The sequence below is a fragment of the Blautia sp. HA8986 genome (assembly GCF_056504635.1).
Genome location: NZ_JBWLUQ010000002.1, coordinates 173,015 through 288,357 on the forward strand (window position 1 = coordinate 173,015; position 115,343 = coordinate 288,357).

Genomic DNA, 115,343 nt, shown 5'->3' on the forward strand with positions numbered 1-115,343 from the left:
TGACAAGTGATTTTTCTGTGGATATGAATGAGTATCTGCCGCTTCGCGATGTTGTTTTTAACACTCTGCGGCAGGCAATCCTGAAGGGCGAGCTGAAACCTGGAGAAAGACTTCTGGAGATCGCCCTTGCGGAGAGGCTGGGTGTGAGCAGAACTCCGGTCCGTGAAGCCATGCGTAAGCTGGAACAGGAAGGGCTGGTGGTGATGATCCCGAGAAGAGGAGCCCAGGTTGCAAGTATCACGGAGAAAGATCTCAACGATGTTCTGGAGGTGCGTATTGCCCTTGAGAATGTTGCCATAGAGAAAGCCTGCAAGCTGATCACAGAGGAAGAGCTGGGACGGCTCTGGGTGGCAGCCAAGGAATTTGAGAAAACCAAGGCAGAGGGAAATCTGGTACGTCTTGCCGAGACAGACGTTGCTTTTCATGAGATCATATACCAGGCATCAGATAACAAACGTCTGAACCAGGTGCTGAATAATTTAAGAGAGCAGATGTACCGCTACCGTGTGGAATATCTGAAAGAAGAGCAGACAAGAAACCTTCTTGTCAATGAGCATGAGGAACTGGTGAAGGCGATCCGTGATGGAAATGTGGAGAGAGCTCAGGAGATTTCCTTCAATCATCTGGAGAACCAGAGGAAGGCCATCATTCGCACCATCCGCGCAGAGAACGAAGCGAAAGAGGACAAGAAGAAAGAATAAAAATAAGATACATGGAGATATTAAGAGAGATGTCAGGACGACATCTCTCTTTTTTCATATGGTAATTTATTTGATCATATGTGTATGGATGCCTGGAAAGGAGGGGGTATTTGTGGAAGACAGAAAAATATCAGCATTGCTCCACGAGAACGAAACTTACATCCGAAAACGCTGTGAAAACTGCGATGACATTCTGATCCGGCCCATGGTTCTTGGAGAAGGCCACAAGGTAAACTGTCTTATGGTCTATATCGAGGTTACAGTTTCCAATATGATGCTGGATGATTCTGCCATTGGAAAAATGGTAAATCATTTCTGGGAAATACCGGCAGAAAAGATCCGGGAATTTATCCGGAAAAACAGTCTTGGAATCGCTGATGCAGAAGAATTATCTACCATGGAGGAAGTATTTTCTGCAATGCTTGCGGGAAATGCTGTTTTCTTTATGGATGGCTATGACAAAGCCATGAAAATATCCAGCAGGGGATATCCTGGCCTTGATGTATCCGAGGCAGAGACGGAAAAAGTCCTCAGAGGATCCAAAGAGGGCTTTTGTGACAGAGTAAAAATTAATGCGGCTCTCATACGAAAGCGGCTTCGGGATACCAGGCTGAAAGTGGAACAGCAGGATATAGGTGTGCGGTCCCATACAGTAGTCCAGTTATTATATGTGGATGACCTTGTACATGAGGAACTTCTGGAATCCATCAAAGAGCGTCTGGAATTTTTTACAGTGGACGGAATTCTGGACAGCGGCATGCTGGAGCAGCTGACCGAAGAAGCCTGGTATTCACCGTTTCCGCAGTTTCAGACAACGGAGCGGCCTGACCGTGCTGCACAGGAACTTCTTAATGGAAAAGCAGTTCTGCTTTGTGACAACTCGCCTGTGGCACTGGTACTTCCGGGAGCTTTCAACAGCTTCATGGAAAGCAGTGAAGACTGGTACAATCGTTTTGAGATGACATCGTTTCTGCGGGTATTGCGGTATCTGGCCATGGCTGTTGCAACGCTCCTTCCGGGACTTTATCTGGCTGTGATCCGTTTTCATACACAGGTGCTTCCTGCAAATCTGATCCTTTCTTTTGCCCAGGCAAGGGAAGGCGTGCCTTTTTCCAGTGTGGTGGAACTTGTATTTCTGGAGCTTTCATTTGAGCTGATCCGGGAGGCTGGGGTTCGGATTCCGGGGGAACTTGGAAATGCCATCGGCATTGTCGGAGGACTGATCATCGGACAGGCAGCAGTGGAAGCAAACCTGGTAAGCCCGGTGGTGGTTATCATTGTAGCTTTGACTGCACTTGGTTCCCTGGCAATCCCAAATGAAGAATTTGCTTCTGCATTCCGGCTTTTAAAATATGTGTTTTTGTTTCTGGGCGGATATCTGGGGATTTTTGGGATTGTGCTGGGGGTGTATCTCACAGCTGCACATTTAGCCGGACTTTTAAGCTTTGGTGTCCCATATCTGGTACCTTTCGTGGAAAAAAACGGAGAGTCGGAAACCGGTGGAAGGATCTTGAGGCTTCCCTTCCGAAAAAGGAAATTCCGTCCGCTTTATGCGCGCAGTGACCAGAAAAGAAGACTTAGAACTTTGGACTGGCGGCAGAAAGGAAAAGGTGTATGAGGTTCGCAGAAAACAACAGGATTTCTCACAGGCAGCTTTTCAGACAGATCATACTGGTATTTCCGGCACCGTTTTTGCTGTGCCTGTTTCAGGGTGGTTCCATGATCGGAAAAAGTGCAGTGGCGGGGACTGTGACAGCGGCAGTTATTCTTCTGTTTTATGTGATCTGGCTGATCAGGTTAGGGCCTGCATACAGTGAGATGGCAAAAACGGCTGGAAATATTGCTGTACGGTTTGTTGGACTTTTCTTTTTGGCATATGTGATCTTAAGTGCTGCTTTTCTTGCAGACCTTATGGCACAGGTGGTTCCGTCAAGCCTGATCAGCGGTATCTCCGGAAAATATATTTCTCTTCTGGCAGTGGCAGCCTGCAGCATTGGCACACATCGGGGAATGCAGCGTCGCGGAAGGATCGCAGAAGTGTCAGGAGGAATTTTTCTGGCAGGAATAATCCTGCTGATGATATTAAGCGCAGGTCAGGGAAAAACGGAATATTTTCTTGAAGTCTGGAATGGAGAAAACAGCGAATTTTCAGGGGAGGAATGGATGGGCAGCACCTGGAGGCTCTTAAGTGCTTTTTCCGGGGTGGGGCTTCTGCCTTTTGCCCTGGATAAAGTAGAAAAACAGGGAAGTGCAAGGAAACCGCTGATTTCAGGGCTGCTTACAGTATGCGGCGTTGTACTTGGAATGCAGATTCTTCTTCCGGCAGTGTTTGGGCGTGAGAGACTTTTCACGGAGGTATATCCCATCCTGCCGCTTCTGGATGGGGCAGATCTTCCGGGAAATGTACTGGCCAGATTCGATGTGATCTGGATGGGATTTCTTGTATTTGGGCTGTTTTTTTCTATGGGAAGTCTGTTTCATTATGGGAACCAGATCGCGGCCGGAACGAAGCTGGGAACCGGGAGATACTGGATCCCTGCGGCAGGTTGGATTCTTTCCGTATATAATTGGAATGGTTACGGGATCAGAGATTATTATGGCAGTTATCTTGGATATGTTTTTGTGCCGGGACTTCTTGTGATACAGCTACTTCTGAGCATGGGAAAATACGGACACAGAAGAAAAAAAGTGGCAGCAGCAGCTTTGTTTCTGGCAGTATGTCTGACCGGAACAGGATGTGCTGCCGTAGAACCGGAAAAAAGAATCTATCCACTTGCTCTGGGAGCAGGAGCTCTGGAGAATGGCTTTATTCTGAAATATGCAATGCCAGACATGAATGTCACCACAGGACAGGAAAAGCCGGATGAAGATCCTGTGTCAGTTTTGACTATTGCAGGAGCGAATTTTAATGAGATCGAGAAGATTTACAATCGTTCCCAGGAAAAATATCCGGACCTTGGTCATCTGCAGGTTGTGATCCTGGATGAAAATATGCTCACAGAAGAGAATCGGGCGGCTTTTATCCATTATCTGAAACAGGAGGAGCATGTGGGAGAGGATGTTTATATGTTCCGCACGCATATGTTTTCTGAAGTTTTTGGCTGGAAAGGTGCGCAGCAAAGTTCTGTAGGGGAATACCTTCAGGGAATCCAGGAAAACCGGACTTCCGGGCAGCAGAAAAAGGGAGTTACTCTCCGGGAAGTGTATCATCAGTTTTATAAAGACGGGACTCTGCCGTGGCTTCCTTCTGTGTGGGTGGACGGTAATCTTCTGGAGGTAGATTACGGAAATGGTGAATAAAGTCATAGGATTTGGTGAATAATTGAGATACCTTAAGGAAAAAGAAAAGCAGGGGGAAGATCTGATGAGGAAGATCGGAGAGAGACTTGAAATAAGCAGCAGATTCAGGAAAATACTGGGGGCTTTGGCTGTGGCAGCTGTGATCCTGACTATTACAGCTGGATGTGCAGATTATATTGGAGCATGGGGCACCGGCAGCTCAGAGAACAATGCAGGAAGTATAGCGAAAAATACAGCAGATAACACACATAATACACCGGAGTTTTATAACCCGCAGTTCTACGCGTGGTGGGGAACCATCTACCCGGAATTCTGTTTTGAAAAAGGCGAGGATACCGATGAAACTAAGCCTGTGAAGCTCTCCTTCTGGCTTGCGAAAGCTCTTGATTGGTGATACAATATTCTAACGATTAATCAATTCAGGAGAAAAGATCAATGAATATAGATAGAAATGCACCGGTAGGTGTGTTTGATTCCGGTATCGGAGGGCTGACAGTAGCCAGGGAGATCATGCGCAATCTCCCTTCCGAAAAAATAGTATATTTTGGAGACACGGCGAGAGTTCCATATGGAAGTAAATCCAGGGAGACGGTAATCCGTTATTCCCGCCAGATCATCCATTTTCTTCAGGAGCAGAAGGTCAAGGCTATTGTGGTAGCCTGCAACACAGCCAGTGCTTTTGCCCTGGATGCAGTTCGTGATGAGTTGGATATTCCTATTATAGGAGTGATCGAATCCGGTGCAAGGATTGCTGCCCAGGAGACGAAGAATAAGCGGGTAGGAATTATCGGTACAGTTGGAACAGTAGGCAGCGGTATCCACGCTTCCTATCTGAAAGAACTGGACCCGGAGATCACAGTGATCGGCAAGGCATGTCCGCTGTTTGTCCCACTTGTTGAGGAGGGCTGGCTTCATGATCCGGTCACTGAGGAAGTGGCCAGAAGATATCTCAAAGAGCTTCAGGATCAGGAGATCGACACATTGATCCTTGGCTGCACTCATTACCCTCTTCTTCGTTCTACGATCCGTAAGATCATGGGAGAGGAAGTGCGTCTGGTGAATCCGGCTTATGAGACTGCACTGGAGCTTCGCAAGCTTCTGGCAGATATGGGGCTTGCAAGCGATGAGACGGTGGAAGAGGAATTTCCGTATCGCTTCTATGTAAGTGATCTGGCTGAGAAATTTAAAGATTTTGCCAATTCGATCCTGCCTTACAACGTAGAAAAAACGCAGAAGATTGATATTGAGAAGTATTGAAGTTACTGTTCACGAAGTGAAGTAAGCAGTATAAGTATTAGGAGAAAAGAGAAATGCAGAAAGAAGTTTTGATCCATGTAAGAGGACTTCAGATGATGGATGCCCAGAGCGATCAGGAGCCGATCGAGATCGTTGTTCCGGGACAGTATTATTTCCGCAATGGTTTCCATTATCTCAGATATGAGGAGATTCTGGATGAGAGTTCAGAGCCTACTATCAACTACATAAAAATGTCCGGGAAAGGTCTGGAAGTCAGCAAGAAAGGTCTGGTCAATGTACATATGGTATTTGAGCAGGGCAAGAAAAACATGACATATTACACCACTCCGTATGGAACACTTCAGATGGGGATCGCAGCCACTAATCTGGAGCTGACAGAGAGTGAGGAGGATATTCATATGAAGGCGGATTATGCACTTGATATGAATGAGGAGCATGTGGCAGATTGTTATCTGGCGATCCAGGTACAGCCGAGGGACTGTAAGGATTTTGTCTTATAAAACCCCAAAATAGCGGATGAGAGTGATTTTATCCATCTGGCAAAGAAATAAAAAACCGCTGTGTCACCTGAGGATGATATATCCTACAGTGCACAGCGGTTAATTTTTCGGATTTTACATTATTTACGAAATCTGGCGAGAAAGCCTTTTTTCTTCTTCTGCGGAGTTTCAAGTGAACCGCGGATTCCTTTAACACCAACGATGTAGAGACCGCTGACTTCTGCTTTGATCTCTTTTTTAACCGGGATCAGATCGAAAACTTTTTCATCTGCAATGAGAATGCTGATCTTCGGACCAACTTTGGCTTTAACGATCGGAAGTTTGGAACGGCGCATAAGCTTAGGTGTCTGGTCGATGACCATCTGCGGAAGTCCGGAATCTTTTAAAGGCATCCGTTTTTTATCGATGACCAGCATGGAAACTGTCTGCTTGTTAGCCTGGATCTGAGCCTGCTGTTCGTCCTGTTTTTTCTGAGCCTTTTTTCCGAAGAAATAGAGAGCGACTAATGCTGCGATCAGAATAACGAGGATGACCAGAAGAACAATGGTAACTGTACTCATTTGAGAATCCCCCTGTATGTATATTTGTTTCGCAATCGGTTACATTACGTAAACATCATTTTAGCATTGTTTCAGGAAAAAGGCAATTAAAAAGTTAAAAAGACACCGGGAACGGTGGAAATTTAAATGTTTACAAGTTATAATGACTGTGATGTGATTCACAATGTATGGTGTGAAAATTGCAGGACATAACTATAGTCAAGATATAAATCAGCAATCTGGATAAACCGGATATGGAGGAAAACGAAATGGAGAAGGAAAAGCCCAGGGGAACACGCCCGGAAATGGGAACCCCGGAGTATGAAGAATGGCGTAAACGTATGATCGCGCGAAGACGAAAACGTTTGCAGAGAGAACGAAGGAAACGGCTGATTGCTATGGGGGTGGCACTTGTAGTTGTGATAGGCGGTATTTCCGCAGGAATCAACAGCTGTAATGGAAAAAAATCTTCCGTATCCCGGCAGGATAACACTTCTGCCAGTGCGAAAACAGAAAACGGAACTTCAGCGAAGAAGGACTCCGCAGAAGATACGACAGATTCCAAAGAAAATTCAGCAGCAAAAGATATCCTTGCGCAGGCAGATATCCTTGCACAGCAGTATAATTACGATGAAGCGATTTCTCTTTTGAAAAAAGATTCATCTTATTCTTCCAGTAAAAAGCTGCAGTCAGCAGTAAAGAAATACGAAGAAACCAAAGCAACCTGTACTGCGTGGCCACTTGAAAAAGTGACCCATGTTTTTTATCATATACTGATCAAAGACACGTCCAAAGCCTTTGATGGAGATTATAAAGAAGCAGATTACAATCAGGTAATGACGACTATTGATGAGTTTAACAAGATCACCCGGACCATGTATGATGAAGGCTACGTTATGGTAAGCATCAAGGATATGGCAAAGGCAGATGAAAACGGCAATATGACAGAAGGTGAGATCCTTCTCCCGCCGGGTAAAATCCCGTTTGTTCTTTCTCAGGATGACGTATGTTATTATCACTACATGGATGGCGACGGTTTTGCTACGAAATTAATTGTGGATGATGAGGGGAAGATCCGCAATGAATATGTGGAAGATGATGGAAGCATATCCGTGGGCGACTATGACATGGTACCGCTGATCGACCGTTTTGTGGAAGAGCATCCGGATTTCTCATACAGAGGAGCCAAGGGAATCATTGCGCTTACCGGATATAATGGAATTTTGGGATATAGAACAGATGAGAGTTATGAGACCCGGCCGGCTGACCTGGATGACAACAAAGTGGAATGGCTTAATGAACATCCGGATTTCAGTCTGGAAAAAGAGCGCGAAGGTGCAAAAAAAGTGGCAGATGCCATGAAGGCTGAAGGCTGGGAATTTGCAAGCCATACCTGGGGCCACCAGAATGTAGGTCAGATCTCTCTGGAGAAACTTCAGGCAGATACCGAGAAATTCAAGAAAAATGTAGATCCGCTGATCGGGGGAACGGATATCATTATATTTGCTTTTGGGACAGATATTACTGATGCTGAAGATTACTCCGGCGATAAATTCGAATATCTGAAAGGTCAGGGATACAATTATTACTGTAATGTGGATTCCAGTCAGTATTTTGTGCAGATTCGGGACAGATACTTCAGACAGGGCAGAAGAAACCTGGATGGATACAGAATGTATTATAATCCGGAACTTCTGGAAGATCTTTTTAATGCAAAAGATGTTTTTGATCCGGCAAGACCTACGCCGGTACCGCCAATGGGCTGATAAACTTTTTATCTGTACAGCAACGAGGGGACATTAAAGAAAGGGGCTACTATTATTATGAAGAAAAAAATTGCAGGTGTACTGACAACAGTACTTGTAGCATCGCTTTTTGTGGGAGGAAACGTACCTGTTACCACACAGGTTGGCAGTATGGTAGCAGAATCACAGAAAGACGAAGATACGCAGGCAGATGAGGCAGAAGCTGAAAGCGGTGAAGATACACAGTCTGAGGTGGATGAGGAAGAGGCGAAAGTAGCAGCGGATCCGGAAAATCAGCCGGCAGCTGCCGAGACACCGGAAGAAGAGGCAAAAGCAGAGAAAGAAACACAGAAACGTGAGGCATCCGAAGATACCTCTTCCAGCACATCTTCAGATGAGAAGGCACTTCTCAAAAAAGCCAAAAAACTGGCGCAGCAGTATGATTATACAGGTGCGATCTCAACCCTGAAAAACAACTGGAAATTTGCAACCAGTGATAAGATGCAGGAAGCAGCAGCAGCCTATATGAAGAAGAGAGATGCCTGCGTGGAATATCCGCTGGAGAAGATCACCCATATATTTTTTCATTCCCTGATCGTGGATACGAACAGGGCTTTTGACGGAGATTCCGATGAAGCCGGATATAACCAGATGATGACTACAGTCAGTGAATTTAAAAAGATGCTCCAGATCATGTATGATAAGGGGTATGTTCTGGTAAGTCCTCATGATATGGCAGTTGTGAATGACGACGGAACTATGAGTAAAGGCAAGATCATGCTTCCGGAGGGCAAGATCCCGTTTGTTCTCTCAGAAGATGATGTCAGCTACTATCATTACATGGATGATGACGGATTTGCATCAAAGCTTGTGATCGATGATAACGGAGATATCAAATGTGAATATACGAAGGCAGACGGAAAGACAGTGACCGGTGATTATGATGTTGTGCCGATCCTGGATTCCTTCATCAAAGAGCATCCGGATTTTTCCTATCACGGAAGAAAAGGAATCCTGGCTATGACCGGCTATAACGGTGTTCTGGGATATCGTACAGACGGAGCCTATAAGACCGGAAAGAACCTGCAGGATGATCAGAAGGCTTTTCTAAAGGCTAATCCGGATTTTGATTATGATAAAGAAGTAAAAGCAGCCAAAAAAGTGGCAAAAGCCATGAAGAAAGATGGCTGGGAATTTGCAAGCCACACCTGGGGGCACAGAAATGCTACAACATCTACAGCAGCCGAGCTGAAAACAGATAACAAGAAATGGGAAAAGTATGTAGCACCTATTCTTGGAAAAACAGATATGATCATTTTTGCCTTTGGCGCAGATATCGGTGACTGGGAAGGATACACTTCTGATAATGCTAAATATGAGTATTATAAGAGCCGCGGATATCGCTATTTCTGCAATGTGGATTCCAGCCAGTACTTTGTACAGATCACAGGTGAATATTTCAGGCAGGGAAGAAGAAACCTGGACGGATACAGAATGTATTACAATCCGGATATGTTAAGCGATCTTTTTGATGTATCTGAAGTGTGGGATTCATCCAGACCGACACCGGTTCCTGAGATGTAAATTAACGTACGTCAGGAACATCTGACGCAGTAATTTATGCTCTGCACAGCTGAACTTGATGAAGTAATTTCTAGGAGTGCTATAAGTAAATAAATTTTACAGATAAGCGGGAAAAAGAGATTATAATTTTACCATACGTGATTTTTTCGAAATGATTTTGATGAAGGGAGTAGGATATGAAGAAAAAAGCATATCTTGTTGTTCTGGCATTGTGTACAGCACTGGCATTTACAGCCTGCGGCACAACAACCGATAAAAAAGAGAATACAAAATCTGCTGCAGAAGCACAGGATACAACAAATACCGATAAGGAAGATTCAGGATCAGAGGCCTCTGACAGTGTAGATTCATCAGATAAAGCTGCAGTTTCCGGAGATACAAGACTTGTTTCTGCAGACGATGTCAGCAAGTACGTTACTATTGGACAGTATAAAGGGCTTTCCCTTGATAATACTGTGGAAGCTGTGACAGACGATGCTGTTGACGGAAGAGTAGAAGAAGAACTTCAGAACAAGGCAGAAGAAGTAACAGAAGGCAGCGTTCAGGATGGAGATGTTGTTACCATCAACTATGTAGGAACCAAGGATGGAGTGGCATTTGACGGCGGTACAGCGAATAATTATGAGTTGACTATCGGATCCGGAACATTCATTGACGGTTTTGAGGACGGGATCATTGGCATGAAGAAGGGCCAGACAAAAGATCTTGACCTTACATTCCCGGATGATTATCCGTCTGAAGATCTTGCAGGACAGGAAGTTACATTTAAGGTAACTTTACAGAGCTTTAAAAGAGCACCGGAGCTTACTGATGAGTGGGCTGCCAAGAACACAGACTGTAAGACTGCAGAGGACTATAAAAAAGAAATCCGGAAAACTCTTGAGAGTGAAGCAAAGACAAGCGCACAGAATACGCTGCGTGAGACAGCATGGAACACTGTGCTCTCAGCATCTGAAGTGAAGGAATATCCTCAGGATGATCTGGACACAGCAAAAACAGAGTTCAGGACACTTTATGAGAATTATGCAAAACAGGGCGATATGACACTGGAAGATTTTGTGAAAGCCCAGGGAATCTCCATGGATGATTTTGAGGAGCAGGGCAGCCAGTATGCAGAGTATAAGGTGAAACAGAATCTGATCGTACAGGGAATCATGGATGCTGAGAACATGACGCTTGAAGATGAGAAATCACTTGCTGTTCAGGATGAACTGATCCAGGCTTATGGTGTTAAGGATCTGGCGGCATTGGTGGATAAATATGGTCAGGCAGCTGTAGATGAATCCATCGGGCTTCTGAGAGTGGAAGATTTTATCCTGGATAATGCAACTGTTGAGGAGAAGGTCACAGCCGGTGATACAGAAGGTGAGAACGGAGATGATCCTTCTACAGACGGAAGCAGTGCAGAAGGTGAAGTAGATGAGGAGCTGGAAACAGCGGAAGCTGCTGATATGGTACCGGCAGAATAATAACAGAACCGGATGTGCGGTTCCTGGAAGTCTTTTCGGGAACCGCCTTTTGCACGGAAAAGACAGAATAGAAAATTAAGAGATTCTTTCGGGAATTGGCATTGTATTTAAGTGGCAAATGAGGTATGATTAAAGGCAGAAATTAAAGAAAGTTATAGGGATATAAACGGGGATGTAAAAATGGACAAAAGAGTTTTACGTGAACGAATGCGCAGAAAACAGCAGCAGTTGAGACGACGCAGGATGATGAAACGTGTGACGTGTGTGATTGCAGCAGTTCTTCTGCTTATTTTTGTTGTCAGAGGCGTAATTCTTCCGATTGCGAATCGCGTAGGCGGTGGAAGTAATAAAGAGGCGGAGACAGTGAATGTACAGGCGAATGCCTCGGGAGCTTCATCAGATAACAGCACCGGGGATGGCACTGCATCGGCAGATACAGCTGATTCATCTGAATCATCATCGGACAACAGCAGTACAGATGCTACAGTAATGCCGGTAAAAGGTACAGCAGCAGGAGACAGGCTTTCTGTTATGACACCAGGCTGGCATGAGGGTTCCAACGGTAAATGGTATCAGAATCCGGATGGTACATATTATATCAATGGCTTTGCAGAGATTGACGGAACTACATACAGTTTTGATGAGAATGGATACATGCAGACAGGCTGGGTTGAGAAAGGTGTGAAGGATTACTATTTCAATGAGGATGGTTCCTATGATCCTTCCAAAAAGCGTCCGATGATCGCACTGACCTTTGATGATGGCCCGGGAGAGTACACAGAGACTCTTCTTGATACTGTTGAGAAATATAATATTCATGTTACTTTCTTTATGCTGGGACAGAATGTGGAAGGTCGTGAATCCACAGTACAGAGAATGCTTAAGCTTGGATGCGAGATCGGAAACCATACCTGGGATCATCCTTCCCAGACACTTCCGAACATGGATCTGGATTCTGTTTTACAGGAGTTCCAGAAGACAGATGATGCTCTTGTGAAAGCCTGCGGACAGGCTGCAACTGTCTGCCGTGCACCATATGGTGCCATCACAGAGGAGCAGATGACAGCAGTAGACAAGCCATTCTTTATGTGGTCTACAGATTCTCTTGACTGGAAGCTGATGGACGCAGATGCAGACTATAATGAAATCATGAATGACAGCGGACTGGGAGACGGTTCCATTATCCTGATGCATGATATTCATGAGCCATCTGTGAAATGTGCCACAGAGAAACTGATCCCTGAGTTGATCAATGAAGGATATAAACTCGTGACAGTCAGTGAGCTTGCAGAGGCTAAGGATGTTACTTTACAGAGTGCTTCCTATTCTGATTTCTGGGACAGCTCCCTTCAGGCCGGTCGTGTTGCAGGATATGCCGGAAATTCCGATGCCTCCTCTGATGGCAGTGATTCTTCTGAGGACAGCAGCGCGGCAGATGGAGCAGATGTGAGTGATGGATCTGACGGATCTTCCGACAGCAGTTCTGACGGAAGCGGCGACGGATCTGACGGATATTCCGATGGAAGCAGTGATGGCAGTGATTATTCTGATGGTTCCGAAGACGGTTCCTACGATGACGGAAGTGAAGAATACTAAATAATATGTGAGATTAACCAAAGAGATCCGGGTGACAAAATGCGTGTCATCCAGGTCTCTTTTTTGACTTTATCCGACACTGTCGGATAATAGACACATATCGGATGGAGGGGGTTTTTCCTTGACTGAAAATATAGGGATTGGTATAATTATAGAATAAAAAACTCCACTAATAATTGGGGAATGAACGGTGGCAGAACTATAAAGGGAGGTACCTGAAAATGGGAAAGAAATTGCAGTTTACGGAGCTTGACCAGTATCTTTTTGGTCAAGGCACGCATTATGATATTTACAGAAAACTGGGGGCTCATCCGGATACGCAGAACCGGAAAAAAGGAGTTTATTTCGCAGTGTGGGCGCCGAATGCGCAGGCGGTTTCTGTTATAGGTGAATTCAACGGATGGAATAATGAGAAGAATCCTATGAAGAAAGTTGGAACGATTGGTGTTTATGAGACATTTATACCTGGAGCCAAGATCGGACAACTGTATAAATTTTACATTACGGGAGCTCATGGTGAAGAGCTTTACAAGGCAGACCCGTATGCCAATGAAGCTGAGCTGCGTCCAGGAACTGCATCCCGGATCACAGATATTACCAACTATAAATGGAAAGATGTTACCTGGATGAAGAACCGTGAGAATTTTGATCCGGATACAAGTGCCATGTCCATTTATGAGGTACATCCGGGTTCCTGGATGAAACATCCGCAGTCAGAGCAGGATGAAGATGGTTTCTATTCCTACAAAGAGCTGGCACCGAAGCTTGCCCAATATGTTAAGAAGATGGGGTATACACATGTTGAGCTTATGGGTATTGCCGAACATCCTTTTGACGGTTCCTGGGGATATCAGGTAACCGGCTATTATGCACCGACATCCCGTTATGGAACTCCGCAGGATTTCAAATATCTTGTTGATTATCTTCACCGTCAGAAGATAGGCGTTATCCTTGACTGGGTACCTGCCCACTTCCCGAAAGATGCCCATGGACTTGCCAATTTTGACGGAACAGCTGTATATGAACATGCAGATCCGAGACAGGGTGAGCATCCGGACTGGGGAACCAAGATTTATAATTATGGTCGTCCTGAGGTCAAGAATTTCCTGATCGCTAATGCCCTTTACTGGGTGGAGGAGTGCCATGTTGACGGTCTTCGTGTGGATGCAGTTGCTTCTATGCTTTATCTTGATTATGGTAAGAAGGATGGAGAATGGGTTGCCAATAAATTCGGCGGCAACAAGAATCTTGAAGCTATTGAATTCTTTAAACACCTGAATACAGTTGTGCTTGGAAGAAACCATGGAACTGTGATGATCGCAGAGGAGTCCACAGCATGGCCAATGGTAACAGGCAAGGCTGAGGATGACGGACTTGGATTTTCCCTGAAATGGAATATGGGATGGATGAACGACTTCCTGGAATATATGAAGCTGGATCCGTATTTCCGTAAATTTAACCACAATAAAATGACTTTTTCTATGACATATGCCTACAGTGAGAAGTATGTTCTTGTTCTTTCCCACGATGAGGTTGTACATCTGAAATGCTCTATGCTTGAGAAAATGCCGGGAGAACTGGATGATAAATTCAAGAACCTGAAAGCAGGTTATACATTCATGTTTGGCCACCCCGGCAAGAAGCTTCTTTTTATGGGACAGGATTTCGGTCAGCTGCGCGAGTGGAGTGAAGCGAGAGAGCTTGACTGGTATCTTCTTGGAGAGGAGAATCATCAGAAGCTGCAGCAGTATGTCAGTGATCTTCTCCATCTGTATAAGAAGTATCCGGCACTTTACGGATCAGATAATGATCCGTCAGCATTTGAGTGGATCAATGCCAATGACGGTGACAGAAGCATTTTCAGCTTTATCCGTAAATCTCCGACAGGCCGCAATAATATTCTGGTCGTATGCAACTTCACACCGGTGGCACGCCCGGATTACCGTGTAGGGGTACCGAAGAAAAAACAGTACAAACTGGTCCTTAATGAGCAGGGACTTCTGGAGAAAGGCAAGGCATTCAAGGCTGAGAAGAAAAACTGCGACAACCGCGAATTCTCCTTTGCATATCCGCTGGAGCCGTATGGAATTGGCGTATTTACATATTGATAAATTATTGGCTGACAAATGCTTTCTGACAATACAGTGAAACCCTGTAAAGGGGAACTGCGTGTGCGTCAGTGTTCAGTATGGAGTTAATTTGCCGATAGGATCAACAGAGCTGAATATGATAATAAAATACCGGGAACAGAGAAAACTGAAAGCAGTAAATTCAGATTTCTCCGGTTCCCGGCGTTTTTATTAAGAATTGATTAGTTTTTTACCTGGTAAAGGATTATTCTTCGCTATCATCATAATAGCTGTCATCGTAAGAACCGTCGTCGTAAGAACTGTCATCATATGATCCGTCATCAGAACCATCGTCAGAACTGTCATCGGAGGAGCCTTCTGCACTGCCAGAACTATTGTCTGCAGTATTGAAGGATTCGGAAGTGATGTCAATGCCTTTGTCTGCGTAATATTGTTCAGCAGTGATGGAAGCAGTATCTTCTACCACGTTTCCTGATGAGTCGATCATGTTCAGATCTGTATTAATGGTTACGTCAAGAAGATTGGTTCCTGTGGATGGAGTTACGTTCATGGACATGATCTCATTGAATTTCTTTTTCAGGTTATCCAGTGTGAATACACCATCACCAATGTATTTCTGTACACCGTTCTGGGAAGCAAGTTCTTCTGTGTAATCAGAAAGCATGTAAGGACCGAATTCACCGGAATCACTGTTATAGTGCATTACCAGAGGCTCTACTGTTGGTGTAAGGATCTTAACAGAGGTCTTGCCGTCCTTCGCAGTTTTCTGGATGGTGAATTTTGCCATTCCGCCAAGAAGCTCTTCCAGCTTCTGCTGTGTAGATACAAAGTTTCCAAGGGAATAAAAGACAACAGTCTCATTTCCTTTATCATCGGTAAGGCGGCCGTATGGCTGGAGTACATGGGGGTGACCGCCAATGATGACGTTTACTCCCTGTTCCATAAGGTATGCAGCCCACTGTTTCTCATATTCATTTGGCATGGTTTCATCTTCTGTTCCCCAGTGTGCAACGAAGATGATGCAGTCTGCCTGCTGTTTGGCTTTCTGGATCATGGTGGTGATCTTATCCTTGCGGATCATATCGATCATATAGTCTTTTCCTTCGATGCCGCCTACGTTAGTACCGTAGGTGTAATCCAAAAATGCGATCTTGATGCCGTTTACTTCGCGGATCTTGACAGTATCGGCATCCTCCTGGGAATCATGGATTCCAATAAGCGTGACATCCGGATAATTTGTTTTCCAGAAATTCAGAGTGTCTGTGAGAAATTCTTCACCGAAGTCATCAATATGATTGTTGGCAGATTCGACTACGTTAAATCCGGCCTTTATGATGGCATCGCCTACTTCCGTTGGTGTTGCAAAAGACGGGTAGGAGCTTACATTGTCGTGATCGGTTGTAAATACAGTTTCCTGATCGATCATCCTGATATCGGCATCTTTGATGGCATCTGTGATGTGGGTATAGATTTTATCATAATTCCAGGTTCCGTCTTCGGAAACGCCTGCATCAATAAGACTCTGATGATAAAGATTATCGCCAACTGCAATGACAGATGCTGTTGTTACATCGCCGGTAGCAGCTTCTGTCTCCTGTTTTTCTTTTGCTGTGACAGCCTTTTTCTGGGCATCTATAGCTGGTTTTCGGATCAGACGGTAATCCAGCTGGTTAAACAAAATGACCAGAATGGCCAGGACAGCAACAGAAGCCAGAAGACTTGTCCGGGCATTGCTGCGCTCACGGAAGTTCAGCGGAATGTTTTCTTTAAAATTTCGCTTAACAGCTTTCCTGTTTTCACGCGCCTCCCGGAAATTCTGAAGCCTCTCCGGAAGATTTTCCCTTTTAAAGGGATTGTTGAAGTTCGGTGGAAATTTCATTTATGATTTACCTTGACTTTCTTTAAAATATGGATTTTTTGCTGTAAAATTTATTATAGCAGATTTTTCAGGGGGTGGGAAGAGGGGAGAGATGTTGGTTTGTGTTGAGACTTTTTGTTTTAAAGAGGAGTATAAAAATGAGTGTTTATAAACGTAAAGCACAGTATCATGAAACGGATCAGATGGGAATCATCCATCATTCCAATTATATTAAATGGATGGAGGAAGCCCGGATTGCGTTTATGGGAGAGATGGGATTTGGCTATGGTGAGGTTGAGAAACGGGGAATCGTTTCTCCTGTAGCCGGAGTTTCAGTTTCTTATAAGAAGCCGGTTCTGTTTGATGATGAAGTGGAGATCACAGTTTCTGTGAAAAAGTACAATGGTGCAGTTCTGGAGCTGGAGTATGAATTTTATAATGCAACGAGAAATGAGAGCTGTACGGTAGCCTCCTCGAAGCATTGCTTTACAAAAGACGGAAAACTGGTATCACTGAAGAGGGAAATCCCTGAACTGGATGAACTGTTCAGGAAGAGTCTGAAAGGAGAGAATGCCTGATGGAAGTAGTAGAAATGCTTGATAATCTGAAAGAAAAAGCCAGGAGAGATCCGGCACTTCGTGAAGAACTGCTGGCAACACGTGAGGAGAAAAAACCTCTGGCAGCTTTCTGCAAAAAGTGCCGGGAGCTGGGCGTTCCGGTTTATGAGATGGATCTTATTGCAGCAGGCGAAGAATTCTATGCAGCTATGAAACGAAGTACAAATGGCGGCGGGGAGAATTCACCGATGCTTGAAGGTGAAGATGATTTTTATGAATTGTTTTTTGCAGGGCTGTGATGTTTATCTCTGTCTGAAAATATTTACTACACAAAATGTAAGGAGTATTTTCAGACAGGGATTTTTATTTACTCAATCATATCAATATACTTCTCCAGCACCGGAAACTGCATCCCTCCGATCTTCAGCACTCTGCGGTGAAAGTCTTTCATATCGAAATCCTGTCCAAGTCGTTTTTGTTCGGTTGTGCGCAGATCCAGAAGACTTAAATATCCCCAGTAATATTTCAAATAATTTCCAGGAGTCTCCAGAATGTACTGGTAAATTTCCGAGATAACCGTGCTATCCTCAATGCCAAAGGCTTTCAGAAAACTGGCAGCTTCAGCCTGATTCCATCCATTATAATGGATCTCAATATCCAGAAGAGAGTACATACATAGGTTAATACTGCGGTTCAGCCATGAAAGACGTGCAAGATCAGAGGCAGAAGAATCCAGGATATAATCAGCTGCATATTCATAGGCAAAGGGCTCCACATAAGTAGCCCACCCTTCCGCAAACCCGGAAGTATCCAGAAGATTTCGGATTCCAGACGGATTCTGGCGTTCAAAACTAACTGTCTGATAAAGATGACCCGGGAATCCTTCATGAGCCAGAGTGGTAAAAAGCTCCAGACCCTGATAATTTGCGGACGGATTTATGTAGATCACATTAGGAGTACCCGTATCCATAGGCGGTGTGAGATAAAAAGCAGGACTCAGATAATCTTTCATGGAGTCATGCACAGTTTTAAGTTCAAAAGAAACATCCTCCAGTGGAGGAAAATCTGAGCTGATTTTTTTCTGCAGGGAAGAAAGCATCTGAGCTGGTCTTATTTCTGTAAAAGAAATTCCTTTATTAAGTGTAGTAAGAAGTTCCGGATTCTGGCGAAGCATATTTCCAACAATACCAATTTCACTGGAAAGCTGCCTGGAAAGCCGTTTTTCGATCTCTTTCACAGGAACATAAGTACCGGTCTGGCTTTGCAGAAGATAAAGATAGTACGCTTTACCACCTTTAAAATACGCCAGGCCGCGAGGATTTTTTCCAGTGCCCCGCAGAGCTTCCAGACCTGTCATAAGCTCCTGATAGGCAGGAATCACTTCCGTTTTCATAAGATTCTGATGAGTAAGAATCAGAGTCTGCTGTTCTGAACCGGAAAGTTTTCCGTAGTCTGAAATTTTTGTGCGGAAAATATCCAGCATATAATTTTCATCCGGATTCCGGATAAAAGCACTGCACTGTGCAAGAATCCGATCCAGCGTGGCATCACTCATAAAGAAACCGGCCTGAGATTTCTTCTGCTCAAATTTTATAATACTCTGAAAGTACGGACGTATGGTAGTCAGAAGATTCAGATAATCAGAGATATCCCGATCCTCATAAAAAGCATATTCAGCCAGAAGAACCGGTAGCTGTGCCTGGATTCCCAGACTTGGTCCAAGAGGCTCTTGGAGAAGGTAATTATCGCCAAGAGATTTTTCTGTGTGATAATAGAGAAGCATGGAATCGAGAGTCATCTGATTTTCCGTGGAAAGATGACTGTAGCGGAATGCTTTCAGCTTATCCTCGTACTGCTGACAGACCTTGTAGGTGTTTTGCATATCTGTGGGAACCGTGCCAAGAGAAGCTGTTTTTCGCCGGATTCCCTGCTTTTCCGGATGAGCCAGGGAATAATGAAGAGTAAGAGAACTGCCGGAAACTTCGTTTCGGAAAACCTCCTGGGTAAAAGCCTCGAATTTTCCGTTTTCTGTAATTCCATGAGCAGAAAAATATCCGGCAGCTATGCCGATAATAAAAGTAAAAATAAGACCGCAGGCAATAAAAAAAGAAGATTTTTTCTTCAGGATCTTAAAAGGCATAGAAAGTCCTTCCTGCATTTGGCTTTGTACTATCATATTGGAAAAATACGGAATCTATGATATTATGTGAACGGAAATTATGTATTATAAATGGAGAAAAAGTATGAGCGATATCTATGATCTTGCAATTCTGGGCGGGGGTCCTGCAGGGATCACAGCGGCGATCTATGCGTCACGTGCCAGATTAAATACAATATGGATCGATAAAAATTTTGCACCGGGCGGTCAGATCACGGCTACTTATGAAGTAGATAATTACCCCGGAATGCCGGGAATCTCAGGGATGGATCTGGGCGAGGCCTTTGGGGAACATGCCCGTAAACTGGGACTGGAGCCGAAGCGTGAGAAGCTCCTTTCTCTGGAAAATATTTCAGGAGATATCAAGACGATCCACACAAAAAAGAACGAATATCAGGCCAGAACCATCATCCTTGCATTTGGCGCAGAGCACCGGAAGCTGGACATTCCGGGAGAAGATGACCTGGGAGGACTTGGAGTTTCCTATTGTGCAACCTGTGACGGAGCTTTTTATAAAGACAGAACAGTCGTGGTAGTTGGTGGCGGAAATGCGGCAGCAGAGGATGCGGTTTTTCTTTCCGGACTTTGCAAAAAAGTATATCTTGTTCACCGCCGGGATGAACTTCGTGCAGACAAGGCGATCCAGGAGAAGATTTTTGACTGTGAAAATATTGAAATGGTATGGGACAGTGTTCCGCTGGAAATCCTGGGGCAGGATGAAGTGACAGGCATTAAGATCCGAAATGTAAAAACAGGGGAAGAACGCGAACTGGATACAGACGGCGTTTTTATTGCAGTGGGAATTGTTCCGAACACGACATTTGTGAAAGCTCAGCTGGAGCTTGATGAGAACGGATATATCTGTGCAGGGGAGGAAGGAATTACCAGTGCAGCAGGCGTTTTTGCAGCGGGGGATATCCGTACCAAGGCACTCAGACAGGTGGTAACTGCTGTTTCAGACGGAGCCAATGCAGTGGCTTCCGCACAGAAATATCTCTGGAGGAAAGACAATGGCAACCATTAAAGAAATCGCGCAGAGAGCAGGCGTAAGTACAACGACTGTCTCCAACGTCATACATGGAAAAACCAAAAAAGTATCTCCTGCCAACATTCAGAAAATCGAGAATCTTATCCGTGAAATGGGATATGTACAGAAAATGGGACTGAGAGTACTGAATAAGGAGAAATCCCAGTTGATCGCAGTTGTGATCAACTATCATAAAGACTTCAGGGATTCCATCATCGGAGATCCTTTTTATGGAAAAATTATCGGTTTTATTGAAAAATATGTGCAGGAGCTGGGTTACTATCTGATGCTTTATTCAGCAAAAGATACGGACAAGATCTTCCAGATGGTTATGGGCTGGGATGTGGACGGAGTCATTGCTATTTCCTTCAGCAAAAGCAATTGTGAAAAAATCTATCAGCTGATCAACAAGCCGATTGTTTCCATTGATGCTTACGGAGAACTGGATGCCGGTCAGGAGAGTCATGTCCTGAATATCGGACTGGATGATGAGAGCGGCGGATACCTTATGACAAAATATCTTTTGGAATGCGGCTATGAACATATCCAGGTCTGTGCAGGACGTGATAATGGTGTTGACCATCTCCGTTATATGGGAGCGCAGAGAGCAGCAAGGGAATTCGCAGGAAAGAAGCAGAAGGTACAGTTTACTGCACTGGGTATGAATTACGCAAAGCGAAAAGAAAGCTACGCATGGCTGATTCAGCGAAAAAAACCGAAGACTGCATTGTTCTTCCTTTCAGATCTCTATGCTCTGGAAGCGATCAGTTTTTTCAGCAGCAGAGGTGTGAAGATTCCGGAGGAGATTGGAATTGCAGGATATGATAACATAAGTTATGCAGAGTTTTCTGTGCCACGACTTACTACAGTCAGTCAGAATGTGGAGCAGAAAGCATCTCTCGCTGTAGAAATTCTGATGGAGAGAATCAATGGTGAGGATAAAGAGCGGGAAAATGAGATCAGGCTTCCGGTTACACTGATTTCAAGAAAGTCAGTGCAGCGTCAGGATGAGAAAAAATAGAAAATAAAGTGTTACTGCAGAGATGCAGAATACAGCAGGAAGGGATTTTCAATACGGAAAATCTGGGATATAACGATGTTAAAAGCCGAAATATACGGAACTGTCAACATATGGCAGCCAGAGTATTTCGGCTTTTTTGCAGCATATATTTATGTAAATTCTGCACAAAACCATAATTTTAAACTTGTCACAATGAATGGTTATGTACATAACCTATTTACATATGCAGCCTTTAATGCTATAGTGTGAGCACAAAGGTTATGTACATAACTAACAGGGAAACAGTATAGAAGGAGTGAATACCAGATGAAACAGATTCTGATCGCCACACATGGAAAGATGGCCTCCGGTATCCGTTATACAGCAGAGCTGATCGTGGGAAAAATGGCTGAGATCACAACTATCGATGCTTATGTAACACCGGAAGATAATGTGGAGAAAAAGTTTGAGGAATATTTCGCACAGCACGAAAATGACAGGATTTTCGTTTTCACAGACCTGATGGGCGGAAGCGTTAATCAGAAGCTACTGGGATATAGCCAGAAGGAGAATGTTACACTTATCACAGGAACCAACCTTCCTGTTTTGATGCAGGTAATGATGGCTGACGATGATGTGACAGAGGAAGAGATCCAGGAATTTATCGATGATGCCAGAGAAGAGCTTCAGGTGGTAAACCTTGGCGGCGGAAAGAAAGCTGCATCTAAAGACAGCATTGCAGAAAATAATGCACCGACTGCAGAAAACGCCGTACAGGAGAGCGCAAAGAAAGCACCAGATCCACAGTCCTACGATAATTCCACAGCGAAGATCACAGCACTTCGTGTAGATGACCGTCTGATTCACGGTCAGGTTGCCATGACCTGGACCAAGCAGCTGGCAGTACAGGGAATCGTAGTTGCCAACGATGAGGCGGCCAACGATAACACCCAGAAGATGGCACTGAAAATGGCAGTACCGGGAGGGATTAAATCTCTGATCAAACCGGTGGACGAAGCCATTCGTATCTTAAACAATCCGAAGGCATCCAAAATGCGTATCCTGGTTCTTACAAGAACTGTAAAAGATGCCCTGAAAATAAGAAAGAATGTTGGCGAGATAGGATTTCTTAACGTAGGAAATACGGGACGTTTTGATGGAATCGATGTTTCCGAGAAGCTTGTCCTCACACCAACTATCATGCTGACAGACGCAGAGCAGCAGGCATTAAAAGAGCTGGTAGCTCTTGATCCGAAGGCATGTATGCAGCAGGTTCCGAATGACGAGCAGAAGCTTGTGAAGGATGTGCTGGATAAATTAAACTGACATATATAAACTGTGGAATGTGAATGTCCACAGAATGAATAAAACGTAACAAAAAAGGGAGGAAGGAAAAATGTTAAACGCATTTCTTGTAGCACTTGCCGTATTCATCTGTGTCGGCGGTGCAGAGCTGATCGGATTTACCATGCTGAACCGTCCGATCGTCATCGGACCTCTGGTAGGTCTGTTCCTTGGAGATCTTCACACAGGAGTTATCATCGGAGCTTCACTGGAAGCCGTATTCATGGGAGTTGTAAACATTGGCGGTGCCTCCGCGGCAGAACCCGGAATCGCCACAGCAGTAGGAACCGCTTTTGCTATCATGCTTGGCAAAGGATCTGAGGTTGCTCTGACACTGGCACTTCCGATCGGTATCCTTGGTCTTCAGATTAAGACAGTTCTCTATATTTTCATTGTAGGTATGTTTGCAAAAACCTTCGACCGTCTGGCAGCAGAGGGCAAGGAGAAACAGATCATCGCTCTCCATTACGGACTCTGGGCTGTGAACTGGGTATTATATTCACTGTTCGCATTCTTCGGGATCCTCTTTGGATCTGATGCAGTCAGTGCACTTCTGGATGCCATCCCGGATGTTGTTATGAACGGTCTGACAGTCTGCGGAGGACTTCTTCCGGCAGTAGGTATGGCGATGCTGATGAAAATGCTCTGGGACAACAAAATCTGCATGTTCTATTTCCTGGGATTTGTCCTGGCAGCATACTTAAACCTTCCGCTTATCGCTCTTGCAGTGATCGGAGTAATTATCGCCATCTCTGTTGGAATGAATGATTATAAGCTTAACCAGCTTTCTGCACAGAGAGTAGCTGTTTCACCGTCTGGAGACTCTGAAGAATATCTTGATGAAGAAGAGGAGGAATTTTTCTCATGAGTAATTTAACAAAATCTATTCCTGCAGATGAAAGAAAAATGCTGAGAAAAGCTTTCTGGCGTTCCTTCACTCTGTATGCGGCAGTAAGCCCGGCAAAACAGGGAGCATCCGGCTTCTGTTATTCCCTGATGCCATTTATCAACAAATTTTACAAAAACGATGAGGAAGGCAAAAAAGCTGCCCTCACAAGAAGTATGTCTTACTTCAATACAACCATCACCTGTTCCACTTTCATCATGGGTCTTGTGGCATCCATGGAGAAGAAAAACAGCGAGCAGAAGGATTTTGACGCAAGCTCCATCAATGCGGTGAAATCTTCCCTGATGGGACCTCTGGCCGGTATCGGTGATTCCATTTTCTGGGGTGTTCTCCGTGTAATTGCAGCCGGAATCGCAGTAGGACTTGGAGCATCCGGAAATGTTCTGGCACCTATCGTGTTCCTGCTTCTTTTTAACATTCCGTCTATTTTTGTAAAATATTACGGTACATTCCTGGGTTACAAGCTTGGTTCCGAATACATCCAGAAGGTTTATGCAAGCGGTCTTATGAACATTCTGACAAAGGCTGCCAGCATTGTAGGTCTTATCATGGTTGGTGGTATGACTGCCAGCATGGTAACCTTTAAATCCACTTATGAACTCACCATGAAGGGTGAGTCTGTTCTGAACCTCCAGAGTATGCTGGATCAGATCTTTGTCGGCATCGTTCCTCTTGGACTGACTCTTCTGTGCTACTATCTGCTGAAAAAGAAAAACATCAGTATCACAGTTCTGATCATAGGTGTCATTATCCTGAGTATCCTTCTCTCTCTTTTCGGAATTGCATAAACCTTAAGGAGAAGGAATAAAGACCAGAATTATGAAAAGGCGGACCCCAGTTGGTCCGCCTATAAAAAAGCCTGAAATAAGATATTTTGAATAAAGGAGACACAGAACATGAAAGATTGGTGGAAGAATTCCGTTGTATATCAGATTTATCCAAGAAGCTTCAAGGACTCCAATGGAGACGGCTTCGGCGATCTCAGAGGTATTATTGAAAAACTCCCCTACCTTCAGAACCTTGGGATCGATGTGCTCTGGCTCAGTCCTGTATTTGACTCCCCACAGGACGACAATGGTTACGATATCAGTGATTACCGGAAAATTTATGCAGGCTTCGGAAGCAATGAGGACATGGATGAGCTGATCAGAAAAGCTCACGAGCATGGCATCAAAATCGTTCTGGATCTTGTAGTAAACCATACATCTGATGAGCATGCCTGGTTTGTGGAAAGCCGGAAATCCAAAGACAACGACTACAGTGATTATTACATCTGGAAAGATCCGAAAGCAGACGGCAGTGAACCGAACAACTGGGGTTCCAGCTTCTGCGGAAGCGCCTGGGAATATGACGAGGAGCGTGGTCAGTATTATCTTCATTTTTACAGCAAAAAACAGCCGGATCTTAACTGGGAGAATGAAAAAGTCCGCCAGGAGATTTATGATCTGATGAAGTTCTGGATGGACAAAGGTGCTGACGGATGGCGCATGGATGTGATCGCATCTATCTCCAAGGATCAGTCCTTCCCGGATTACCCGAAAACGGATGACCGCAAGTATTATACAGGAAAATATCACAGCAACGGACCAAGACTTCATGAGTTTATCCATGAGATGAACCGGGAAGTGCTTTCAAAATATGACTGTATGACAGTAGGTGAGGCACCGGGCTCCACACCGGAGGTTGCAAGACTGTTTACAGATCCGGAGCGTGAGGAGCTGAACATGCTCTTCACTTTTGAGCATATGAATATCGACCGTATCCCGGGATCTGTAAACCGTAAATGGGCACTGAAGCCTTTTGATCTCCGTGAGCTGAAACGGGTTATGACTGAGTGGCAGAACAAGCTTTATAATAAAGGATGGAATGCTCTGTACTTTGAGAACCATGATCAGCCGCGTGTGATTTCCAGATGGGGAAATGATACCACTTATCGCGAGGAGTGTGCAAAAGCTTACGCAACAGTTCTTCACGGCATGCAGGGAACACCGTATATATATCAGGGCGAGGAGATCGGTATGACAAACGTACACTTCCCTCTGGACGAGTACGAGGATATTGAGGTGCGCAACGCATATCAGGATCTTGTAATTAAGAACAAAACCATCACCGAGGACGATTTCCGCAAGGCTGTATGGAACAAGAGCCGTGACAATGCCAGAGTACCAATGCAGTGGGATGACAGCGAGAACGCAGGATTCACAACCGGAAAACCCTGGTTCCGTATTTCCGGCCGCTATCAGGAGATCAATGTAAAAAAAGCTCTGGAAAAAAATGACTCCGTGTTTTATTATTATAAGGATCTGATCCGTCTGCGTCATGAAGAGGAACTTCTCACAGAAGGCGACTATCAGCTTCTTCTTCCGGAAGATGAGAAGGTATTTGCCTACCTGAGAACTTCAGAGAAAGAGCAGTGGATCGTTGTGGCAAATCTTTCTGAGGATACAGTAAGTACAGAAGACCTTACAGAATATGTATCCGATAAAGAGGATATTAAAATTGCAAACTACAAAGACAGAACAGGAATCAAAGAAAACTTGAGACCGTACGAGGCATTTATGATGAGAATCCGCTGAATTCCTGAACTGTTATTTACGCAGCAAAGCGGAAAAAATATCCGCTTTACAGACTGCAGGTATGAGTTTTTGTGCGTATCTGTACTGCCGAAGGCTATCCGGGCGCAGTGCAGATGCGCTTTTTGCTCATAGGAACACAGACGGACAAACAGGAGGAAATTATGGAAAAATACATCATTGCAGTAGATATGGACGGAACACTTCTGAACAGCGAGAATAAGATTTCCGGGAGAAACAGAAATGTTTTGCAGCGTCTGATCGATGACGGACATTATGTGGTACCGGCAACCGGAAGAACAAGGGAGCTGATCCCCCAGGAGTTTTCCGTGCTCCGTGGAGTGAAATGGGGAATTGTGGAAAATGGCTGTGTTGTCTGGGACTACGATAAAAATGAGATGATCTGGCGCAAAACAATGTCCAAAGGAATGGTACGGGGAATCCTGAAGGATGTGGAGGACAGCGGAGTAAAAGGCTGGATCGCGGAAGCTTATGCCAACGGAGTTGCATATTCCGATGCAGATGCCAGAGATTATGTGGCCTCAGTAGCAGATAAAGATTTTCTGGAAAAAACCTTCGTAGATTATTTCCTCAGCAGACATGAATTTGTAAAGGATTTTTACAGGCAGACGGAGCTTCTGGATCAGGCAGAAAAGATAAACATCTATTTTGAAAACCTCGAAGATAGCAGAGCTCTCCGTGAAAAATGGAAGGATCTGGATGATGTGGCTGTCACTACTTCCATCAGCGGTAACGCAGAGTTCAACGCAGCAGGGGTGGACAAAGGAGTTGGTCTTGCCATGCTGCGCACAAAGCTTGGCATTGACCGGATGCATGTGATCGCTTTTGGTGATAATGAAAATGATCTGGAAATGCTGGAAGGCGCAGGCATCGGAGTCGCTATGGGTAATTCCAAACAGTATGTAAAGGATGCCGCTAATGAGGTGACCGGAGATAATGATCATGATGGTGTGGCGGAATTTCTTGAGAGGTTTTTCGGGCTGTAAGCTGTGGGTGATCGTGATCGCTGATATACGGGACAGGGAAATATATTTTCTCTGTCTTTTTTTATTTTCATTTTCGGTGATATAAGGTATGATTAACAGAGAAGATGAGGGGAGTGCCGGTTTTGATCGGTAGTTTCCGGTGAAAATTTTTTGAGGGAATCAGGAGGGAATTTTTTATATGAAAAATTTAGTACCTAAGAGGGTGATGGAATATATAGTTATCACATTTGCAGTTATTCTGATGGATGTGGGAATCTATGTATTCAAATTCCCGAACAACTTTTCTTTCGGAGGAGTTTCGGGTATGGCAGTCGTATTCTCGCATTTTATTCCGATGACATCTGCGCAGATCAACCTGGTGATCAATCTTATTTTGTTGGTGATCGGGTTTATGATCCTGGGAAAAGATTTTGGCATAAAGACAGCTTATGTTACAGTTGTATCTTCTCTGCTCCTGAATGTATTCGAGAAGGTTTTTCCTATGGAAAAAGCACTCACAGGGAACATTATGCTGGAGCTGTGCTTCGCGATCATCCTTCCGGCACTGGCTGCTGCGATCCTGTTTTTTGAGAATGCCTCAGGCGGCGGTACGGATATTGTTGCGATGATCATTAAAAAGTATTCTACGATGAATATTTCGGGTGCACTGTTTCTTGTAGACTGTTTCATCGTTGTTGTTTCCTTTATGGTATTTGATATTACCACAGGCCTCTGCTCTGTGCTGGGTCTTATGGCCAAGACGTTGCTGATCGATAAGTCTATTGAGAGGATGAAGCTGAACAAATATTTCACTATCATTTCCAGCAAACCGGAGGAAATTTCCGATTTTATCATGAAGGATCTGAACAGAAGTGCTACGATTTATCATGGAGAGGGTGTTTATACCCATAAGGATAAAAAGATCATCCTGACTGTGGTTGACGTAAAGCAGGCGGTGTTGCTGCAGAGGTTTATTGATGAGGTAGATCCGCAGGCATTTCTGATGGTAACTAAGAGCAGTGAGGTTATTGGTAAGGGATTTATGAGTTATATCTGATGTGGTAATGGAATGCGGATAATTTTATCCGTCGGAACATATGTATGCACGATATGGAGAGCATTTTCAACAGCTGTTAGAGGCTGTGGAGGTGTTCTCTTTTTTGATATGATAAATTGTGGAGGGAGTATTTATGTACGGGAAAAGTGGAATGCAGATTGCAAATATCTGCGTGAATTTGAATGAAAAGGCTGTGAAGTTTTCGTGAAAAGGTTTGACAGGGGGCAGATTATATGTTAGGATACACACTTGTGTAACAAATTTAACAAAATTGTAACAAATGAAGATACTAACAGATGCAACAGACAAACTATTAAGATGGACCGGAGGAGAGTTGCAGATTTTCTGAGAGGAGTTTTTATGTTTTATAAAAAAATTGCTGCTGTTGTCATGAGTGTTGTGATCGCCGGATCTGTTCCGTGTACAGTTTTTGCAGATACAGATGTAAGTGCTGTGACAGATGGCGAGGTGGAGGAACTTTCCATTGAGGAAGATTTCTCGGACGGGACGGATTCCATCTCCGCTCTTGCAAACGCTCTGGCAGACAAGACTGTTTCTGATGTGGCAGAATATCAGGAAGCGAAAGCAGAGGCTGAGGAGATCGCACAGAAGAGACTGGAAGCAGAAGCAGCAGCGGAAGCTGCCCGTAAAGCGGAAGAAGAGCGTAAGGCAGCTGAAGAGGCAGCACGTAAGGCTGAGGAGGCACGTATGGCCAGGCGTCAGGAAGTTGCGGATTTTGCACTGCAGTTTGTAGGGAATCCGTATGTTTACGGCGGTACAAGCCTGACAAATGGTGCGGACTGTTCCGGGTTCGTGATGTCTGTTTTTGCACAGTTCGGTTATGAGCTTCCCCGTGTGGCAGCAGCTCAGTGTGCAGCATCCCAGAAGAAATCCGCTGAAGATATCGAGGTAGGTGATCTGGTATTCTACGGCGACGGTGGAATCGACCACGTAGCTCTCTATATCGGAGACGGTAAAATCGTCCATGCCAGCACCGCAGCCACAGGAATCAAAGTGTCCGACTACAATTACCGCACACCGGCTGCGGTTGGAACTTTTGTGGAATAATATATGAATAACGAGGATTTGTAGTTTCTTATCCGGATTTGCCTGGATGCATTGCCTGTGGAGAAACTGCAGTAGACGCAAAAAAGCAACTGGCTGTTAGGTAAAAAACCCCCTTCTGGCAATATGCACAAAGCCTGTCGAACCATGGTGGATAAGTGAAAAATTATCCAAAAAGTTTTCCACATGGGGAAAATCCGCAAATAGGCTAATAATCAAGTTATACACAAAATTATCCACATTATCCACAAGGATAACAATGTGGAAGACCTGATTTACATAAAACAAATTAAACATATGTTTTGTGTAAAAATGATAAAACTGCAAAAACTGTGAAAAAAATCTGTAAAACTATTGACATTTTTAAATTCTAAATATCATAAAATATTCCGGGAAAAAGATGTAATTCAAAGAAATATAAGGAAATAATCTGAAAATAACAACGGAATTCTAATGAAACCACTGTATTTGTCCAACCAGAAACCAGAAGTATGGAAATGTGCGTAAAAAAAGGACAGTGACCGGATGCAACGGACACTCAATGTGTTGAAAAGTTATTTTCAGGTGTGGATAAGTGTGGATAACATCAAAAATCCTCCGCAGAACCGGAAAGATCTGCGGAGGATTTTTTTAACTGTTTTGTTTCATTCGTTTGATCACCTTCAGACGTGTAAACTCTTCTCGTTCTTTTTCCTCCAGGGCATTGGTGATATCTCTGGTGAGAGTTTCATATCTTGGGATGGTGATATTTTTCAGGGCGTTGGCACGCTTCTGGGTTTTTTTGATATTGGTGGCAAGCCGGATAGCTGCGTTTTCGATCATGGAAAGCTGAATGGACAGCTCTTTCACACGTTCGAAAGCTGCCTTGGCCTCGTCCAGGGACAGCTTGGTGCTGTAGTAGGCGTAGGTCGGCGTATTGCTGCTCTGCTTGTCATATTCCACAAGAGGGATCTCAGTACCCATAACGCTTCGTGTCTTGATCCGGATGGAATTTTCTACAGGAACGGTATGGGAAATCTGGTCTACAAAAGCGATACCGATCTCCATGTTAGCTTTCTGCAGGGCTGCATAGGCAGTGCGGAAGGTTTCATCGATCTGAGTCTGGATATCCTTTGCCTGGTCAATAAGCTCCATCATTTCACGGATCAGGATATTACGCTTTTTGTCCATAAGCTCATAGCCCTGTCTGGAAAGAGCCAGAGAATTTTTTGCAAGTATGAGATTTCCCTTGGTGGGAAAGGTATTCGGATCCATAAAATCACCTCACTAACGGACGGTTTCTCTGTAATACTGATCCAGAACTTTGGTATCGATACGGTCGAGCTCTTCTCTTGGAAGAAGTCCAAGAAGCTCCCAGCCCTTATCCAGAGTCTCAATGATGCTTCGGTTCTCAGTCTCAGACTGTCCTACGAACTCAGCTTCGAATGCTTTACCAAATACAAGATACTGTTTATCCAGCGGAGAAAGCTCATCTTCACCGATAACGGAAGCCAGGGCTCTTGCGTCGCCTACCTTTGCGTAGCAGGAAAAGAGCTGGTTGGCAACGTCCTGATGATCAGCACGTGTGAAGCCTTCACCGATACCATCTTTCATCAGACGGGAGAGGGACGGCAGAACATTGATCGGCGGATAAATAGCCTGGCCGTGAAGCTGGCGGTCCAGTACGATCTGCCCCTCTGTGATGTATCCTGTAAGGTCAGGAATCGGATGCGTGATATCGTCATTAGGCATGGTCAGGATCGGGATCTGGGTTACAGAGCCTGTGCCGCCGCGGACAATTCCTGCACGCTCATAAAGAGTAGCAAGCTCACTGTACAGATATCCGGGATAACCTTTTCGGGAAGGAATCTCACCTTTGGAGGAGGAAACTTCTCGCATGGCCTCGCAGAAAGAAGTGATATCTGTGAGGATAACCAGGATGTGCATGCCTTTTTCAAAAGCAAGATACTCAGCGGCAGTCAGTGCGATCTTCGGTGTAAGAAGACGCTCAACAACCGGGTCATTTGCAAGGTTCAAAAACATAACAACGTGATCGGAAGCACCGCTTTCTTCGAAAGTCCTGCGGAAGAATTCGGCTACGTCATATTTAACGCCCATTGCTGCAAAAACAATGGCAAATTTTTCATCAGAATCGTCGCCCAGGGAAGCCTGCTGAACGATCTGTGCAGCCAGCTTGTCATGAGGAAGACCGTTACCGGAAAAGATCGGCAGCTTCTGGCCGCGGATCAGGGTGGTCAGTCCGTCAATGGCGGAGATACCGGTGTTGATATAGTTTCGCGGATATTCACGTGTTACCGGGTTCAGCGGAAGACCGTTGATGTTCAGGCTGACTTCCGGTGTGATCTCGCCAAGACCGTCAATAGGCTGGCCGATACCGTTAAAGGTACGTCCTAGGATTTCAGGGGAAAGCCCGATCTCCATTGGATGTCCGGTAAGACGTGTGTGTGTATTGCCGAGGGACATATTATCTGTTCCCTCAAAAACCTGGATAACAGCCTTATCCTCGTAGATTTCCACGATACGGCCGATTTTCTGCGTGCCGTCCTCCATGTGGAATTCCACGATCTCCTCGTAAGATGCGTTCTTAACACCCTCAAGGACAACAAGAGGGCCGTTTATTTCACTCAGGCCAAGATATTCGATTGCCATAAACTGATCCCTCCTTTAACCGTTTCTTTCCAGTACATTATCGTAGAAACGGTCGATATCTTTGTGATACTCATCAAAACGCTCCAGTTCTTTATTTGGAACCTCGTATTTGATAGCAATGATACGCTCAAAAATTTTATCCTCTTTCAGCACGGAAACCGGCATGCCGCGGTTTACAAGAGCACGGCATTTCTCATAAAGATAAAGGATAGTTTCCATCATCAGGAACTGTTTTTCCATAGGAACACTGGTGTCTTCCTGATGAAAAGCGTTCTGCTGAAGGAATCCGAGACGGATCACTCTGGCAATCTCAAGTGTCAGTTTCTGGTCATCCGGAAGAACATCGCTTCCGATAAGCTTAACGATCTCCATGAGAGAACTTTCCTGGTTGAGGATAGCCATGATCTGGTTTCTGTCATAAACGAATTTCGGGGAAACATGCTCTCTGTACCATGGAGTCAGGTCTTCCAGATATTCGCTGTAGCTGGTAAGCCACTGGATCGCAGGGAAGTGACGGGCATAGGCAAGTGCCTTGTCCAGTCCCCAGAAGCAGCGGACAAATCGTTTCGTATTCTGTGTAACCGGTTCGGAGAAGTCACCACCCTGAGGGGAAACTGCACCGATAATAGATACGGAACCTTCTGTTCCGTTCAGGTTCTGCATCATTCCCGCACGCTCATAAAATGCGGAAAGCTTGGAAGCCAGGTAAGCCGGGAAACCTTCCTCTGCAGGCATCTCCTCCAGACGTCCGGAAAGCTCACGGAGAGCCTCAGCCCATCGGGATGTGGAGTCTGCCATGATGGCTACGTCATAGCCCATATCGCGGTAATATTCCGCAAGTGTGACACCTGTATAGATAGAAGCCTCACGGGCTGCAACCGGCATGTTTGAAGTGTTGGCGATCAGAGTGGTACGGTCCATCATCAGGTTTCCGGATTTTGGGTCGATCAGTTTGCTGAAGTCCTCGAGAACCTGTGTCATCTCGTTTCCACGCTCGCCGCAGCCGATATAGATGATGATATCTGCGTCAGACCACTTGGCGATCTGGTGCTGTGTCATGGTTTTTCCTGTTCCGAATCCACCGGGAACAGCAGCAGTGCCGCCCTTGGCAATCGGGAAAAGGGTATCAAGGATTCGCTGGCCCGTAAGAAGCGGAACGCTTGCCGGGAAACGCTTGTAGGTCGGTCTCGGAACACGGATCGGCCATTTCTGGGCAAGAGCCAGCTCTTTTTCAGTGCCGTCATCAAGACGGATGGTGATAATAGGCTCCAGAACAGTGTAAGCACCGTCCGGAACTGCATGGATAACGGTTCCGTGCGGGATGTTTGGCGGAACCATGGATTTATGAAGGATGGAGGCGGTCTCCTGTGTCTCTGCAATCACAGTACCTGCGCCGATCACGTCTCCTTCTTTTACTGTGATGTGTGTTTCCCATTTTTTCTCAGTGTCAAGGGAATCAACGCTGACACCGCGGGAAATATATTTTCCGGAGGCCTCTGCAATTTCTGCAAGAGGCCTCTGGATACCATCAAAAATATTGTGGATGATTCCCGGTCCAAGGAGAACGGAAATTGCGTCTCCTGTTCCGGTAACGGTTTCTCCGGGTTTCAGTCCTGTAGTTTCCTCAAAAACCTGTACAGTCGTCATATGTTTCTTAAGTCCGATGACCTCTCCTACAAGTTTCTCAGGGCCTACATAGACCATCTCGGAGATCTTGAAGCCGGTGTCGCCCTTGAGGTAGATAACAGGACCGTTGACACCGTAGATAATACCTGTTTTACTCATGTGCTGGACCTCCGTTGAATTTGAAATCTCTGTATGCTGCATTGTATCCTTCCTCAAAAGAATTGTCGATGAGGATGTTTTTCTCCGGGATCACAGCTTTGATTCCGCCGATAAAGGAATTTCCGGAAAGCTTCAGCGGAAACCCTGTCTTGATCGTAAGTGACTTCAGCCGGGGTTCATCCTCCCTGGAAAGATAGATCTGGATCTCATCGTGTTCTGCAAAACATACGGCTTCTTCGATCTTGCTGCAAAGATATTCCTCATAACGGGAGGATTCCATAAATTTCAGGATCTGTTCTCTGACCTCTGAAAAAAGTTTCTCTTTTAAACGTCTCTGTCTGGCAGTCCAGTCACGGCGGATATTCAGCTGTTCGGCTGAAAGTGCCTTGTTGATCTCACGCCGGGCGTTTGCAATCTCGGCTTTCCGGGAACTGGCAGCGTTTTCCAGAGCCATTTTTTTATGTTCCTCCATTGCGGCATCCAGTGATTCTTTATGCTCCTGGACCTCTTTTTCCGCCTGGTGGCGGGCTTCTTCCACGGAGGTATCATAGAAGTGGGTGAGTTTTTCTTCGATTGTCATAATATCACCTGCCTATAATTTTAATCCGATGGCCTCATTCACGTATGAAGTGATGAAATCAGGCCTGCGGCCGGTACCGTGTCTGTCAGGAATTTCTATGATGAGAGGTGTTTTGTGATGGAGCTTTACATCGTCGATGATCTCAGGGAATTCCCGGCCGAATTTTTCGGTCAGGAGAATGATCCCGATTTCTTTGTCCGCGATAGTATGCTCCAGAGCTTCCTTCAGCTCATCGTGTTCATGGACAACAACACCTTCTACACCGGCCAGTCTCATTCCTGTCAGAGTATCAATATTGTCGCTGATCAGGTACATCTTCATATCAAAGTTTACCCAGGATCATGAAGGAGATGATCAGTCCATAAAGAGCAACACCTTCGGCAAGACCTACGAAGATAAGGGATTTACCAAGGATGCTCTGATCCTCACTGATTGCTCCAAGTGCTGCGCTTGCCGCACTGGCAACGGCAATACCACCACCGATACAGGAAAGTCCGGTAACGAGTGCTGCTGCGATGTAGCCCATACCTGTTGCAAGGCCTGCGTCAGCACCTGTTGCAGCCTGTACGGAAGCTCCGCCTGCGAATGTTACGGCGATGGCAACAAGCATGATCCCGAAGAAGAAAAATGCGTTTACGCCAAGCGCTGTTTTGTAGCGGCCACGGCTTTTTTCGCCGAGAAGATAATAACCGAATGGAAGAATGATGCTGAGTACAAGTGCAACTGCGATTGTAATCTGTGTAATGACTGTCATGATGATGACCTCCTTAAACTTAAATGGTAATCGTTTTATTATTTATTCCTGGAGCAGAACGGCTCGAATTTACGTCCGCTGCCTTTGTAGAAACGGCTGAACATTTCGTAATATTCCAGACGGAGTACCTGGATACCTACGATCAGGCCCTCCATAGCGCATACGAAAAGGTTTCCGAGGATAATGACGATCCAGTTCGGACTGCCGTTCTCTGCGCCTGCAAGCATAAGTACAACCTCCATCATAGCTGCGTGGCTGACTGCAAAAGCACCGATACGCACGAAGGAGAGTGTATTGGAAAAGTAGCTCAGGATAACCTCGAACAGTTCGAAGATACCCTGTACGATAAACATGCCCTTTTCTTTTGGCATAACTTCGGCTTTTTTCTTAACCAGGTTGGTAAGCGGCTCCTTGAAGAAGATCAGAAGCAGCGGAACACCGAACATGATGGCAAGAACAGCTCCGCCGGGAACTGAATGACCGGAAACAAAAAGTCCGATGCAAAGTACTGCAGATCCGTAGAATACAAGTCCTGCCACAGCGTTGGTGTCGAACCAGGTTTTTTCAACATCATGCATCTTAAGGGAATTGATGATGTTGAAAATCATGCACAGGAGGATGATTCCCATGCCAAAGCCGATGGCAACAATAAATACGGTATTCAGTTTTCCGATAAAAGGTATGGTCGTCATACTGTCTACAGGTCTTAGCCACAGAGCAGGTATGACATCTTCAAATCCAAAGATACTGCCGAACATCAGGCCGAAGAAGGTTGAGAAAACACCGGCACAGCTGATGATTCCGGCAAGGTCGATATGCTTCAGCCTGTACAGAAGGAAACCTCCGATAAAAAGCAGAAGTCCCTGTCCTGCATCACCGAACATGGCTCCGAAAATGAAGGAGTAGGTGATGGCAACGAACCAGGTTGGGTCCATCTCGCCATAAGCGGGAAGACCGTACATCTTGACATACATTTCAAATGGTTTGAAAAGCTTCGGGTTCTTCAGCTTTGTTGGCGGCTGATGGTTTGGATCATGTTCCGGTGATGTGGTATCCTCGCCGTCTACCAGGCAGAAGATCCGTTCATCTGATGCGATATCAGCCTGAAAAGCCCGTGTGTCAGCTTCTGTCATCCAGCCACAGAGAATATAGAAATTCTCATGATTTCCGGTGCAGGCAGCAGCCTTACGGACATCAAAGTTTCTGGAAAACTGACGTAGTGTATCTCTGGCAGAAACAATATCTCCGGCTCTGTCAGAGAGGAAACGCTGGCGTTTCTGCTTCTGGGCTTCCAGATGCTTCAAGGCATCCTCGTACTGTTTGCTTACGCTGGAAAAAGCCTGCTGGGCTGTACCGGTGTAATTATCCGGTACAAAGATCTTCTCAAAGTGCATGGAAGAGTAGGCCGCATCAATCTTGTGAGCCTCATGCTTCGGTACAAAATAGACTCCCCAGACATACTGGTCATCTTCATCACATTTCAGGAAGATGGTGTTCAGGTTGTCGTAAATGTATTTCTTGAATTTTTCGTAATACTGTTTCTCAATACGTCCGAAATGAAAATGAATGTATTTCAGGTGCAGAATAGAGGAAATATCGTAATCAATATTTCGGAACGGACGTATGATCCGCAGGGATTCTTCCAGGGAGGAACATTTTTCTTCTAATTCAGTTTGTTCCTGCTGGAGTTGCTCCGATTGTCCACGGATCTCCTTCACTGTGGAAAGTGCTTTTTCAATACCAGTGCTTCGGTTGGAAGCAGCAGGAGGACTTTTCAGTTCTTCGTAAATGGTATTGATGGAATTAAGAGCATCTCTATACGGATTGACCTCAAGGAAAGGTGTCAGGCTTTCTACTGTGGTCAGTTCAGAGAGCGCGTTTTCCAGATGGATTTCGTACTTGCACAGGTAGGTGTTTACAACCCGGTCAATATCTGCTTTGGGACCGGTGATGCTCAGAAAATTCATTTTTTCAATCACGTTGCTACCTCCTGGTTATTAACCGTTGCGTATATAACGCAGGGATTGTTCTGGATCCACGCCATAGCGCACGCACTCAAGGGCAATGGTCAGACGGTTGACTTCATGTTCTTTATGATATAAATAGGAATAAATGACTGCTACGGAGTAAGGGTCCTTGCGTGCTTCCCGTTCCAGCACATTCCTGAGGATGTAGTTATAAAATTCCTCCAGGTTGGCTGCAGTCAGCTGCTCATATTTCTTACCATAGTAGGTTCCGGCAAAAATACGCTGGGCTTCTTCGTATGTGGGAGCTTCCACAAGCGCGGTGATCTCTTCTTTACGAAGCTTGTAGTTCATGGGAATCAGCAATGCATAGATTTCGGCTGGTTCCATGCGAAAACAGCGTTTGGATCGCTGGATGAACTGCAGGTTCAGCATATCAAATTTTTCGCCGTAGGCTTTCGTGATCTGAGCCAGATCATTGCCCTTGAAAAGTTTCTTCCGCATATTCCAGATCTGTGAAAAATATGAAAGATCAAGTGCCATGCCGAAGTCAAAAAGCGTGGCATTTCCCCGTTCGTTGACCTGGGACAGAGGAATGAAGAAATCATTTCCCTTTAGTGTGGCGATAAATTCATCCATATTGGTGCAGGCTGCAAGTCTGTCAATATCCAGTCTGGAATGCAGTCTGAAAAAATCGCGGTAAGGGGAAATATCTACGGGATCAGTATCTCTGTGGTCGAAGAGATTCGTCATAATCTCTTTCAGGACACGGATCTCATAGCGTTTCGAGTAAAGAGTCAGGAACGTCCGCTGTTCCTGGTTTGCAAAGTGGTAAAGTCTTGAAAAATTCCGGAAGATAGATTTCTTCAGAAGTTTCTCTATCTGCCCTCGATGCAGATCATTCTCATCGAGACCAGACCAGATATTCTGATATTCCGGGGTTCGTTTCAGGTAGGCTGTTACCTGGGGGACATTGGGAAGCTGAACGATTTCTTCCAGCTGTTTATCTGTCACAAGCCTGCTTTGCATGGCACGGATCTTGGTAGAGAGTCCGCTGTATGAGAGGACAGTGCCCATTGAATCACTTCCTTTCCCTTCAGGTTTCGGTAATTCCTGTTATTTTCTGAAACAGCTCTTTGGAAAGAGTCTCGTGGTTGGCTTCGTAGTAGGCATCCAACCTGGATAGCTGGTCTTCTGTCTCTGCACGAAGCTGGGTGATCCGGGCGTCTTTCTCGCGGGCCAGATCTTCACGGATCTTCCGGATTTCAGCGCTGGTCTTTGTTTCCAGGGATGCATCGAAATCTTTGATCTGTTTTTCGGCTTCTTCTGAGAGAGCTTGTTTCTGTCGCGCAGCGTCCTGCATGATAGCATTGGCTGTAGCTTCGATTTCCGAAAGCTTGTTTAGGATTTGTTCCATTGCGCCCTCCTTGTTTTGTTTATTGTCTATAATTGATTTTTATATGATACACCTTTTTTATGGTAAAAACAACTAAAATTTTGTTAATTTTTCTGCAAACTTTTGAGTGAAATGTGGGTAAACAGACATAAGTGCGGTTTGCTGTCGTCTTGTTGATATTTTTTATTTTTTGCTTGCGGCAGGGTGGGGATTGCATGTATAGTTGAGTATTGAGAAGCATTGCAGCAGTTCTGTTAATTCATGGAATGGTACTACAGATGCTTTTGAGGACTGCGAAAGGTAGTTATTTGATTTATATATTATAGGAAGATTAATTTGGAGGTCATTTATGAGATTACGTAATGTTCCCGGGGCGAAGGATGCGATTTTGGAGTGTGATTGGGTGATTGATGAGCCAGAGAAGTTTAAAGGGAAGTGGGAGAGCGTTTTTGGGGAGAAGAGGCCGCTTTTTCTTGAGGTTGGCATGGGGAAAGGCCGCTTTTTGATGGATATGGCGCGGCTGCATCCGGAGAGAAATTTTATAGGTATTGAAATGTATGACAGTGTGCTTCTTCGCGCTTTGCAGAAGAGGGAGGAGCTTGAGGAGCAGGGAGAGAGTTTTTCCAATCTGGTGTTTATCCGGGTGGATGCGAGATTACTGCCGGAGATTTTTGAAAAGGATGAGGTTGACGGGATCTACCTGAATTTCTCTGATCCGTGGCCGAAGGCAAGACATGCCAAAAGGAGACTTACTTCCAGGGAGTTTCTGGCTAGATATGAGCAGGTTTTGAAAAAAGATGGCGTTGTGGAATTTAAGACGGATAACAGGGGACTGTTTGAATTTTCTCTGGAAGAGGTTCGGGAGTCTGACTGGAACCTGGAGGTTTGTACCTTTGATCTCCATCATGATGAGGAACTGGTGAAGGGAAATGTGATGACAGAGTATGAGGAGAAGTTTTCTTCCATGGGCAACCCGATCTGTAAGATGGTAATTAAACAGAAATAGAGGAAGCAAGACGCAGGAGGATATCGGGCTGATCTGTAAACAGATCGGCCTGTTTTCATATAATAAAAAGAAGAAAAAAATTGAGTCAGGAAAAAATTTACAACTCTGCAGGAGCAGGGGCCTGACCAGCATGAATAAAAGGAGAAGCTAAAGCTTGAAAAAAAGAAAATCCAGCTCATTACGGCGAAATTTCAATACTGTAAACCGCAGCATTAAAAATCAGGCAGTACGGATCAAAAATTCGCTGGCAGAAACAGAAAAAACACTGAACAAAATTGCATCAAATGAAGATATAAAAAATAAAAAAGAAAAAAATAAAAAAAATTAAAAAAAGGTGTTGACTTTACTCGAACCATAACGTATAATACAACATGTCTTGAGGAACGAAAGAAACGAAAGACAAACAATTAATAAGCGTCTTTAGCTCAGTTGGTAGAGCACCTGACTCTTAATCAGGGTGTCCAGGGTTCGAACCCCTGAAGACGCACTAAAAGCACTGTTTTTGCAGATATAGAGCTGCGGGGACGGTGTTTTTTTGTTGATTAAATATTATAAGAGAAGAATAGAAATCCCACCCTGTACTCGGCTAAAGTTTTGGGTGGTTTTTTTATGTGAAAATTATTTTAGAGAAAATCCCCCGAAAAAAAGGAGGGCCGGGTCTTGGAACGGACCCGGCAGAGTATGAAAAGAAAAATAAGTAATGATCTATAAGATGAAAAAGCTGTGTGCTTTATTTGCTTAATAATATACCGTCAAAATGTGATGGAACTGTGAGAAGCATTTTAAAAATCTGTGAGGAAAATCTAAAGATCCTATAAATTCCAGGATTATTTGTCCTAATTGATCTGTAAATGAACAGGAAACAATCGAAAAACCAGAAAAATCCCGGAGTACAGAAAAATATATTGAAAATAATAAGGACATTTCCATAACCATCCTGTATAATAAATCATATTATAAAAAATCTGAATTGGAAACGGCAGCATGATTAAGCTGGCATTTGACTGTATTCAGAGAAAGAGGGAGGAAACTGATTATGGAGAGAGTGTTTGAGGCAATCAACGGTGTGTTCAGCTTTATCGGTCCGCTATCTGATTTTTTGTGGGAATTTCCCACGAATTTTGGCTGGTACAGCAGTATTCCGATTCTGGGGAATATATCATTTGCGATCATACTACTTCTTGGATCCGGAATTTTTTTCAGTTTCAGGATCGGTTTTATGCAGGTGACTTACTTTAAAAAAGGAATCCGAACCATGACGGAAAAACGTGTTGTGGAAACGGGAATTTCCCCGCTGGCATCGTTTTTCCTGAGTTCGGCCATGCGTGTAGGCCCCGGAAATATCCTGGGTGTAACAGGAGCCATTGCAGCAGGCGGTCCGGGTGCGTTGTTCTGGATGTGGATCTCCGCATTTTTCGGAATGGCAGTTGCATACATGGAAGGTGTGCTTGCACAGATTTTTAAAGAGAAGAAAGATGATGAATTCGTAGGAGGACTTCCTTTCTATGGAAGGAAACTTCTCGGAAACAAAGTATGGATCGGAATTTTTCTTTCTGTACTGTATATTCTGTACGCACTTTGCTGTCTGCCTGCACAGGGATTCAATGTTGTTTCCTCTGTGGGACGTATGGCAGAGATCATAACAGGGAAGACTATTGCAAGCGGATCAGCCTTCTATTATGTAGTAGGAACTATCATCGTAATCCTTACAGCAGCTATTGCATTTGGCGGAATCAAAAAAGTATCCAGATGGACGGATATGATGGTCCCGGTAATGGCGGTGCTCTATATGGTAGTAGTGTTGCTTCTTATTATATTGAATTTTACCCGTATTCCGTATTTCTTCGGAAGTGTGTTTGCAGGAGCTTTTAAACCAGAGGCGTTCTTTGGAGGAGTTTTTGGAACTGTACTTGCACAGGGAGTAAAACGAGGCCTGATGTCAAATGAGGCCGGACAGGGAACGATTACCATGTCAGCGGCAGCAGCTGACGCAAAGCATCCATGCGAGCAGGGCGTGATCGCTTCTCTGGGAGTTTTTCTTGATACTATCGTGATCTGTACGCTTACCGGATTTGTGGTGGTTATGGCACATTGCTGGACAGGAGCAGATGCGGAAGTCTGGCAGGCATTGGATAAACTTCCTAAATATACAGAATCCATCGCTGTTCTCACACCAGGAACTGCGATGAACGGAATTGTTACTTTCCTTGTAACCTTATGTTTCTGCCTGTTTGCATTTACCTGTCTGCTTGGAATGATCAGCTTTTCCGAGATCGCGGCAAACCGTATCCGCAAGGATAAGATATGTATTAATTTTGTACGCTGCATCGGACTTTTTGTTGCAGGATTTGGAATCCTGTGCAATATTGCAGGACTGGAACTTGGAAACCTCTGGGCGTTTTCCGATCTGGGAAATATCCTGATCGTATATTTCAATGTTCCGATCGTGTATGTTGGTGCGAAATATGTTTTCCGTGCCACAAGACATTACAAAAAGAATGACGGAACCCCATTCACCTCAGAAATAATCGGCAGAAATGACTGCACTTACTGGGATGAACGTGCGAAGAAAAAATAATAAAATAACAGATACCCTCATTGCAGAATGTGTCTGTAATGAGGGGATTCCTGCGTTTTTCCTTTTTGTTTGTAACATAGTAAAAAGATGTGTTATACTCTCATCTTTGACAGTTGATTAGTTAAAAAAGTGCCACAATCCCTGTAAATATAAGGGGTGTGGCACTTTTATCTGCATACACGAAATATAGTAATGTTTCATCTCCGCTTACTTTTTTTCTGAATTCCTTTCATTTTCCGTTTTGTTATGAATTGATAGTCCGTTCTGAATCCGCAGGTTTCATGGAGATCGTCAGTGATTTTCTGACGCTCATATACCGGCATGAAGCCCTGTTCTTCTATATCCGCAAATTTTATGTCTTTTAAAGTGTGAAGTAATTGTTCTGTGGTATAAGTCCCTTTCAAGGAACGGTTTAATAACCGGAAATGTAACAGAGCAAGAAAACAGGTAAGAAAATGAGCCTTAATTCGGTCTTCACGGTTTAAGTAAACGGGTCTGGCTTCAAAGTCTGTTTTCATAGTTCTGAAACAGTCTTCAATCTGCCATCTTCCTTCACTGACTTTTAAGATATCTGCAACGTCATCATCAAGCAGGTCTGTACATACCGCATAAAGTCCGTCATACATTTCTTCTTCAGCAATCTTATCCGTATCGAGATAATAGTGGATCTTAGCTTTTTCTCCTTCGTTGGTTACAGCTACCTTATTTACAAATCTTGCAGGATCATTTGGATTTTTACGCTGTTTTTTTAGAGAGCCATTTGCAACCATTTTTTCTGCCCGACAGATCTGCTCCGCACGGATGGCTTTCTGATAAGCGGCATATTTAGGGGAGTAGGTTATGATCAATCTTTGATCTAGTTTTTTTGTTGTAAATGGTTCGTCTTTATAATAAAGCTGGTTCTTGTCATCATCTGTCAGTTTTGTGAGGTCAACAGGTTTATCATCTGAGAGACGTTTGAAGCCAGTTTTCTTTAAAGCCCATGCCCGGTCTTCAGCAGGCAGCTTTTTGATGGACTGAGTGACAATAAATGCCCTCTGTCCCATGTGATTAAGAACACGGTTATCCTCAGAAGCAAGTCCGGCGTCACTGCAATAGATAAACTTATCACAGCCGAATTGCTGGAGAATCTTTGTTTCTAAAGGTTTTAAGGATTTCTGCTCATTTTGGTTTCCAGGAAAGAGTGAGAAAGCCAAAGGTGTTCCGTCACCATCCGTAAAGAGTCCCATTTGAATAATGGGATTCGGACGGTGCTCTTTGCTTTTTTCGTATTTTTTATCTCCATCTTCCTGTTCGATTTCAAAGTAGTAGTTTGTGCAATCATAATAAAGGATCCGATCCATTCTGTCACCGAGAAAAAAGCTATTTTTATAAACTTCTGATTGAATAAAATCCATTTCAGAAGCAAGAACAGAAAGAGCTCGGTACACATCATGAAGTTCATAAGTTGGAGGCTCAAGGAACTGTTTTGCTGCTCGGAAGGAAGACCTTTTGCTGGAAGGTTCCAGAACCCTTGTGTAAATTAAATCAGATAAAATAGCATTAAGATCATACTCAAATTTATGTTGGCTTTTGATTTTTCGGCAGACAGAATCGAGCTTAAGTCCATAGTAAATAGACTGAAGAAAAAGATATCCGCCAGAAAAAAGTTTCTGCTTATTATAGTCCATGAGTCTGTTGGAATGAAATGGAATCATGACAGTAGCATCCTCTTTTTCACTTTTATATTTCAGTGTTTCAAGACGAGCCTGTTCATTTGCCCATTCAACAACTCCGTCACGATCCGTGTGGAGCTGCGCTGATAATTCAGCTAACGTACCTAATTTTCGGATGGTTTTGGAAGTACTTTTCCCATTGGCATTTGTATAGGACTGAGTGATGTAAAAGGATTCAGAATTTTTTGATTTTGATGTTGTTATACGCACAATAATCACCTCTGTCACTATTACACCACATATCACTAAATATTACTATATAATAAGAATAAAAATTTGACAAAAAAATAAGCCTATTTCAAGGCTTTGCGGTACTTTTTTGCATTTCAATGTGTCAAACTCCCGTCAAAGTTTTCAAAACAGATTATAACACAAAAATCAGCAAAATCTTTCGATGAGTTGAAAATAGACATTGTAAAAATTCTGTGACTCATTTATAATGAGTAACAGATTCTAAAGATGTTATAAAAAACAGGAGGAAAGCCTTGAAAAGAGAATTAGTTATTGTCATTGATTTTGGCGGTCAGTACAATCAGCTGGTTGCAAGACGTGTCAGAGAATGCAATGTATACTGCGAGATCTATTCTTATAAGACAGATCTTGAGAAGATTAAAGCGATGAATCCTAAGGGAATTATCCTCACCGGTGGACCGAACAGCTGCTATGAGGCAGATTCACCGACTTATCAGAAAGAATTATTTGAGCTTGGAATTCCGGTGCTGGGACTTTGCTATGGAGCACAGCTTATGATGCATGTCCTTGGAGGAAAAGTTGAGAAGGCAGATGTCAGCGAATACGGCAAGACAGAGCTTCTTATTGATAAGAAGGATTCCAGAATCTTTAAGAATGTATCCGACAGAACGATCTGCTGGATGAGCCATACAGACTATATTTCCCAGACTGCACCTGGATTTGAGATAGCTGCACACACAGCGGACTGTCCGGTAGCAACTGCACAGAATGAAGAGAAGAAACTGTATGCGATCCAGTTCCATCCGGAAGTACTGCACACAGTAGAAGGAAAGACAATGCTTTCCAACTTCGTACTTGGTGTCTGTGAATGTGCCGGAGACTGGAAGATGGATGCTTTTGTTGAGCACACGATCAAAGAGATCCGTGAGAAAGTCGGCGATGGAAAAGTTCTCCTTGCTCTTTCAGGCGGCGTAGATTCCTCCGTAGCAGCAGGACTTCTTTCCAGAGCGATCGGCAAGCAGCTTACCTGCGTATTTGTAGACCATGGACTTCTTCGTAAAGATGAGGGAGATGAGGTTGAGGGTGTGTTCGGACCGAACGGACAGTTTGACCTGAATTTTATCCGTGTCAATGCACAGCAGAGATATTACGACAAGCTTGCAGGCGTTACAGAGCCTGAGGCGAAACGTAAGATTATCGGTGAAGAATTTATCCGTATCTTTGAGGAAGAAGCCAAGAAGATCGGTGCTGTAGATTTCCTTGCACAGGGAACCATTTATCCGGACGTTGTAGAGAGCGGTCTCGGCGGAGAATCCGCAGTGATCAAATCCCATCACAACGTGGGTGGACTTCCTGATTTCGTAGATTTCAAAGAAATCATCGAACCGCTCCGCGACCTGTTCAAAGATGAGGTTCGTAAAGCCGGTCTTGAGCTTGGTATCCCGGAAAGACTGGTATTCCGTCAGCCATTCCCGGGCCCGGGACTTGGAATCCGTATCATCGGTGAAGTCACCGAAGAAAAAGTACGCATCGTACAGGATGCAGACTACATCTACCGTGAAGAAGTCGACAATGCAGCCGCCGACTACAAGAAAGAACACGGAGAAGATCCATCCTGGATGCCGAACCAGTACTTTGCAGCCCTTACCAATATGCGAAGTGTAGGCGTAATGGGAGACTTCAGAACATACGATTATGCAGTGGCACTCCGCGCCGTTAAGACTATTGACTTCATGACTGCTGAATCTGCTGAGATTCCTTATGCAGTGCTTAATAAGGTGATGAACCGTATTATCAACGAGGTTAAGGGCGTAAACCGCGTATTCTATGATCTTACCAGTAAGCCGCCTGGAACGATTGAGTTTGAATAAAAAAATGGAGCTCGGAAATCCAGCATTCATGCGGGTTTCCGGGCTCTTGCTATGTGGTTTGAGTACAGATTGAGTACAAAAATCAATTATATATGCTCTATGTGCTGTTGAAGCCATGTTATTACTGGTTGCACATAATCATTCCATTTTTCAGATTTTGAAGCAAGTTCGATTATTTTTGATAGACCAATAGCTTTATCATAATCAAGCCTTTCAATGGCGTCATTTATATATTTATGGTCATCGTCGACGCTATGTATATTAGTCAATACTTGTTTTATCTCATTATCGTTTGGTATGATTTCAGAGGAAGTGGTTATTATCATTTCGCGTATCCACTTTTCAGGTTTATAATTATTTGGTAAATTATATTGAATTATATGCGATAAAACATTATTACGCTCGGTATTAAATGCTTGTCCGGTTATCTTGTCTTTTATTTGCGTTAGCTTTTCTTCGTCTGTTTTATATACATCGCCATCAAGAACAGCAATAATATTTTCACTTAGTTTATTATCTAATTCAAAGCCTGAAAGTATAGTAAAAGAGTTACTTGCAGGTCCAAAAGTAAAAATATCAACATATCTTTTGCAATTCATTGAATGGCAAATCTGAGAGATAATTGTTTTTGATAAATCATCTTCCACATATATTTTAATGGGTTTTTCTGATTTACCCATTAAATCTTGAATAGAATCAGAAGAGATATAATTGCTAACAAGAGTTTTTTGTGAAGTCTGAGTAATGTATTGAATACCAACATAGTCTCGTAATTCATTCATTAAAATGGAATGTGTGGTAAAAATAATTTGTAACTGACGTTTGCTGTCATTAGCTATTTCATACATTTTTTTAATTAGTCTGCGTAAAGCATTAGTATGTAAAAGTAAATCAACTTCGTCTATTAATACTAGTGAATATTTGGGGACAGAGTATAGTGCACTAAGAATTTTAAAAACACGTTGTTCTCCAGCTCCCATACTTAAAGAAACGTATGTTCCGTTTTGCTCACTTGATACACCAAGGTAGGTTTTACCTTTTTTTGATTTCAAATATTTGAGATTATCATAAGCAATATTTAGAACATAACCAGTGGATGAAATGATTTTACTACTATCCTTTAATTCTTCATCTGTAGCAAAACTTATAAATGAATTGGTATGCTCCTGCTCGATTGCTGGAACACATGTTTCTATACCAAAATATTCTATATGCCTTTCTGGTCTACGGTTATAATGTGGAGTCCAACGTTCATCCTTAGCAAAAGAAATAGTGCTTCGTTTTGGCTCACCTTTCAGTTTATATGAGTGAGTGACTTCAAATTTGCTGTCATTCCACAATGCATAAGGGTTGGGGGTAAAGAAGTAACTAAATTTGTAATCTTCTCTTGTTTCTCCATCAAGAGGTTTGTAACAACAGGCTAATGCATGTAATATAGTAGATTTTCCAGCACCATTAACGCCCATAATTGCTGTTAATCTTGTGTCAGAGAAATTAAGGGTTAAATCTTTTAAATTTTTCAATTTGTCAAAATGTATTGATTCAATATACTGCTCAGAAATTTGCATAAATTCCTCCCTAATTATCTGTAGTATCTATTAGTGGATAATGGCTTCTCTGCAATTCCAATTCTACTTTTTCTTTTGTCTCAGCTATCTCATCTATAGCTACCTGTGTGGCTTCATTTGGATTATCACCAGCGGATTTCAAAGCACTCTGGTAGATAAAATTCATTTTTTCCCATTTCAATAAGTCATTAAAAACCTTATAACTTCTGATATTCAACAAAGCATCCCGCAAAGACAGCGTATGTGTTTTTCCTCTGGCCGTATATCCGATTTCAAGATAAGAGGAAAGAACCGGATTCAGATGGATGGATACGGTATCGTCCTTTAACAGCTTGTCTTCTCCTCGCTCTCCACTGATCTGGAGGATGCCGGAATTGCAAAGAACCATAAGTACGCCCATCAGATCACCGACTGTTTCCAGACGAAGTCCAGCAGTATCACTGCCATTCAAAGCATTATAACTGACACCGAGTGCAGCTGCAATTTTCTCTAACTGAGGAGGTTGTGGCTGCATTTTATTGGTTTCGTATTTTCGGATAGAAACCGGATGGATACCGGTCAGCTCAGCCAGTTTATCTTGCGTGATTCCGATTTGCTTTCTGCAGTATTTGATTTTTTCTCCTATGGTCATTCTTATCGTCCTCCATGTATCGAGATGGCTACATTATACCATGTTTGAAAAAATTTTTCTACTAGCATTTCAAAATACTTGACAATAGCGAAGTCGCTACATATAATGAGAATATAAAATGTAGCGATATCGCTATAAAAAGAAAAGGAGGATGCATATATGGCAGAAAACAACAAGATTTATATTACTGCAAATGAACTCGCAGAAATGCTGGGTGTTTCTGTAGGTCATGCTTACAAGTTGATTCGTAAGCTGAATCAGGAACTGGAAAAAGAGGGATTTCTGGTGATTGCGGGTAAAGTTCCCAGACGCTATTTTGAAAAACGCTGGTATGGTTTCAGTGCATAGGAGGTGGTCGAATGAAAGCGGAAAAAGACAAGAAAACAGGAAAATGGTTGATTCAGTATCGTTATACAGATTGGCAGGGGAAACGCCGGAAATCCACCAAAAGAGGTTTTGCGACCAAAAGAGAGGCGGAGGAATGGCTTCGAAATTTCCTTATTAAGCAAAAAGCGGACTTTGATATGAAGTTTGAGGATTTTTGGAAGATGTATTATGCAGATATTGAGACACGTCTGCGGGAGCATACCATGAGAACGAAAAAGTATATCGTGGAGTTGAAAATTCTCCCGTATTTCGGGAATAAGCGGGTAAATGACATTACTGCAGCTGACATCCGTCAATGGCAGAATGAATTGATTAAAATGGGGTATTCACCCACTTATCTGAAAACAATCAATAATCAGTTGAGCGCAATCTTTAATTATGCGGTTCGATATTACGATTTGAAAAGTAATCCCTGTGCAAAAGCCGGAAGTATGGGTAAGAGCAAGGCAGAAGAAATGGATTTCTGGATAGGAGAGGAATTTAGGAAGTTTATCGACAGTGTTATGAACAAAAGACTTTCTTATATGGCATTTATGACCTTGTACTGGACGGGAATGCGTTTGGGAGAACTTCTGGCTCTGAATCCTAAAGATGTAGATCTGGAAAAGAGAACAATTTCTATCACAAAATCATATCAACGTCTTGGCAAGAAAGATGTGATCACTCCACCAAAGACACCGAAGAGCAAGAGAGTGATTACCATTCCAGAGTTTCTGGCTGCAGATATCAAAGATTATATGGACAGTTTATACGATTTGCAGGAGAACGACAGGCTGTTTCCCATTACAAAATATTATCTGGAGCATGAAATGCAGCGAGGAATTAAAGAAAGTGGCGTAAAACGGATAAGAGTACATGATTTGAGGCATTCCCATGCAAGTATGTTGATCGAACTGGGATTTTCGCCATTGGAGATTGCGAATCGGCTCGGACATGAAAAAGTGGAAACTACGCTGAATACCTACGCACATCTTTATCCAAACAAGCAGACAAAACTGGCTGAACGGCTGGACAGTGAATACAAGGGGGATTTGTAATGAGTGGATTAGATAAAGACAGAAAACGTAATCAGACAGTTTGTTTTCGAATGACACCAGAGGAACGCAGAGAATTAGAAGCTCGCATTAAAGTGAGTGGACTGCCAAAAGGGAAATATTTCATTCAGTCGGTACTCCATCAGGAAGTAAAGATTGCGGTTGGTAAATATCAAAGTGATCGGTTAAGCCTTGAAATACGGAGATTGTGGGAACGTCTGGATCATCTGGAAACAGAGGATTTATATGAGGTACTGGCAGATTGCCGGGCACTAATGCAACAGGTAATTGAAATCACTGGTAATGATTGTTCAGTAACATGGAAAGCAAGTGATTTTAAAACAGAGATATTGGAAGATGAAAAGTAAAAGCCTTTAAGTGTCGGCAAACACCTAAAGGCGGAGACTTGGTAGAAAATCCAAATCAAATACTAAGGTTATTCTACCAAAGTCTCCACTTTCTTTCAACAGAAAATGGAGGTAATTTTGGATAACAGAAGAGATGAACCGAATTTAAAACTGATTAATATGGAACAAGTAGAGATAGAAAAAATAGACTGGCTGCTTTATCCCTTTATTCCCTTTGGGAAAGTTACGATTGTGCAGGGAGATCCTGGTGAGGGCAAGACCACAATGGTGCTGCAGATTATTGCAAAGATGACAAAAGGCGAGGCGGTATTACCATCGGACAGTGATGAATCAGCCTTGAAGGAAAAAACAATGGCTCTGGAGCCGGTAAATGTGATTTATCAGACTGCAGAGGATGGATTGGGCGATACCATTAAGCCCCGACTTCTTTCAGCAGGTGCAGACTGTTCCAGAGTGATGGTAATTGATGATAACGATCAGGCGTTGACTATGATGGATGCCAGATTAGAAGAAGCTATCATACGGACAAAAGCACGCCTTGTAGTTTTAGACCCGATACAGGGTTTTCTGGGGACTGATGTAGATATGCACAGGGCAAATGAAATCCGCCCCTTGATGAAGCGTGTGGCGATGCTTGCAGAGAAATATCATTGTGCGATTATTTTGATTGGTCATATGAACAAAAACAGTAATGGGAAATCGTCATACCGTGGACTTGGCTCTATTGATTTTCAAGCAGCAGCCAGAAGCGTACTGATTGTCGGAAGGATCAAGGATGAACAAGAAATTCGTGTGGTGTGTCATGTGAAAAGTTCCCTTGCACCGGAAGGAAAATCCATTGCATTTCGTTTGGATAAAGATACGGGATTTGAATGGATTGGGGAATATGACATCAGTGCCGATGATTTGTTAAGCGGAGATAACCGGGGGCAGAAAATTCATGCAGCAAAGGAATTTCTGCAGGAAGTCCTGACATCTGGTTCTGTAGCACAGACAAAGGTGGCAGAAGAAGCGGAAAGTCGGGGAATTAAAAAGAAAACACTATGGAATGCGAAGAAGGAACTTGAAATTGAGTCTGTGAAGATTGGTAACCAGTGGTTCTGGATGTTGCCTGAATAGTATTGGGAAGATGGCAAGATTACCATCTCTTTAAGAACAGGGAATCTTGCTATCTTGAAAGGAGCTATGAATGAAAAATGTACAAATACCACAGGAATTATTTATGAAACTGCTCCGATATCATCTGCTTGATGATGATAGTTGTACTGAAGATGTGAAAAAAGGATTGGAACAGAAAATGAACACTATGGTGGAACGTGAATTATATACGAAATCAAAAACCGCTCCAACAGAGGAAGAACGGGAAAAAGCCCGACAGGAGTATCTGGACAGGCGGGGAATACAGGCTGACTTTCGATGGTAATTCTTCTTTGAATGCCATATGACAGGGGCGTGGCACGCTCCTGTATAAATGGCAGACAAGGAAAAGTTGCAGATGTGAGGATGGAAGTTTTTGTAAGACATCTGAAAGGGAGCCCTGACAGGGCATCCTTGGTAAGGATTTTGAATGTATCTGGAAAGGAGACTGGACAATGAGAGAGGGAAGACTTGGTTACAACAGTAGTAACGGAAGATATGGCATCTTGTTATCGGACTTATGGATTGATACCGGATTGCATTGTGGGGAATGCCTGCAGATTTTGCAGGATGGCAAATGGGTACAGACCCGGATGGAAATGGATGCTGAGCGGAACTGGTATCTGGTGGGCACACCGTATCGTGGTGACCTGGAATATATTCAGGCAAGGATATAACAGGTCACAGACATACCGACCGAAGGGAAGAAAAGCTCCTGGCAGGGCGCAAGGGTACTTTTGATGGACGGTACGGCTGTCGAAAGTGCTTTTGCGTTACTTTTGACAAAAGTAACAAAACCGCTCTAACGGGCATGAATACAATTTATGTGCCGTATCCGGCACTATTTAGAGAATGTGAGGTGAAAAAATAGGATGATGAAAAGAACAATCAGCGGTATGACAGGAACAGGTTCTCTTGCGCATAACAGAAGGGATTTTATTGCAGAAAATGTTAATCAGAACAGAGTATATCTGAACATTTGTTACCGGGATGAAAATCTGAAGGATGTTTACAAAGAACTGTTTGATGAATCGGTAGAACGGTATAATGTCGGGAAAAGAAATGATCGGAAGATTACGAATTATTATGATAAGATTCAGCATGGAAAGCAGGAGAAGTTGTTCCATGAAGTAATTTTCCAGATTGGAAATAATAAAGATATGGCTGCCGGGACACCAGAGAGAGATCTTGCGGTGAAAGTATTGGATGAATATATGCAGGATTTTCAGAGACGAAATCCAACACCCCGGGTATTTTGCTGCTATCTGCATCAGGACGAAGCTACCCCACATCTACATATTGATTTTGTACCTTATGTGACCGGATGGAAGGGAAAAGGAATGGATACAAGAGTCTCGTTGAAATAGGCGTTGAAAAGCCTTGGATTTCAAGGCGGTGCCAAGCATGATACAGAATTGAATCAATGGATCAATCATGAAAAAGAAGTTCTGGCAGAGATTATGGAGCGGCATGAAATCGAATGGGAGCAGAAAGGAACTCATGAAGAACATCTGGATGTGTATAATTTTAAGAAGAAGGAACGTGCAAAAGAAGTAAAGGAGCTGGAGCAGAAAATAGAAAATTTGACAGCAGATGTAGAAGCGACAGAATCAGATATAAAGGCGCTTAATCAGGAAAAAGCTGATGCAGAAAAAGCCAGAGATCAAGTCAGGGAAAGCAAAGAACAGGCGGACAAAGAACTGAAGCATATGGAGAAGCAACGGAATCAGTTACAGCCAATCATAAATAGTATTGATAAGGAATTAAAGAATTCCGGGCAAATTAAATTAGTGTTGCCAGAAGTCGGGGCACTGGAACTGGCGTCTACATACCGCAATAAAAAGATTAAACCTCTGTTCGCTAAGATGAAGAATTATATTGCAGGATTAGCTGCAAAGGTGATAGAACTTTCCAGAGAAGCAGAAAAATGGAGAGATAAATATCAGCAGTTGAAGAAAGATTATGATGATCTAGAAAAGGATGCTGATAAGGTGGCGGATATGTGTAATCAGTTGTGTGATGATGTAGATAAGCTGGAAGTAATATCAGATAAATATAAAAGAGCACTACGGATATTTGGCAGTGATACTATAGAGTCGGCAATTTGGCGTGATATTCAGAAGGAAAAAGCACTGGAAGAACAAAAACGAAAAGAGCAGATGCCGAGAAAACTGAGTGACAGGCTGCAATGGGGCAGAGAAAGAAGCCAGGAGCACAATATGCAGCAGAAGAAAAATAAAATCAAACACAAAGAAATGGAGTTGTGAGAATATGAAAAAACATATATAGGATGCGAACGATATGTAAGTTAGCTACATTATAGTAAGCACAGAGAGCAGTCGGAAGGCTGTTCTTTTGCTAATATAAGAATGGTGTTTGGAATGTGAGTGTGATAAAATGAGAAAAAGACAGATGGTGTTTAGCAAGGAGATATGTAATGTTTGGAACAGTTATTATAGATGCGTATAGAAAAGAAGAAGCCTTGGAAATGGCAGATGCTATCGATGATTTATGTTCTCCGACAGATAACTACGGTTGGGCTTCGGCAGGAATTTATTGTTTTTGGGATTACTATGCGGAAGCAGTTCTCTATATTGGATTAGCAGGCGACCTAGCAGAAAGATTTAAACAGCATAATGGGATTTTACCAATTAAAGAGGGATCGAAACAAAAACAAATTGAAGATTATTTTTCAAGAAATGAACGATTGGGTTACACAATATTTGTGCAATCGCCGTTATCTCAACCGTTGGTTCATAGAAACAGAAAAGTGTATGAGAAATTTGCAAAGCAGCAGAACTCTCCAATTGAGGATATGTTAAGTGAGCAAGGACGAGATGATATAAAGAGAGTAGAAGGCATATTAATTGAGTCATTCCGAAGAAAGTATGGTCATTTTCCTCTATGGAATAGTATGGGTGGTTCTATGGTGGGACAAACAAAAGTAATGGAGAACAATATTAATATTGTAAATAGTTTTTGTCAACCAGATAATTACGCAATAAATCCTATAGTATCACGCTCTACAATTCGAGAATTGTCTAGGAATCCAGAATGGGAATGGTACGAGAATTATTTGCATGCTGCAAGAATGAATTTACTTATATTAGGAATGGAATATGACGAAGCATTGGAGTTTATAAATAAAAATGATACACTTGGTACATATGAACGAATGAAGAAAAGCGGATATTTAAGAAAACGATTGATTGTTTAGATTTTTCTTCAAAATGAAAAATCGTAATTCAGTTTATAGAACTGGAAATTATCGGGAATCATGAGGTGAATGTATGCATTTGGGATTTTCATATATTGGATTGATTTTTCTTATCATGTTGATGATTCCAAACTTATATTGGACGAAGAATCAGCCAAAGGATTACGAAAAATATGTACATAATGAAAACAAAATCTTGCTGTTGTTTGAGAGAGCCGGCGAAGTTTTAGTGACTTGTTTGTTGCTGATTTTCAGTGATTTTAATATTCAAGGTATTACAGCATGGAAGATTTGGTTAATTGCTGCATTTGTGCTGATGATTATGTATGAATTATATTGGATACGATATTTTAAAAGTGAAAAGACGATGAAAGATTTTTATAGCAGTATAATGGGTATTCCTGTTGCAGGTGCTACTCTTCCAGTTATAGCGTGTTGTTTGATTGCTATATACGGACGAAACCCAATGTTATTCGTGTCTACAATAATACTGGGGGTAGGACATATTGGCATTCACTTAAACCATAGGAAAGAGTTATAAATTCTGGTTATGATAAGAAATTTACAAAAGTGTCTCATTGCATAAAATCGGAAAGATGTATATTCTTAGATCAGGAGGTGGCGGATATGGCTAATGAAGATAAGAAGGATTTTAATGCAATGCTGCAGGATAATAAAGATATGCCAAAGTTTCAGATAATCACGGATGTAAAGAGCATTGAAAAATATGGTGGAAACAAAATGTACTTTGCACCGCCCATTGCTTATGATGAAGTGATGAAAAAAATTCCATATGGTAAAGTGATTACAGTTGGAAAGATAAGAGAATTTTTTGCAAAAGAGAATGATGCAGATTTTACAGAACCTATAACTGCCGGAATTTTTGTATCTATTGCTGCCTGGGCAAGCCATCAGAGATTGAAAGATAAAACTCCTTACTGGAGAACGCTGAAAGCAAATGGTGAATTGAATGAAAAGTATCCCGGAGGTATCCAGGCACAGAAAGTAAGACTGGAAGCAGAGGGACATATCATTATTCAAAAAGGCCGGAAAAATATCAGATATTACGTAAAAGATTACGAAAATTTTTTGTTTGAAATGGATTAATCTGTACCAGACACGCAATGTCTGGTGGAAAATCAGGTGATTCTCGGTTTGTGTCGTGGGATTTTTTGAAATAATTGGTAAGCTGTAGGTGAAAGAGAGGTAGAAACATGGACACAAAAAAGATAGGAGCTTTTTTGAAACAATGCCGTAAGGAAAAAAATCTTACACAAGAACAGCTTGCAGAAAAGTTTGGCGTATCGGCGAGAACCGTTTCCAGATGGGAGACAGGATCGAATATGCCGGATCTAAGTATATTGGTTGAACTTGCTGATTATTATGACATTGAAATAAAAGAGCTCCTGGATGGAGAAAGGAGTTCGACCATGAACAAAGAGATGAAAGAAACATTAAACAAAGTAGCTGATTATGAAGATTGGGTAAAGCAAAAAGCTTTAAAAGCCGGAAATCTTGCTTTTGCATCTATGTTCCTGATCAGTGTTGGAGCTATTATCATACAGCTTCTATTGGCAGTAAATCTTCGTCTGGTGCTGGGTGAAACGTTAATTGCTCTGGTAGGCGGAATTGTATATGCGTTTATTATGGTACATAATGGCATTTGGGATAAAGGCTTGTCTGCGAGAGAGGCACTATGGAGAGATTTCCTTACCAGTGTGATCTGTGCAGGAATTTTCTCTGTGTTTTATGGTATCTGCCTGAGAAGAATGGGGGCAACCGAGAAGCAAACGATATATTTCGCTTTACTTTTTCTGGGTGGAATTACAATCGTGGCATTTATTGTTCTCAGAGTATTATCATATTTTAACCGGAACAGACGCCGGATTTCAGTTAATGAGGAGCAAAGAGATATTCCAACGACAAAGACAGGCAGTACAAAAATTTACAACGCTAAAGATATAGTAGAAGCGGGAAGAATTATAGAACTTTTAAAAGAACAAGGAATTGCTGCTTTTTCACAGGAAGCGAGTGCAAGCGTCGCTATGCATGGTGCACCGGGATTTGGTATGTATGGTGTGGATGTATTGGTGGAAGGTGATGAAGCGAAAAAGGCAATACAGATTATCGAAGCCGCAGATGATTCTCAAAGCAAAGAAAAATTTTGACATTTCTATGGAACCGTGATAATATGATTATAGAAAAAGAGTGCTACCGATAGACGGTTAGTCCGATATAAAGTTAGACAAAAATTGCCGCTTAGTTTACCAGACTGGGGCGGCTATTTTTGTGGTTTATGATTATCCTTACCGAATGTGTATCCGATACTAAAGCAGGTTAAGCCGAAGCCCACTACTGCTATAAAATCTACAATACTCATTGGCTTAACCCTCCTTTCCAGTGGATTCCCGTTCGGGTTTCTATGTAATCAGAGGGTCACAGTCCCTCTGCTGAAGGACTAACCGCCTACCGTTGTATGGTAGCACCCATGCACTGATTATAACAGTCAGAGTGTATGGCTGCAACAGCAAATTAAAGTAAGTGCAACTATAATAATTGAATTATGTAGGATACTTGCCGATATTGAAAAAAATAACAGTGGAATAAACTTCGGATTGGGAAGTAAATGATATATGGAAATTTTAACTACTAGGGAATGGGCAACTGTGATCTGGGCATTTATTTTATTTGTGTATGCAATGGTACATAGACAGATTAGAGAGGCATTTTGGAATGTTGTAAAAATATTCTTTGGTAAGAAGTTAAGAATACTTTGGGGGATTATTTTCCTTTATGTTTTGGGTATAACTTTAATATTTTATCAGTTACCGTTTTGGGATAATGCTTTTATTAAAGATATTATAGTTTGGTTTGTCTTTTCAGGTTTGATATACTGCATGAATGCTGTTTCAAAAGAGGCAGATGAGGAGTATATTAGAAAAGTTTTAAAAGATAATTTGAAATTGACGATTGTTTTGGAATTTATTATTAGCACATTTACTTTCAACATATGGGTTGAATTGGTAATTATTCCGATCACAACAATAATTGTAATTATGAATGTAATTGCAGAGCGCGAAGAGGAGTATGAGAAAGTACATAAGTTGCTAGATATGGTTCTTGCGGTGGCAGGATTTTGGATACTATACGAGACTATAAAGATTGGAATACATGAATATAAAGAACTGGATGCATTAAATACTTTTATTAGTTTTATGATTCCTATTGTGTATTTAATACTAATTATACCGTTAGAATACATACTTGAACTTTATTCAAAATATGAAGTGTTGTTTGTCAGGATGTCATTTAAGGAAGAAAAAGATAAAAAAATTCAAAGAAGACATCGTTGGCTTGTTATAAAAGTATGTAAACTTTCAGTACATAAAGTGCTGCTGTTTCAAAAGAAATATTGGTACAAAATGTATAGTAAAATGTCCGTGGAAGGGTTTGAGAAGTTGATAGAAGAATTCAGGAACGAATGCAATAACGAGAGATAACTTTTGTATATCAGAATAAATTATTGGCTTGATGCATGAGTACGTTTTGAGTACAATTTTTATGACAGTAAAAAATATGCCTGCGAATAGGGCGAATATAGCGACCAAAAATAGCGAAAGTGCTATTAAAATTATCGGAATAAAACTCCTGTGAGACGAGTTTGAATAATCCACATATTTCAGGGCAAATAGTTTTATCCAGTTTCAGGGCAAAACTTTCAGCCAGTGAAATAACAAAAATCATGTGAAAACATGAAATGCAATTTAGAATAAAGAATGACCTTGATGGTCTGGAATTTCCAGACTGTCAGGGTCTTTTTTCTTATCTGGCAGCAGTTTTCTAGGATTTGAAAAGTGGAGAAAAGCCTTATTTTAAGGGATTTTAGAGGTCTGGAAAGTGACATAAAATTTTAATTTTATGAGGACATCTAAAAACGGAAGCAATAAGAATATAAAAGAAAGTCGGGATGCAATTTCTGATATTTGAGGAAGAAAAGTTCTATGCTTTATGTACTATGAAGGATAAAAACTTTGCCCCGAAACAGAATGAAAGAGATTGCCCTATGACACCACACAATTTGACAAAGCCAGTATTTATGCGAGTTTCAAACAAATTTGCTTATTATCTGGAAACAAAATGGCAACATTTTGTGGTTATTTGGCGAATAAAAATTTTATTTCATAACGTATATAAAGAAACCTTACTGATTTTCAGAAGTAAAAAACTGAATATCGGTAAGGTTTTTCTATTCTCTTCTTTTATTTTTCTTTTTTAGTCAATTCTTTTACGAGGTAATCACTCAATTCCTGAGATGGTATCTTGGCACGTTTCTGGTAAGTATCCAGTTCCGGATACTTATATCTCCATTCATCATATTCTTCCTTGCTGATTAGAAGAAGTTGCAGCGGAACTGGGAGTTTCCAAGTCTTATGCTTATAAGATTGTCAAACAGCTAAATGAAGATTTACGGTATTAGCAATCGCAGACCGAATGGGACATGCATCAATCTGGCGGTGCTGATTCACGTCGATCACGATTTAGTATGGATATGCCATTGGTTAAATATATAAAATTTTTGTTGAGGTTTCAAAGAGATTTGATTGAATAAACGATATATCAATTATGAAGAGGTCATAAAAACTTTGTGGTATTTTAAAGTGAATCAAGAATAATGGATGAATGTATTTTTTTATAAGATTATCTAATCGGGTTAAAAATAACGAAAAAGGTATTAGTAGTTGAATCATATAACCAATGACAAAGATGATCAATCGTTTTAGAATATAAATATCAAATGTGACTGTTCAGGCGCCGACGGTTAAGAAAATTTGAGTAAATAATTGTGATGCAAGATTAAAAAAAGTGGGATTATTTCTTATCATTACAACAGCAAGATTTCACTGGGCTTTATCAACCCGGACTATGCAAAAGAGGGAACAGAGCTGGGAATGATTTGGGGTATTAGCGGAATAAGGAGGAAAGTGTAGTGGAGGATTATATTGGAGCGAGAGTAGATTATGAGCCCAAGTATAAAGATGTTTTAACCTATTTTCAGAATATTGGGAATCTTTATACTTGGGAAGCTGATCCTTGGTATGAAACTTGTAAATCGTGGGCAGAAACATGTTATATTCATGCAGGGATTAGTGGGGCTGAAATTACATTCCAAGGAAAAGATGCACAGGCGTTTCTCTCAAAACTTTGTATGAATAACATTAGCAAATGGAAAAACGGAAAAAATAAACATTTGGTTATGCTTGATGAAGAAGGATTGATAGCAGCTCATTGTCTTAGTATGAAAGACGACGATAATACATATCGGATTACGGCTGCACTTCCATTTGCAGCAATGAAACTGTTGGAGACTGGTGCTTATGATGTGAAAATGACCATGCGTGATATCTTTGTCTTTCAATTTTCAGGACCAAAGTCATTAACAATTATAGAAAAACTTACGAATACGAATCTTCATGATCTAGCATTTTTGCAATTTCGTAAGGTAAGTATTCCGGGACTGAATATTGAAGTGGAAGTGAACAGGATTGGGATGAGTGGAACACTTGCATATGAAATTCGTGGTTTAAAAGGAGATGGTCCCAATGTATATCATGCGGCTTATGAGATCGGAAAACCTATGGGATTAAAGAGGCTTGGATGGCGGAGTTATCCGGTGAATCATGCTTTTGGAGGATATCCGCAAGTTACGGTATCATTTGAGAGCGCTTCCTATAAAGATCCGAAGGTTGTAGAAATGTCACCTGCAAATATTTCATATACTGGAAGTGTTGAACCAGAGAATCTTCGTGCACGTTTCCGGACGCCGGTAGAGGTTGGCTGGCAATGGATGGCAAAATTGGATCATGACTTTATTGGAAGAAAAGCTCTTGAGAAAGAAATGTCAAATCCTCAAAAGATGATTGTATCTTTAATTTGGAATCCGGAAGATATTTTAGATGTACAGGCATCTTTGTATGGAGAGGGGGAGCCTTATAAGCAGATGGAGTATCCCTGTTGTGTTCCGGGCATGTGTGGAGGACATCAGGACTATGTTACCACAAGGGATGGCAAGGTTATTGGTTTATCCAGTAGTGCGGTATATAGTTCCTATTATCATAAAATGATTTCTGAATGTACCATAGATATAGAATATGCCAAAGAGTGCGAAGAAGTGATTGTAAAATGGGGCGATTATGGAAAGCGTATAAAGGATATCCGTGCAGTAATTGCAAAATTTCCATTAAATGATCTGGTTGAGAATAAAAATTATGATATTAGTTCTTGTCCGTATGGCTTTGAAGAATGAAGGGAGTTTCCATGAGTAAAAAAAATAGAAAATGGCTGGTATTTACGATTATGTGTCTTGCATATATGCCGGGAAGTTATGCACAATACCAGTTATCCGTGTATGCCTCGGAACTAATACAATCTTTTGGACTTACAACATCGCAGTTTTCATCTTTATTTACGGCGCCTATGATTGTAGCAATTTTCTTGAGTTTTGTAGGAGGAATGATTTCTGACAAGGTTGGTTCAAAGAAAGTCATTAATATTTCATTTGTTATAGCTGGAATTGGAATGATTGGGAGAGTTTTTGCAAATAGCTATATGCCATTTTTTCTTTGCATGGCATTAACCGGTTTCTCCAATATGTTTGTCAATATTAATGCATCCAAGATTACTGCAAGTTGGTTTGAGCAGGAAAAACTAGGAATTTTGATGGGCATATTTGGATTTTGCGGACAACTTCCGGGAGCCTTTGCGACAGCAACGACGGCAGTTTTGTTTGATAGCAGGACATCTGCTTTTATTGCATCAGCAATATTCTGTATTAGTGTATTTGTTTTATGGTTGCTTTTTGTGAAAGATAAGCCAGAGGATACAATGGAAGAAAGGGAGAAGATAGATCAGGAAAATCAACCTTCCATTGGGGATTCTCTTAAGGTAGTACTTTCTAATAAAGGTATATGGCTGGTTTCTATTTGCATTATGATGGCTCTTGGCAGTACGGTAACTTTATCTACTTTTATGCCGATGGCATTGCAGACCATGTATGGAATAGATATGAAAGTATGTGGTACGATTGCATCTATGTTGACATTGGGAAATTGTATTGGCTCTATTACAGGTCCCATTGTATTCTCTAAAATCAAAAATGTTAAAGTGTTTGTATCAGGAGCTGCCGTGTTGAGTTTTGCCGGAATTATTATGTGTTGGAGATTTCCGTCCATATTCGTTTTACACATACTGGTTCTTTATACTGGAATTATGCTTGGAGCGTCAATGCCTATTTTCCTTTCCGCACCGGTTTTGTTAGAAGGACTTGGAACTAAATATGCAGGAAGTGCGGCGGGTGTCATCTCTACATTACAGCTTCTTGGAGCTGTTTTGATTCCAACTTATATCTTAACACCAATTGCGGGAGAAAATTATAGTTTGTTGTTTATGCTTGCATCCATATGTATGGTAATTATGTTCCTCTGTGGGCTGTTACTCCCTCAGTTCGGAAACAATCAAAAGTAAGAATCACAAAATAAATGAAAATCTTCCTATGTTGCAATGAAATTGCTGTCGCAAGCCAAATTTCAAGCATAGGAGGATGTCCAAATTAAAGTGTTTCGCAGATGAGGCAGGATATTAATAAATAGAGAAGCATATTTTCATCCAGGTAATCCAGTGAAATATGGAGCAGGTCTTCGATTTTTCGTAGCCGGTAGATCAAGGTGTTTCTATGAAGATGAAGCGTCCGGGCAGTCTCCGCTATATTTCTTCCGTTGATAAGATAGCATTTTAAATTATGAATGAGTGTGAGATCCTGCTCCATATGGCTTTGCCACAGGGATAAAACAGCTGGGTGGCAGAAGCCCGGCAAGGAGTTTTTTTCCTTAAGGACACCATATAAAACATGCGGAAAGGCTTCATCAAACCTTTGAATATGTTTTTGAGGCTCCAAAGGGTAAGATTTCATAAGCCTGCATTGTCCATATGCCATGGAAAGCTCCGTGAATCTAAAAAAACGGGTGCTTATATAGACCTTAAGGGAAAGTCGTTTTAGCAAATCCTCCAGTGCGGCGTATGATTTTTCATAATCAGGATCAAAATCCCGCCTGCGGCAAACCGCAACAATAGAATGTTCAAAATAGAGGACAACTCCATGAGGCAGAATGTTTTTTATCTGATGAATATAGGCAGACTGACGGGTATCCGAGACGTCAGATTCCGGAAGGGAAAATTGATAAAGATACCAAATATCCTCGTTCGTATAATTTCTGGCTTGGAGATAATAAGAGGTAGAAAGCTCATCTGCCGGATATCCCTGTAAAAGCCGTATAACATAATAGTTTTCTTCATCCTGCAAAAGAAAAGCCTGAATCTGGTGATTCATAGCAAGCTCTGTAAAATGAACGACTTCTAATAACAAAGCCTTTTGTGCTTCCGTAAAGGGACCGTTTATATCTGTCGTACCGAATGCTCCAAAGTTTTTTCCCTCAAAATAAAGCGGAGCGGTCAGAGAGTGATGGGATGGATCCTGACGAAAGACGCTGGAGATTAAGCGGTTTCCGCTGTGAATTTCCTGCATAACTCTCTGGTGTTCGTCAGGATATATGGATTCTGTCGGTGTAAAGCCGAAATTGATAACCTCGTCCCAGAGAGTTCCCACGATTTTTTCCTGAAATTTCCCGGTATAATGCAGCAGCTTTCCGGTTGGAGAAAAAAGGGCAATCGGGTTGCAAAGAAAGGTGGCCGCATAATCAAGCAGATCTGAAACATCTTTGTTTTCGATAATTATATTTAGGCATTGCTCATACCAGGCATAGTACTTATCAAAAATATCCAGAAACTCACGGAATACCTTATGAAAAGGCTCGTCCGTATATAAGATGGCGGCATGCTCCATCCAGGAAGGGTTTATCTGTCCCTCCTTTGATCCGGTTTTGGTACAGAAAATCAGGAACCGGGGCTTACGTATATCCCATTCCCTATCAAGGAAAGAGATCTCTTGTGTTAAATACAGAAAATCATTATCAATTATTTCCATGGAATCATCAAGCATGCGGGCATGCCGGAATAATTGATCTAAGCCCGTAGATTTATAAAAAATCCTGTATTTATCAGGAATCCAGTCAAGGATGACAGAAATACTCATAGATTTCATTGCAAAAAACTCCTTTGGTTATTTTTGACGAAAAAAGACGGTATAAATGAATTATATAACTGATGACGGGAGATGGCAACTGCTTTACTATAAATATATAGGAAACACTGTTCAGGCGACGGCAGTTAGAGAAGAGATAATATAATTCAGACAAAAGGAGGGAGGCAATAAAAAGAGCTGAGGGAGCATCCTATAAAGGGGTATCGATTTTTTAATATTATAGCTATATAGTTGAAAGGATTATTTTTTATGAAAAAGATATTGTTAAATGGAGTAGACGGAAATTTTGGAAGCAGATCAGCCCGTGTATTGCTGGAAAAATATCCTCATGAAGCTTTGATTTTTACGGCTCCAACAAAAAATGGTCTTGAAAAATACCAGGCAATGGGCATTGAAACCAGAATTGCCGATTTTAACAATGCGGAAAAACTGACGGAAGCATTTAAAGATGCGGATACAGTTATTCTGATCTCCATGCCATTCGTTGGACCGAAAAGAAGAGCGGCACATAAAATTGCAATTGATGCGGCTGTGGCGGCAGGTGTAAACAAACTGGTTTATACATCGATTGTAGGAGCCGGACATGAGGATATCAATGCTTACGAAGTAAACGATCATGTATGGACCGAAGGGTATATCAAAAAACAGCCCATCCATTATTTGATTCTTCGGGATTCCCAATATGCGGAAGCAATGGTCTCCACATTTGTGGAAGCAGTTGAAAATACAAACGGCATCATCCGCAATAACATGGGAGATGGGAAAATGGCATTTGTTTCGAGGGATGACTGTGCGCTTGCGGCGGCCTGTGCGGCAATGTCTGATTGGGAAGATCGAATTGTTGATATAAATGGAGCCGAGCTTCTGACAATTGCACAGTACATGGCAATCGCCTCGGAGGTTACGGGTAAAAAGACGGAATATCAATATATCAACGATGATGAGATGTATGAGTTCTTTGACTCTATCGGCGTTCCAAGGACAACGGAGGAAATGTGGGCGGACACGGCGAAGAACTTTCCATTTTGCTCAGATGGAATGGTGTCCTTTGGCAGGGCAATCCGTCTGAATCAAATGAGTACATTTACAGATGATTTTGAAAAGCTGACAGGGCAAAAGCCCATCACGGTAAGAGAAATGTTTGAAGATATGGAAAATCATTTAATCGGAACAAGAACATCTACAGATAATTAAAAACAGTAGGAGGACGAAAAATGGCAGAAATGATGAATCCGGCGCTGGAAGGCGCCACCTTATTGTTCCCACAGGGATCTTTTATTACGGCATATGCTTATACGGGCGTGGAGGATGAGATCAAGGCATATCAGACCAGCGCATGGATTGGAACGGCGCTTATGACATCCCCCATTTATGATGTATACGGACCGGATGCCGTTAAATTAATGGGACAGGTTTGTACAAATGATTTTACCACGCTGGGAATGAACGGCATACGCCATGCCGTAATGTGCAATGAGAAAGGTCAGATTCTGACAGACGGCGTTGTAATCCGTATCGGAGAAGATCGTTACAGAACCTACTGGCTTGATCCGGTGATCTCTTATTATGTCAATACATCAGATCTGGATGTGCATGGCGAAAACATGAGCGGAAAGGAATATTTTATCCAGATTGACGGTGAAAAGTCCTTAGAGATTCTGGAAAACGCATTCCAGGCCAATCTTCACGACATCAAATTCGGCAGACATAGAATCCAAGAGGTAAACGGAAAACAGGTACGCATCATTCGGCTTGGCATGTCCGGCAACCTTGCTTATGAAATTCACGGAGATATGGCGGATTATGCGGAGATCTATAATCTGGTATGGGCGGCAGGTGAAAAGCTGGGAGCAAGAAAGCTTGGGCTCCAGGCTTATAACATGTTTAACCATACGGAGGCCGGATTCCCGAATATCAATCTTCACTATCCGCTTCCGTGGCTGGAAACCAGCGAGAAAATGACAGAATATATGCGCACAGTGCCTCAGTTATCCATGTTCAATCTCAATCGAAGGCTTCTCGGAAGTGTGGGGGATGATCTTCAGGCTCGCTTTGTTACTCCCTATGATGTGGGATGGGATTTCCTGATTAAATACAATCATGACTTCATTGGAAAAGAAGCCCTCCTTGAAATGTCGAAAAAGCCCCAAAAAAAATGCGTAACCCTGGAATGGAACGCCGAGGATGTGGCAGAAGTCTTTGCAACCATGCTCAGCCCTGGGGAGGAACCCTGCGAGGATATTACCAAACCATGCGCTCTTGAATACTATTTCTGTGTCAGAGAGTTTGGTTTTGAGTACCGGGCGGATAAGGTGCTGGCTGCAGATAAGGAGATCGGGATCACAAGCGGAAAAATCATCTCTTATACCTATAACAGCATGATTTCTCTGGCCTTCATTTCCGCAGAATATGCCAAAGAAGGGACGGAGCTTGAAATACTCTGGGGAACGCCGGGAACCCGCCAGATGAAGGTTCGCGCAAAGGTTGCCAGATTCCCGTATAATCAGGATTATATCCGTAATGAAAAGCGGGATGTTTCGGATATACCTGTTTTTGAAAGATGAAACCGGAGATGATTACATAGGGAAAATAAAATTTATGTATTCCCCTGCAGAGTTTTCAAGCTTTGCAGGGGATCTGCTGTTTACGGGTTTATTCTTTTAACTTAATACATATACCTGTATTAATTATTGAACATAATATAGAATTTATTTCTCATGTAGCAGATTATCTTGTAGATGTAGGAAGAAATGCAGGAAATAAAGGTGGAGAGACTATAATTCAGGGAAAACCAATAGAAGTTGTTAGGAACGTAGAATCATCATGGAATAATATAATAAATTGATTGACACCACATATGACACCATATATAATATAGATAGGAGGTATGACAAATGTCAAAATGGGATAAACTGATAACACGTATATGCAATTTATCGAAAGACCTCCGGTTTGATGAGTTACGGAAGGTATTGGAAAGTTATGGATACGAAATGAATGCACCAAGAAGTGGAAGTAGCCATTATACTTTCAGAAAACAAGGGTGTATGCCAATTACAATACCAAAGCATGAACCAATCAAGAAAGTATATGTAGAAATGGTAAGGCAGATTGTAGAAAGCGAGGCGAAGAATGATGAAGACGCTGAATGATTATATGGCAATGTCCTATCGTATGGAAATTGTGGAAGATAAAGATGAAGGCGGATTTGTAGTTTCTTATCCGGATTTGCCTGGTTGCATTACTTGTGGTGAGACAGTGGAGAGTGCGGTAGCAAATGCACTGGATGCAAAAAAAGCATGGATTGAAGCTGCATTAGAAGATGGTGTAGAGATTCATGAACCAGACAGTCTGGAAGACTATTCTGGACAGTTTAAATTGAGAATTCCGAGAAGCCTGCACAGATCACTGGCAGAGCATTCGCAGAGAGAAGGAATCAGCATGAATCAGTATTGCGTGTATCTTCTTTCCAGAAATGATGCAGTGTTCTCAAAATAAATGTTGTCAAACTTATTTACACCATTTACAATAAGCTGGCAACAAATTGGCAACAGAAAATCAGTGAGTTAAAATAATATATGCAACTGAAATAAAATAACGGCAAAAAAGATACAAAACTTAAACAAATATATTTAATAGCATCTTTGAACTTGCCGAGTTTGAGTGATGAAATGGACTTGAAAAAGCCTTTATTTATGCGCGTTTCAAGCAAATTTGTTTAAGCACTGGCAACGATTTGGCAACATTTCGGGTATCACTCACTGAATAACAGAAAAACCTTGCTGATTTTCAGAAATGAAGCTGAAAGTCGGCAAGGTTTTTTTTGCGTATTTTATGAGAAAAATAGTATACGGTAATCCATCCGTACTACTCTAACTTTAAGCCGCCGTTTCCGGCGGCAAGGTTTTAAATATTAATTGTTTTTGTTTTACTCCGGCATATTTCTGGAAGTTTTTCAGACCATGGAAGGATATCATCTATAAAACTGTATTCCTTATCCTCCTGATGGTCTTTTAATACAGTCAGGATATATTCAAGGTACCGGAACGGATTGAGATTATTAGCCTTTGCAGTTTCCGTGATGCTATAGATAATGGCACTGGCATTTGCGCCATCCAGACTGTCGATTAGCTTCCATGTATGCTTATGGAGACAAAAGCTACGCAAAGCACTTTCTGTCGCATTGTTATCCATAGGAATATCACCGTCTTCCAGAAAGGCTTTCAAAGAAGCTTCCTGGTTGATGCGGTAGTTGATCCCATCCAAAGTCTTTCCGCGGGAAAGCTGGTTTTTAGACTGTATCTCTTTTGCCCATGCAAAGAAGGCCTCTACAAGAGGTCTGATGTTGGTCTGGCGATACATTTTTCTGGCTTTTGCAGGCTGTCCCTCCATCTGGTTATCCAGATGATAGATCGCGGCAATCCGGCTGACTGCTTCGTAGGCTATCGTCTCTTTTGCATTTTTCTGTACTGCTTTTGGCAGGGCTTTTAACGCCTCCGCAAACCTGCGCCTTGCATGGGACCAGCAGCCTGCAAAGACGATGTCTGGATTTTCCCTGTCCAGCTTCCTGTATGCAGAGTAACCATCGCAGACTACGATTCCTTTAAAATCCTTCAGGAATTCTTCCGGATGATCCGCTTTCCGGGTGCGCTGGTATTCATACAAGATGATCGGGGTATCTGTATAACTCTTTCCAGTCCGATAGATCCACATGTAACTTTTACTGTTCACCGGCCGCCCATCCTTAGTGACCATGACCGGAGTCTCATCTGCCTGAAGCACATGAAACTGATACAGCTCCCTGTGGAGACGGTCATAAAGGATACCCAGATACCTGTCTGCACACTGGATCATCCAGTTTGCCATGACCTGTCTGGAGATATGGATGTCATTCCGCAGGAATTCCTGGCTGATCCTATAAAGGGGAAGGCCGTTTACGTACTTGGCATTCATGATGCTTGCTGCAAGTGATGGAGTGAGCAAGCTGTTACGCAGCAGATCTTTTGGGCGGTCTGCTTTTATGATCGTCTGGTTGTCCCTGCCGGCATAGACTGCCACGTGATGTTCCTCAACGGTATAGACAGCAGGCTGTACACGGACTCTTTTATAAATCTCATCCGGAAGCTGCTTCCATCCATCTGTGCCAAAGACATCCCGGAGTTTTTCTTCTGACAGGGTATGGCTGATCACTTCAACCGGAAGATCCTTCAGATCTGCCTCGCGTTTTCCCTTACTCTTACGATGGCGCGGCTGTATCACATCTTCCTCAGCAGGCTCGACCACATACAGTATTTCCGTAAGTGCTTCAGCCTCGTTAAAGATAAGTTCCAGTTCCATCTGTCCGGAGATCGTCTTCAGCTTTTCGGAAGAACGGCCGTAACGCTTGTTGTTTGCGTCAGCGATCTGCTCGATAAGGCGCTCCATGTTTGTATTCAGCTGGCTGATCTGATCCTGCATGGACAGGATGACTGCCATGAGTGTTTCCCTGCTGAAACTATTCAGTTCTTCTTTTGTATATACTTTTGCCATGGATGCCCTTCTCCTTTATCTGATGTCTTTATTGTAACGCAAAGATAAAGAAAAAGCGAATCCGGCAGATAGAGCATCCGTCATTTTTACCAATGGATGAACACTCTGAAAAACTCAAAAAACTAATAGTTTTTCGGGCTTTTCAGAGTACTTATCCACAAGCCCCGTAAATGGCCTGAAAGTACTCCTTAATAAATGAAGACAGCGGATCATGAAAAGTGGATAACTTTTTTTCTGAGCTTATAATGACCGGAAGATATTTTTTTATTTTCTCTGTTTTGCACAGGACTTTATAAGACTTTCCCCGGTCTGACTTCCTGGATCGGATGGCGTGCAACAACTTCAAGTCCCTGCATGAGATACTGGTACTGCTCCGGTGTGATCTCCAGTGCTTCTTCTTTCGTGCGGGGCCAGTTAAATGCGCCCAGTTCCAGTCTTTTGTATAAGAGTAGGAAGCCATCGCCTTCCCAGACCAGCCCTTTGATACGGTCAGTCCGCCTTCCGCAGAACAGGAACAGGATATCTTTCTGATACGGATCCAGCTGAAAATTAAACTTGATGATGGATGCAAGGCCTTCCATACCACGTCTCAGATCTGTGTAACCGGTAGCCAGGTAGATCCTGCGAAACCCAGAAGCATCATTCAGCATGAAAGATCTCTCCGATCCGTGACAGGAGTTCTGCTGAAACGGAATTGGATATCTCTACAGAAACCGATCCTTTCCGGATGATGATATCTGGCTGGAATCCATTTCTGACAGGCTCCTGTTTGATTGGAAGACTGATCTCTGCAAATGAGATCTTTCGCGGGCTGGTTTCATCTGCCGGGTCTGTAATAACCGAAAGTTCCTTTGATGTCGAAGCAGCAAAAGCTTCTTTTCTGAGAATCCTTTGCCAATAAAAGAATTGTTTGTCTGAGATTCCATTTGCCCTGCACCACTCGGTCTTATTCATGCCACTGTTCAAACATTCATTCATGATCTGGGTCCAATGTTCAATACGGACCTGACGTGTGATCTTATCCATAAGATTTCTCCTTTAAAAAACTTTTAGTTTTATAAAGGGATTATCTCATGGTTTTAGGCGAAAAGCACGGTACTAACTATTTACCGTGTACGAAAAATAAGGCACTCTATTGGGATTCAGTGTCCTTTTTCAAGGCTTCTGTGAGATAGTCGCTTAATTCCTTTGAGGGGTGGAGAAGCTGGCGGCAGACTTTTCCGCAGATCCGGAGCAGACGCTTCCAGAAGCAGCGGTTATGGAATCTGCAAAGTCGTATCGGGAGAAGAAAGCAAAACCGCTGGTAAAGAAAATCGTACAAGTCATGCGCTCTGTTTATTCAGCATATCTGGATATTTCAAATAAGTTTACAAAGCTGCAAGCGGCATATAACAGGGAACGGAGAGGAAACGAGCGGCTGACAAACAGGTTGGAAGTAGTCTTGGAGGAAAATCGGGAACTAAGAATAGTGGCGGCAGATTTTGAACGTGTGAAGGCGGTGGTCGGCTCTGAACAAGTAAATGCTGTCATTAACCGGGCAAAGCAACAGGAACAGATAGAAGCCGAGCAGAAACGGGCTGCAAAGAGAAAACATAATCGGGAAGCCCGCTAACAGGCGGAGGGCTGCTTAAAGCCCTCTTAGCTGCCATGGAGTGAATTCCCACCAGTTAGTCAAGAGCGGCGTAGCCGTTCAGTTTACTCTTGACTGGCTGGTGGGGATTTGCTATTTGTTATTTAAAATAAAAATTTAATTAGACAATCGTGTCTAATGGCGAAAATAGGGCATTTCTCGCTTTGTGTCGTGTTTTGCTGTTGACATTTATGGTAATGTGCAAGTGAAAGGAGGGGAAAAGAATGGATACGAAAAAGATAGGAGAATTTTTAAAGGTGCTTCGTAAAGAACGAGGATTAACACAAGAAGAGCTTGCAGAAATTCTTCTTGTATCGGGAAGAACGATCTCTCGGTGGGAAACAGGAACTAATATGCCAGATTTAAGTATCCTTATCAAAATGGCGGAGTTCTATAATGTAGAAGTGAAAGAAATTTTGGACGGAGAAAGGAAAAGCGAGAATATGGATAAAGAATTGAGAGAAACATTATCTAAAGTGTCAGACTATAACAAACTGGAAAAAGAGAGGGTAACAAAAGCCGGAAATATTGCATTTGGTCTAACCTTTGCTATTTGTGCGGCTGTGATAATCATTCAGCTTCTCATGGTGGGAGAATTGGCGATTGTGGCAGGAGAAACTGCTGTTTTGCTTGTTGGTGGAGCAGCTTATATTGGAGTGATGACCTATAATGGAGTTTGGGAGACTGGTTCCAGATTCAAAAGTACGCCATTTACAGATGCGTTGATATCTGTGATATGTGCCGGAGTATTTGCGGTAGCATTGGTTATTTGCTATATCAGATTAGGTGCAACAACGTCTCAAGCGGTTCATAGCGCACTTATATTTTTTGCGGGAATTGCTATAGTTAGTTTTGGGGTATTGAGAATACTGGCTTGTATCAATCATAAAAGAAGAGAAAAAAGTATGCCAGATAATGAGGCTGTACTGGTTAAAGAGCAACAGTCTGTAAATGTATTTATAGCAGACGGAAATATGCAGGCGGAAATGATAATAAGTACATTGAAAGATAACGGTATTATGGCATACGGACAGGATTTAGGAGACGCCGGATTTGCGTCTGTACGCTATGGCATGGGCAGAGGTATTGATGATAGGATTGCAATTATTGTACCCAGTAATAAAGCGGATAGTGCAAAGCAAGTGATAAAGGAAATGGGGCTGAGGCAGAAGGTTACGCATTAGACGTTCTGAAAGCCTTATTTTTCAAGGGATTTCAGAGATGATAAAAGGTATTGCGATATTTTATATCTAAATCTCCGAAAATGGGCTTCTATTGCGTAACATTTCAAAAATCTAACTTACGAGTAGATATTGACATATGGAAATTAAAGAGTTATATTTAAAGTGCCTTATATATTAGATATAAGGGAAAGGAATTGTTGTCAATACCTGAAAGAGCTCTTTCAGATATGACTGGTGTTCTGGTTGCAAACTTATGAATAACCACATAAGAATGTTAATTAGAATCATCTCCTTCTTATCTATTCTAACATAGATATGTATTGAACGAATAATGGATAGCTGGAACCACATCAAAGCTGTCGAAAGACAAAATTGAATACCACGTTAAAAGAAGACCTATCAGTCAAGAGATGCTATCCCTCATACTGGTGGGTCTTTCGCTAAATAGGGAAACTGCATGGATCTATATGAATGGAAAGTTAAAAATGCAACTGCCAGAAAATACGCACATTTTGACGAAAAAGTTTCGTTGGACAAAGTATGGAATTATATTAGTAATCCAGATAACATAATGAAACATGGCTTTTATCCTTTTATTCATTATGAAAAGAAGTTTAACAAATTTACTAAAAAAGATGGTATGGGCTATATTAAAGAAAAGTCCAGGCACTTATGTTATTCTGCACATATTGATAGATATATATATTCATACTATGGGTATCTTTTGAATCAAAAATATAATAAATATTTGGAAGAACGTAATATGGATATGGTTGCAGTTGCATATAGAGATAATTTGCATAAAAGTAATATTCACTTTGCAAAAAAAGCTTTTGATTGTATTAGAGAGACAAGAGAAAGCTTTGTGATTATAGGAGATTTTTCACATTTTTTTGACTCCTTAGACCATGCTTATTTAAAGAAACAAATATGTAATATTTTAGACGTTGAGATATTACCACCTGACTATTATGCGGTTTTTAAGAATATAACAAAATATTCAATTTGGGAATTAACAGAGTTGCTGAAATTAAACAACTTAACAGATACGGAAGAAGATATACAAATTTTAAATTCAAAACGTAGAGTATTATCTGAGAAAGAGTTTAAAAAGCATAAAAAGAAATTTATCATCAGACATAAAGAGAATTATGGAATACCACAAGGTTCAGCAATTAGTGCGGTTTTGGCAAATATTTATATGACAACAATAGATGAGAAAATGGATAAGTTGGCAGGTGAATTTAATGGCTTATATATGCGCTATAGTGACGATTTTATTATTATTTTGCCGAGAATATCGGAAGATAGCTTTAAAATTGTATTAAATGATATAATGGGTGAAATTAAATTGATTCCAAATTTGATTTTGCAACCAGATAAAACGCAAATATATAAATATAAAGATACAACATTGAAAAGTTGTAACTCGTTGTTTTTAGATGATATGGTAAATGGAAAAAATGAGATCGATTATTTAGGATTTACATTTGATGGTAAAGAAGTAACAATAAGGGATAAAACTATATCAAAATATTATTATAGATTATATCGAAAACTTAAAACTATAGTAAAAAATGAGGGCTATACTTCTTCAGGAAAGAGAATAAGTTGTAAAAATTTATATGAGAAGTATTCTGTTAAGGGGGCACGTTTAAAAGATTCAAATGGACATATTAAGGGAAATTTTATAACATATGTTCAACGTGCTCAAAAGGTTTTTGGGGAAGATGAACCTATAGATAGAAAAACAAAAAGGCATATGATAAAAATTCGTCGGATATTGGATGATGTTTTTTCATAGGTTTGTTGGGAATTTCAGGATATTTATAGACAAAAGATTGAAAATATTTTATCATATCTGTGGCAACATTTTGGCAACAGAAAATCAGCAAGCCAGAATAATTGATGTAATTGAAGTAAAAAGCGGCGTGTATTTGCATAAAACTTAAACAAATATAGTTAAGAACAACAAAGGACACGCCGAGTTTGAGTAATTATTTTATTTTTTCGCACTGCCTTTTGACATTTTTTTCGTAACATCCCTTGTCAAAAACCAGTGCCTCCCGTTTATTCAATCTTCATCCGCTTCCAGCCCAAAAGAAGAAAAATAAACCCAAAAGAACCACCAAAAACCTTGTCTCAGGAGAAATCCTGGAACAGGGTTTTTTTAATGGAAAAAAGAGAAGAGAAACCCAAAAGAAACCTTAAAAAAGGCTTAACTAAGCCAAAAACCAGGCATCAAAGGTCTGTGAAAAAAAGAAAAAGAGATTTAAAAAGTCAACAGAAAAAAAGGAGGGGTGCGGAAAGATTGTCCGAAAAAAGAATAAAAAAAGATAGTCTGTTGCAGCCGGATTATCTCGATATCCTATGGATAAAGCCTTTCCGGTTTTGACAAATGAAATTACGAAAAAAGTGTCAAAAGAGGGTGCGAAAGGACATAGTGAAAAATAAAAAAGGTATTTCCGGGAGGCCTTTTTGTGAAGAAAGATTTTTGTGAATGCTGGATTTATGTGGGTTTCCGGCTCCCGGAAATTGTTTTTGGGAAAGTGGGTTTGGGACTTGGAGATGATGACTTTTGCTGAATTTGGTTTTTGGGCCTGTTTTTGGGAAAGAAGAAAGGATGCAGAAATGATAAAAAAGAATTATAAGGGACGCTGCCAGAAGCGGAAGATGAAAAAGTGCAAAGATGTGGTCAGGACATACAGCAATATCCAGTCCGCCTATGCAGAAGTTTTGGAAAGACCCTGTATATAATACTATTAGCTGAACTATATGGGCATATGTCAAAAATATTATTGACATATGCCTTTTATAGAGCTATTATATAAGAAAAGCGAGAAAGGAGCAGTTTATGCCGAGACCAGTAAAATGCAGAAAAGTTTGCCATTTCCCCAATGTTTTAGAATTCTTTCCGGCAGATGATACTGAGAAAAAAACACCTATTGTTCTGACGGTAGATGAGTATGAAACCATCCGTCTTTTGGACAAGAAAGGTTATAGTCAGGAGCAGTGCGCAGTATCTATGCAAGTAGCAAGAACAACTGTTCAACGAATTTATGAGATTGCCAGGAAGAAAATAGCAGATGCACTCATTGATGGATATCCGCTTAAAATTGAAGGTGGAGATTTCAAAATCTGTGATGGTCAGAGCAGTAACTGTGGACTTGGAGGATGTTACAAGCAGGAGATTCATCAAAAATATGCAGCGGAAAAAGGAGAAGGTATCATGAGGATAGCAGTAACGTATGAAAATGGACAGATTTTCCAGCACTTTGGACACACAGAAACATTTAAGATTTATGATGTAGAGGAAGGAAAAGTAGTACATTCAGAAGTAGTAGATACGAATGGAAGCGGACATGGCGCATTGGCAGGAGTTCTTAAAGCATTGAATGCAGATGTTTTGATCTGCGGCGGAATCGGAGGCGGCGCACAGACAGCGTTAGCGGCAGCCGGCATTAAGCTTTTCGGAGGAGTTTCCGGAGATGCGGATGAAGCAGTAGAAGCTTTTATCAATGAAACACTCGATTATAATCCAGATGTTAAGTGTTCTCATCATGAGCACAGCCACGGGGAAGGACATACATGTGGCGAGCATGGATGTGGAAGCCATAGCTGTCATTAAGAAGAATAGTAAAAAATAATAATACGAAAGGATGTGTCAAGGTAATGAAAAAGTTATCGCAACGCATCCTTTTTATGTTATTTGAAAATATGTTTGTTTTTTTATCGTACATTTCTACTCGTTATGTTATACTATATGTATGAAAGAAAATCTATTACATTACAGGACTTGTGTGTAATATTAATTACCATATGGTGTGGTCGGTGAAATACCGGCGGAAAATTATCAGGATTATCTGCGTAGGTATATTGAATTAAAGAATGGGATTTCATCCCATGATACGATCAGACGTGTTATGGGAATGATATCATCGGATATTTTACAACAGCTCTGAAGTTTAAAAATGGATGAAAAAAGGATTGATGGCAGATAATCATTCATGCGTTTGTCATGGGGCTTTGATTTTTATCCTTGACAGAGATACCGGTCCTGTTATACTATTAAATCTGATAAAGGGGAGTAACCTACGTTTGGAAATCTGCGTTTGCAGTGTCGTCAGTACGGTGGAAACATCCGGCGCTGCAGGGAAATGGTGAGACTTTTATTGCATTTTTTGCTATGCAATAAGGGTTTCTTTTTTTATATTATTTTATCAATAAAAATCCTTTATTGCATAAAAAAATTACAGTTGGTGAATATTTGCAAAAAAGGAGGCAAAGGTAATGAAGGAAATTTATCAGCAGACAGCAGAAGATGTTCTCGAGCGTGTGGAAAGCCAGGAATCAGGACTTACCGGTGAACAGGTCGGAAGAGCCAGAGAGAAGTGCGGATGGAATGAGCTTGCAGAAGGAAAGAAAAAAAGTATTTTGCAGATCTTCTTTGAACAGTATAAGGATTTTCTGGTGCTGATTCTGATCGCATCGGCAGTGATATCCGGCATGCTTGGAGATGTGGAAAGTGCAGCAGTTATCGTGATCGTTATTACGATCAATGCGATTTTGGGAACTGTACAGACAGTAAAGGCTGAGCAGTCCCTGCAGAGCTTAAAGAAGCTTTCCGGTCCGGAGGCAAAAGTATTGCGTGATGGTGTGGCGGTACAGCTCCCGGCAAGAGAGCTGGTTGTAGGAGATGTGATCCTGCTTGAAGCAGGTGATATGATCCCGGCAGACGGAAGACTGATTGAAAATGCAAGTCTTAAGGTCGATGAAAGTGCTCTTACCGGAGAAAGTCTTGCAGTTGAAAAGAGTATGGACACTATTTTGGAGGACGCACCGCTTGGTGATCGGACAAATATGCTGTTTTCCGGAAGCTTTGTCACATATGGGCGTGGCAGAGCGGTTGTAACGAATGTAGGAATGCAGACAGAGGTTGGAAAGATTGCGGGACTTCTGAAATCGACTTCGGAAAAACAGACGCCACTTCAGGCTAATCTAGATGATTTTGGAAAGAAGCTTTCCATTCTGATCCTGATATTTTGCGGAATTCTGTTTGCAATCAGTGTATTCCGCGGTGAGAAGATCAGCAGTGCATTTATGTTTGCAGTAGCACTTGCAGTCGCAGCGATTCCGGAAGCTTTAAGCTCCATCGTGACGATCGTCCTTTCTTTCGGAACACAGAAGATGGCAAAGGAGCACGCGATCATTCGTAAGCTCCAGGCTGTGGAAGGTCTTGGAAGCGTATCTGTTATCTGTTCAGATAAGACCGGAACGCTCACACAGAACAAAATGACAGTAGAAGATTATTATATTGATGGAAAAAGGATCACAGCAGCTGCAATTGATGTGGCAGATCCGGCACAAAGACGTCTTTTGGATTACAGTATTTTATGTAATGATTCGACAAATGAAAATGGAGTGGAGATCGGAGATCCGACGGAAACGGCATTGATCAATTTGGGCAGCCGGTACGGAATAGAGGCTGCAGGCGTAAGAAAGTTTTATCCAAGGGAAGGAGAGCTTCCCTTTGACAGTGACCGTAAGATGATGTCAACACTTCACAGGATCGATGGGGAGAAGCGGATGATCGTGAAGGGTGCGGTTGACCGGCTCCTGGAGCTGACAGACAGGATCTGGACGAAGGACGGAGTGCGGGAAATTACGAAAGCAGATAAAGAAAAAATTCAGCGACAGAACCAGGAATTTTCAACGGAAGGGTTACGGGTACTGGCATTTACCTATCGTGAAATTCCGGAGAACCATATATTGACGACAGAAGATGAGAACCATCTGGTATTTCTTGGACTGATCGCTATGATGGATCCGCCGAGGGAAGAATCAAAGGCTGCAGTTGCAGAATGTATAAAAGCGGGGATCCGGCCGGTCATGATCACTGGAGATCATAAGATCACAGCAGCTGCAATTGCAAAGAGAATCGGAATTTTACACGATCTGTCGGAGGCCTGCGAGGGCGCTGATATTGAAAGTATGAGTGATGAGCAGCTGAGGGAATTTGTCCCGAATATTTCTGTGTATGCAAGAGTGTCACCGGAGCACAAGATCCGCATTGTCCGTGCATGGCAGGAGAAGGGGATGATCGTGGCAATGACCGGAGATGGTGTGAATGATGCTCCTGCATTGAAACAGGCAGACATTGGTGTTGCAATGGGAGTGACAGGAACAGAAGTCGCAAAGGACGCTGCGGCAATGGTGCTTACAGATGATAATTTTGCAACAATTGTAAAAGCAGTGGAAAACGGACGAAATTTATATCAGAATATCAAGTATGCGATCCAGTTTCTTCTGTCCGGAAACTTTGGCGCGATCCTGGCAGTTCTTTGTGCATCCCTTGCAGGACTTCCGGTTCCCTTTGCACCGGTACATCTGCTGTTTATTAACCTTTTGACAGACAGCCTTCCGGCGATTGCATTAGGTGTGGAGCCTCACAGCAGTGAGGTGATGAATGAGAAACCAAGATCAGCAGACGAGTCAATACTGACAAAGGATTTTCTTGGCAAAATCGGTCTGGAAGGCCTGGTGATCGGTGTAATGACGATGATCGGATTTTTGACAGGATATCATCAGAATGGTGCACTGCTTGGAAGTACCTATGCTTTCGGAACACTTTGTCTGGCACGTTTGTTCCATGGATTCAACTGCAAATCGGATCATCCGGTTATCTTTACAAAACGTTTCTTTAATAATAAATGGCTTCAGGGAGCATTTGCACTTGGGGCAGTACTCATTACCGTTGTACTGACGGTTCCGGGATTCCATCTCCTGTTTAAAGTAGAGACGCTGGATCTGATGCAGCTTGGCTGTGTATATTTGTATGCGTTTGCAAGTCTTCCGATCATTCAGCTGCTTAAATGGATACGTATGAAATTGAAAAAAAGAGAGGAAAAATAGTGGATTTAAGTAAAATATCTATAAAAAAAATCAGGGAGCTTATTGTGTTTACGGCACTTCTTGTAGTTGCCCTATGGAAATTCGATGTGGTGCTCAGCGTGCTAAAAGCAATATGGGGGATTATATTTCCGTTTGTGCTTGGCGGGGCGATCGCTTTTATAACAAATGTGCCAATGAGCTTTTTGGAAAAGAAAATTTTCGGAAGAGTAAAAAAAGAAAATAAGACAGTTGGAAAACTGGCAAGACCGATAAGTCTGCTCCTTACGATCATATTGGCGGTTGGGGTGATCGCATTGGTAATGTTCGGGGTGATTCCGCAGCTTACGCGGACAATGGGAACCCTGATGATGAGCATTGCAGATTTTATTCCGCAGATGCAAAGCTGGATCCGGGAATTTTCCCATAATAACCAGGAAATCATGAAGCTGGTAAATCAGCTACAGTTTAATCCGGATCAGGCGATCAAGTGGGGGATAAGCCTTCTTGGAAACGGTGCAGGAAATATGATGAATACCACAATGTCAGCAGTTGGTTCCATAGTCAGTGGATTGGCAACCTTTTTTATTGCATTTTCATTTGCCTGCTATGTTCTTTTTCAGAAGGAGAAGCTGCACGTGCAGATCCGAAAAGTATTTTTCGCTTTTCTTCCAAAACAAAAGGCAGATGCTTTTCTTAAAGTCTGTTCTCTGACTTATCGGACATTTGCAAACTTTCTTGCAGGTCAGTGTCTGGAAGCTGTGATCCTCGGCTGTATGTTTGGTATTATATTGAGTATTTTGAGGATGCCGTATGCACTTCTGATCGGAGTTTTGATCGCGTTTACCGCATTGATCCCAATTTTCGGGGCTTTCATCGGATGTGCAGTGGGAAGCTTTTTAATCTTTATGGTAAGTCCGGAACAGGCGGTTTTATTTATTATAGTATTTCTGGTGTTGCAGCAGATTGAGGGAAATCTCATCTATCCTCATGTTGTGGGTGAATCTGTAGGGCTTCCATCGATCTGGGTTCTTGCAGCAGTTACAATCGGCGGAAATCTTATGGGAATTGTAGGTATGCTTGTCTTCATTCCACTGTTGTCCGTGCTTTATACTATTTTTCGGGAATTCGTATATCTGCGTCTGAAAAAAAAGCATATCAAACAGGTGACAAAGACAGAAATAGAGGAATATACGGCAGAGGAAACTGTAAATAGTGACATATCAGAGGGGAAATGATATGATGGACTTGTATTGGGATAGTTAAGAAAAATCTTATATTTAGGGGGGAGTTACTATGTGGTTTGTGTTTGCCCTGCTATCTGCTGTATTTGCGGCACTGACCTCCATACTGGCCAAGATAGGTATTGCAGGTGTTAATTCGAATCTTGCAACAGCGATTCGAACGATGGTAGTGCTTGTTATGGCATGGGGAATGGTTTTTCTCACAAACACACAGGGAGGGATCACCACGATCAGCAAAAAAAGCTGGCTGTTTCTGATACTTTCAGGTCTGGCAACGGGTGCTTCGTGGTTATGCTATTATCGTGCCTTGCAGATAGGAGATGCATCGAAGGTTGTGCCGATAGACAAGCTGAGTGTTGTGATCACACTGGTACTGGCATTTGTTTTTCTGCACGAGAAATTTACGGCAAAATCACTGCTTGGATGTGCTTTGATCGGTGCAGGAACATTGCTGATGGTTTTATGAAAAGGAGAAGGTTATGAAAACACGGAAGAAAGTTTCAGCAAGGCTTCTGGTGATTATGCTTATTGCTGCATTGCTGCTTCCTCTTACATGGAATGTTCCGGTGGAAGCAGCAGAGACAAAACAGATCGATGTTTTGTTCAGCCATGATACACATTCGCATTTGAACAGCTTTTCAACGATTGTAGATGGAGAGCAAAAAGAGGTTGGTGGATTTGCAAGGATCAAAACCCTGATCGATGAAAAGAAGCAGGAAGATCCGGATACCCTGGTGCTGGATGGCGGTGATTTTTCCATGGGAACCCTGATCCAGACCGTATATGATACGGAGGCGGCAGAGCTTCGAATGCTTGGATATCTGGGATATGATGTGACAACCCTGGGGAATCATGAATATGATTATCGTTCAAAGGGGCTGGCAAATATGCTGGAGGCTGCTAAGAATTCCGGTGAGGCAGTGCCGGCACTGGTGGTGTGCAACGTGGACTGGGACAGCATGGAGCAGGATGGACTAAGCGATGGTCAGAAGCAGATCCGGTCGGCATTTGAAGACTACGGTGTGAAGGATTATGTAGTAGTTCAAAAGGGAGATGTAAAGGCTGCAGTAGTCGGTGTGTTCGGTAAGGATGCCCTGGAATGTGCACCGACCTGTGAATTAAAGTTCAAGGATCCGGTTGAGGCCGTAAAACAGACGGTAGAAGAGATCAGAAAAAACGAAAAAGTGGATATGATCGCCTGTGTGTCCCATGGAGGAACCTGGGAGGATGAAAACAAATCGGAGGACGAGATCCTTGCAAAAGAGGTGCCGGATATCGATCTGATCATCAGCGGACATACGCACTCTGAGCTGAAAGAGGCAATCCGGCATGGAAACACATATATTGTATCTTGTGGCGAATACGGAAGAAATCTGGGCTCACTTTCCATGACACAGAAGCAGGACGGACGGTGGGAGCTGACATCCTATGAGCTGATCCCTGTTTCTGAGGAGATAAAACCGGATCAGGCGACACAGGAACGGATCGATGCCCTGATGGATACGGTGGATAAGAATTATCTTGCCGATTTTGGTTATACAAGGGAAGAGGTTCTTGCTGAGAATGATGTCGAATTCAATAGTCTGGAAGAAATGGGAACGAAGCATGAAGAGCTGAATCTTGGTGATATCATGTCCGATGCGTACATATATGCAGTGGAGAATTCCGGGTATTATGATGATGATCCGGTTGATGTAGCCGTTGTTCCAAGCGGAACTGTGCGGGACACGTACACAAAGGGAGATATTACAGTAGAGGATGTTTTTAATTCCTTCTCACTGGGAATCGGAAAGGATGGTGTTGCCGGATATCCGCTGATCAGTGCATATCTGACCGGAAAGGAGTTAAAGCTGGTAGCAGAGGTGGACGCTTCTGTTTCGGATTTTATGACAACGGCAAGGTTATATTGCAGTGGATTGAATTTTGCATATAATCCCCATAGGATGATCCTGAATAAGGTGACAGATTGTTATCTCACCAGGGCAGACGGAGAAAGGATTGAGATCCAGGATGATAAGCTGTATCATGTTGTGACAGATCTGTATACCGGCCAGATGCTTGGATCTGTGATGAAAATGTCCTATGGGCTTCTGTCTCTTGAACCGAAGGACAAGGATGGAAATCCTATTGAAAATCTGGAAGATCAGGCAATCATGGAAGGTGACAGGGAATTAAAGGCCTGGGATGCGATCGCAAGATATATGCAGTCCTTTGAGGATACGGATGGTGATGGAATTGCCAATGTGCCGGAATATTATGAGACGACACATGGACGTAAGGTTGTGGAGGACAGCAGAAATATCATTGATCTGGTGAAACAGCCGAATAAGTTTTCAGCAATGATCGCAGGTATTTGTCTGGTCTTTATCGTTATTATTGTGCTTGTGGTATTTTTGATCCGAAGGATAATCCGCAAGATCAGAGTCAGAAAAGGAAAGAGAAATTCTAAATAAATATACGGCTGAGATCGTTAAGGTCCGTAAGTCGACGAAATCCCACGTGTCCTCTTCTCTGAAAAATCTGGAGAGCAGAGGTCTGATCGAAAGGATCCAGAGTGCGGATAATAAGAAGCATATCGAGATCGTTTTATTAAATAAGGCAGATCGGATCATTGAAGATGGAATAAAAGCACAGAAGGAATTTGCAAAAATCGCTTTGGACGGCCTGACAGTGGAAGCAATGATCTGGATCTCTGCAATCATCATTTCCTTTGGATGCTATCTTCCGGTAACCTTGTTCAGTAAAACAAAACCAAAGGTTGGATTACTGATGATCCCGAAGACCTGTGCATATATGTGGATCATTGCAATGGGACTTCAGCTTCTGTTTTAGGACAGCAAGCATTGAGTAACCGCCTGACTATGGATCAGACATCGGATGTCCGCAGCGTATTCTGGTACGTCTGCGGACATCTTTTTTGTGTGACAGTAAAAATAAACCCCCTGCTATGCAGGGGGAGGGAAGATCTTTAGATATAAGTAATCTCCTGTGTTAAAATAAATGTAGGTCTGCAAACCACAAATATTAAATCACAGGAGGTTCATAAAATGAACGTAAATAGTTTAGCTCATACTAAATGGGAATGCAAGTATCATATTGTTTTTGCACCAAAATATAGAAGACAGGTAATCTATAAAGATATAAAAGCAGATGTAGGACAAATATTAGGATCATTATGCAGAAGAAAAGGAATAGAAATAATAGAAGCAGAGTGTTGTCCGGATCATATACATATGCTAGTAAGAATACCACCTAAATATTCGGTATCAGAAATAGTAGGATATTTAAAAGGAAAAAGCTCACTAATGATATTTGAAAAACATGCAAATTTGAAATACAAATATGGAAATAGACATTTCTGGTGTAGAGGATATTATGTAGATACAGTAGGAAAAAATACAGCTGCAATAAAAGAGTATATTCAGAATCAATTAAAAGAAGATTTAGAATATGACCAGATGTCATTAGTAGAGTATATCGACCCGTTTACGGGTGAGCCAGTGAAGAAAAACAAGAAATAAACTGCTTGGAGCAGTAGTAGGAAATCAAAGCAAACCAGCAAGCCCCTTTTGGGGCAGCGCCGGAATAAGGAAGCACTGAAATAGCCCCTGGAAGGGGCTGCTGTAAATGTGGTGCAGTTGGCAGACTGTCAGTGCGCCTTCCGGGCGCAAGCAGGGAATAGTCCCTTATAGGGACAGAGCAAGCCACCCGCTAAGCGGGTGGTCTTGACTGAGATGAATTGCAATTTCTTTTGTAAAATTGTAGAATGAAGGGGCTTATGAAAAAGAGTCATGAAAGAGAGAATCGGGAAATGAATGATAAAATCGCAGTCTGTCTTGGAAAGGGCGGACAGAGAGATATGGCGGAAGCCTTTTGCAGGAGGACCGGAGCACAGCTCCAGGATAAGCCGGGAGATTTTCTGACGGTGCAGTTTGATTCCAGGGGCGTTTCGCTGTCCGGTTTCGGGCTGACCTATCAGGGGGATTTTGTGGAGACGATGCTCCACAGAGTTACCAGAGGCAGACTTCAGCATGAAATGCTGGTGAAGGCGGTGAAGTCAGATAAGGAGGGAAGGAAGGCCATCGATGCTACGGCAGGAATGGGTGAGGATGCCTTTCTTCTGGCAGCCCAGGGCTATGAGGTGACGTTGTACGAGCAGAATCCGGTAATCGCAGCCCTTCTTAAAGATGCCATTCGCCGTGCCAAGAAAAATATGGAGCTGAAAGATATTGCCGGTCGTATGAAGGTGATCGAGGGAAACAGTGTAGAAGATATGTCAAAGCTTCTTGATCCTGTAGACGTGATCTATCTGGATCCCATGTTTCCGGCAAGACAGAAATCCAGCCTGATCAACAAGAAACTTCAATTGATCCAGAAGCTGGAACCGCCGTGTTCCGGGGAAAAGGATCTTTTTGATGCAGCTATCATGGCAAATCCGGATAAGATCATCGTTAAGCGTCCGCTGAAAAGTGAATGTCTTGCTGGCCGGGAGCCGTCTTATACATTGAAGGGGAAGTCAATACGATATGACTGCTATGTATTATAAAGTCAGACACTATCAATACAAAAATCGAATCGGAAACCTTAAGGCTGAAGCCGTAGGCGTGGTAAGTGGGGAAAAACATTTCCCTATATTTCCGGGAAATATGATCTTCAAGCCACTGACGAAATCCAAACCATTTTCCACGCCACTGTATGCTTATGCAGAGGTATTCTGGTCAACGATCATTAATGAATATTTCATGCCTGCGCCCAGATATGAACTGGCCATCTGTGAAGGGTATGAGGCAGTAAATGAAAAATATCTTGACTACGGAACGACAGTACCCATGGCCTATAAAGAAGGGGAATCCCTTTTGAATCTGTTGGAATTTTTTCGGAAATATCCGGATGAAAAGGTAGATATAGATAATTATGTAAACTATTGCCGGATGTTTTATGATTACAGAGATATTTTTGAAGCTGATTTTTTTCAGGAGCATCAGGAAATGGCGGAACAGCTTGCCATGCAGGTACTGATCTCTGTCCTGAAAGGAGACCAGAATTATCATTATGAAAATGTAGCATTTCTCTGTGATAAAGATGGCGGGATCATAAGTCTTGCACCTATGATCGATCATGAATTTTCTACGTATTTTATGTTTCCGGACGATATTTCCCGTCATGTATACTGGCTGATGGAATTAAGCAAATCCATCCGCGGATGGGAAGTCCGGCCTGGGGAATATGATAATTTCAAAGATCCGGAAGAACGGAAACTAATGGAAAAAAGTGCCACCTGTATTCATAAAAATCTCCTCTATATAAAAGAACATTATCCGCGGATAACGGAAGAATTTCTGGATAAAGCAGAAAAGCTGAAAACAGCATTGACGGAGGCTTCAGAGGATTTTCTGATCCAGGGAAATACGGAATATCTGGACTGTGCGGATTCCAGTGCCTGGCTGATCGGAAAAGCCAGATACAAGGATAAAGATGAAGAGAAAGCCAGCGCTTATGAGGCAGAATTATGCGGAAAGGGGAAAAAGCTTGATTTCCGGGACGTAAGTATCAGTGCAATAAATGAAATAAAAGCTGTGATCAGTCAGATGGAAGAAGTTTTGAGAAAGAGAGAATAAACAAATGGAACAAACAAAAACAATATTAAAAAAAACCTGGGTGGTGGCAGCGCTTGCCTGCGTCTGCTGTCTCCTCTGGGGGAGTGCGATCCCGCTGATTAAGACAGGATACCGTCTGATGCAGATGGATTCTGCAGATACGGCAAGTCAGATCGTTTTTGCAGGAGTGCGTTTTGCATTGGCAGGAATCCTTGTACTGATCTTTGCATCTTTGCGTGAGCGCAAGGTTCTGCTTCCGGATCGAACTGTTCTGAAATATGCGGTGCCGGTATGTATGGCTCAGACGGTATGTCAGTATTTCTTCTTTTATATAGGTGTGGCACATACCTCTGGTGTAAAAGGCGCTATTATCACAGGTCTTGGGAATTTTATTGCGATCCTGCTGTCCTGCCTTGTTTTTCACAAGGAAAAAATGACCGGGCGAAAGATGCTTGGCTGCATCCTCGGTTTTGCCGGCGTGGTCGTGATCAATCTTATGGGAAATTCTCTGGATGCGGGTTTTAGGCTTACAGGAGAAGGATTTATTCTGATCGCGCAGTTTTCTTACGGAATGTCCACGGTGCTGATCAATATTTTTTCCAGAAAGGTATCTCCGGTGGTACTCAGCGGAACGCAGTTTACCATGGGCGGGATCATTCTGTTCCTGATCGGAAAAGGGATGGGAGGACATTTCGGAGTGGTAAATGCCGCCGGTATCGGGATCATCTTTTATCTGGCAATGGTGTCTGCAGTGGCCTATACACTGTGGTCAGTGCTGCTTGCCTGGAATGATGTATCCAGGGTAGCGATCTTTGGTTTTGTAAATCCTTTGTTCAGTGTGATCCTGTCTGCACTGGTTCTGGGAGAGGTACGTCAGGCATTTAACCTGGGAAGCCTGATCGCGCTGTTCCTTGTCTGCGTGGGAATTTATGTGGTAAATCAAAAAAAATCTTCATAAGTGGTATTGCAGTTATTGTTCCCAGGCAATATTTTTTGAAGCGTGTTGCTGAGAACGGAGTGAACAGTAACGGTCGCAGAATGAACAGTAACGATGCGGAGTTCTGAAAATTGATTTCAATACGGCATTGTGTTAAAATAGCTCCATAAAAAGTGTGAACATAAAAATACGTGCCGGAATAACAGCAGGATCCGGAAGCAGATTCTGTACCGGACAGATAAGGAGGAAAAAAATATGGAATTTCAGAAACTGATCGAAGAGAGAAGAACCATCCGTAAATACAGCCCGGAGGGCAGGATCACAAAGGAGGATCTTCTTGCAGTGATCCGTGCCGCTCAGGAAGCACCCAGCTGGAAGAACTCCCAGACCGGAAGATATTACTGTGTAATGTCCGAAGAAATGGTGGAGAAGGTCAGCAGAGAATGTCTGCCGGAAATGAACCAGGCAAAAGCAGAGAATGCCTCCCTGATCGTTACAACCTTTGTACATAGCCATTCCGGCTTTCAGAAAGACGGCACACCGGATAACGAGCTTGGAAACGGCTGGGGCTGCTATGATCTGGGACTTCAGAACGAGAATCTGATCCTGAAGGCAAAGGAGCTTGGATACGGAACCCTGATCATGGGACTTCGCGCCGGAGATAAGCTCCGTGAGCTCCTTTCCATTCCGGAAACAGAGACTGTAGTGGCAGTGATCGCCATCGGAAAAGCAGCCGAAGAGCCTGCAAGACCGAAACGTAAAGCTGTGGAAGATATTGTGAGATTTTATTAAATAACAGAAATAACAGGAGAAATGCCCGGTACATATCAAAATGTCCGGGCATTTTTTACCGGAAATTAAAGAGCAAAATGGTCTGAAAAGGATTGCCTGGAGGAGTGAATTCTGTTATCCTGTAAGAAAACAGCTGTGACAACATGGAAGGGTTTTGAAAAGCAGAGTTTGGGAGAAGCAAAAAAGCAATACAGTAAAAGCAAGGGAGGTTTTTAATCAATATGCAGATCATACATGAAAATGAATACGAAGAAACCATGAAAAATATCGTAACGCCATATCTTCTGTCTCACAGAAGGGAACTTTATGTACCGGGTGCGGATTATCCGTTTCGTAACGAAAGCAAACGGATCACAGGTAAGATCCATATGCTGCAGTATCTGTCTGATATTGATATGCCTAAAGGTGTGGTAGTTATCAGCCACGGATTTACAGAATCAGCGGTGAAATATGATGAAGTGGCCTATTATTTTCTTAAGGAAGGCTATCACGTATATATTCCGGAGCATTGTGGTCATGGCCGCAGCTATCGCCTTACCGCAGACCCGTCTCTGGTCCACATTGATACATGGAGAAGATATATCCGGGATTTTCTGAAAGCATGCCGCTACATAAAGAAAGCACATCCGGACCTGTCACTTAACTTATATGCACATTCCATGGGCGGTGCCATCGGTGGTATTGCGGCAGCCTGGGAGCCGGACTGGTTTCATAAGGTGATTCTCTCTTCCCCGATGATCCGTCCTCTTACAGATAATGTACCGTGGCCGGCAGCCACCGGCATAGCACTGGAGAAATGTATTCTCGGAAAAGATGAGGAATATGTTGCCGGCCGAACGCCTTACGATGACAGTGGTTCTTTTGAGACAAGCTCCGCAACATCAAAACCAAGATATGAGCGATACAAAAATCTTCGTGCAGAACATAAGGAGCTCCAGACCTGGTCTCCATCCTACGGCTGGCTCTGGGCTTCTGCGGAAATGAGCTGGTATCTGCGTCTCTACGGATGGAAAAAATATACGGCACCAATGCTGCTCATCCAGGCTCAGACCGAAGATCTGGTATCTGTCCGTGCCCTGAAAAATTTTGCCGGAAAGATCAATCGTCAGGGAAAAACGACCTGTGATTATATACATATGATCGGAACAAAGCATGAGATCTATGGAAGCAGAGGCAAGATACTGGAGAAATACTGGGGATATATATTTACATTCCTGGATGATACGGAAAATGATGCTGACCACAGATAAATATTTTTATTACAGGTGGGTCACATATTTGATAACAGGATTGGCAGCTTTTATTCACTTTCTTTCTTTATCATAGTAAAATTATAAAGCTTTTCTCTTATACATTCGACAGAAAATGTGATATAATCTAACGAATCGTCTTTTTTGTACAAACAAACGTACAATCCCATAAGACAAAATTAAATAAGGGAAGGGTTATAGAATGTTATCTGTTATTGAATCAGTGAATGCTGCCGTAAACAATTTTATCTGGGGCGTTCCTGCGATGATCTGTATTATTGGTGTAGGTCTTTATTTAAGTATCCGCACGAATTTTCTCCAGATCCGGAAATTCCCCTATGCAATTAAGGTCACTATCGGACGTATGCTTCGGAAAAGAGAAGCTTCCGATGGAAGTCTGACACCGTTTCAGGCTGTTTGTACCGCATTGGCTGCTACCGTGGGAACCGGAAATATTGCAGGTGTGGCAGGCGCCATTGCCATCGGAGGACCGGGTGCCGTGTTCTGGATGTGGGTTTCCGCACTTCTTGGAATGTGTACGAAGTTTTCCGAGGTTACACTCGCTGTACATTTCCGCGAAACCAATGCCAACGGAGATCTGGTTGGAGGACCAATGTATTACATTAAGAATGGTCTTAAAAAACACTGGCACTGGCTGGCCTATCTGTTTTCCGCCTTCGGTGTGCTCACTGTTTTCGGAACCGGAAATGCAACTCAGGTTAATACCATTACAACAGCCATTGATTCTGCACTGATCAATTACAATGTGATCACTGCAGACAATACTTCTACGGTAAACCTTGTTATGGGGATCATCCTTGCGATTCTTGTGGCAATGATCCTGCTTGGCGGAATCAAAAGGATCGGCCAGGTTACAGAAAAGCTGGTACCGTTTATGGCGCTGTTTTACATTATTCTTGCCATCGGCGTAGTTATCATCAACTGGAAAAATGTTCCGGGTGTTTTCGGCTCTATCGTCAGCGGAGCTTTTAATCCGGCATCTGTAACAGGTGGTGCAGTAGGAAGCTTTTTCATGAGCATGAAAAAAGGTGTTTCCAGAGGTATTTTTTCCAATGAGGCAGGTCTTGGTACCGGTTCCATCGCACATGCCTGTGCAGACACCAGAAAACCTGTAAAACAGGGATTCTTCGGAATTTTCGAGGTGTTTACAGATACCATCGTGATCTGTACGCTGACAGCACTTGTTATCCTCTGCAGCGGGGTGCCGGTTGGTTATGGCGCAGCAGCAGGAGCAGAGCTTACCATCAGCGGCTTTACCAGTACATACGGAAACTGGGTTTCCATCTTTACAGCAGTTGCCATGTGCTGCTTCGCATTTTCCACTATCATTGGATGGGGACTTTACGGAGCCAGATGTGCGGAGTTTCTTTTTAAGGAAAAAGCTATCAGGCCTTTTATGGTGCTGTACTCTCTGGTAGCGATCATCGGCGCAACTGTTGATCTCGGACTTCTCTGGAGTATTGCTGAGACCTTCAACGGTCTTATGGCGATCCCCAACCTGATCGCAGTATTCCTGCTTTCCGGTGTGGTTGTAAAGCTTGTGAAGGAGTACTTTGCCGGAGAAGGAAAGAACGCCTGAAGGAGTTTTTGAAAAAAAAACTTGACTATCAAAACAAACAGAGTTAGAATTTGTTTAGCTCATTAAAGAGTTAACACATAACAAAAGTAAATTCCATGAAGGGAATCAGTAGAGACAGAGGAACCGTCTTCAGAGAGCTGTGACTGGTGTGATGCAGCGTCGGAACTGCCTTGAATATCATCCCTGAGAAGGAAAGCCGAAAGTTTTCGATAAGTAAGTAGGTTTTCACGGGCGCTTCCCGTTACAGAAGTCGCGTATGCCGGTACGTTGCAGAATCGTGCTTGTTTCAATGGAGAAACAGGGTGGTTGCGGAATTTTATATCCGTCCCTGAGAGGGGACGGATTTTTTTTATCCAAAAACATTTTAAACCACGGGGTAAGGATCTGAAACCGGAAAAATATACAAAAGGGGAAAGAGTATGAAAGTGTACAAAAAACTCATGAACGCACTTGCAGCAGTAGAAAAAATCGTACTGGTTATTTCCACACTGCTGATCCTTGTGCTGACTGTGGGAAATGTATTTTCCCGTAAGGTTATCCATCGCTCATGGTCTTTTACAGAAGAGCTTGTTGTAGCGGTGTTTGTTCTCATTACACTTCTGGCAGCAGCACTTGCCTGTCGTGAAAAGGGAGGACTGGTAAGCCTGACACTGTTTACGGACCGTCTTCCGAAAAAGCTGGAAAAACCATCTGTGATCCTGATTACGGTTCTCAGCATTATTTTTTCCGCAATCCTGTTTAAATATGGAATGGACAAAGTTCTCACACAGCTTGCAAACGGTAAGAGAACTTTCGTACTGAACTGGCCGGAGTGGATCTTCTGGTCCTTCGTGCCGATCGGAGCAGGCTGTATGATCCTTCATTTTATTGAGTACTGCCTGGACTTCTGCATGAAAAAAGATGATGAAAAGGAGGACAAATAAATGATCAGTGCAATCTTATTTATCTCCTTCTTTGTTTTCCTGATTCTGGGACTTCCCATTGCGATCTGCTTAGGTTTGTCATCTGTATGTGCCATCCTTTATTCCGGCACATCTCTGACGATCGTAGCTACAAACATGTATTCAGGAATCAGTAAATTCCTGCTTCTTGCCATCCCGTTCTTCGTTCTGTCCGGAAATATTATGGCAAAAGCTGGTATTTCCAAACGACTGATCAACTTTGTAGATACCTGTGTAGGACATAAAAAGGGCGGTATCGCCATTGTATGTGTTATCGTAGCCTGCTTCTTCGGAGCGATTTCCGGTTCCGGTCCTGCAACTGTTGCGGCACTTGGAGCAGTTCTGATCCCGGCTATGGTTGAGCAGGGCGGTTTCTCCGCACCGTTTTCCACAGCACTGATGGCAACCTCCAGCTCCATCGCCATTGTCATACCACCGAGTATCGCATTCGTTGTATACGCCTCCATCACAGGTGTATCTATTGCAGATATGTTTATGGCTGGTATCGTTCCGGGACTTCTGATGGGTGTTGCTCTTGTGATCATCGTTATGATCGAGGCAAAGAAACATAACATTCAGCCATCCCGTGAAAAAGCTTCCGCAAAAGAGCGTTGGGATACATTTAAAGATGCATTCTGGGGATTCCTGATGCCGGTTATCATCCTCGGAGGAATTTACGGCGGTATCTTTACACCAACTGAGGCTGCAGCGGTATCCGTTGTTTACGGTCTGTTTGTTGGTATGGTGATCTACCGTGAGGTTAAGCTCAAAGACCTGTTTGACATTCTTGTTGACTCTGCAAAGACAACCGGCGGAATCATGCTGATCGTGGCAAGTGCTTCCCTGTTTTCTTTTGTATGTACCAAGTTTGGTATTGCAAATGCGGCATCTGAGCTTCTTGCCGGCATTGCACATAATCAGTTTACCTTCCTTCTGATCGTAAACATCATTTTCCTGATCGCAGGATGTTTCATTGATGCAAACTCTGCGATGTACATTTTTGTACCGATCATGCTTCCGGTATGTAAGGCTCTGGGCTATGATGTGGTAGCATTCGGTGTTATGGCAACAGTTAACCTTGCGATCGGACAGGTAACACCTCCTGTAGGTGTAAACCTTTTTGTTGCTATCAGTATCAAGATCAAAAAAGGTCTGGAGGTTACTCTTCAGCAGATCTCCAGAGCAGTTATGCCGATGATCGCTGCATCCGTTGCAGTTCTTCTGATCATCACTTATATTCCGGCTGTTTCCACAGCTCTTCCGAAGGCGCTTGCAAAAGAGGGCTCCTATACAGGAGACCAGTCCTCTGACACAGGAAGCCAGAGCTCCAAGGATGCAGGAGACGGAAGCGATTCCTTTAATACCATCGCTGATTACAGTGATCTTGACTGGCCGGAGATGACATGGAACTTCGCATGCTCTACAACAGAGACAAGTACCTGGGCTGACGGAGGACGTAAGTTCGGTGAGCTTATGGAAAAAGCGACCGGCGGAAAAGTCAAGGTTAATATTTATGCAGCAGACCAGCTGACAAACGGAAATCAGTCCGAGGGAATCCAGGCACTGATGAACGGAGACCCGGTACAGATCTCCATGCATTCCAATCTGATCTACTCTGCATTTGACCCGAGATTTAATGTAGTATCTCTGCCGTTTATCTATGCTTCCTACGATGACGCAGATGCAAAATTTGATGGTGAGGCCGGAGAGAAACTGAAAGAAATTCTTGGCGAGTACGGACTTCACTGTATGGGAATCGCAGAGAACGGTTTCCGTGAGCTGACAAACAGCAAACATGAAGTAAAAACAGTAGACGATATGAAGAACCTGAAAGTTCGTGTGGCCGGTTCCAACCTTCTTATGGAGTGCTATAAGAGATGGGGCGCAGATGCCACAAACATGAACTGGTCCGAGACCTACACAGCACTTCAGCAGAATACCGTAGAGGGCGAGGAGAATCCGTTACCTGCTATCGATGCAGCCAGCGTACAGGAGGTACAGCCGTACTGCTCCATGTGGGATGCAATCTATGACTGTCTGTTCTTCTGCATCAACCAGGATATTTATGACAGCCTGACACCGGAACAGCAGCAGGTTGTTGATGAGGCAGGTCAGAAGGCTGTTGAGTATGAGCGTTACATCAACCGTTCCGGCGATGAGGAGATCATGAGTCGCTGGGAGAAGAGCAATGGTGTGACCTTTACAAAGAAAGAGGATATGGATATCGATTCTTTCAAGAAAGCAGTAGACGGAATCGACGACTGGTTTGTAAACGAGCTTAAGAGTGAAGGCTATGACGATGCACAGGATCTTGTAGATCTGTTTACAGAGGATTCCGTAGATACAGTGGAGGATTACAGTGATCTGAACTGGCCTGAGACAACCTGGAACTTTGCATGCTCTACAACAGAGACAAGCACCTGGGCTGATGGAGGACGTAAGTTCGGTGAGCTTATGGAGAAAGCAACCGGCGGAAAAGTCAAAGTCAATATTTACGCAGCGGATCAGCTGACAAACGGAAATCAGTCCGAGGGAATCCAGGCACTGATGAACGGAGATCCGGTACAGATCTCCATGCATTCCAATCTGATCTACTCTGCATTTGACCCGAGATTTAATGTAGTATCCCTGCCGTTCATCTATGATTCCTATGATGATGCAGATGCGAAGTTTGACGGTGAGGCCGGAGACAAGCTGAAGGAGATCCTTAACGGCTACGGACTCCACTGCATGGGTATTGCAGAGAATGGATTCCGTGAGCTGACAAACAGCAAACATGAAGTAAAAACAGTAGACGATATGAAGAACCTGAAAGTTCGTGTGGCCGGTTCCAACCTTCTTATGGAGTGCTATAAGAGATGGGGCGCAGATGCCACAAATATGAACTGGTCCGAAACCTACACAGCACTTCAGCAGAATACCGTAGAGGGCGAGGAGAATCCGCTGCCAGCCATCGATGCAGCCAGTGTACAGGAGGTACAGCCATATTGCTCCATGTGGGATGCAATCTATGACTGCCTGTTCTTCTGCATCAATCAGGATATTTATGATGCGCTGACACCGGAGCAGCAGGCTGTTGTTGACGAGTGTGGCCAGAAAGCTGTTGAGTATGAGCGTTACATCAACCGTTCCAGTGATGATGAGATCAAAGCACGCTGGGCAGACAAAAACGGTGTGACCTTCACAGAGAAAAAGGACATGGATATCGATTCCTTTAAGAAAGCGGTAGACGGTGTAGATGACTGGTTTGTTCAGGAACTGAAAAAACAGGGCTATGATGACGGCCAGGATCTTGTAGACCTGTTTACAAAGTAATCTTCATATATGATCATAAAAGAATAAAATAGCCGGAAAGAGGCAGTTCTGAGAGAATTTTTCAGGACCGCCTCTTTTCTTTGCGGAAAAAAGATTATATACTGATAGCAGTCCGGCGTTTGTCGGACGGGAGATTATTAAATATGCCCGGAACATGAGTAAAGCATATATTCACATTTTATTTTACTGTATGCTCCGGAGAGCTGATAAAGTAAAGGAAGAAATATGATAAAGATCGATCTGATAACCGGATTTCTCGGATCCGGGAAGACAACATTTATAAAAAAATATGCCTCTTATCTTCTGAAAAAAGGCATGAACATCGGTATTTTGGAAAATGATTTCGGGGCAGTGAATGTGGATATGATGCTGCTTCAGGATCTGATGGGAGACAACTGTGAGCTGGAGATGGTTTCCGGTGGCTGTGACGCGGACTGTCACAGACGCCGCTTTAAGACAAAACTGATCGCCATGGGAATGTGCGGTTATGACCGTGTCATTGTAGAACCATCCGGAATCTTTGACGTGGATGAGTTTTTTGATGCCCTTCATGAAGAACCGCTGGATAAATGGTATGAGATCGGAAATGTGATCGCCATTGTAGATGCAAAGCTGGCAGAGGATTTTTCAGCGGAAGCGGATTATCTTCTGGCTTCTGAGGTGGCAGATGCAGGCTGTGTACTTCTGAGCAGAAGTCAGGAGGCCACGGAGAAAGAAATTCAAAGTACAAAAGAACATCTCAATCGTGCTCTTGGTCAGATCCAGTGTAAGCGCCGCCTGAAGAGTGAAATTCTGGATGGAAACTGGGATGATCTTACAGATACAGATCTGGAGAAGATTCTGGACTGCGGATACGTAGCGGAAGATTATGTAAAGGAATCCTATGCAGAAGGCGGTGGATTTGATTCCCTGTTTTTTATGAATGTGCATAAGAGTGAAGCAGAGCTTCAGAAAACTGCGGAAAAAATCCTGAATGATCCATCCTGCGGAGCTGTTTTTCGTGTAAAAGGTTTTCTGAAAAAAGAGGATGGACAGTGGCTGGAGCTCAATGCCACCCGTCATGAGATCAGCATCCGGCCAACGAAACTTGGTCAGGAGATTATGATCGTCATCGGTGAAAAACTGAACAAAGAGGTAATTGATGGATACTGGAAATAATATTACGGGAAAAACAGCGCCGGAGAGATATGTTTCCGGGAAGTCTTTTGAGGAGCTGCCTGATGCGTTCCGGAAGCTGGTGGAGCTGCTTGGTGAGGATCAGTTTGAGCTGGTTGCGATAAATGAAAATTATGTATGTGACGGGGAGATACGTCTTGTGTATCTCATGAATGACGCAGTGGAAAGTTTTCTCGTTTTCGGAAATGCCCGCATGACTGGTGTATACAAGTCGGATTACGAGGGGGAGATTCTGGCAGACTTAAGTCGGCAGGGAAAGGAATATATTCTGGTTGTGCATCAGGAGGATACAGTAGTTACCCTGTTTTTTGAAACCCTTACCCTGGAAAAGCATCTCTACGATTACAGTCAGATCGGACATTTCTGGGTGGAAGGTTATGAATATTTACGCCAGCTGGAATACAGACTGGCTATTCTTCGGGATAAATATGATTATATTGGTGGAGACAGCTGCAATGCCCTGGAAGAAAAACTGGCTGCACTTGTGGAATTTCCGCCGTTGAATTACTGTTGTTATCCTGCAGTATCTGAGCAATATATCGTACCGAGGGAAAATCCGTGGATCCCTTCGGAAAAAGCATTTAAAGTAATGGAAGAAGTGACTGTGAAAGCCGGGGACAGATCGTTTGGAAGATGGCTTGGTATTTATCGGAGATTTCCATTTAAGTGGGTGGCCAGACGACTGGCTGTGATGCTTCATAAGACCAGACATATCCGGATAACAGAGTGTCTTCTGGAAGAACTTGGAAAAGCATCCGGGGGATATGGAAACCGGTCTTTTGGAAAAAAAGCAGATGAGCAGCTGAAGGTCCTGACAGAGAAAGCCAGAGCAAAGCAGACAGAACTGAAGGCCAAAGGTATAGAATCTCAGATTTTAAGAGAAGAACCGTTTACTATTGCCAGAGATTCCATCGGATTTAAGGTATATCTTATAAAATGGCAGAAAGGCAGAAAAGACTGCACTGTTGAAATAGAAGAAATTTGACGAAATATGCAGGGATTCTCCCTGAATATCTGTGAAGTGTTTTTGCCCGTCGGGGATTGCTTTTTTAAAAACACTGGGGTATAATTTAGCAGAACGGATTAAGAATAAAAAATCCGGTTTTACTGTGAATTGGAACATCAGACTCTTCGAAATAAGAAGGGTGGGTCTGACTATCAGGAAAGGAGAATTTCAAATGAAAGTAACACATATTACAGATATCGATGAATTTTTTAAGGTAATTGACAGCTGCAAGGGCAGAGTAGAGCTTGTAACGGGAGAGGGAGACAGACTGAATCTGAAGTCCAAACTTTCCCAGTATGTATCTCTTGCAAACATCTTTTCCGGCGGCGAGATTCCGGAGCTTGAGATCGTTGCAGCAGAGAAAGAAGACATTGATAAACTTATGAGTTTCATGATCAATGGCTGATAGATGAATGCGGATTGAGAATGTTCGCTTGACTTCCGGGGGTGTGAGTTTTTCACATCCCTGTATTAATCTGAGTGTAAAACAGAATATGAATGTCTGTTTCACAAAATGGATATAATGACAGCAGAGGCAGGAAAAGATAATTTTCCCTGCCGTCATGATCATAACAGGATACAACCAGGGGGTATGAACGCTTCCTGGTCAAACTACGTTAAAAGGAGTGTATATAAAAATGGTAAAAATTGATATTATCTCCGGTTTCCTTGGTGCCGGAAAAACAACTCTGATCAAAAAACTTCTGAAAGACGGATTTAACGGTGAGCAGGTTGTACTGATCGAGAACGAGTTTGGTGAGATCGGTATTGACGGCGGTTTCCTGAAAGAGGCGGGAATCCAGATCCGTGAGATGAACTCCGGATGTATCTGCTGCTCTCTTGTCGGTGATTTCGGAACTTCCCTGAAAGAAGTTGTTACCAAATACAATCCGGACAGAATCCTTATCGAGCCATCAGGAGTTGGTAAACTTTCTGACGTTATCAAGGCTGTACAGGGTGTTCAGGATGAAGTTGATATTAAACTGAACAGCTATACTACTGTTGTTGATGCCAAGAAATGCAAAATGTACATGAAGAACTTCGGTGAGTTTTTTGACAACCAGATCCAGTACGCAGGTGCTATTATCATGAGCCGTACTGATATTGCAGCAGAGAAGAAAGTTCAGGAGTCCCTGGAGCTTCTGCGCAGCCTGAACAAAGATGCTGCTATCATCACAACTCCGATCGAGAACCTTGACGGAAAGAAACTGGTAGAGGTAATGGAGCATCCGGTATCTCTGGAGCAGGAGATGCTTGAGGAGGAGCACGAGCATCATCACCATCATCATGACGAGGAGTGCTGCTGTGGCCATGACCATGACGATCATGAGCATCATCATCATGACCATGATGAAGAGTGCTGCGGCCACGACCATGATCATGATCATGAGGAGCACGAGCATCATCACCATCATGACCATGACGAAGAGTGCTGCGGACACGACCACGATCATGAGGAGCACCATCACCACGATCATGACGGAGAGTGTGGCTGTGGACACGACCATGAGCATCACCATCACCACGGCGGAGAGTGCGGTTGCGGCCATGACCATCACCATCATCATGCAGATGAAGTCTTCACAAGCTGGGGCCGTGAGACAATTAAGAAATATACACGTGAGGGACTTGAGAAGATCCTTGAGGCACTTTCCGAGTCTGATAAATACGGTATCATTCTCCGTGCAAAAGGAATGCTTCCTGCAGAGGACGGAACATGGATCTATTTTGATATGGTTCCGGAAGAAACAGAGATCCGTGAGGGAGCACCGGAGTATACAGGCCGTCTGTGCGTGATCGGCTCCAAACTGGATGAGCATGCACTGGAAGAGCTTTTCGGAATCGCATAAAAAAGCGGTGATTACAATATTTTTTTCAGAATTATAGATTACAGAAAGGAAACAGGTACTGTACATTAAATGAGACAGTACCTGACAGGATAAATTTATGGAAGAGACCAGAGTCCCCATTTATCTGATCACAGGTTTTCTGGAAAGCGGCAAGACTTCTTTCCTGAACTTTACCCTGCAGCAGGATTATTTCCAGATCGATGGAAAAACACTTCTTATTCTCTGCGAAGAGGGAGAAGAGGAGTACGATGCAGAGGCGCTGAAACAGCACAACACCGACGTGGAGATCATTGAGAGTGAAGAAGATCTTACACCGGAGAGACTTGCAGCAATGGAGATCCTGTATCAGCCGGAGCGAGTGATTATTGAGTACAATGGCATGTGGCTGGTAAGCAGGTTTGAGGAGATGGAGAAGCCGGAAGGCTGGGCTGTAGAGCAGCACATCACCTGTGTGGATGCAAGCACATTCCAGGTTTACATGGCAAATATGAAGTCTCTTTTTATGGATATGGTCCGAAATGCAGATATGGTTATCTTTAACCGCTGTGAGGAGGATGATCCGCTGCCATCTTACAGAAGAAGCATCAAGGTTGTGAATCAGCGTGCGGAGATCATATTTGAGGATGAAGAAGGCGAGCTGGGAGATCTTTTTGAGGACGAGATGCCGTTTGATATTGATGCACCGGTGATAGACATTCTTCCGGAGGATTATGGTATCTGGTTCGTAGATTCCATGGATCACCCGGATCGCTATGTCGGAAAAACAGTTCATTTTAAGGCACGTGCCCTGAAACCACGTGGAATGGGAAGCAAATTCTTTGTTCCGGGAAGAACAGCCATGACATGCTGTGCAGACGATACTACATTCCTCGGTTACATCTGCAAGAGTGCTTTTGCCCCGAAGATCACAGAAGGACAGTGGGTAGATGTTACCGCGAAGGTTGCTTTTGAGAAGAGAATGGAATATCAGGGAGAAGGCATCGTGCTTTATGCAGAGCATGTGGAAGTATGTGAGCCCCTTGCTGATGAGATGGTATATTTCAACTGATACAGACAGAGAATCTGTATGCTTTCGGGCAAAAATGAAAGCTGAAAGTTGAAACGAGTAAGTTACATCTAAGGAGAATTTATGTATTTAATTGCAGGTTTGGGAAATCCGGGAAAGCAGTATGAAGCTACCCGTCATAACATGGGATTTGATACCGTCGATTGTCTTGTTGAGACGCATAATGTGCCTCAGGGCGGCGTAAAATTTAATGCCATGTATGGAAAAGGTATCATCGGCGGTGAAAAAGCGATCCTGATGAAACCGCTTTCCTATATGAATTTAAGCGGTGGTCCGATCCAGGAAATGTCCAGCTATTTTAAGATCGATCCGGAGACAGAGCTGATCGTCATTTACGATGATATTGATCTGGAGCCGGGACAGCTTCGTATCCGTAAAAAAGGAAGCGCTGGTGGTCATAACGGTATCAAGGATATTATCCGCCGTCTTGGAACTGAAAAATTTATCCGTATCCGTGTCGGGGTCGGTGCGAAGCCGAAAGACTGGGATCTGGCAGATTTTGTGCTGGGTCATTTTTCGGACAGTGACCGCAAGCTTGTGGATGAAGGAATCCGTGATGCAGCAGAAGCCGTAGAACTGATCCTGTCCGAGGGCGTGGATGTGGCGATGAATAAGTATAACAGAAAAAAGCCTAAGAATTGAGGTTTGTATGGAAGCATTTTTGCAGCCTCTGCAGGGTCTTGCAGAGTTTGAAGAAATAAAAAAGCGCTGTAGCGTAAATCGCGGAATCCTCAATATTTCAGGATGTATGGAGTCCCAGAAAGTCCATCTGATGTATGGTCTTTCCGGGCTTTTTCCATGTCATCTGATCCTTGCAGATGATGAACGAAGTGCAAAAGAGATCTATGAGGATTACCGTTTCTATGACAAAAATGTATATTTTTATCCGGCAAAGGATCTGCTGTTTTTTCAGGCAGATATTCACGGGAATTTGCTGATCCGCCAGCGTATGCGTGTGATCCGCGCACTTCTGGAGCAGGAGGAAGTCACAGTTGTCACCAGTATAGATGGATGTATGGATTTTCTTATGCCTCTGGAAAAAATCCGCAGCAGTCTTCTTCATTTTAAGAGTGACAGTGTGATCGATCTGGAAAAACTGAAAGCTGATCTGGTGGAGCTGGGATATGAGCGTGTTGGCCAGGTGGAGCTTCCGGGACAGTTTTCGGTCCGCGGAGGAATCATTGATATCTATCCGCTGACAGAAGAAAATCCGTGGCGTATTGAGCTGTGGGATGATGAGATTGATTCCATTCGAAGCTTTGATGCTGAGAGCCAGAGATCCCTGGAAAATGCAGATGAGATCACCATTTATCCGGCTGTGGAGAAAAACGACGGTAAGGATATGGTATCTTTTCTGGATTATTTTCCGGAGGAAAAAACTTTGCTGTTTCTGGATGAGCCAAACCATCTGGCTGAGAATGGCGAGGGTGTGGAGGAGGAGTATCGCCAGAGCCGTATGCACAGGGAAGAAAAAGGTGAAGCTAATCTTCCGGAGCAGTGGCTCTGCGGTTTTCAGGAAGTTCAGAAAAAACTGAACAAACGGAACTGCGTTGCAGTGTCTTCCCTTTCACCAAGACGTTCCGGCTGGAAATTTACCGATGAATTTGATCTTACTGTGAAATCTGTAGATTCCTATAACAGCAGCTTTGAACTTCTGGTAAAAGATCTTCTACAGTATAAAAGCCAGGGCTACCGGATTGCGCTGCTTTCCGGTTCCAGGACAAGGGCAGAGCGTCTGGCAAAGGATCTCTCAGAGGAAGGGCTGAATGTTTTTTACAGCCAGGATTACAGCCGTATCATCAATCCCGGTGAGATCATGGTTGTTTATGGCCATGCAAGACGTGGATTCCAGTATCCGCTGATCAAATTCGCGGTGATGACAGAGACAGATATTTTTGGCAAAGAGCAGAAGAAGCGCAAAAAAAAGAAAAAGTACAGCGGCAACCGTATTCAGGATTTTGCGGAGCTTTCTATTGGAGATCTTGTTGTCCATGAGAAACATGGGCTTGGAATTTACCGTGGTATCGAAAAAGTAGAAGTTGACCGTGTTGTTAAGGACTATATCAAGATTGAATATCGCGGTGGCAGCAATCTTTATATTCTGGCAACCCAGCTGGATGCCCTGCAGAAATACTCAGGTTCTTCCGATAATGCGAAGACACCGAAGCTGAACAAGCTGGGCGGGCAGGAGTGGAACAAGACCAAGAGCCGTGTCAAAGGAGCTGTCAAAAATATTGCAAAAGAGCTGGTGGAGCTTTACGCTGTCCGCCAGGAAAAAGAAGGTTATGTCTGTGGCCCTGATACTGTATGGCAGAGAGAGTTTGAGGAAATGTTCCCTTACGAGGAGACAGAGGATCAGCTGGCAGCGATCGAGGACACCAAGCGGGATATGGAAAGCACAAAGATCATGGACCGTCTTGTGTGCGGCGATGTTGGCTACGGAAAAACAGAGGTTGCCCTGCGAGCAGCTTTTAAGGCTGTGCAGGAGAGCCGTCAGGTTGTTTATCTTGTACCTACTACTATTCTTGCCCAGCAGCATTACAATACCTTTGTACAGCGTATGAAGGAGTTCCCGGTGAAGGTGGATCTTCTCTGTCGTTTCCGTACGTCTGCCCAGCAGAAAAAAACTATCGAGGGTATAAGAAAAGGCCAGGTTGACATTGTGATCGGTACCCACAGAGTTCTTTCCAAGGATGTGGAATTTAAGAATCTGGGACTTCTGATCATTGATGAGGAGCAGCGTTTCGGTGTGACTCATAAAGAGAAGATCAAGCAGATGAAAAAAGACGTGGATGTGCTGACTCTGACTGCGACTCCGATCCCGCGTACGCTTCATATGAGTCTGATCGGTATCCGTGACATGAGTGTTTTGGAAGAACCGCCTATGGATCGTGTGCCCATCCAGACTTATGTTATGGAATATGATGAGGAGACTGTCCGGGAGGCTATCCGCAGGGAACTCCGCCGTGGAGGTCAGGTCTACTATGTATACAACCGTGTTAATGATATTGCCGAGGTAGCTCTTCGCATATCCAAACTTGTGCCGGAAGCTAGGGTGGATTTTGCCCACGGGCAGATGAGCCAGCGGGAGCTGGAACAGGTAATGTATGATTTTATCAATGGTGATGTGGATGTGCTGGTTTCAACAACGATCATTGAGACGGGACTGGATATCTCCAATGTAAATACCATGATCATCCATGATTCTGACAGATACGGCCTTTCCCAGCTTTATCAGCTGCGCGGACGTGTGGGACGTTCCAACAGAACTGCGTATGCGTTTCTGATGTATACGAAAAACAAGATGCTCCAGGAAACAGCGGAGAAACGTCTCAGTGCCATGAGAGAATATTCTGACCTTGGAAGCGGCTTTAAGATCGCAATGAAGGATCTGGAGCTCCGCGGTGCGGGAAATCTTCTCGGGGCGCAGCAGCACGGACATATGAATGCAGTGGGCTATGATCTTTACTGCAAGATGCTCAGTGAGGCTGTTAAGGAGGCCAAGGGAATCCAGACCATGGATGATTTTGAGACGACCATTGATCTGAATATTGATGCTTTTATCCCGGATTCCTACATCAGTAATGAGTTCCAGAAGCTGGATATCTACAAGCGTATTGCAGGTATCGAAAGTCAGCAGGAATACGATGATATGCTGGAAGAGCTGATCGATCGCTTTGGTGAGCCTGGAAAAGCAGTTCTGAACCTTCTTGCCATTGCAAGACTGAAAGCACTTGCACACCAGGGTTATGTGACAGAGATCAAGCAGCTTGGAAAAGATGTGCGGATCACGCTTTATGAAAAAGCAAAGCTTGATCCTGTGGGAATCCCGGCAATCATGGCTCAGTACAGAAGAGGGCTGCAGTTTAAGGCAGACCAGGAGCCAAAGTTTATCCTGACTCCACAGGGACGACTGATCGAAGAATTGATGAAATTTGCAGGAGAGCTTGCGAAACTGGCAGAGCCACTGGAATAAAGAGTCATTAGAAATTCCTTGCTCTTGTGGGTAAAAACGTTTATAATCAGATATTATGGAATGAATGCCGGACAGTTGTTTTTATGGACGGGATAGATGGAGGAAGAAATGAAAAATTCAGCAAAAAAAGCGGCAGTTACAGTTCTTGTCTGTGTTACAGCGGCAGGAATGATGACTGGCTGCGGAAATAAAAAACTTGATGGCACCAAAACAGCAGTGACTGTCAATAAACAGGAGATCCCTCTTGGAGTTGTAAGTCTTGCGGCACGTATGCAGCAGGCACAGGCTGAGGCTATGTATAAGATGTACCTTGGTGGTGGAGATGACATGTCTATCTGGAGTACCAAGATGGGTGATGATTCTGATGAGACTTACGGTGAGAATGCAGTGACAACAACTGTTGAGTCTATTGAGAAGATGTGCCTGGAGAAAGAGCGTGCTTCTGAGTATGATGTGGAGATCACAGATGATGAGCAGAAAGCCCTTGAGGAAGCTGCGAAGAACTTTATTGCAGCCAACAGTGAGGAGACTATTGCAGAGCTTGCTGTTGATGAGGATATGGTAAAGACTTTCCTGGAGCTTGAGACATACGATGTGAAGATGAAGGAGGCTATTGAGGCTACTGCAGACATCAAGCTGGATGAGAAAGAATATCAGCAGATGGCTTTCAGCTATGCAAGTGTAAGAGTCAGCGGAGATAATCTTACAGATGATGATATTAAGACAAATAAGGAGAATATCCAGAAGTTCTTTGACAAAGTAAAAGAGGATCCTACAGCAGATTTCAGCACACTTGGTGATGAGATCTCTACAGATATGACAGCTACTTCCGGTACCTGTCCGACTTACGAAGAGGGAGATGACAGTGCGGCAAATGGAGATGCTTATCCGGACGATGTACGTAATGCTCTCCGTAAACTGGAAGAGGGAGAACTCAATTCAGAGATCATCAAGACAGATTCCATCTGGTATGTAGTAAGACTGGATTCCAAGGATGATGAGAATGCAACTGACAGCAAGAAAGAATCTCTGACAAGCACCAAGAAGGATGATTTTTACAACGATACAACAGATGGCTGGGTAAAGAAAGCAGATATCAAAGAAGAGTCTAAGCTGATCAAGAAGATTAAGATCACAGATAATCACAGCTTTACGATCCAGACTCCAACTCCTACACCGGATCCTGATGCAACAGCAACACCGGAGGCTGAGGATACAGCAGATTCCACGGAAGCAGATGTAACAGAAACACTGGAGGCTACAGAGACACCGGCAGCGGACACAACTGAGGAAGCTGAAGCAACTGAAACACCAGCGGCTGAGGACGCAGAGAAAGACAGCACAGATGCAGCTGAGGATGAGTCTGCAGACGAGAATGCTGAGGCAGAGGCAACAGCAACACCGGAAGCTGAGAAATAAGTAATAGAATATAAAGTATATACGAAGATAATATGCAGAACGGTCAGTGTACGATTTATAGTACACTGACCGTTTTTGTAAATATGCTTTAAATGATTAAGTTCACGAACAAAATATCAATATTTGTCTGCTTAAATCAGGCTCAGATGCTCCAGCGCGTTGTAAATACCATCTTTGTCTACAGCACTTGTCTGGTAAGTACAGTCTTTCTCAATTCCGCCGTAGGAATTTCCCATGGCAACACTGACTCCGGCTGCTTTTAGCATGGGGAGATCGTTGGGACTGTCTCCGAATGCATAGCTGTTTTCTTTTGGAATAGAGAAACGTTCAAGAAGAAATTCCATTCCGGTAGCTTTGCTGTTTCCCTTCTGAGTTACTTCCCAGATGCCATCTCCATGGTCAAAATAAGTGTAATGGTCGTTGCAGAAGCTGCGGAATTTTTCTATATCGGAATCTGGAAGCATGTGCACCAGAAACTTGTCATAGGAGTAAGTGCAGGCATCTTCACGGCTGAATTTGGTGATATCAACCATAGGAATCTCTCTGCGCATTTTTGCACCGAATTCAGACTGGGCAGGGGAAGCCCCGTCAAACAGGATCGCAGTGTTGGATTCAAATAGTGCCTCGATCCTGCATTTACGGAGAAGATCTACGGTTTCCTTACACAGCAGATTTGGAACTGTGCGGAAGTAGAGCAGCTTATTATCCATGTAGATGTGTGTGCCGCAGCCGTATACATAGCCATCAAATGGAAGGTCTGCGATTTCCGGTGGCATCATGGCTTTGGTACGGCCGGTGTTGATGAAAAGGAAATGCCCGTTTTCGTGAGCTTTGGTGAGGGCAAGCTTTGTACTTTTAGGAACCTTGAACGGGTGTGGGGTGAGCAGCGTGCCGTCTATGTCAAAGAATAAGATTTTTTTATTATTCATAATGGTCTCCTTGTTCCTCTTCGTTATCACTGGCAGGAAGAAGTTCCTCCTGGGTACTATCTGTATTGTCAGATAGGTTTAGGGCACTTACACGGATGCCGTTAAGTTCTACCTCGCTTTCCATAGGGATGACCAGGCATTTGCGTCCGGCAATGATGCGGGTTTCTACCAGGTCTGCACGGTCTGGTGCTACGTGGATCACAACGTCAGGGGTTTTAATCTCGAATTTTCGGGTGTTGGTGATGTTGGAGGCTACCAGGGAAGATTTTTCTCCTGCAGCCAGTTCATACTGTTCATCAAAGTTCTGAAGCTTGTCGTCTTCCACGCCGCATTCTTCAAAGAGGCGTTTCACTTCGGATTTAGTGAGAACAACTGGTTCCGGTTCATCCTTCTGGGATTCGATGAGATCGTTAAGTTTCTCGTGGATCTCAAGGACTGTGTCATATGCGCAGTCATCACCAAGGGTTTCTTCTACCAGGGCGTTGAAGGAGTCACGCTGGTTTCCGGCAGAAAGCGGTGTGGTGCAGCCAAAAACTTCATCCATCATTGTGGAGCGGAGTTCTTCAGCATTTTTTGTGTAGTAGAGCATACCGTGAATATCTGTACTGCGGTCATTGAACTGTGGGAAAAGAAATCCCCAGTCAGGCATTTCTACCAGCCAGTCGCGGATACGGTCTTCGATATTGTTGGTCTCTGCGTTATAGTGAAGGCCTGCCTTGGAGAGCTTTACAGGGCAGATGCTGCAGAGGATGTGGTCGTAGATCTCATCGGATGCATCGAACATTTCGGCTCCGTCGGAGGATTTGCCCGGGATATCGTAGACTGCATGAATGAGAATGATGTAATAGTTTTCGCCGTAGTCGTAGTTCTCGATGATCTTATCGTAGAAGGCTTCTGTAAGGGCATCGTCTGTGAGCTGGCTTTTACGGAGTTTCATAAGGAAGTTCTGGGTTCCGCCTTCGGCTTCCTGTTCCAGGGGGAATTCCATGTTGATGAGATTCTTGCCAACTGTGCCTGTGAGAGTTTTGCGGAAGATGTCAAAGTATTTGAACATTTCTTCCTCTGATAAGGAGAGGAAAGCTTCTTTGAGTTCGGTTTTTTTGTTTTTTTCTCCGTCTACATAACAGCCGCAGATACGTGTGATCGAGCAGCGGTCGGGGGTGAACTGTTTCTTGATTTCTGCGATTTCTTTTTTGTTCATGTGTGGTTTACCTCGGATTTTTGGTTAAATGCATATCGGGGAACGATTGCATTTAGGATCATGTAACAGAGCGGAATGTGGATATCCGTTTTCTGTGGTTTCAGTTAGTTCTGATTATTATAGCACAGGTGTTTGGTTGGGGCAAGGTGGACGGAAGGGTGATGGGCCATAGGTGTTGCGCTGGATGACAGGAATTCTGAGAGGAGGAGTTGAGTGAGGTGAAAAGGAAGCCCTTGTGGTGAGACAGGGCTTCCTTTTAGGTGGTTGTTTTAGAGTTTTGATATGATGGTATTACAGCATAGAATATCCATAACTGCTGACAATGGCATCGATCTTCTGACGGTTTTTGCACATTGGGCAGCTGTCGGAGCGATATGAGTGGTAGTCTGGGATGTCTCTGGACTGGAAGATGGAGTGTACAGGGAGAGAGGCTACGCTGTCTACGCTGCTGTAGATGGCTGCTACACCGCGGATCTTGCCGCCGTAGTATAAAACGCTTTCGATGGCGCGGTTTAATGTGGAGCCGGTGGTGATGGATCCGTTGAGGATCAGGATGTTCTTGCCGTTGATCATTGGTTCGTAGTTGTCGCGGAAGATCATCTGTCCGGTGCTGTTGAATTCCGGAGTGATAACGTAGATGGTCTGATGGGCGTTCATGGAGAGCACGCCGGCTTTGGTCAGTTCTTCGGCGAGATAGGCTCCTACTACTTCCAGTCCGTCCATGCAGACGATGGTATCTACTGGTATGGATGCTTCGTAATTGGCAGCCAGAGAAGAGGCAATGCGCCGTGCTTCTGAGCATCTGGATTTCATGGTTGTGAGATCCAGATAATGTGTAATATGGGACTGGGAAGTTACGAAATGTCCCGGTATCATTTTCAGCTGAATCTGGTTGTCACTGCGTGCATAAATTTTTATGATTTTGTCCTGATCCATAATAAAACCCTCCTGTCATGATCTTGTTTAGCGTGGTTGTTCAGAAAAAATCTCCTGAAGGATTACGAAACAGATTTTTTAATGTGCATATTATACCATTAATTTCAAATAAATGGAATAATATACTGCAAAATATACAAAAAAATATTATGAAATACAGCTGAGTTTGTTAAAAAATACCCGATATTATGAATCGTTTAACAATATTTAACAGAGTTAGGAGATGAGCGATAAGTAGTAAGAAATTTGCCTGGATTAGAATATAAAAAGAGGAGGAAGGGAATCTCTGTGGATTCCCTTCCTCCTGTGAAAGTGAGTAATTGCTATCATTTATCCTTCAATAGAGATGTATTTATCTGCTTCAATCTCTTCAGCTGCTTTCTTAGGAAGAGAAAGTCTCAGAACACCATTCTCAAATTTCGCATGTACATCTTCGTTCTTTACGCCGCTGCCGACATAGAAGCTTCTGCTGGAACTTCCTGCGTAACGCTCGCGGCGGATGTAGTTGCCTTTCTTATCCTGTTCATCTTTATCAAGGCCTTTCGCTGCGGAGATGGTAAGGTATCCATCTTTCAGCTGTACCTGTACTTCGTCTTTCTTAAATCCAGGAAGATCAACATCCAGTTCATATCCCTTGTCTGTCTCACGTACATCGGTCTTCATAATATTCTTAGCATGTTTGCCGTAAAGTGGATTCTTGCTGCTGAATAAGTTATCGTTGAATCCAAAATCATTCATCCAGTCATCAAATAAGTTTTCTCCAAATACACTCGGGAACATCATAAGTCATTTCTCCTTTCAAATTGAAACGCCGTTCCGGTGGATCAAGAGATCCAACTGTTGTCGGTATATATTTACCACAACGGGTTATCCGTTGCGGTGATTGATTTGTTCTTTGGAACATCCGGAAGCTCTTTTTTTATCTCTTCCTTTGTTCTATGTGTAATATAACATACATTACTAGCCATGTCAAGACTCGAGTGCTAATTTCACAAATTATTCACAATTAGAGCATAATGGACTTATAATAGGATAAGAAATGCAATACCTTGAGTATATATAGCAATCAGGCGAATATTTGCAATTCTGCAGGGGAATTGATATACTTGCTCCGGTTAAAGAAAAGAAGTGAACATTCTGCAATGTTATAGAAACCTGAAAGCATAGAAAAAAACAGAAAAATCAATATAATAAAGCTTATAAAATAACATGTGATTTAAGAATATAGGAATATCAGGAGGAAGAGAGAATGCAGGAAAAGTATTTAGAATTTAAGCTTGGTGCTCCGGATTATGTGACAGTAGAGACAGAAGAGGAAAGGCTGGTATGTCAGGGTGGCAGGTCCGCTGTGACAGCTGGCAGCACAACGGTAGAGTTTGAAGATGCAGGTGGACATGAGGATATATTTGTTACATCTGAAGATGCTGTGAAATGTGTAAAGCTGAGATGGAATTACAAGATCCCGAAATCTGCAAGATTTTTTGGCGACGCCTGGGAACGTACATATGGAGATATGGAATGGCATGGAATGAGCGGAAACCGTTATCTTCCATGGTATTTTCTGGCAAAGCTTTCTGAGAAGATCCTTTGCTTCGGCGTGAAAGTACGTCCGTCAGCGATGTGCTACTGGCAGGCTGACACGAAGGGAATCACTCTGTTTCTGGACGTGCGCTGCGGAAATGCAGGAGTACAGTTAAAAGGAAGAAAACTTCGTGCAGCGCAGATCGTATGTATGGAATCACAGAACGCAGGCTCTTTTGAGACAGCGCAGGAATTCTGCAGAAGGATGTGCACAGATCCGATTTTTCCGGAATTTCCTGTATATGGAAGCAACAACTGGTACTACGCTTACGGCGACAGTTCAGAAGAGGAGATTTTAAGTGACACAGATTACATCCTGAAACTGACAGAAGGAGTGAAGAATCCTCCGTTTATGGTTATTGATGACTGCTGGCAGGAGCATCACCGTCTTGATGAGTATAACGGTGGTCCCTGGACAAAAGGAAACTCCAAATTCCCGGATATGAAAGGTCTTGCACAGAAGCTGGTGGAAAAAGGTGTCCGTCCCGGAATCTGGGTACGTCTGCTTCTCAATGAGGACGAAGCGATCCCGGATGAGTGGAGAATTTCCTATAATGACTGCCTGGACCCGTCCCATCCGGATGCACTTGCCTATATCCGCAAAGATATTGAACGTATCTGCGACTGGGGATTTACACTGATCAAGCACGATTTCTCCACCTTTGATCTCTTTGGAAAATGGGGGTTTGAGGCGAATTTAAGAGATAACACAATGGAGAAATGGCATTTTTATGACCAGGGTAAAACAAGCGCAGAGATCGTAAAAATGCTTTATCAGGAAGTGTATGACGCTTCCCGCAGCAACAATGCCATAATCATCGGATGCAATACCATCGGCCATCTTGGAGCGGGCCTGATGCACCTGAACAGAACGGGTGATGACACAAGCGGCCGCATTTGGGAGCGCACAAAACGTATGGGAGTGAACACACTGGCATTCCGTCTTCCACAGCATAATACTTTCTATCATATTGATGCAGACTGCGTGGGAATTTTCGGAAAGATCCCGTGGGATAAAAACCTCCAGTGGGCAGATCTTCTGGCAAAGAGCGGCACACCTCTTTTCGTATCTGCAATGCCTGGTGCACTGAATCCGGAAGAATTCGAGGAACTGCACCAGATCATGTTGATCGCATCTGAACAGAAAGAGCATTTTGTTCCGCTTGACTGGGAGGAAACAGATTGTCCGGAAATCTGGGGAGAAAACGGCGAGACTGTTACTTATGACTGGTACGATGATGAAGGTCCGACCATGGATGCGACTGTAGAATACTATAATGCGAAGGTGGTTGTTCCGTAAGGCACAGCATTATGTAGTAATTACCGGCAGCAGATCGAAGCAGTATTTTTATAAGATCTGGCTGCCGGAAATACTGCCTCTAGCAGTTCAGAAGATCCTCGGCATGTCTGTATTTCTGCCTGTATTCCTTAGGAGTCATGCCGGTTTCTTTTTTGAAGGCACGTGAGAAGGCAAAAGGATTCTGATATCCACAGGAAACTGCAATATTTGCAATGGGGATATCCGTAACGGTCAGGAAATCTCTGGCAGCGATGATTTTGGCAGAGGTCAGGAAAGCCTGTGGGGTAGTACCCAGATGTTTTTTGAAAAGTCCGTAAAGATGACTGCGGCTGATGTGGAGGTAGTCTGCGACATCTGTCACTGTGATATCCAGAAACGGACTTTTTTTGATGTAATCCACAGCCTGGGCGATGTAAAAATTATCGTTGGATTCCATGGTGGTGTAGGAAGCATGAAATTCTTCCTCCAGCATGGCGATGATTCGGTAAAGACTGCTCTGGATATAAGCTTCGTTGGAAGGTGTCAGCTGGGGATGGGTCATCATTTCACAGATCGTCTCCGCATAGGGAATTATAGAAGTAAGCTGCTGAACCGGATTTTCCAGGGTGAGATGGCAGTGTTCGGAAAGTGCGGCAGCATTTTCACCGTTAAAACAGATCCAGGTATAGGTCCAGGGATCAGAAGGCTCCGCTTTATAAAGCGTGCTGACAACTGGCGGGATAAAGAAGCACTGTCCGGCTTTCAGGGTATATTTCCGGTTATTGATGTAGAAATAGCCCTGTCCTTTCAGAACAAAATGTACGGTATAATAGCGGCGCACCCCTGGGCCGTAGGACTGATCCGGCGTACATTTTTCCCAGCCGCAGGAAATCAGATGAAGTTCTTTTGATGAAGTTTTCCGGTTCATGACCTGCTTATCTTCCATGTTTATCCTGCCTTTCCATATAATATAATGTAACTTTTACATGTTTAGAGGCTGAAAGCAGATCAGCATTCTCTGCTTTGACAGCATTCCTGAAGTTCGATACCATCAGTGTAAAATATTTGATCAGAGGTGTAAAGAATAAAAATGAATTCATTAACAGTAAAAAGAATCCTTATGACTTTTGCCGGGATTTTTTATGGGTGCGGTTGTAGGGGCGGGAACCCTTGTCACTGCATTTTTTATGGGACCGCTGATCGAGTTTTTCAACCGGACGGTGGCAAGGTCGTTTCTTTATGGGAAAGAGGATAAACAGATGCAGAAGCAGTAAAACAAAAGGCAGTTGTCGTGTTAGAAAAGTGCGGCAGCTGCTTTTTTGTTTACAGACACAAGAACGCTACTGTCTTGACACTTGTAAAAGAAAAAGGTTTACTGCTGAAGAAAATACCATTATAATAGAAGAGACGCAGTTTTTTCCTGTAGTAAAATATAACCGTCCGGGAGATATCAATGTCTGGAATATTGCTTACCAGACGATATAGCAGATGATATAATAATATGAAAAATTTTCCGGAATGGAATAAGAAAGGAGAAAAAAATATGGCATATTTAGGTGAAGAAATCAAAAAACTGGGTTTTGGTCTTATGAGACTGCCGCAGAAATCCGAAGGCGTGATCGATGTGGAGCAGACTAAGGTAATGGTAGATAAATTTCTGGAAGCCGGATTCACATATTTTGATACAGCATGGGCTTATGCAGGCAGCGAGGATGCCATTCGCGAAGCCCTGGTAGAACGTTATCCGAGAGAAAAATATCAGCTGGCAACCAAGATGGCTGCATGGATCAACTGCAAGACAAGAAATGAAGCTCTTGCACAGTTTAAGACATCCCTTGAGAGAACAAAAGCCGGATATTTTGATTTTTATCTTCTCCATAATCTTGGAGAGCACAGAACAAAATTTTTCGATGATTACGGTTTATGGGACTGGATCCGCGAGCAGAAAGAAGCCGGCCTGATCAAACATGCAGGATTTTCTTTCCACTCCACACCGGAAGAACTGGAGGCAATTCTTACTGCACATCCTGAGATGGAGTTTGTACAGCTTCAGATCAACTATGCAGACTGGGAGAATCCGGCAATCCAGTCAAGAGCCTGCTACGAAGTAGCCAGAAAGCATGGCAAGCCGGTCATTATCATGGAGCCTGTAAAAGGCGGCATGCTTGCAACTCCGCCGGAATCCGTTGAGAAGATCTTAAAGGCAGCAGAGCCGGAAGCATCTACAGCGTCCTGGGCGATTCGTTTTGCAGCTGATCTGGAAGGCGTGATCACTGTACTTTCCGGAATGAGTAACATTGCACAGATGGAAGATAACCTTTCCTTTATGAAAGATTTTAACGGTCTTACTGACAGCGAGAAAGAAACCATCGACAAGGCAAGAGCTGCTATGAGTAAAATTCCTCTGATTCCATGTACAACCTGTAACTACTGTGCAAAAGTCTGTCCGATGGAGATCGGGATTTCCGGATCTTTCACAGCAATGAATTATCTGACACTGTACGGAAACAAGGCTGCTGCAGCTCATCAGGAAGAATGGCTGGTAAGCAGCCACGGCAGAAAGCGCGCAGACGAGTGCGTGAAATGCGGACAGTGCGAGGAAGTCTGTCCGCAGCATATCTCCATCCGTGAGGAACTGGAGAAAGTCAGCGAGACTTTTTGCAAGTAAAGGTTACTGCCGGCAGATAAGATCCTGCGAAATCGGCAGTAATAAAACAACTGATCCGACGGGAAACGGATCAGGGTAAGGAGAGTTAAAAATGGAAAAATTCAAAGCATTTCTGAAGCGGAAGGATATCGAGATCTCCCTGAAGAGATACGGTATCGATGCACTGGGAGCCATGGCACAGGGACTTTTCTGTTCTCTGCTGATCGGTACGATCATAAACACTATTGGCACACAGTTCCACATTCCGTTTCTGACTATGGCGGTTGCCACAGTCAATGACACCCAATACACAGTCGGTTCTCTGGCATCAGCCATGAGTGGCCCTGCAATGGCAGTAGCCATCGGTTATGCACTGCATTGTCCGCCGTTGGTACTGTTTTCATTGATCACGGTTGGTTTTGCCTCCAACGCACTTGGCGGAGCAGGCGGCCCTCTGGCAGTACTTTTTGTTGCCATTGTTGCAGCTGAGATCGGTAAGGCAGTTTCCAAGGAGACGAAGATCGATATCCTTGTGACACCGCTTGTTACCATCGGTGTAGGTGTAGGGCTTTCCGCATGGTGGGCACCTGCCCTTGGAAAAGCTGCCATGAAAGTGGGAAGCGTGATCATGTGGGCAACTGACCTGCAGCCATTCTTTATGGGAATCCTGGTTTCCGTATTTGTGGGAATTGCACTGACACTGCCGATTTCCTCTGCTGCGATCTGCGCAGCTCTGGGACTTACCGGTCTGGCTGGCGGTGCTGCAGTAGCAGGCTGCTGTGCGCAGATGGTTGGTTTTGCAGTGATGTCCTTTAAAGAGAATAAATGGGGCGGACTGGTTTCTCAGGGAATTGGAACCTCCATGCTCCAGATGGGAAATATCGTCAGAAATCCAAGAATCTGGATCGCGCCGATCGTTACATCCGCGATCACAGGCCCGATCGCAACCTGTCTGTTTAAACTGCAGATGAATGGAACAGCAGTTTCTTCAGGAATGGGAACCTGTGGTTTTGTAGGACAGATCGGTGTGTATACAGGATGGATGAATGATATTGCAGCAGGAACCAAGACTGCGGTCACAGGAATGGACTGGGCAGGTCTTATCCTGATCTCCTTCATTCTTCCGGCAGTCCTCTGCCCACTCATCAATATGTTTGTGCGTAAGCTTGGATGGGTGAAGGATGGAGATATGACATTGTCATAAAAGAGTTTTGAAAAAAAGAGTATCACAGGATCTTATACTTAACCAAATGCAACTGCGAATACCCGTTTGATGAATGAAGCGGAATGTTAGTAGTTGTTTTATGGCAGTATGAGTGATGTGATACTCTTTTTTATTGGAGAAGGAATATATGCCAACCAGAGAAACTTGCAGAAACATCTAATAAGTAAAGCTGCGTAATGTAGTGGATTACATTACTTTACGTATATTATAACGTCCGTATAAATTTTCTGACTGGCATGGATTTCTTAATAATGAGATGCGAAAAAATCTTACGCTACATGTGAGCTGCTTGCGTTACTTTTTTCCAGGCCGCAGGCCTTGGCATATTCATGAAGCTTCTCTTTTGCAGTATAATTCAGATTCTGCGGAACCTGGATCTGGATGGTTACGTACTGGTCGCCGCGAACTCCCGGATTTTTCATGGAGACGATACCTTTTCCTCTCAGACGGATTTTGGAGCCGGACTGCATGCCTTCACGGATCTTGCAGATCACATTTCCGTAAAGAGTAGGAACAGTAGCCTCACCGCCAAATACAGCTGTTGTATACGGAATGGAAATGGTAGTATAAACGTCAGAGCCTTTCCGCTCATATCCGGGACGAGTGCCAACTGTAACTTTCAAAAGCAGATCACCAGGTTCTCCACCGCCAGTTCCTGGCATTCCTTTTCCCTTAAGACGGATGCTCTTGCCGGTGTCAATACCTGCTGGAATGTGAACCTGAAGTGTCTGCGGTGTGCCGGAACTTCCATCCGGACCGGACAGGGAAATTCGCTTGTCTGCACCAAAAGCTGCCTCATCGAAAGTTACGTTGATGCTGGCCTTCACATCAGAGCCCTTCTGTGCA

Annotated in this window: 102 protein-coding genes, 1 tRNA gene, 3 pseudogenes and 1 other annotated feature (3 of these 107 only partly in view); of the genes and pseudogenes, 80 read left to right on the forward strand and 26 right to left on the reverse strand. The window is 43.1% G+C overall.

Annotated elements, in window-relative coordinates:
* Positions 1-10: the final stretch of a 4-(cytidine 5'-diphospho)-2-C-methyl-D-erythritol kinase gene (ispE, locus tag AC04Q4_RS13510; protein ID WP_173737669.1), read on the forward strand. 872 nt of this gene lie to the left of the window's left edge; the window shows 10 of its 882 coding nt (coding positions 873-882); its start codon lies beyond the left edge, outside the window; the stop codon is at positions 8-10.
* Positions 1-701 carry the 3' portion of a GntR family transcriptional regulator gene (locus AC04Q4_RS13515; RefSeq protein WP_119239407.1) on the forward strand. The gene continues 1 nt to the left of window position 1, outside the view, so 701 of the gene's 702 nt are visible here — the last part of the coding sequence; its start codon straddles the left edge of the window (only 2 of its three bases are visible, at positions 1-2); the stop codon is at positions 699-701. The genes ispE and AC04Q4_RS13515 overlap by 11 nt, the downstream gene beginning before the upstream one ends.
* An 88-nt stretch (positions 702-789) precedes the next feature.
* Positions 790-2,319: a spore germination protein gene (locus AC04Q4_RS13520; RefSeq protein WP_173755601.1), complete on the forward strand. Its 1,530-nt coding sequence runs from the start codon at positions 790-792 to the stop codon at positions 2,317-2,319.
* Positions 2,316-4,001 (forward strand): GerAB/ArcD/ProY family transporter, encoded by a 1,686-nt coding sequence (locus tag AC04Q4_RS13525; protein ID WP_476389132.1) that lies wholly within the window; start codon positions 2,316-2,318, stop codon positions 3,999-4,001. Before AC04Q4_RS13520 ends, AC04Q4_RS13525 begins: the two co-directional genes overlap by 4 nt.
* A gap of 64 nt (positions 4,002-4,065) precedes the next feature.
* Positions 4,066-4,395: a hypothetical protein gene (locus AC04Q4_RS13530; RefSeq protein WP_195456579.1), complete on the forward strand. Its 330-nt coding sequence runs from the start codon at positions 4,066-4,068 to the stop codon at positions 4,393-4,395.
* A gap of 41 nt (positions 4,396-4,436) precedes the next feature.
* Entirely contained in the window at positions 4,437-5,258 is an 822-nt protein-coding gene (gene murI, locus AC04Q4_RS13535) for a glutamate racemase (protein ID WP_119239410.1), read from the forward strand.
* Positions 5,259-5,311: 53 nt separating this feature from the next.
* Complete coding sequence (locus AC04Q4_RS13540) at positions 5,312-5,758, forward strand: YwiB family protein (RefSeq protein ID WP_173737673.1); 447 nt, start codon at positions 5,312-5,314, stop codon at positions 5,756-5,758.
* 119 nt (positions 5,759-5,877) lie between these two features.
* On the opposite strand, the gene AC04Q4_RS13545 is transcribed toward AC04Q4_RS13540, so the two are convergent.
* Positions 5,878-6,318 (reverse strand): hypothetical protein, encoded by a 441-nt coding sequence (locus AC04Q4_RS13545; protein WP_173737674.1) that lies wholly within the window; start codon positions 6,316-6,318, stop codon positions 5,878-5,880.
* Between the two features lie 248 nt (positions 6,319-6,566).
* On the opposite strand from AC04Q4_RS13545, the gene AC04Q4_RS13550 reads away from it, so the two are divergent.
* From AC04Q4_RS13550 to glgB, 5 genes are all read left to right on the forward strand, one after another.
* Positions 6,567-8,063 carry a polysaccharide deacetylase family protein gene (locus AC04Q4_RS13550; protein WP_243251597.1) on the forward strand — a complete coding sequence of 499 codons (1,497 nt, stop codon included), beginning with the start codon at positions 6,567-6,569 and terminating at the stop codon, positions 8,061-8,063.
* Positions 8,064-8,120: 57 nt separating this feature from the next.
* Positions 8,121-9,626 (forward strand): polysaccharide deacetylase family protein, encoded by a 1,506-nt coding sequence (locus AC04Q4_RS13555; RefSeq protein WP_476389133.1) that lies wholly within the window; start codon positions 8,121-8,123, stop codon positions 9,624-9,626.
* A 176-nt stretch (positions 9,627-9,802) separates the two neighbouring features.
* The gene (gene tig, locus AC04Q4_RS13560) at positions 9,803-11,095 is read left to right on the forward strand and encodes a trigger factor (RefSeq protein WP_173755605.1); all 1,293 of its coding nucleotides are present in this window, start codon (positions 9,803-9,805) and stop codon (positions 11,093-11,095) included.
* Between the two features lie 180 nt (positions 11,096-11,275).
* Positions 11,276-12,691, forward strand: a complete 1,416-nt coding sequence (locus AC04Q4_RS13565) for a polysaccharide deacetylase family protein (RefSeq protein ID WP_476389134.1) — start codon at positions 11,276-11,278, stop codon at positions 12,689-12,691.
* Positions 12,692-12,912: 221 nt separating this feature from the next.
* Positions 12,913-14,799 carry a 1,4-alpha-glucan branching protein GlgB gene (gene glgB / locus AC04Q4_RS13570; RefSeq protein WP_476389135.1) on the forward strand — a complete coding sequence of 629 codons (1,887 nt, stop codon included), beginning with the start codon at positions 12,913-12,915 and terminating at the stop codon, positions 14,797-14,799.
* A gap of 226 nt (positions 14,800-15,025) precedes the next feature.
* Here the strand turns inward: glgB and AC04Q4_RS13575 are convergent, their stop codons facing one another.
* The gene (locus AC04Q4_RS13575) at positions 15,026-16,660 is read right to left on the reverse strand and encodes a CapA family protein (protein ID WP_476389136.1); all 1,635 of its coding nucleotides are present in this window, start codon (positions 16,658-16,660) and stop codon (positions 15,026-15,028) included.
* 137 nt (positions 16,661-16,797) lie between these two features.
* On the opposite strand from AC04Q4_RS13575, the gene AC04Q4_RS13580 reads away from it, so the two are divergent.
* Positions 16,798-17,217 carry an acyl-CoA thioesterase gene (locus AC04Q4_RS13580; protein WP_173737679.1) on the forward strand — a complete coding sequence of 140 codons (420 nt, stop codon included), beginning with the start codon at positions 16,798-16,800 and terminating at the stop codon, positions 17,215-17,217.
* Positions 17,217-17,495, forward strand: a complete 279-nt coding sequence (locus AC04Q4_RS13585) for a hypothetical protein (protein ID WP_476389137.1) — start codon at positions 17,217-17,219, stop codon at positions 17,493-17,495. Before AC04Q4_RS13580 ends, AC04Q4_RS13585 begins: the two co-directional genes overlap by 1 nt.
* Positions 17,496-17,563: 68 nt before the next feature.
* On the opposite strand, the gene AC04Q4_RS13590 is transcribed toward AC04Q4_RS13585, so the two are convergent.
* Entirely contained in the window at positions 17,564-19,336 is a 1,773-nt protein-coding gene (locus tag AC04Q4_RS13590) for a DUF885 domain-containing protein (protein WP_243873835.1), read from the reverse strand.
* A gap of 103 nt (positions 19,337-19,439) precedes the next feature.
* Here AC04Q4_RS13590 and trxB point away from each other — a divergent pair, with 103 nt between their 5' ends.
* The 10 genes and pseudogenes from trxB to AC04Q4_RS13640 all read left to right on the forward strand — a co-directional run.
* Entirely contained in the window at positions 19,440-20,378 is a 939-nt protein-coding gene (gene trxB, locus AC04Q4_RS13595; protein ID WP_476389138.1) for a thioredoxin-disulfide reductase, read from the forward strand.
* The gene (locus AC04Q4_RS13600; protein WP_173755608.1) at positions 20,365-21,402 is read left to right on the forward strand and encodes a LacI family DNA-binding transcriptional regulator; all 1,038 of its coding nucleotides are present in this window, start codon (positions 20,365-20,367) and stop codon (positions 21,400-21,402) included. The genes trxB and AC04Q4_RS13600 overlap by 14 nt, the downstream gene beginning before the upstream one ends.
* 306 nt (positions 21,403-21,708) lie before the next feature.
* Positions 21,709-22,707 (forward strand): PTS sugar transporter subunit IIAB, encoded by a 999-nt coding sequence (locus AC04Q4_RS13605; protein ID WP_195456583.1) that lies wholly within the window; start codon positions 21,709-21,711, stop codon positions 22,705-22,707.
* 70 nt (positions 22,708-22,777) lie between these two features.
* The gene (locus AC04Q4_RS13610; protein WP_195456584.1) at positions 22,778-23,593 is read left to right on the forward strand and encodes a PTS sugar transporter subunit IIC; all 816 of its coding nucleotides are present in this window, start codon (positions 22,778-22,780) and stop codon (positions 23,591-23,593) included.
* Positions 23,590-24,420 carry a PTS system mannose/fructose/sorbose family transporter subunit IID gene (locus AC04Q4_RS13615; RefSeq protein WP_195456585.1) on the forward strand — a complete coding sequence of 277 codons (831 nt, stop codon included), beginning with the start codon at positions 23,590-23,592 and terminating at the stop codon, positions 24,418-24,420. Before AC04Q4_RS13610 ends, AC04Q4_RS13615 begins: the two co-directional genes overlap by 4 nt.
* Positions 24,421-24,528: 108 nt before the next feature.
* A complete protein-coding gene (locus AC04Q4_RS13620; RefSeq protein ID WP_476389139.1) occupies positions 24,529-26,208 on the forward strand; it encodes an alpha,alpha-phosphotrehalase in 1,680 nt (559 codons plus the stop codon).
* A gap of 161 nt (positions 26,209-26,369) precedes the next feature.
* On the forward strand, positions 26,370-27,212 hold the full coding sequence (locus tag AC04Q4_RS13625) for a Cof-type HAD-IIB family hydrolase (protein ID WP_173737687.1): 843 nt from the start codon (positions 26,370-26,372) through the stop codon (positions 27,210-27,212).
* Positions 27,213-27,390: 178 nt separating this feature from the next.
* Positions 27,391-28,248, forward strand: coding sequence for a YitT family protein (locus AC04Q4_RS13630; RefSeq protein ID WP_195456587.1), 858 nt, complete (start codon positions 27,391-27,393; stop codon positions 28,246-28,248).
* Positions 28,249-28,608: 360 nt separating this feature from the next.
* Positions 28,609-29,316, forward strand: coding sequence for a C40 family peptidase (locus AC04Q4_RS13635; RefSeq protein WP_195456588.1), 708 nt, complete (start codon positions 28,609-28,611; stop codon positions 29,314-29,316).
* Between the two features lie 14 nt (positions 29,317-29,330).
* A pseudogene (locus AC04Q4_RS13640) lies at positions 29,331-29,402 on the forward strand (type II toxin-antitoxin system HicB family antitoxin); the annotation flags it as partial.
* 541 nt (positions 29,403-29,943) lie between these two features.
* On the opposite strand, the gene AC04Q4_RS13645 reads toward AC04Q4_RS13640, so the two are convergent.
* From AC04Q4_RS13645 to AC04Q4_RS13685, 9 genes are read right to left on the reverse strand one after another with little or no spacing between them, the layout of a single operon-like run.
* Complete coding sequence (locus AC04Q4_RS13645) at positions 29,944-30,567, reverse strand: V-type ATP synthase subunit D (protein ID WP_173737690.1); 624 nt, start codon at positions 30,565-30,567, stop codon at positions 29,944-29,946.
* Between the two features lie 12 nt (positions 30,568-30,579).
* Positions 30,580-31,962 carry a V-type ATP synthase subunit B gene (locus AC04Q4_RS13650; protein WP_476389140.1) on the reverse strand — a complete coding sequence of 461 codons (1,383 nt, stop codon included), beginning with the start codon at positions 31,960-31,962 and terminating at the stop codon, positions 30,580-30,582.
* A 15-nt stretch (positions 31,963-31,977) separates the two neighbouring features.
* A complete protein-coding gene (locus tag AC04Q4_RS13655) occupies positions 31,978-33,747 on the reverse strand; it encodes a V-type ATP synthase subunit A (RefSeq protein WP_173737691.1) in 1,770 nt (589 codons plus the stop codon).
* A complete protein-coding gene (locus AC04Q4_RS13660) occupies positions 33,740-34,327 on the reverse strand; it encodes a V-type ATP synthase subunit E (protein ID WP_173737692.1) in 588 nt (195 codons plus the stop codon). Before AC04Q4_RS13660 ends, AC04Q4_RS13655 begins: the two co-directional genes overlap by 8 nt.
* 12 nt (positions 34,328-34,339) lie before the next feature.
* Complete coding sequence (locus AC04Q4_RS13665) at positions 34,340-34,648, reverse strand: V-type ATP synthase subunit F (RefSeq protein ID WP_173755616.1); 309 nt, start codon at positions 34,646-34,648, stop codon at positions 34,340-34,342.
* 1 nt (position 34,649) lies between these two features.
* Positions 34,650-35,081 (reverse strand): ATP synthase subunit C, encoded by a 432-nt coding sequence (locus AC04Q4_RS13670; RefSeq protein ID WP_015525392.1) that lies wholly within the window; start codon positions 35,079-35,081, stop codon positions 34,650-34,652.
* Between the two features lie 38 nt (positions 35,082-35,119).
* A complete protein-coding gene (locus AC04Q4_RS13675) occupies positions 35,120-37,060 on the reverse strand; it encodes a V-type ATP synthase subunit I (protein ID WP_173755617.1) in 1,941 nt (646 codons plus the stop codon).
* An 18-nt stretch (positions 37,061-37,078) separates the two neighbouring features.
* Positions 37,079-38,122, reverse strand: a complete 1,044-nt coding sequence (locus AC04Q4_RS13680; protein ID WP_476389141.1) for a V-type ATPase subunit — start codon at positions 38,120-38,122, stop codon at positions 37,079-37,081.
* Between the two features lie 19 nt (positions 38,123-38,141).
* Positions 38,142-38,462 carry a hypothetical protein gene (locus AC04Q4_RS13685; protein ID WP_119239435.1) on the reverse strand — a complete coding sequence of 107 codons (321 nt, stop codon included), beginning with the start codon at positions 38,460-38,462 and terminating at the stop codon, positions 38,142-38,144.
* A gap of 328 nt (positions 38,463-38,790) precedes the next feature.
* On the opposite strand from AC04Q4_RS13685, the gene trmB reads away from it, so the two are divergent.
* The 4 genes from trmB (at position 38,791) to AC04Q4_RS13705 (ending at position 42,025) form a co-directional block, all read left to right on the forward strand.
* Complete coding sequence (gene trmB / locus AC04Q4_RS13690) at positions 38,791-39,447, forward strand: tRNA (guanosine(46)-N7)-methyltransferase TrmB (protein WP_173755620.1); 657 nt, start codon at positions 38,791-38,793, stop codon at positions 39,445-39,447.
* 154 nt (positions 39,448-39,601) lie between these two features.
* Positions 39,602-39,775, forward strand: a complete 174-nt coding sequence (locus AC04Q4_RS13695) for a hypothetical protein (RefSeq protein WP_173755621.1) — start codon at positions 39,602-39,604, stop codon at positions 39,773-39,775.
* A gap of 86 nt (positions 39,776-39,861) precedes the next feature.
* Positions 39,862-39,934 (forward strand) — tRNA-Lys (locus tag AC04Q4_RS13700).
* 549 nt (positions 39,935-40,483) lie between these two features.
* Entirely contained in the window at positions 40,484-42,025 is a 1,542-nt protein-coding gene (locus AC04Q4_RS13705) for an amino acid carrier protein (RefSeq protein ID WP_476389142.1), read from the forward strand.
* 197 nt (positions 42,026-42,222) lie between these two features.
* On the opposite strand, the gene AC04Q4_RS13710 is transcribed toward AC04Q4_RS13705, so the two are convergent.
* Entirely contained in the window at positions 42,223-43,950 is a 1,728-nt protein-coding gene (locus AC04Q4_RS13710; RefSeq protein ID WP_195456591.1) for an IS1634 family transposase, read from the reverse strand.
* Positions 43,951-44,225: 275 nt separating this feature from the next.
* Here AC04Q4_RS13710 and guaA point away from each other — a divergent pair, with 275 nt between their 5' ends.
* Positions 44,226-45,803 (forward strand): glutamine-hydrolyzing GMP synthase, encoded by a 1,578-nt coding sequence (gene guaA / locus AC04Q4_RS13715; RefSeq protein ID WP_226842948.1) that lies wholly within the window; start codon positions 44,226-44,228, stop codon positions 45,801-45,803.
* An 86-nt stretch (positions 45,804-45,889) separates the two neighbouring features.
* Here guaA and AC04Q4_RS13720 read toward each other — a convergent pair whose 3' ends face one another.
* Both AC04Q4_RS13720 and AC04Q4_RS13725 read right to left on the reverse strand, forming a co-directional pair.
* A complete protein-coding gene (locus AC04Q4_RS13720) occupies positions 45,890-47,371 on the reverse strand; it encodes an AAA family ATPase (protein ID WP_118698834.1) in 1,482 nt (493 codons plus the stop codon).
* A 10-nt stretch (positions 47,372-47,381) separates the two neighbouring features.
* The gene (locus tag AC04Q4_RS13725; RefSeq protein WP_118698835.1) at positions 47,382-48,002 is read right to left on the reverse strand and encodes a helix-turn-helix domain-containing protein; all 621 of its coding nucleotides are present in this window, start codon (positions 48,000-48,002) and stop codon (positions 47,382-47,384) included.
* A 159-nt stretch (positions 48,003-48,161) separates the two neighbouring features.
* On the opposite strand from AC04Q4_RS13725, the gene AC04Q4_RS13730 reads away from it, so the two are divergent.
* From AC04Q4_RS13730 to AC04Q4_RS13790, 13 genes are all read left to right on the forward strand, one after another.
* The gene (locus AC04Q4_RS13730) at positions 48,162-48,350 is read left to right on the forward strand and encodes a helix-turn-helix transcriptional regulator (protein WP_117449617.1); all 189 of its coding nucleotides are present in this window, start codon (positions 48,162-48,164) and stop codon (positions 48,348-48,350) included.
* A gap of 11 nt (positions 48,351-48,361) precedes the next feature.
* Positions 48,362-49,426, forward strand: coding sequence for a site-specific integrase (locus AC04Q4_RS13735; protein WP_118698836.1), 1,065 nt, complete (start codon positions 48,362-48,364; stop codon positions 49,424-49,426).
* A complete protein-coding gene (locus AC04Q4_RS13740) occupies positions 49,426-49,791 on the forward strand; it encodes a plasmid mobilization protein (protein ID WP_118698837.1) in 366 nt (121 codons plus the stop codon). Before AC04Q4_RS13735 ends, AC04Q4_RS13740 begins: the two co-directional genes overlap by 1 nt.
* A 105-nt stretch (positions 49,792-49,896) precedes the next feature.
* Positions 49,897-50,910, forward strand: a complete 1,014-nt coding sequence (locus AC04Q4_RS13745) for an AAA family ATPase (protein ID WP_118698838.1) — start codon at positions 49,897-49,899, stop codon at positions 50,908-50,910.
* A 70-nt stretch (positions 50,911-50,980) separates the two neighbouring features.
* The gene (locus tag AC04Q4_RS13750) at positions 50,981-51,214 is read left to right on the forward strand and encodes a complexin-2 (protein WP_118698839.1); all 234 of its coding nucleotides are present in this window, start codon (positions 50,981-50,983) and stop codon (positions 51,212-51,214) included.
* Between the two features lie 169 nt (positions 51,215-51,383).
* Positions 51,384-51,605: a DUF5348 domain-containing protein gene (locus tag AC04Q4_RS13755; protein WP_476389143.1), complete on the forward strand. Its 222-nt coding sequence runs from the start codon at positions 51,384-51,386 to the stop codon at positions 51,603-51,605.
* A 195-nt stretch (positions 51,606-51,800) separates the two neighbouring features.
* Positions 51,801-52,295: a plasmid recombination protein gene (locus AC04Q4_RS13760; RefSeq protein WP_476389144.1), complete on the forward strand. Its 495-nt coding sequence runs from the start codon at positions 51,801-51,803 to the stop codon at positions 52,293-52,295.
* 48 nt (positions 52,296-52,343) lie between these two features.
* Entirely contained in the window at positions 52,344-53,195 is an 852-nt protein-coding gene (locus AC04Q4_RS13765) for a hypothetical protein (RefSeq protein WP_476389145.1), read from the forward strand.
* A gap of 170 nt (positions 53,196-53,365) precedes the next feature.
* Positions 53,366-54,145, forward strand: coding sequence for a hypothetical protein (locus AC04Q4_RS13770; RefSeq protein ID WP_019163208.1), 780 nt, complete (start codon positions 53,366-53,368; stop codon positions 54,143-54,145).
* Positions 54,146-54,218: 73 nt separating this feature from the next.
* Positions 54,219-54,686, forward strand: coding sequence for a hypothetical protein (locus AC04Q4_RS13775; RefSeq protein WP_476389146.1), 468 nt, complete (start codon positions 54,219-54,221; stop codon positions 54,684-54,686).
* Between the two features lie 86 nt (positions 54,687-54,772).
* Positions 54,773-55,252 (forward strand): MGMT family protein, encoded by a 480-nt coding sequence (locus AC04Q4_RS13780; protein ID WP_117650622.1) that lies wholly within the window; start codon positions 54,773-54,775, stop codon positions 55,250-55,252.
* A 107-nt stretch (positions 55,253-55,359) separates the two neighbouring features.
* Entirely contained in the window at positions 55,360-56,313 is a 954-nt protein-coding gene (locus AC04Q4_RS13785) for a helix-turn-helix domain-containing protein (protein WP_118698844.1), read from the forward strand.
* 465 nt (positions 56,314-56,778) lie between these two features.
* On the forward strand, positions 56,779-57,645 hold the full coding sequence (locus AC04Q4_RS13790; protein WP_476389147.1) for a hypothetical protein: 867 nt from the start codon (positions 56,779-56,781) through the stop codon (positions 57,643-57,645).
* A 759-nt stretch (positions 57,646-58,404) separates the two neighbouring features.
* Here AC04Q4_RS13790 and AC04Q4_RS13795 read toward each other — a convergent pair.
* A pseudogene (locus tag AC04Q4_RS13795) lies at positions 58,405-58,536 on the reverse strand (helix-turn-helix domain-containing protein); the annotation flags it as partial.
* 596 nt (positions 58,537-59,132) lie between these two features.
* On the opposite strand from AC04Q4_RS13795, the gene AC04Q4_RS13800 reads away from it, so the two are divergent.
* Both AC04Q4_RS13800 and AC04Q4_RS13805 read left to right on the forward strand, forming a co-directional pair.
* Complete coding sequence (locus AC04Q4_RS13800; protein ID WP_476389148.1) at positions 59,133-60,449, forward strand: hypothetical protein; 1,317 nt, start codon at positions 59,133-59,135, stop codon at positions 60,447-60,449.
* Positions 60,450-60,460: 11 nt separating this feature from the next.
* Complete coding sequence (locus tag AC04Q4_RS13805) at positions 60,461-61,666, forward strand: MFS transporter (protein ID WP_476389149.1); 1,206 nt, start codon at positions 60,461-60,463, stop codon at positions 61,664-61,666.
* An 85-nt stretch (positions 61,667-61,751) separates the two neighbouring features.
* Here AC04Q4_RS13805 and AC04Q4_RS13810 read toward each other — a convergent pair whose 3' ends face one another.
* Positions 61,752-63,299: a helix-turn-helix domain-containing protein gene (locus AC04Q4_RS13810; RefSeq protein WP_476389150.1), complete on the reverse strand. Its 1,548-nt coding sequence runs from the start codon at positions 63,297-63,299 to the stop codon at positions 61,752-61,754.
* A 249-nt stretch (positions 63,300-63,548) separates the two neighbouring features.
* On the opposite strand from AC04Q4_RS13810, the gene AC04Q4_RS13815 reads away from it, so the two are divergent.
* From AC04Q4_RS13815 to AC04Q4_RS13830, 4 genes are all read left to right on the forward strand, one after another.
* A complete protein-coding gene (locus tag AC04Q4_RS13815; protein ID WP_178292136.1) occupies positions 63,549-64,493 on the forward strand; it encodes an NmrA family NAD(P)-binding protein in 945 nt (314 codons plus the stop codon).
* 20 nt (positions 64,494-64,513) lie between these two features.
* Positions 64,514-65,863 (forward strand): aminomethyltransferase family protein, encoded by a 1,350-nt coding sequence (locus tag AC04Q4_RS13820; protein WP_118368515.1) that lies wholly within the window; start codon positions 64,514-64,516, stop codon positions 65,861-65,863.
* Positions 65,864-66,193: 330 nt separating this feature from the next.
* Complete coding sequence (locus AC04Q4_RS13825) at positions 66,194-66,451, forward strand: type II toxin-antitoxin system HicA family toxin (protein WP_055054195.1); 258 nt, start codon at positions 66,194-66,196, stop codon at positions 66,449-66,451.
* Positions 66,435-66,797, forward strand: a complete 363-nt coding sequence (locus AC04Q4_RS13830) for a type II toxin-antitoxin system HicB family antitoxin (RefSeq protein ID WP_117449528.1) — start codon at positions 66,435-66,437, stop codon at positions 66,795-66,797. Before AC04Q4_RS13825 ends, AC04Q4_RS13830 begins: the two co-directional genes overlap by 17 nt.
* Positions 66,798-67,205: 408 nt before the next feature.
* Here the strand turns inward: AC04Q4_RS13830 and tnpC are convergent, their stop codons facing one another.
* The 3 genes from tnpC to tnpA (AC04Q4_RS13845) form a co-directional block, all read right to left on the reverse strand.
* Complete coding sequence (gene tnpC, locus AC04Q4_RS13835; RefSeq protein WP_476389151.1) at positions 67,206-68,828, reverse strand: IS66 family transposase; 1,623 nt, start codon at positions 68,826-68,828, stop codon at positions 67,206-67,208.
* 290 nt (positions 68,829-69,118) lie between these two features.
* Complete coding sequence (gene tnpB, locus AC04Q4_RS13840) at positions 69,119-69,478, reverse strand: IS66 family insertion sequence element accessory protein TnpB (protein WP_148446808.1); 360 nt, start codon at positions 69,476-69,478, stop codon at positions 69,119-69,121.
* Positions 69,468-69,854: an IS66 family insertion sequence element accessory protein TnpA gene (tnpA, locus tag AC04Q4_RS13845; protein ID WP_271728675.1), complete on the reverse strand. Its 387-nt coding sequence runs from the start codon at positions 69,852-69,854 to the stop codon at positions 69,468-69,470. Before tnpA (AC04Q4_RS13845) ends, tnpB begins: the two co-directional genes overlap by 11 nt.
* Before the next feature lie 169 nt (positions 69,855-70,023).
* Here tnpA (AC04Q4_RS13845) and AC04Q4_RS13850 point away from each other — a divergent pair, with 169 nt between their 5' ends.
* From AC04Q4_RS13850 to AC04Q4_RS13985, 28 genes and pseudogenes are all read left to right on the forward strand, one after another.
* A complete protein-coding gene (locus AC04Q4_RS13850) occupies positions 70,024-70,440 on the forward strand; it encodes a hypothetical protein (RefSeq protein WP_476389152.1) in 417 nt (138 codons plus the stop codon).
* A 242-nt stretch (positions 70,441-70,682) separates the two neighbouring features.
* Positions 70,683-71,642 carry a helix-turn-helix domain-containing protein gene (locus AC04Q4_RS13855; protein ID WP_476389153.1) on the forward strand — a complete coding sequence of 320 codons (960 nt, stop codon included), beginning with the start codon at positions 70,683-70,685 and terminating at the stop codon, positions 71,640-71,642.
* 457 nt (positions 71,643-72,099) lie between these two features.
* Entirely contained in the window at positions 72,100-73,446 is a 1,347-nt protein-coding gene (gene drt2 / locus AC04Q4_RS13860) for an antiviral reverse transcriptase Drt2 (protein WP_476389154.1), read from the forward strand.
* A gap of 369 nt (positions 73,447-73,815) precedes the next feature.
* A complete protein-coding gene (locus tag AC04Q4_RS13865; RefSeq protein ID WP_476389155.1) occupies positions 73,816-74,037 on the forward strand; it encodes a hypothetical protein in 222 nt (73 codons plus the stop codon).
* A gap of 459 nt (positions 74,038-74,496) precedes the next feature.
* The gene (locus tag AC04Q4_RS13870; protein WP_118625256.1) at positions 74,497-75,270 is read left to right on the forward strand and encodes a NifB/NifX family molybdenum-iron cluster-binding protein; all 774 of its coding nucleotides are present in this window, start codon (positions 74,497-74,499) and stop codon (positions 75,268-75,270) included.
* A gap of 139 nt (positions 75,271-75,409) precedes the next feature.
* Positions 75,410-75,497 (forward strand): annotated as a pseudogene (locus tag AC04Q4_RS13875) (IS200/IS605 family transposase); the annotation flags it as partial.
* A 435-nt stretch (positions 75,498-75,932) separates the two neighbouring features.
* Positions 75,933-78,554 (forward strand): HAD-IC family P-type ATPase, encoded by a 2,622-nt coding sequence (locus AC04Q4_RS13880; RefSeq protein WP_476389156.1) that lies wholly within the window; start codon positions 75,933-75,935, stop codon positions 78,552-78,554.
* Positions 78,554-79,768 carry an AI-2E family transporter gene (locus AC04Q4_RS13885; protein WP_476389157.1) on the forward strand — a complete coding sequence of 405 codons (1,215 nt, stop codon included), beginning with the start codon at positions 78,554-78,556 and terminating at the stop codon, positions 79,766-79,768. Before AC04Q4_RS13880 ends, AC04Q4_RS13885 begins: the two co-directional genes overlap by 1 nt.
* A gap of 58 nt (positions 79,769-79,826) precedes the next feature.
* A complete protein-coding gene (locus AC04Q4_RS13890) occupies positions 79,827-80,240 on the forward strand; it encodes an EamA family transporter (RefSeq protein ID WP_195456894.1) in 414 nt (137 codons plus the stop codon).
* Between the two features lie 13 nt (positions 80,241-80,253).
* Positions 80,254-82,227, forward strand: a complete 1,974-nt coding sequence (locus tag AC04Q4_RS13895) for a 5'-nucleotidase C-terminal domain-containing protein (RefSeq protein WP_476389158.1) — start codon at positions 80,254-80,256, stop codon at positions 82,225-82,227.
* 46 nt (positions 82,228-82,273) lie between these two features.
* Positions 82,274-82,606: a MarR family winged helix-turn-helix transcriptional regulator gene (locus AC04Q4_RS13900; protein ID WP_330594793.1), complete on the forward strand. Its 333-nt coding sequence runs from the start codon at positions 82,274-82,276 to the stop codon at positions 82,604-82,606.
* A gap of 215 nt (positions 82,607-82,821) precedes the next feature.
* Positions 82,822-83,295: an IS200/IS605 family transposase gene (gene tnpA / locus AC04Q4_RS13905; protein WP_118609269.1), complete on the forward strand. Its 474-nt coding sequence runs from the start codon at positions 82,822-82,824 to the stop codon at positions 83,293-83,295.
* 290 nt (positions 83,296-83,585) lie between these two features.
* Complete coding sequence (locus AC04Q4_RS13910) at positions 83,586-84,320, forward strand: class I SAM-dependent methyltransferase (protein ID WP_476389159.1); 735 nt, start codon at positions 83,586-83,588, stop codon at positions 84,318-84,320.
* Positions 84,301-85,392: a hypothetical protein gene (locus tag AC04Q4_RS13915; RefSeq protein WP_476389160.1), complete on the forward strand. Its 1,092-nt coding sequence runs from the start codon at positions 84,301-84,303 to the stop codon at positions 85,390-85,392. The genes AC04Q4_RS13910 and AC04Q4_RS13915 overlap by 20 nt, the downstream gene beginning before the upstream one ends.
* 4 nt (positions 85,393-85,396) lie before the next feature.
* Complete coding sequence (locus AC04Q4_RS13920; RefSeq protein WP_476389161.1) at positions 85,397-86,329, forward strand: EamA family transporter; 933 nt, start codon at positions 85,397-85,399, stop codon at positions 86,327-86,329.
* Positions 86,330-86,563: 234 nt separating this feature from the next.
* Positions 86,564-87,100: a nitroreductase family protein gene (locus AC04Q4_RS13925; protein ID WP_173739110.1), complete on the forward strand. Its 537-nt coding sequence runs from the start codon at positions 86,564-86,566 to the stop codon at positions 87,098-87,100.
* Positions 87,101-87,321: 221 nt separating this feature from the next.
* Positions 87,322-88,350, forward strand: coding sequence for an alpha/beta fold hydrolase (locus AC04Q4_RS13930; protein ID WP_476389162.1), 1,029 nt, complete (start codon positions 87,322-87,324; stop codon positions 88,348-88,350).
* Positions 88,351-88,552: 202 nt separating this feature from the next.
* Positions 88,553-89,950, forward strand: coding sequence for an amino acid carrier protein (locus AC04Q4_RS13935; RefSeq protein ID WP_476389163.1), 1,398 nt, complete (start codon positions 88,553-88,555; stop codon positions 89,948-89,950).
* An 86-nt stretch (positions 89,951-90,036) separates the two neighbouring features.
* Positions 90,037-90,283 (forward strand) — a binding site (T-box leader).
* Between the two features lie 86 nt (positions 90,284-90,369).
* Positions 90,370-90,873, forward strand: a complete 504-nt coding sequence (locus AC04Q4_RS13940) for a TRAP transporter small permease (protein WP_195455493.1) — start codon at positions 90,370-90,372, stop codon at positions 90,871-90,873.
* The gene (locus AC04Q4_RS13945) at positions 90,874-94,206 is read left to right on the forward strand and encodes a TRAP transporter large permease subunit (protein WP_476389164.1); all 3,333 of its coding nucleotides are present in this window, start codon (positions 90,874-90,876) and stop codon (positions 94,204-94,206) included.
* Between the two features lie 225 nt (positions 94,207-94,431).
* Entirely contained in the window at positions 94,432-95,364 is a 933-nt protein-coding gene (locus AC04Q4_RS13950; protein ID WP_173755661.1) for a GTP-binding protein, read from the forward strand.
* Positions 95,348-96,367: a DUF3878 family protein gene (locus AC04Q4_RS13955; RefSeq protein ID WP_173755662.1), complete on the forward strand. Its 1,020-nt coding sequence runs from the start codon at positions 95,348-95,350 to the stop codon at positions 96,365-96,367. The genes AC04Q4_RS13950 and AC04Q4_RS13955 overlap by 17 nt, the downstream gene beginning before the upstream one ends.
* A gap of 193 nt (positions 96,368-96,560) precedes the next feature.
* Complete coding sequence (locus AC04Q4_RS13960; protein WP_119239234.1) at positions 96,561-96,794, forward strand: polya polymerase; 234 nt, start codon at positions 96,561-96,563, stop codon at positions 96,792-96,794.
* Positions 96,795-97,026: 232 nt separating this feature from the next.
* Positions 97,027-98,238 carry a GTP-binding protein gene (locus AC04Q4_RS13965; protein ID WP_476389165.1) on the forward strand — a complete coding sequence of 404 codons (1,212 nt, stop codon included), beginning with the start codon at positions 97,027-97,029 and terminating at the stop codon, positions 98,236-98,238.
* 97 nt (positions 98,239-98,335) lie between these two features.
* Positions 98,336-99,286, forward strand: a complete 951-nt coding sequence (locus AC04Q4_RS13970) for a TIGR03943 family putative permease subunit (RefSeq protein ID WP_173759781.1) — start codon at positions 98,336-98,338, stop codon at positions 99,284-99,286.
* An 81-nt stretch (positions 99,287-99,367) separates the two neighbouring features.
* Positions 99,368-99,946, forward strand: a complete 579-nt coding sequence (gene pth, locus AC04Q4_RS13975; protein WP_173739102.1) for an aminoacyl-tRNA hydrolase — start codon at positions 99,368-99,370, stop codon at positions 99,944-99,946.
* A 7-nt stretch (positions 99,947-99,953) separates the two neighbouring features.
* The gene (gene mfd / locus AC04Q4_RS13980; RefSeq protein ID WP_476389166.1) at positions 99,954-103,280 is read left to right on the forward strand and encodes a transcription-repair coupling factor; all 3,327 of its coding nucleotides are present in this window, start codon (positions 99,954-99,956) and stop codon (positions 103,278-103,280) included.
* A gap of 108 nt (positions 103,281-103,388) precedes the next feature.
* Complete coding sequence (locus AC04Q4_RS13985; RefSeq protein ID WP_476389167.1) at positions 103,389-104,699, forward strand: peptidylprolyl isomerase; 1,311 nt, start codon at positions 103,389-103,391, stop codon at positions 104,697-104,699.
* A gap of 131 nt (positions 104,700-104,830) precedes the next feature.
* Here AC04Q4_RS13985 and AC04Q4_RS13990 read toward each other — a convergent pair whose 3' ends face one another.
* From AC04Q4_RS13990 to AC04Q4_RS14005, 4 genes are all read right to left on the reverse strand, one after another.
* Entirely contained in the window at positions 104,831-105,628 is a 798-nt protein-coding gene (locus AC04Q4_RS13990; protein WP_207741282.1) for an HAD family hydrolase, read from the reverse strand.
* Positions 105,621-106,829 carry a DUF4317 family protein gene (locus AC04Q4_RS13995; RefSeq protein WP_476389168.1) on the reverse strand — a complete coding sequence of 403 codons (1,209 nt, stop codon included), beginning with the start codon at positions 106,827-106,829 and terminating at the stop codon, positions 105,621-105,623. Before AC04Q4_RS13995 ends, AC04Q4_RS13990 begins: the two co-directional genes overlap by 8 nt.
* 291 nt (positions 106,830-107,120) lie before the next feature.
* Complete coding sequence (locus tag AC04Q4_RS14000) at positions 107,121-107,765, reverse strand: phosphoribosyltransferase (protein ID WP_173739098.1); 645 nt, start codon at positions 107,763-107,765, stop codon at positions 107,121-107,123.
* Between the two features lie 330 nt (positions 107,766-108,095).
* Positions 108,096-108,548, reverse strand: a complete 453-nt coding sequence (locus AC04Q4_RS14005; protein WP_173739182.1) for an Hsp20/alpha crystallin family protein — start codon at positions 108,546-108,548, stop codon at positions 108,096-108,098.
* A gap of 466 nt (positions 108,549-109,014) precedes the next feature.
* Here AC04Q4_RS14005 and AC04Q4_RS14010 point away from each other — a divergent pair, with 466 nt between their 5' ends.
* On the forward strand, positions 109,015-110,646 hold the full coding sequence (locus AC04Q4_RS14010; protein WP_195455502.1) for a glycoside hydrolase family 36 protein: 1,632 nt from the start codon (positions 109,015-109,017) through the stop codon (positions 110,644-110,646).
* Positions 110,647-110,725: 79 nt separating this feature from the next.
* Here AC04Q4_RS14010 and AC04Q4_RS14015 read toward each other — a convergent pair whose 3' ends face one another.
* On the reverse strand, positions 110,726-111,571 hold the full coding sequence (locus tag AC04Q4_RS14015; protein ID WP_173739184.1) for an AraC family transcriptional regulator: 846 nt from the start codon (positions 111,569-111,571) through the stop codon (positions 110,726-110,728).
* A gap of 196 nt (positions 111,572-111,767) precedes the next feature.
* On the opposite strand from AC04Q4_RS14015, the gene AC04Q4_RS14020 reads away from it, so the two are divergent.
* The 3 genes from AC04Q4_RS14020 to AC04Q4_RS14030 all read left to right on the forward strand — a co-directional run bounded on the left by AC04Q4_RS14020 (position 111,768) and on the right by AC04Q4_RS14030 (position 114,476).
* Positions 111,768-111,899, forward strand: a complete 132-nt coding sequence (locus AC04Q4_RS14020) for a hypothetical protein (RefSeq protein ID WP_274602672.1) — start codon at positions 111,768-111,770, stop codon at positions 111,897-111,899.
* Between the two features lie 269 nt (positions 111,900-112,168).
* The gene (locus tag AC04Q4_RS14025) at positions 112,169-113,293 is read left to right on the forward strand and encodes an aldo/keto reductase (protein ID WP_195455503.1); all 1,125 of its coding nucleotides are present in this window, start codon (positions 112,169-112,171) and stop codon (positions 113,291-113,293) included.
* Positions 113,294-113,384: 91 nt separating this feature from the next.
* The gene (locus AC04Q4_RS14030) at positions 113,385-114,476 is read left to right on the forward strand and encodes a PTS sugar transporter subunit IIC (RefSeq protein ID WP_173739187.1); all 1,092 of its coding nucleotides are present in this window, start codon (positions 113,385-113,387) and stop codon (positions 114,474-114,476) included.
* A 290-nt stretch (positions 114,477-114,766) separates the two neighbouring features.
* Here the strand turns inward: AC04Q4_RS14030 and AC04Q4_RS14035 are convergent, their stop codons facing one another.
* Positions 114,767-115,343, reverse strand: partial view of a DnaJ C-terminal domain-containing protein gene (locus AC04Q4_RS14035; protein WP_173755671.1) — the 3' portion only. Its footprint extends 512 nt past the window's final position; only the last 577 of its 1,089 coding nucleotides appear in the window; its start codon lies beyond the right edge, outside the window; its stop codon occupies positions 114,767-114,769.

Coding starts and splice junctions, on each gene's coding strand:
- AC04Q4_RS13520 (WP_173755601.1), top strand. CDS start 790: ATGCCTGGAAAGGAGGGGGTATTTGTGGAAGACAGAAAAATATCAGCA.
- AC04Q4_RS13525 (WP_476389132.1), top strand. CDS start 2,316: ATGAGGTTCGCAGAAAACAACAGGATTTCTCACAGGCAGCTTTTCAGA.
- AC04Q4_RS13530 (WP_195456579.1), top strand. CDS start 4,066: ATGAGGAAGATCGGAGAGAGACTTGAAATAAGCAGCAGATTCAGGAAA.
- murI (WP_119239410.1), top strand. CDS start 4,437: ATGAATATAGATAGAAATGCACCGGTAGGTGTGTTTGATTCCGGTATC.
- AC04Q4_RS13540 (WP_173737673.1), top strand. CDS start 5,312: ATGCAGAAAGAAGTTTTGATCCATGTAAGAGGACTTCAGATGATGGAT.
- AC04Q4_RS13545 (WP_173737674.1), bottom strand. CDS start 6,318: ATGAGTACAGTTACCATTGTTCTTCTGGTCATCCTCGTTATTCTGATC.
- AC04Q4_RS13550 (WP_243251597.1), top strand. CDS start 6,567: ATGGAGAAGGAAAAGCCCAGGGGAACACGCCCGGAAATGGGAACCCCG.
- AC04Q4_RS13555 (WP_476389133.1), top strand. CDS start 8,121: ATGAAGAAAAAAATTGCAGGTGTACTGACAACAGTACTTGTAGCATCG.
- tig (WP_173755605.1), top strand. CDS start 9,803: ATGAAGAAAAAAGCATATCTTGTTGTTCTGGCATTGTGTACAGCACTG.
- AC04Q4_RS13565 (WP_476389134.1), top strand. CDS start 11,276: ATGGACAAAAGAGTTTTACGTGAACGAATGCGCAGAAAACAGCAGCAG.
- glgB (WP_476389135.1), top strand. CDS start 12,913: ATGGGAAAGAAATTGCAGTTTACGGAGCTTGACCAGTATCTTTTTGGT.
- AC04Q4_RS13575 (WP_476389136.1), bottom strand. CDS start 16,660: ATGAAATTTCCACCGAACTTCAACAATCCCTTTAAAAGGGAAAATCTT.
- AC04Q4_RS13580 (WP_173737679.1), top strand. CDS start 16,798: ATGAGTGTTTATAAACGTAAAGCACAGTATCATGAAACGGATCAGATG.
- AC04Q4_RS13585 (WP_476389137.1), top strand. CDS start 17,217: ATGGAAGTAGTAGAAATGCTTGATAATCTGAAAGAAAAAGCCAGGAGA.
- AC04Q4_RS13590 (WP_243873835.1), bottom strand. CDS start 19,336: ATGCCTTTTAAGATCCTGAAGAAAAAATCTTCTTTTTTTATTGCCTGC.
- trxB (WP_476389138.1), top strand. CDS start 19,440: ATGAGCGATATCTATGATCTTGCAATTCTGGGCGGGGGTCCTGCAGGG.
- AC04Q4_RS13600 (WP_173755608.1), top strand. CDS start 20,365: ATGGCAACCATTAAAGAAATCGCGCAGAGAGCAGGCGTAAGTACAACG.
- AC04Q4_RS13605 (WP_195456583.1), top strand. CDS start 21,709: ATGAAACAGATTCTGATCGCCACACATGGAAAGATGGCCTCCGGTATC.
- AC04Q4_RS13610 (WP_195456584.1), top strand. CDS start 22,778: ATGTTAAACGCATTTCTTGTAGCACTTGCCGTATTCATCTGTGTCGGC.
- AC04Q4_RS13615 (WP_195456585.1), top strand. CDS start 23,590: ATGAGTAATTTAACAAAATCTATTCCTGCAGATGAAAGAAAAATGCTG.
- AC04Q4_RS13620 (WP_476389139.1), top strand. CDS start 24,529: ATGAAAGATTGGTGGAAGAATTCCGTTGTATATCAGATTTATCCAAGA.
- AC04Q4_RS13625 (WP_173737687.1), top strand. CDS start 26,370: ATGGAAAAATACATCATTGCAGTAGATATGGACGGAACACTTCTGAAC.
- AC04Q4_RS13630 (WP_195456587.1), top strand. CDS start 27,391: ATGAAAAATTTAGTACCTAAGAGGGTGATGGAATATATAGTTATCACA.
- AC04Q4_RS13635 (WP_195456588.1), top strand. CDS start 28,609: ATGTTTTATAAAAAAATTGCTGCTGTTGTCATGAGTGTTGTGATCGCC.
- AC04Q4_RS13645 (WP_173737690.1), bottom strand. CDS start 30,567: ATGGATCCGAATACCTTTCCCACCAAGGGAAATCTCATACTTGCAAAA.
- AC04Q4_RS13650 (WP_476389140.1), bottom strand. CDS start 31,962: ATGGCAATCGAATATCTTGGCCTGAGTGAAATAAACGGCCCTCTTGTT.
- AC04Q4_RS13655 (WP_173737691.1), bottom strand. CDS start 33,747: ATGAGTAAAACAGGTATTATCTACGGTGTCAACGGTCCTGTTATCTAC.
- AC04Q4_RS13660 (WP_173737692.1), bottom strand. CDS start 34,327: ATGACAATCGAAGAAAAACTCACCCACTTCTATGATACCTCCGTGGAA.
- AC04Q4_RS13665 (WP_173755616.1), bottom strand. CDS start 34,648: ATGAAGATGTACCTGATCAGCGACAATATTGATACTCTGACAGGAATG.
- AC04Q4_RS13670 (WP_015525392.1), bottom strand. CDS start 35,081: ATGACAGTCATTACACAGATTACAATCGCAGTTGCACTTGTACTCAGC.
- AC04Q4_RS13680 (WP_476389141.1), bottom strand. CDS start 38,122: ATGGGCACTGTCCTCTCATACAGCGGACTCTCTACCAAGATCCGTGCC.
- AC04Q4_RS13685 (WP_119239435.1), bottom strand. CDS start 38,462: ATGGAACAAATCCTAAACAAGCTTTCGGAAATCGAAGCTACAGCCAAT.
- trmB (WP_173755620.1), top strand. CDS start 38,791: ATGAGATTACGTAATGTTCCCGGGGCGAAGGATGCGATTTTGGAGTGT.
- AC04Q4_RS13705 (WP_476389142.1), top strand. CDS start 40,484: ATGGAGAGAGTGTTTGAGGCAATCAACGGTGTGTTCAGCTTTATCGGT.
- AC04Q4_RS13720 (WP_118698834.1), bottom strand. CDS start 47,371: ATGCAAATTTCTGAGCAGTATATTGAATCAATACATTTTGACAAATTG.
- AC04Q4_RS13725 (WP_118698835.1), bottom strand. CDS start 48,002: ATGACCATAGGAGAAAAAATCAAATACTGCAGAAAGCAAATCGGAATC.
- AC04Q4_RS13730 (WP_117449617.1), top strand. CDS start 48,162: ATGGCAGAAAACAACAAGATTTATATTACTGCAAATGAACTCGCAGAA.
- AC04Q4_RS13735 (WP_118698836.1), top strand. CDS start 48,362: ATGAAAGCGGAAAAAGACAAGAAAACAGGAAAATGGTTGATTCAGTAT.
- AC04Q4_RS13740 (WP_118698837.1), top strand. CDS start 49,426: ATGAGTGGATTAGATAAAGACAGAAAACGTAATCAGACAGTTTGTTTT.
- AC04Q4_RS13745 (WP_118698838.1), top strand. CDS start 49,897: ATGGAGGTAATTTTGGATAACAGAAGAGATGAACCGAATTTAAAACTG.
- AC04Q4_RS13750 (WP_118698839.1), top strand. CDS start 50,981: ATGAAAAATGTACAAATACCACAGGAATTATTTATGAAACTGCTCCGA.
- AC04Q4_RS13755 (WP_476389143.1), top strand. CDS start 51,384: ATGAGAGAGGGAAGACTTGGTTACAACAGTAGTAACGGAAGATATGGC.
- AC04Q4_RS13760 (WP_476389144.1), top strand. CDS start 51,801: ATGATGAAAAGAACAATCAGCGGTATGACAGGAACAGGTTCTCTTGCG.
- AC04Q4_RS13770 (WP_019163208.1), top strand. CDS start 53,366: ATGTTTGGAACAGTTATTATAGATGCGTATAGAAAAGAAGAAGCCTTG.
- AC04Q4_RS13775 (WP_476389146.1), top strand. CDS start 54,219: ATGCATTTGGGATTTTCATATATTGGATTGATTTTTCTTATCATGTTG.
- AC04Q4_RS13780 (WP_117650622.1), top strand. CDS start 54,773: ATGGCTAATGAAGATAAGAAGGATTTTAATGCAATGCTGCAGGATAAT.
- AC04Q4_RS13785 (WP_118698844.1), top strand. CDS start 55,360: ATGGACACAAAAAAGATAGGAGCTTTTTTGAAACAATGCCGTAAGGAA.
- AC04Q4_RS13790 (WP_476389147.1), top strand. CDS start 56,779: ATGGAAATTTTAACTACTAGGGAATGGGCAACTGTGATCTGGGCATTT.
- AC04Q4_RS13805 (WP_476389149.1), top strand. CDS start 60,461: ATGAGTAAAAAAAATAGAAAATGGCTGGTATTTACGATTATGTGTCTT.
- AC04Q4_RS13810 (WP_476389150.1), bottom strand. CDS start 63,299: ATGAAATCTATGAGTATTTCTGTCATCCTTGACTGGATTCCTGATAAA.
- AC04Q4_RS13815 (WP_178292136.1), top strand. CDS start 63,549: ATGAAAAAGATATTGTTAAATGGAGTAGACGGAAATTTTGGAAGCAGA.
- AC04Q4_RS13820 (WP_118368515.1), top strand. CDS start 64,514: ATGGCAGAAATGATGAATCCGGCGCTGGAAGGCGCCACCTTATTGTTC.
- AC04Q4_RS13825 (WP_055054195.1), top strand. CDS start 66,194: ATGTCAAAATGGGATAAACTGATAACACGTATATGCAATTTATCGAAA.
- AC04Q4_RS13830 (WP_117449528.1), top strand. CDS start 66,435: ATGAAGACGCTGAATGATTATATGGCAATGTCCTATCGTATGGAAATT.
- tnpC (WP_476389151.1), bottom strand. CDS start 68,828: ATGGCAAAAGTATATACAAAAGAAGAACTGAATAGTTTCAGCAGGGAA.
- tnpB (WP_148446808.1), bottom strand. CDS start 69,478: ATGCTGAATGATGCTTCTGGGTTTCGCAGGATCTACCTGGCTACCGGT.
- tnpA (WP_271728675.1), bottom strand. CDS start 69,854: ATGGATAAGATCACACGTCAGGTCCGTATTGAACATTGGACCCAGATC.
- AC04Q4_RS13855 (WP_476389153.1), top strand. CDS start 70,683: ATGGATACGAAAAAGATAGGAGAATTTTTAAAGGTGCTTCGTAAAGAA.
- drt2 (WP_476389154.1), top strand. CDS start 72,100: ATGGATCTATATGAATGGAAAGTTAAAAATGCAACTGCCAGAAAATAC.
- AC04Q4_RS13865 (WP_476389155.1), top strand. CDS start 73,816: ATGGAAAAAAGAGAAGAGAAACCCAAAAGAAACCTTAAAAAAGGCTTA.
- AC04Q4_RS13870 (WP_118625256.1), top strand. CDS start 74,497: ATGCCGAGACCAGTAAAATGCAGAAAAGTTTGCCATTTCCCCAATGTT.
- AC04Q4_RS13880 (WP_476389156.1), top strand. CDS start 75,933: ATGAAGGAAATTTATCAGCAGACAGCAGAAGATGTTCTCGAGCGTGTG.
- AC04Q4_RS13890 (WP_195456894.1), top strand. CDS start 79,827: ATGTGGTTTGTGTTTGCCCTGCTATCTGCTGTATTTGCGGCACTGACC.
- AC04Q4_RS13895 (WP_476389158.1), top strand. CDS start 80,254: ATGAAAACACGGAAGAAAGTTTCAGCAAGGCTTCTGGTGATTATGCTT.
- tnpA (WP_118609269.1), top strand. CDS start 82,822: ATGAACGTAAATAGTTTAGCTCATACTAAATGGGAATGCAAGTATCAT.
- AC04Q4_RS13910 (WP_476389159.1), top strand. CDS start 83,586: ATGAATGATAAAATCGCAGTCTGTCTTGGAAAGGGCGGACAGAGAGAT.
- AC04Q4_RS13915 (WP_476389160.1), top strand. CDS start 84,301: ATGACTGCTATGTATTATAAAGTCAGACACTATCAATACAAAAATCGA.
- AC04Q4_RS13920 (WP_476389161.1), top strand. CDS start 85,397: ATGGAACAAACAAAAACAATATTAAAAAAAACCTGGGTGGTGGCAGCG.
- AC04Q4_RS13925 (WP_173739110.1), top strand. CDS start 86,564: ATGGAATTTCAGAAACTGATCGAAGAGAGAAGAACCATCCGTAAATAC.
- AC04Q4_RS13930 (WP_476389162.1), top strand. CDS start 87,322: ATGCAGATCATACATGAAAATGAATACGAAGAAACCATGAAAAATATC.
- AC04Q4_RS13935 (WP_476389163.1), top strand. CDS start 88,553: ATGTTATCTGTTATTGAATCAGTGAATGCTGCCGTAAACAATTTTATC.
- AC04Q4_RS13940 (WP_195455493.1), top strand. CDS start 90,370: ATGAAAGTGTACAAAAAACTCATGAACGCACTTGCAGCAGTAGAAAAA.
- AC04Q4_RS13945 (WP_476389164.1), top strand. CDS start 90,874: ATGATCAGTGCAATCTTATTTATCTCCTTCTTTGTTTTCCTGATTCTG.
- AC04Q4_RS13950 (WP_173755661.1), top strand. CDS start 94,432: ATGATAAAGATCGATCTGATAACCGGATTTCTCGGATCCGGGAAGACA.
- AC04Q4_RS13955 (WP_173755662.1), top strand. CDS start 95,348: ATGGATACTGGAAATAATATTACGGGAAAAACAGCGCCGGAGAGATAT.
- AC04Q4_RS13960 (WP_119239234.1), top strand. CDS start 96,561: ATGAAAGTAACACATATTACAGATATCGATGAATTTTTTAAGGTAATT.
- AC04Q4_RS13965 (WP_476389165.1), top strand. CDS start 97,027: ATGGTAAAAATTGATATTATCTCCGGTTTCCTTGGTGCCGGAAAAACA.
- AC04Q4_RS13970 (WP_173759781.1), top strand. CDS start 98,336: ATGGAAGAGACCAGAGTCCCCATTTATCTGATCACAGGTTTTCTGGAA.
- pth (WP_173739102.1), top strand. CDS start 99,368: ATGTATTTAATTGCAGGTTTGGGAAATCCGGGAAAGCAGTATGAAGCT.
- mfd (WP_476389166.1), top strand. CDS start 99,954: ATGGAAGCATTTTTGCAGCCTCTGCAGGGTCTTGCAGAGTTTGAAGAA.
- AC04Q4_RS13985 (WP_476389167.1), top strand. CDS start 103,389: ATGAAAAATTCAGCAAAAAAAGCGGCAGTTACAGTTCTTGTCTGTGTT.
- AC04Q4_RS13990 (WP_207741282.1), bottom strand. CDS start 105,628: ATGAATAATAAAAAAATCTTATTCTTTGACATAGACGGCACGCTGCTC.
- AC04Q4_RS13995 (WP_476389168.1), bottom strand. CDS start 106,829: ATGAACAAAAAAGAAATCGCAGAAATCAAGAAACAGTTCACCCCCGAC.
- AC04Q4_RS14000 (WP_173739098.1), bottom strand. CDS start 107,765: ATGGATCAGGACAAAATCATAAAAATTTATGCACGCAGTGACAACCAG.
- AC04Q4_RS14005 (WP_173739182.1), bottom strand. CDS start 108,548: ATGATGTTCCCGAGTGTATTTGGAGAAAACTTATTTGATGACTGGATG.
- AC04Q4_RS14010 (WP_195455502.1), top strand. CDS start 109,015: ATGCAGGAAAAGTATTTAGAATTTAAGCTTGGTGCTCCGGATTATGTG.
- AC04Q4_RS14015 (WP_173739184.1), bottom strand. CDS start 111,571: ATGGAAGATAAGCAGGTCATGAACCGGAAAACTTCATCAAAAGAACTT.
- AC04Q4_RS14020 (WP_274602672.1), top strand. CDS start 111,768: ATGGGTGCGGTTGTAGGGGCGGGAACCCTTGTCACTGCATTTTTTATG.
- AC04Q4_RS14025 (WP_195455503.1), top strand. CDS start 112,169: ATGGCATATTTAGGTGAAGAAATCAAAAAACTGGGTTTTGGTCTTATG.
- AC04Q4_RS14030 (WP_173739187.1), top strand. CDS start 113,385: ATGGAAAAATTCAAAGCATTTCTGAAGCGGAAGGATATCGAGATCTCC.